The following is a 110243-nucleotide window of genomic DNA, read 5'->3' on the forward strand; positions in this document are numbered from 1 at the left end:
CGTCTGCAGTCCGGTGCTGGGCAAGGGTTTCGTGCGCCATGGCGCGCGGCGGATGATGATGGCCGGCACGCTGGTGGCGGCGCCGGGCTTCGCCCTCCTCGCCATCGCCACCGGCCCGCTGCCCTATTTCGCCGGCTGGACGCTGCTCGGCATCAGCGGCAGCGCCATGCTCTCCACCGCCGCCGCCATCCTCATCCATGAGACGGCGGGGGCGCGGGCGCAGCGGGCCATGGGCGCGCTGATGCTGGCGACGGGCCTCTCCAGCAGTCTGTTCTGGCCCACCACCGCCGTGCTGGCGGACCTCTGGGGCTGGCGCGCCACCTGCTGGATCTATGCCGGCCTGCACCTCGCCGTCTGCCTGCCGCTGCTTGCCTTCGCCTTGCCGGCCCGCACGCCTGCGGCAGCGGCCGCCGCCCCCACGGAGGCGGTGCCCGCGAAGCCCGCGCCGCGCCTGGGGCGCAGGCGCACCTTCAGCCTGATGATGACGGCCATCGCCCTCAATGGCTTCGTCGCCTTCGGCTTCAACGCCATCTTCATCGAACTCCTGAAGGTGGAAGGCGTGCCGCCGGAGCGAGCGGTGGCAGTGGGCTCGCTGCTGGGCGTGCTTCAGGTCAGCGCCCGGGTCATCGATTTCCTCGGCGGCGGGCGCTGGGACGGGCTCACCACGGGCCTCTGGGCCGGCAGCTTCATCCTCGCCGCGCCGCTCATCGCGCTCATGGCGGATGGCTCGCTACTGGTGATCGGCCTGTTCGTGCTGGTCTATGGCCTCGGCACCGGCGCCTTTGCGGTCGCCCGCTCCACCATTCCGCTCGTCTTCTACGATCAGGCGGCCTATGCGCGGGCGCTCTCCACCATCGCTCTGCCGCTCAACATCGGCTGCGCGATCTCTCCGCCTCTGTTCATGGGCATGCTGCTGGAACACGGGGCCCCGTCCGTCCTCAGCCTCGCCACCGCCTGCGCCCTGGTGACACTCGCCGCGCTCGTGGCCCTGCGGCGTTTCAGGCCGCAGCGGATCGTCGCAAGTTGAACCACCACCGGACTTATTCGATATATTGAACGCTACACATCTCCAACGATACATGTGGAACATTTCTTGCTATGTAAAAATGTGCGCACTTTCGGCTTATAATTCACGATCCAACGAACCGAGAGTTCAAAATGGCTAAATTTATAAGCATATTCAACAATAAAGGCGGCGTCGGAAAAACAAATTTGACATGGAATATTGCAGACTCTTTAGCTGAAAAAGGTAAAAACGTCCTTCTGATAGACTACGACCCGCAATGCAATCTGTCTATCGCGATGCTGGGCACCGAGAAGTTTAAATCTTTAGTTTCAAATCCGGCAGCAAAAACCATAAGAGCATTTTTGCAGGGATATCTGCAAAGCACAGGCCCTGGAAAGATACACACACATACCGGACCCCACACAAATACAAAAGTAAAAATCGTAGCCGGAGATTTCTGGTTAAATGTATACTCCGATGCATTGAACGTCGGCAATGATCTCCTTACAGGAAATGGCATATCCAAGTTCACCGCAATCAGGACGTTAGAGCATACATTAAATCAAGATGGCGAAAATTTCGACTACGTAATAATAGATTTACCACCATCCTTTGGCGGACTCGTTCGATCAGCCCTATATTCATCAGATTATTTAATAATTCCATGCACATCTGACACTTTTAGTGAGTATTGCATCAGCTTAATTGCCCAGATGTTACCCCAATTTATTAATGATTGGAACACAGGGATTCAACGATTTAAGCAAAACAATTATGGATCGGCCGACTTTGATCATATTGGAAAGCCAAAATTTTCAGGATGGATTTTCAACGGATACGATACAAGATCCGGCAAAAAATTGCGAGCAGACCAAGCCCATGAAAACAATATCGAACAAGCCATCCAACGGCTTGTCAAAACGCTTTCCGCCGAAATTAAGAACTACAACGCTGTAATCGATGACCACGAAAAGGACTACAGCCTTGGTGGAGTGGAAGACATGAACGTCATAATTCAGAATAGTCTATGGCAAAACATACCTGCTTCAAAACTCGCCAATCATCAACAGGTAAAATCTCTGACTGGAGACAAGCAGAAATGGTCTTTAGAACAATTAAATTTGATACAAAAAATTAAAACGCAAATTGAAACGATATCTGACAATATAATATCGAAACTTGTATAAATTTAGCTCTTCACGCCCGCCAGCACGCCTCCAGATGGTCGTCCACGAGGCCGCAGGCCTGCATGGCGGCATAGACGATGGTGGGGCCGCAGAATTTGAAGCCCGCCGCCTTCAATTTCTTGGAGAGGGCGCGGGAGGCGGGCGTCTCGGCGGGAATGTCCTTCAGGGTGCGGGGACGGTTCACCTGCACGGTGCCGTCCACCGCCTCCCACATGAAATCGGAGAAGGCGATGCCCTTCTCCCGCAGGTCCAGATAGGCGCGGGCGGACAGCACCGCGCCTTCGATCTTGGCCCGATTGCGCACGATGCCGGCGTCCGCCATCAGCGCCTCCACCTTCTCCGGCCCGTAGGCGGCGATCACCTCCGGCTCGAAGCCGTCGAAGGCGCGGCGGAAATTGTCGCGCTTGCGCAGGATGGTGATCCAGGCAAGCCCGGCCTGGAAGCCGTCCAGCAGCAACTTCTCGAACAGCGCCCGCGAGTCGCGCTCGGGCACGCCCCATTCGGTGTCGTGATAGGTCACATAGAGCGGGTCGGTGCCGCACCAGGGGCAGCGGCACTTGCCGTCGCTATGCGGCGTCAGAATACGATCGGCGCTCACGCCCCCTCCATGTCGAAGCTCGCCCAGTCGGGCGCCTTCAGGGTCACTTCCACATCGCCGGCGAGAAGCGGCAGGCCGCTGGCCTTCGCCTCCGCCGCACGGTCGAGGCGCACGAGGGCGATGCCTTGAGCGCCGGCGATGGAGCCGATGCGGCCGACGGTCTTCTCGCCAGCCTTGATCTCGGTGCCGCTCTCCGGCGCCCCGGCGAGCAGGGCCGCCACGGTGCGGGTGCGGGCGATGCCCCGATGCTGGGTGCGCGAGACCACTTCCTGCCCGATGTAGCAGCCCTTCTTGAAGTCCACGCCGCCGAGCTGGTCCATGTCCGCCTCATGGGGGAAGGCGTCGCCATAGAGGAAATCGGCGCCGCCCTCGGGAATGCCAAGCGCAATGCGATGGGCGGCATAAGCGAAGGCATCGCCGCCCAGCCCTTCGGCAGTGGCGCGGGGCGCGACGGCGCGGGTGCCGAGTTCATCGAGGCGCGGATCGGCGAAGGCCTCGACGCCCTCTGGTGCGGCCTCATCGCCCCAGAAGGCGACAATGGCGCAGTCGGCCTGTGGCTCGAACCCGACATTGGCGCGCAGGCGATACATGGTGAAGCGCTTCACCAGATCCTCCAGCCGCGCCGCCGGCAGGTCCAGCAGCAGTGTCTCGGGCGTCGCCACCGGGGCATAGATGAGGAAGTCAGAGATGATCTTGCCCTGCGGCATCAGCAGCGCGCCATAGCGGGCGCCGCCGGGCTTCAGGCTGTTGATGTTGCAGGTGACGACATTGTGCAGAAAGGCGCGGGCGTCGGGGCCGGAGACGGCGAGGACGGCGCGCTCGGGCAGAAAGGCGTGGGCCATGGCCATGTCCCTGATCGGCAGGCCCGATGCGAAAGTCCGCATGGGCGCCGGGTGACGAAAAGGCACCCGCGCCGGAGCACGGGCCGTTCAGGCCATCATATATGCAAGGTCCGCGCCCGGCGCAGCCCGATATGCGCCACCGGGAACGACTGACAGGCTTACTGTCGCTGGCCGATAAGGGTGTATTCGCCGCCGCGCACGCGCTGGGCAAGGCTTTCCACATAATCGGCGGTCGGCTCCTCGCCATAGATGGCGACGAGGGTGCGCAGGGCCGAGAACAGGGCCGCCTGCACCAGGCAGTCCTCATCGAGACCGTCGCGCAGCGCTTCCGTCCAGGCATCTTCCAGATAGGACAGCGCCACGTGCCGTTCGTCCGAGGCCGGCTCGGCGACATGCAGCGGATGGCTGGCGAAATTGGACGTGCTCGACAAGACCGACCTCCGCGCCGCTCCCCGAATCAGGCGGCGAGCCAAGGAGTAGCACGCCCCACGGTCCCGTCACGGAAGTTCTGAACGAAAGGTTAACCGACCCACAGGGGGATGGGGGCGGCGCGATGAACGAAAGGCTGGAAACCGGGGCGTGGCCGTTACCTTTAAGGCCAAAACGCCGGAGTGCCCTCAGTTGCCGCCGTAGCGGACCACGATCTCATGGGCGAGCTTGGCGCCCTGGTCCATCTGGCGCTGCACGGCCTCGACGGCGGCGGGCGTGCAGGTGCGGTAGACGGTGGCGTAGCTGTTATAGCCGGCATTGAAGGCGGCGATCAGCTTGCCCTTGCGCGGGTCGGACGGCTGCTCCGCATCGATCAGCGTCTGCATCTCGGTGCGCCAGCTCTGGCCCTCGTTGGGGGCGCCGCAGAGCGGGCGCAGATAATGCAGCGATCCCAGCAGTTCCGCGATCTTCAGGAGATCCTGCTCATAAGGCGGGGTCGAGCCTTCAGACGACGCGGCCTGCGCCGGCCCGCACGCGAGCCCGGCGATCCAGACGGCCGAGGCAAGGAGAAGGGCGGCGGAGCGGAAGGTGCGCATGGCTTTTCGTGGCCCTGCGCGCACGCGCCGTCAAGGGGCCGCCATCAGCCGGGCGGCGGCGGCGACCACCTCCGCGAGCCCGTCCGTGCCCGGCAGGGCCGCCACCTCGTCGGGGGCGAACCAGCCGACCTCGATGGCCTCCTCGCCGATGGTCGGCTCCCCGGCGCGCCAGCGGGCGGCATGGGCGACCACGACGAAATGGGCGAGAAGCCGCTCGCCATCGCGCACGATGATGTCGCGGGCGGCGGCGACAGCGAGGATCTCCGCCTCCACCGCCACTTCCTCCATCACCTCGCGGGCGGCGGCCTCCGCCAGCCGCTCGCCCGGCTCCACCCGGCCGCCCGGCAGGCTCCAGAGGCCCGCGCCCGGCGCCTTGCCCCGGCGGGCGAGGAGGACGCGGCCGTCGCGGAAGACGGCCGCGCTGGCGGCAAGGGTGGGGCGGACGGGATCGGACATGGGCGGCCTTTCGCGTAGAGCGCCGCGAAACTAGCAGGCTTCTCTCCGCCGCACAGCGCCCCGGCTTCCGCCGCCCCACGGACCGCGCTAAGCCTCAGGGAATGACGGATTCGCCCGCACAACCGAGCCTGCCCCCCACCCCGCCTTCTCCGCCCGCCGGCAAGAAGCCGCGCGCCTGGCAGCGGATGCTCTCGGGCCGCCGCCTCGATCTGCTGGACCCCTCGCCGCTCGACATCGAGATCGAGGACATCGCCCATGGCCTGGCCCGCGTCGCCCGCTGGAACGGCCAGACCAGCGGCGACGACATCTTCTCGGTGGCCCAGCATTCCCTGCTGGTGGAACGGGTCGCCCGCGCGCAGACCCACGACCTTGACCGGAGCTGGCGCCTCGCCGTGCTGCTGCACGACGCCCCGGAATATGTGATCGGCGACATGATCTCGCCCTTCAAGGCGATGATCGGCGGCGACTACAAGACGGTGGAGGCCCGGCTTCTCGCCGCCATCAGCCAGCGCTTCGGCCTGCCGGTCCGCTGGCCGCAGGCGCTGGTGAAACTCACCAAGGCGGCCGACCGCGCCGCCGCCTTTCTGGAAGCCACCCGGCTCGCCGGTTTCTCCGAAGGCGAGGCGGTGAAGGTGTTCGGCCGTCCGCCCCGGCTCGACGCCGGCCTCGAAGCCGCCTATCTCTCTCCATGGCGCGCACAGGAGGCCAAGGAACGCTTCCTGGCGCGGTTCGAGGAAATCGCCCGATGATCTATGTCTGCTCCCTCTCGCGCCTCCACGAGACGGTGGAGCGCACCGGCGCCCGGCACGTCATCACCCTCATCAATGGCGGCACCGCCGTGACGCGGCCGAGCAATGTGGACCCGACCCACCACCTCTTCCTCGGCATCAACGACATTGTCGAGGAAGCCGAGGGTCTGGTGGCGCCGGGCGACACCCATCTGCACGACCTTCTGGACTTCGTGCACGCCTGGCCGCGCGAGGCGCCGCTTGTCATCCATTGCTATGCGGGCATCTCCCGCTCCACGGCGGCCGCCTACACCACGCTCTGCGCCCTCCTGCCGGAGGCGGACGAGATGGAGCTGGCGCTGCGCCTGCGCCAGGCCTCGCCCACGGCAACCCCCAACGCCCGCATCGTCGCGCTGGCGGACCGGGCGCTGAAGCGCGAGGGCCGCATGGTGAAGGCCATCGCCGCCATCGGCCGGGGGGCGGATGCCTTCGAGGGCGAGCCCTTCGCCCTACAGATCGACTGAGCGGACGAGAACGGCTACCAGCCCGGGCACGGGCGCGCCCTTCTCGGTGCGGGTGGAGCGGTCTTCCAGAAGGGCGACGGCGAGGCCCGCCCCCGCCGCCTGAGTCTGCACCAGCGCCCGGCCATGGGCATAGCGCAGCGTGTCGCGCAGCAGCAGGCCCTCCCCCTCGTGGGTTTCCAGCGTGAAGGCGAACAGGCCGTGCGGCGCCAGCGCTCTGGACGCTGCCGCGAAGATCGGGGCCAGATCGCCCACATAGCAGAGCGCATCGGCGGCGAGAATGAGATCGAGGCTTTCCTGCGCCTCGGCGGCCAGCGCCGCGCCCATCTCGCCCACCTCCAGCCGCGCATAGAGGCCGAGCGCGCGCGCCCGCTCCACCATGGCGGGGGAGAGATCGACGCCCGCCAGCGCCGCCACCTTGCCGGCGAACAGCCCCGCCGCAAGGCCGGTGCCGCAGCCAAGATCCAGCCCGCGCGCGAAGCGTTCCGCCCGCCTACGCCCGGCGCAGACAGCGCTCACCGCCTCCGCCAGCACCTCCGGCCCGCGATAGGCAAGCTTGCCGCGCAACGCTTCGTCGAAGCGCGGGGCATATTGATCGAACAGCGTGCGCACATAATCCGCCGACATGGCGCCCTCCGCCTCCGCGCCGCCAAGGCGCGCGAGCCTCAGGCCTGCGCCCAGCGCATCGGCGGGATCACGCGCGAGCACGGCGCGGAAGGCCTCCGCCGCCCCTCCCTCATCGCCGGCGGCCACCCGCGCCTCGCCCAGCAGGAACCAGGCGGCGACGAAATGGGGCGCTTCCGCCACCGTATCGGCGAGAAGCTCGGCCGCGGCGGCGGCATCACCCGCCTCCAGATCCGCCCGCGCCCAGTCGAGCCGGCGGTCGAGGGCGGGATTGCCGGAAGAGGCGGACAAGGGCTGAGTGCTGGACTGGAACGCCACGAAGGCCTCGCGGATTGCAACTGCGCACCCATATAGCCTTTAGCCATGCGCCCGGAAGACCTTCTCTGCCCCTCGCCCAAGGGCCTCTACTCTCCCGCCGGGGATTTCTACGTGGACCCGGTGCGCGCCGTGGACCGCGCGGTGATCACCCACGGCCATTCGGACCATGCCCGGCGCGGACACGGCAAGGTGCTGGCGACGCGCGAGACGCTCGACATCATGGCCCTGCGCTACGGGCCGGATTTCGCCGGCGAGACGCAGGCCATCGCCTATGGCGAGAGCGTCGAGATCAACGGCGTGCGCATCACCGCCCATCCCGCCGGCCATGTGCTCGGCTCGGCGCAGATGGCGCTCGACTGGCGCGGCCTCACCATCGTGGCCTCCGGCGACTACAAGGATGCGCGCGACCCCACCTGCGCGCCCTTCGTGCCGGTGAAGTGCCACGTCTTCATCTCGGAGGCGACCTTCGGCCTGCCGGTCTTCCGCCATCCGGATGCGGCGGACGAGACGGCCAAGCTCCTGCGCTCCGTCGCGCTCTTTCCCGAGCGCGCGCATATTCTGGGGGCCTATTCGCTCGGCAAGGCGCAGCGCATGATGGCGCTCATCCGGCAGGCGGGCCACACCGCGCCGCTCTACATGCACGGCGCGCTCACCGAGATCACCGCTTATTACGAGGCGCAGGGCATCGCCCTCGGCCCGGTGGCGCATGTGACGAAGATGGCCAAGGCGAAGCTCGCCGGCGCCATCGTCATCGCCCCGCCCATGGCGATCACCGACCTGTGGACGCGCAACTTCCCCGATCCCGTCACCGCCTTCGCCTCCGGCTGGATGCGCGTGCGGGCCCGCGCCCGCCAGCGCGGCATCGAACTGCCGCTGGTGGTCTCCGACCATTCGGACTGGGATGGGCTCACCGCCTCCGTCACCGCCACCGGCTGCGAGGAATTGTGGGTGACGCACGGAGCGGAGGACGCGCTGGTGCATTGGGCGCAGACGCAAGGCCTGAAGGCGAAGCCCCTGCACATGGTGGGCTATGCGGAAGAGGATGAGGCGGCCGAGGGCGAGGCCGTGGCGACGGCCGGCCCCGAGGCGCCGCCGCAGGATGGTGCGGCGGAGGAAAGCGCCCCATGAACCGCTTCGCCGAGCTTCTGGACCGCCTCTCCTACGAGCCGCGCCGCAACGCCAAGATCCGGCTCATGAGCGAGTATTTCCGCTCGACGCCGGACCCCGAGCGGGGGGTGGCGCTCGCCGCCCTGACCGGCAAGCTCTCCTTCACCAATGCCAAGCCCGGCCTTATCCGCGCCCTCATCGCCGAGCGCACGGACCCGGTGCTGTTCGAGCTCTCCTACGACTATGTGGGCGACCTCTCCGAGACCGTCGCCCTCATGTGGCCGGCACCAAAAGAAGAGCCGGAGACGGGCTCGAACCACGCGCCCTTCCTCTCGGAAATCGTCGAGGGGCTGGAAACGCTGCCCAAGCGCGACCTGCCCCGCCAGCTCGCCCTCTGGCTCGACGGGCTGGACGAAACCGGCCGCTGGGCGCTCTTGAAGCTCATCACCGGCGCACTGCGTGTCGGCGCCGCCGCACGCCTTGCCAAGACCGCCGTGGCGGCGCTGGGCGATCTGCCGCCGGATGAGGTGGAACTGGTCTGGCCCGGCCTCACCATGCCCTATCGCGAGCTTTTCGCCTGGGCGGAAGGCAATGGGGAGCGGCCGCAGACCACGGACCCGGTGCCCTTCCGCCCGGTGATGCTCGCCCATGCCATCGAGGAGACGGATTTTTCCGCCCTCGTTCCCGCGAGCTTCGCCGCCGAATGGAAATGGGACGGCATCCGCGTGCAGGCGGTCTGCGCTCGCAGCAGCGACGGCACGCGGGCGGCACGCCTCTACAGCCGCACGGGCGAAGACATTTCCGGCGCCTTCCCGGACCTCGTGGAGGCACTCGATTTCGACGGCGCGCTCGACGGCGAACTGCTCATCGTGCGCGAGAAAAGGGTCGAGACCTTCAACGTTCTTCAGCAACGGCTCAACCGCAAGGCCGTCACCACGAAGATGCTGGCGGAATTCCCCGCCCATATCCGTGCCTATGACCTGCTCGCCGTCGATGGCGAAGACCTGCGGCCACTGCCCTTCCGCGACCGGCGGGCGCGGCTGGAGGCGCTGATCGCGCGGCTCGAGACCCAAGGCCACACGCGGCTTGACCTCTCGCCGCTCGTGCCGTTCGCGGATTGGGAGGGCCTCGCCGCCGCCCGCCGCGATCCGGCCTCGGCCGGAGCCGGCCTTGATGCGGAGGCGGTGGAAGGGGTGATGCTGAAGGGCTGGGACACCGCCTATCTCCCCGGCCGCCCCAAGGGGCCGTGGTGGAAATGGAAGCGCGATCCCCACACCGTGGATGCCGTGCTCATGTATGCCCAGCGCGGCCACGGCAAGCGCTCCTCCTTCTATTCCGATTACACCTTCGGCGTCTGGACGCAGGGCGAGGAGGGCGATGTGCTGGTGCCGGTCGGCAAGGCCTACTTCGGCTTTACCGATCAGGAGCTCATCGAGATCGACAAGTTCGTGCGCCGCGCCACCATCAACCGCTTCGGCCCGGTGCGCGAGGTGCTGCACGAGCCGGACGAGGGGCTGGTGCTGGAAGTCGCCTTCGAGGGCCTCGCCCGCTCCACCCGCCACCGCTCCGGCGTAGCCATGCGCTTCCCTCGCATCGCCCGCCTGCGCTGGGACAAGCCGCCCCGCGAGGCCGACCGGCTGGAGACGCTGGAAGCGCTGCTGCGGAAGGAGGAGTAACCTCTCCCCCGGCGCCTACTCGACCGGCACGCTGCGGCGCGTGGCAAAGGACAGGCGGGTCTTGATGCGCGTCGCCTGCTGCGACACGGCAATCGCCCGGTCGGGCATGTCGCGCCGCACCACCGCATTGACGCCGATCCGGCAATCGTCGCCGATGGTCACGCCTGCATGAATGCGCGCGCCCATGCCGATCATGCAGCGTTTTCCGATCCGCACGTCGCTGGCAAGCGTCGCATGGGGCAGAATGACCGTGAAGTCACCAACCCTCACACGGGCGCCCAGAACATTATGCGCAAAGAGATGCACGTGACGCCCGAGGACGACATCCGTGAGAATGGCGAAGGGGCCGACATAGCATCCCTCGCTGATGTCGGCATGGGATGAAACCACCGATGACGGATGCACGAAGCGGGGCCACCGGCAGCCCCTAAGGGCCGGCCGCTCCCGCACCTGCGCGGCGTGATCGGGATCGGCGATGGTCAGGAAGGCCGCAACGTCCGAGCCGTTCAGATCGTCGATGAAGCCGACCGTGTGCCCCAGCACCTTGCCCGCAGGCCGGTCATCCGCAATGCCCCGCACCGCAACGCCGGCCGTCTCGAAGATGCAGATCAGATTGCGGGCATTGCGGCCGCCGCCGATCAGCAGCAGGCCATCCGGAGTTTCGGGAGACAGGGGCGCGATCAGGGACATGGGCATCTGAGCGTTCGGAACTCGACAGGGCGGGTGCATCGGACAGGGAGTGGCCGGGAGGGCGCGGTTCCTCTGAGAGGCAAGGCGCGGCGGCCCATCCACCGGCCGGACACCTCGCCATGTGATAGGCAGTCTCGCCGCGGCGGGCAATTCCCATTTCATGGATGCATCAAATAATACCACCCACAGCAATCCAACTTGAAGTCTACCGCCCCGGTCCTCTAAAATTATGTTCGAACGCTTCTTGCGCTTCGCTGTGGCGCGGAGCGCATGGGCGCACGGGTAAATCTGAAGCGTTCCGACCGAAGAACAATGGTTCTCTTATAAACCGAGCGACCGAAAACCGCTCCAACGAAAAGAACAATCGTGATCCTGATCCTCACCTACGCCAAGGTCTGCACCACCTCGCTGCATCACCTGTTGACCGAACGCTTTCCCGGCGACGTGTTCCGCAGTCATGGCCTGGAGCCCTGGATTCTCGATCCGCTTGAGCGCTTTGCCGCCGCAGTCACGGCCGATACGTCGGGCCTGCGTGGATCGTTCGACAACGGGCCGATCCGGGAGCGCCTCGCCCATGCCCGCGCGACCGGCGAAACGATCACGATCATCAGCGGCGTGCGCGATCCCGTCAGCCGTTCGCTGTCGGTCGCGATGCAGAATCTGGAGGCCGCCTTCGCGGATTGCGTGAGCCCATCCGTCCAGGCCAGCGCGGAAGCCATCGCAACGCGCGTTGCCGACCTGTGGCTGCGTGAGACGACGGACGGCGATCCGGTCCGCACCTTTCTGGAAAAGATGATCCGGGCCCCCTTCGAGTGGTTCGAGCAGGAACTCGCGGGGCCGTTCGGCTTTGATCTCCGCGAACAGGCCTTCGACACGGCGCAGGGCTATTCCATCCAGAGCCGCGACAATGTGCGCCTGCTGCTCTTCCGCCACGAGCGCGCACCGGCGGCCATCGAGAAGGGCCTCACGGAGCTGTTTCCGGGAATGGACTTCGTCCTTCCCCATGACAATACGGGCGAGGACAAGCCGAGCGGCGGCATCTACCGCGCCCTGCGGCAGTGCTTCCGGCTGCCGCGGGCGACGCTTGAGGCGATCTACGCCCATCCCGACGTCCGCCCCTATTTTGGCGAGGACGAGATCACCGCCGCCATGGAGCGCTGGGCGGAGCCCGCGCCGCAGTCCGCCTGGGTCATGCCGCCGCCGCCGGCGGCCCCTCGGCAAACCTTCGCCGCAACGGTCTTCATCCCGCTGCGCAACCACGCCCAGTGGATCGGAGCGCAGATCGACAGCCTGCTGGCCCAGTGGCGGCCGGACGTGGAACTGGTGCTGGTGGACGACGGCTCACAGGACGGCAGCCTCGCTGCCGCGCTGGACCGGCTCGGCGGCCGGCCCGAGGTCATGGCGACCGTCATGCGCAACAGCACGGCGCTCGGCCATGGCATGCTGCCCGCCGTTCTCGGCCTGTCCCGCGCGCCGGTCATCATCCAGGCGGACAGCGACGACATCGCCCTGCCGGGGCGCCTCGACACCATCATCGGCCATTTCGCGGCCGATCCCGATTGCCGGCTGGTGACCTCCAATGCCGTGCTGCTGAGCGAGACCGGCATTTCCATCGGCGTGCTCGATCCGCATGCGGCGGACGCCCGGCTCGACGACCCGGTGGCGCTGCCGGACCTCCAGCACAATTCCTATTGGCTGGGGGCCTCCTCCGCCTTCCATCGCTCGGTCATCGAGGCGTTTCCGCCGCTCGATCCGGAGCTGTGCGCCTATGGCCTCGATCTCCTGACCGGCTTTCGCGCGATCCTCCTTGGCAGCCAGCACTATCTGGCGCAGCCGCTCGTCGGCTGGCGCCAGCACGCCCGCAACAGCCACCGCGTCATCGGAGCACTCGATGCCACACCCGCCGGCAAGGAACATCTGGCGGCGATCCTCTTCATGACCCGCGCCCAACGGCTGCGGGACCTCGCGTGGCTTCAGGCGCAGGGCCAAGTCACTCCCGAGCAGGCCGCCCGGATCGACGCCCGGTGGCGTGCCGACCACTCGGCGCAGGCGGATGAATGGATCCGGCTCCGCAACCGGCTCACCGGGACCCATGCGGCACCCAACCCGCTGGACTCCCGCGCGTCCGAAGGCGCGGCGCATGTCCCGGCCGTGCCGCCCATTCTCACCCTCACGCGCGGGTTTGAATGGAGCGCGGCGCAGATGGACCCGGCGCTGTCCCGCTGGTCGGGCACCTATGGCGGCGACAGCCGGATGCTCTGGATCAGCCGGCAAACGGCCATCACGCTACGGATTCCGGAGCCCGACGCCGAGGCGCTGGTGCTGACGCTGGCCGGCATTCCCTATGTCGATCGGCAGTCCGTTTTCCTCTCCCTCGATTTCGCGCCGCCCCTGGAGATCACCCTCGTTGCCGGAGAAAGCCGGCGCGTCACGGTGCCCATCGTCCAGCGCCGCGATCCGGCCGGCGGCCTCATGACGCTGATGATCCGGGCGCCGGAAGCGGTCCGGCCATGCAATCTCGATCCGGCCAACCCTGATCAGCGAATGCTCGGCGTTGCGCTGTTCGCGATGCAGGTGATCTGACCGGCGGTGGGGCACGGGCGGCCGGAAAAAATCCGCCGCTTATGTCACACCCGGTCATTCTCCCTCGTCTTGTCCTCGAACGCGCATGGAGCGCGCCATGGAGACAGGACGATGAGCGAACGGATCAAGGAGCCCTTCCGGCTGGCGCCCGAGGGCATCAAGGCAATGATGGCACTGGAAGCCAGCATCCGGCATTCGACGCTGGAGACCAGCGTGCGCGAGTTCGTGAAGCTGCGGGCCTCGCAGATCAATGGCTGCGCCTTCTGCCTGCACATGCACGCCCGCGATGCCCGCGCCCAGGGCGAGAGCGAGATGCGGCTGCACCTGCTCGCCGGCTGGCGGGAGGCCACCTGCTACACCCCGCGCGAACGGGCGGCGCTTGCCTGGACAGAGGCCCTCACTCTCCTGCCGCAGACGCGCGCCCCCGATGCGGACTATGCTGAGATCGCCGCGGTCTTCACCGAGGAGGAACGGGTGCAGCTCACCTTGCTCATCGGCGCCATCAACACCTGGAACCGCCTTCAGGTGGGCTTCCGCGTGGCGCCTGCGCTCGAGACCGCGCATGCCGCAGCCTGACGGGGCGACGGCGATTTTCGAGGCGCAGCGGCCCCGGCTGCTGCGCCTCGCCTATCGCATGCTCGGCTCGTTCAGCGAGGCGGAGGACGTGGTGCAGGACGCCTGGCTGCGCTGGCAGCGGGCGGACCATTCCGCCATTGCGGCGCCGCCCGCCTTCCTGTCCCGCGTGGTCACGCGGCTGTGCCTCGACCTCATGAAATCGGCCCGCCGCACACGGGAAACCTATGTGGGCCCGTGGCTGCCTGAGCCCCTGGTGGATGGCCTCTCCCTGCCCGAACCTGTGCCGGATGCGGATGATCTCACCCTGACGCTCATGCTGGCACTGGAGCGGCTCTCGCCGCTGGAACGCGCCGCCTTCTTGCTGCACGACGTGTTCGGCGTGCCGCTGAACGAGGTGGCCGCCACCCTTGAACGCGAGCCCACCGCGGTGCGCCAGCTGGCCGCCCGCGCGCGGGGCCATGTGCGGGAGGCGCGGCCGCGCTACAAGGTGGAGGAAGAGGAAGGCGCGCGCATCGCGCAGGCCTTCTTCACCGCCAGCCGCAGCGGCGATGTCACGGCCCTGGGGAGCCTGCTGGCCGAGACGGCCACCCTGCGCTCGGACGGTGGCGGCAAGGTGCTGGCATTCCGCAATCCCATCATCGGGTCTGCGCGCATCCTGCGTCTTTATGCCCGCCTTGCGGTGAAGGACACCGATCACGGCGCCCTGCTGCGCCCGCTCGTCATCGACGGGCTGCCGGGCTTCCTCAGCCGCGAGCGGGGCGGGCTCATCCAGACGACGGCCTTCGCCATTGCCGACGGGCGCATCACCGACATCTTCATCACCCGCAATCCGGACAAGCTCGCCCGCCTTCTGGCGGCGCTGGGCGAGACATCCGCGACGGAAGGAGCCGCGTAGACCTACTGGCTCGCCCAGATGATGCGGGCGATCCAGACCACGTCGGTAGCGGCCAGCGTGCGGCCCTCATATTCCGGATTGAGGGAGCGCAGTTCCACGGTGCGGGCGGTGCGGCGGACCAGTTCCTTGGCCAGCACCTCGCCGTCGCGGGTCTTCACCACCACCCGGTCGCCCTTGCGCACGGAGGCGGCGGGGGAGACCACCACGAGGTCGCCGGGCCGGTAGAGCGGCAGCATGCTGTCGCCGGAAATCTCCAGCGCATAGGCATGCTCGTCCTCCACCTCCGGGAAGAGGATCTCGTCCCAGCCGCTGCCCACCGGAAAGCCGGCATCGTCGAAGAAGCCGCCGTCACCCGCCTGCGCGAGGCCGATGTGGGGAATGGCACGCTGCGGCCGGAAGGGCGGCGCCGGCTCCTCGCTGAAGCCGGAGGGGCCGATGTCCTCCCCCTCCAGAAGGGCGAGGAAGGCCCGCATGCTGGTGTTTGTCGCGGAGAGAATCTTGGACACGCTTTCGGTCGACGGCCAGCGCGGGCGGCCATCGGAGGTGATGCGCTTGGAACGGTTGAAGGCGGTGGAATCAAGCCCCGCGCGCTTCGCAAGACCGGAGGCGGAGAGGCCGTTGGCCTCGGCGAGCCGGTCGATCGCCGTCCAGATCTGGCCGTGGGTCAGCATGGGGCGCCTGCGCGTGGAAAATATATAGGAAAGGATGTATCGCCGATCCGGGGTGCAGGAATCAAGTCCTCCGCCGCATAAAGATACTCCCTCTGGCGTGCCCGGATGCAAATGGCTACATGGGCGGCATGAGCCATCCCTGCATCATCTACAAGATCTGCCCCCGCACGTTGTGGGAAGCCGCCGAGGCGACGGGACGCTTCGAGGGCGCGCCCGTGGACCTCGCCGACGGCTACATCCATTTCTCCGCCGCCGAGCAGGTGCGCGAGACGGCGGCCAAGCACTTCGCCGGCAAGGACGACCTGCTGCTGGTGGCGGTGGATTCCGCGCGCCTAGCCCCGCACCTCAAGTGGGAGCCCTCCCGCGGCGGGGCGCTGTTCCCCCATCTTTATGCACCGCTGCCGGTGGCTTCCGCCCTGTGGGTGAAGCCCCTGCCCATGGGGGCCGACGGCTCGCACATCTTCCCGCAGCTCTGAAGGCGGTCAGCCTTCGGCAAAGGTCCGCCGCACCAGCGCCGGCAGGCGCCATGCCTGAAGCACGCCCCGCGCCGCGAGGAAAAGGAGCAGCGCGCTCCAGAGCCCGGCATTGCCGAAGGGCCTGAGCGCCCACCACGTGGCGAGATAGAAAGCCAGCGCCGCCAGCATCAGGTTGCGCATGTCGCGCGACCAGAGCGCGCCCACATAGACGCCGTCATAGGCATAGGCCGCGACCCCGAAGAGCGGCAGCAGAGCGGCAAAGGGCAGATAGCGCACCGCCTCGGCCACCACCTCCCCATTGGTGCTCATGAGCCCGAGGATGGTGGGGCCCGCCAGCAGGAAGAAGGCGACCGCCGGCACGGCAAAGCCATAACCCCAGCCGAGCACCAGCCGCAGCGCGGTCGAGAAGGCGGTGCGGTCCCGCGCCCCCGAGGCAGCGCCGCAGAGCTGCTCCGCGGCGGTGGCAAATCCGTCGAGGAAATAGACCGACAGCAGCACCATGGTGTTGAGGAGCGCATTGGCTGCGAGCGTCACGTCGCCCGCCCGCGCGCCCTGCGCGGCGAAGAAGGCGAAGGCGGCGAGGAGCGCGGCCGTGCGGATCATGATGTCGCGATTGAGCGCGAACATCTCCATCAGCCGGGCGCGGTCCGTCACCACGGCGCGGGGCACCTCCAGCCGGAAGCCGAGCAGGCGGGCGCAGAGCAGCAGGCCGGCGAGCGTGCCCGCCGCCTCGGCCCAGAGCGCCGCTTCAGCCGCCCCTTCGACACCGCGATCGAGTCCGAGGACGAACAACACGCAGAGCGCGATATTGATGCCGTTGATGCCGGCCTGGAGCGCCAGCGCGTGTCCCGTGCGCCCGAGCCCGGTGAACCAGCCGAGCAAGGCGTAATTGGCAAGGCTGACGGGCGCCGCCCAGATGCGCACGCCGTAATAGGTGGCAAGCGCCGCATCCGCTGCCGGGCTGGCACCGGCGAGATGGCGGGCGAGGCGCCCGATGGGCCATTGCAAGAGCACCATGGCCCCGCCGCAGGCAAAGGCGAGCAGCAGGGCGCGGGCGAGCACTGCCCGCTGCTCGAGCGCATCTCCCCGTCCCAGCGCCTGCGCGGCGAGGCCCACCGTGCCCATGCGCAGGAAGCCGAAGCCCCAGAACAGGAAATCGAACACCACCGCACCGAGCGCGACGCCGCCCAGCGCCGCCGCATCCCCGAGCCGCCCCACCACAGTGGTGGCGACGAGCCCAAGCAGAGGCGTCGTGAGATGGGCGAGCGTCATGGGCGCGGCGATGGCAAGCACGCTGCGATGGGTGACCGGCCCGGCCGGAAGGGAGGCAGACCCGCTCATGGCCGGGACAGGCGACCGCTCACCGCCCGCTCCGGAAAAGTCGGGAGATCAGCCACAGCGGGATGACCACCACCGCCCCGAGCAGGAAATAGCGCCAGATGCGCTCCACCGTATCGAAGCCGAGGGAGAACACGGTCTCGATGAGGCGGCGGAAGCTCTCCAGCAGATGCGCGGGGTCGAGGCCCAACGCGGCGAGGATCACCCCGACCACGATGCACAGGATGACGAGGCGCAGCAGAACCGAGACCGGAGAGCCACCGAGAAACCGGGAAAGCTGGTTATTGCCCTCTGCCATGACTGCCTCGCATCCACCTTCGCTCACCGCACGTGCCGTTCGGCGCGGCGGCGGAACCCCGTCTATCATGCCGCGACTGAAGGCCAAAAGGCGGCGGTCAGTAAGGCGAGACGATGCCGATGCTGCGGGTGAGGAAGGCCCGGCGCAGATAGCGCCGCGTGCTCTCGATGCGATGGCCGAGGGCGCCGCGCGGCTTCAGCACCGGCGGTGGGGCTTCCGGCACGGCGGCATCGAAATCGAAGCGGGCATAAAGGTCGGCATAGCGCTCCAGGAACAGCGCCTGCGTCGGCGCATCCATCTCCCGGTAGCGCTGCGGCTTGCCGACATTGAACTGGCCGATGATGGAGCCGTCGCGGAAGGGCGCCAGCACCGCCGCCGCATCCACCCTCAGTCCGAGATGCGCGGCTACCCGGCGGATCGCCGCCTCGGTGGAGAAGCAGATCTCGTTATAGGTGAAGAGCTCGACATCCGGCACGGACGACCAGGCCGCGAAATAGTCCATCTGCACGTCAAGGGAATGGATAGCATCGGCGGGCGTGTGGATCTCGGCAAACGGCAGGAGGCCCAGCTTGCGCGCCCGTGCGCCGTTGTCCGCCATGGACATGGCCATTTCGCGCGGGTCGCGGATGCTGGCCGAGGCCTTCACCGCGCCCGAGGCAATGCGCTCGCCCACACCCGGATCGAGCGGTCCGTGGGTCTTCAGCACCACGTCGCGCCCCCGCGCAGCCGCCGCGATGCGGTCGAGAAAGGCGGGAGAGATGCGGTCGAAATAGTTCTCGAGCTTGGCGCTGCCGGGCTGGCGGATGCGCCCGCAGCTGCGGCCCGACACCACCAGGATTTCCTCGGTGAGCTGATAGAGGAAGGTGCTCGCCGACTTGGTGACGCCGTAGCAGATATAGATCATCGCACCCCGCGCCGCCGGCGCCATCACTCTCCTGTCCTTCTATCGCGAGGGCAGGAGGGGTCAAGTCGGCGGGCGCGGGCCTGCGCAAAGGCCGCCGCCCCGAGGAGCAGGCGGCAGCGCTAATGCAAAGGGATGTACGTCAGGCGGAGGCGGTGCCAGGCTGGCGCACGACGCGCAGATAGGGCTTCACCGTCTTCCAGCCTTCGGGGAATTTCTCCTTGGCGGCCTCGTCGGAGACGGAGGGGACGATGATGACGTCATCCCCCTGCTTCCAGTCCACCGGCGTGGCGACGGAGTGCTGGGCGGTGAGCTGGAGCGAATCCACCACGCGCAGGATTTCCTGGAAGTTGCGGCCCGTGCTCGCCGGATAGGTCAGCGTCAGCTTCAGCTTCTTGTCCGGCCCGATGACGAAGACGGACCGCACGGTGGCGGTGTCGCTCGCATTCGGATGGATCAGGTCATAGAGGTCGGAGACCTTCTTGTCGCTGTCGGCGATGAGCGGGAAATTCAGGTTCGCGCCGGTGGCGTCCTTGATGTCCGCGACCCAGGCCGGATGGTTTTCGATCGTGTCCACGGACAGGCCGATGACCTTCACGTTGCGCTTGTCGAACTCGCCCTTCAGATGCGCCACCTGCCCCAGCTCGGTGGTGCAGACGGGGGTGAAGTTCTTCGGATGCGAGAACAGGATACCCCACGAATTGCCGAGCCACTCGTGGAAGCTGATGGGCCCCTCGGTGGTCTGGGCGGTGAAGTCGGGAACCGTATCGCCAAGGCGGAGCGTCATGGATGCCTCCAAACTACAAATAGAAAATGTGACTATTAAATATCATACACATGATCGATGAAGTTTGAAAGACGCACGGCCTGTCCACTGTCCACATGGCGCATCGGTCGCAGTTTAGGACGCAGTGGCCAGCCGGGCGGCCATTGGCCGAACGGACCAACCGGCGTGCAGGCGAGGCTCTGAACGTCCGTGAAGCGTCTTCCTCACCCGCCCAATTTGGGATGAGGCAGGCAACGCATCGCGGAAGCGACCCCAGAAGGCCACACCTTGCAAACGGACAGGCGGCTCGGCATAAGCAACGCGGCGCCTACCAAAGCACCGTACCGTTAACAGGCCTGAGGGGTGGGCTCCTCGTGAATATTCCTGCGTTGACCGGCGCCCGGTTTTTCGCAGCCGCCGCGATTGTGCTCTGGCACTCGCAACTGCCGCCTTTCTTTCCCGCCGATGCCTTCTGGCCGCTGGACCTGAATGGAGGGGTGCCGTTCTTCTTCGTGCTGTCAGGCTTTGTCCTCACGCTGCACGCGGAGAAGTACCGGTCCCATCTCCAGTTCATGATCGCCAGAGTGGCCCGCGTCTGGCCGGCCTATCTAGCGGCGGTGGCCTTCTGGTTTGCGCTGTTCTGGCCCTACAGCCTCATGCTGATCCAGCAAAGCCTGACCGAAGCCGCCATCCTCGCGGCGAACATCAGCATGATCCAGGCCTGGTTTCCCTCCAAGGCGGTCTACTGGTCGATCAATGCGCCGTCCTGGTCGGTTTCCGTTGAGATGTTCTTCTATGCGACCTTTCCGGCAGTGCTCTGGCTGATGCGGCGCAACGCCCTGCGGCGCCTCGCGGTCATCACGCTGGCGGTGATCGCCGCGCTGATCCTGGCGGCGGCGCTGTTCCCAAGCCTGGATGCCACGTGGCTGGGCAAGTATAATCCCTTGGTCAATCTGCCGGTCTTCGCAACCGGCGTGGTGGCCGCGCAGTGGTTCAAGACGGCGGGCCGCGCCACCGGTAACGGCACGCGCATCCAGTTGGCGAGCCTCGGGTTGCTGCTGGTGGCGAACATGATGTTCAAGGTCGAATGGCTTGGTGCGCTGCCCGCGCCGCTGGCAGCCTTCATCTCCACCAGTGCCGCCACGCCGGCCTATGCCGCCATGATCCTGGCGCTGGCCCGTTACGACGGCGGCCCGAGCCGCTGGCTCTCGCAGCCGTCCCTCATCTTCCTCGGAGAGATCAGCTATTCGCTGTATCTGTTTCATCAACTGATCATCCGCTGGCATTCGGACAATCTGGCGGCCTTCGCCGGCATCCCGGTCTGGCTGCAATATGCCGGGATCTGGGTGGCCTCGCTCGGGGTCTCGTCGCTGTGCTACCTCCTGATCGAACGGCCCGGTCGGCGCGGCATCGTGGCCTTGGGACGCTATGCGAGAGCCGGCATCCGCTGATCCGACGTGTTGCGGGCCACCCGCCGGCGGCGGATGGCCCGTGATGAAGCGGACCGTGTCGGCGGCCCCGTTGCGCAGGAGGGAATAGGCCCCGGAACGCGCCAAAGCTCAGCGGGTGAGCTTCTTCTCCACCAGCCAGTTCTGGATCACGCCCGCCACCTCATCGCTGTTGCGGTCCATCATGATGAGGTGGCTGTTGCCCTTGATGCCCTTCTCCGGAAGGTTGATGACATCGACGCTGCCGCCGGCATCGCGGACCAGCTTCACGAAGTCCATGGCCCGCTCGCGAATGGTCGGCCAGCGGCTGTCGGTGGCGATGTAATCGCCATAGAGCACCAGGATCGGCACGCCGGCGAGCTTCGCCGCCAGCTTCGGATCGCCCGTCACCGCCGGCTCCACGGCGATGAGCGCCTTCACCTTGTCCGGATGCTTCTGGGCCATCTCGAAGCCGAACTTGCCGGACTGGCTGTGCACGAGGATGACACAGGGGCAAACCTTCTCGATCTCCTGGCTATAGGCATCGAGGATGAAGTCGTCCGTGGTGGTCCAGCGCGGCACGTTCTGCTTCACGAACTGGATGTAGGAATCGACCGGGAACTGGTTGCCCGGCAGCACCTTGCGCTTGGCCGGATCCTCCGACCAGGAGCCGGCGCCATCGCCGATGCGGAAGCGCTCGAAGGGACCGTTCACGGTCAGGAACACCGGCTCGCCGGGGAAGATGTCGGGCGATTGCGCCCAGCCGGAGCGGCCCCGCTCCACCGCATCGGAGTTGTAGACCGCCCAGCCCTTGCGCAGGAAGTAATTGAGCCAACCCTCACGCCCGTCCGGCGTGGTCTCATAGGTCACGCCGGTGAGGCCGCCGCCGTGCCACAGCAGCAGGGGCACGGTGCCTTTCTGATCCTGCGGAATGAAATACTGCACATACATCTGGCCGGCGATGTAAGTGCCGTTGGGGTCGATCTTGGCCGGTACACCGCCGGGCGAGAACACCACTTCCTTCACCGGCTTGCCGGAAATATCGACGGTCTTGCCGCCGATATGGAAGGAGCCCATGGCCTTGAGCGTGATCGGCGGCTGCGCCGGGGGCGTGGCCTGCTGGGCGAAGGCGCCCGTGCAGGCGAGGGCAAGGGACAGCGCCGCCGTGGCGACGGCGGTTTTCAGAATGGGCGTCATGCGAGCCTCCCCGGATGCCGAAGGCACCCTTATGCGTCCGTGCAGCCGAGCGACAGCCGGACCTTGGGAACATCCGAATCGGACGTTCGCCGGGGATTAGAGCAACGGGCCAGCCGGAGGCCAAGCCACTCCAGAGCAAGCGATCGATAAGAGACGCCGCCCGCGCAAAGCGCGGACGGTCAAGCCTCAGGCCGCCAGCGTGCCGTCGAGGGCCTTGGCGATGAGCGCCCGCGTCTCGGGAATGCCATAGATGGCCACGAAGGAGCCGAAGCGCGGTCCGCGCTCCTGCCCGATCAGCACCTGATAGATGGTGTTGAACCATTCCACCGAGACACCCGGCTTCTCCGGCGTCGCGCCCTTAGCCTTGAGGTCCTGATAGCGCGGGATGGGGCGGGCCACGTCATAGAGCACCGTCTGGATATCTTCCGCGCTCGCGCCTTCCGGCAACGCCGCCAGCGCCGTATCGAGCTTCGCGAGGGCGTCCCGCTCCACGTCGTCCGGGGCGCGGAAGCGCTTGTTCGGCTTCACGAAGTCATTGAAATACTTCACCGCATAGCCCACCAGCTCGTTGAGCTTGGGATGGGTCTGAGGCGAGATACCTTCCACGTGACGGTTGAGGAAGCCCCACAGCACGCCCTCGTCCTCGGTGTTGGACGCCGAGGCGAGGTTGAGCAGCATGGAGAAGGACACCGGCATGTCCACCACCGGCGGATTGCCGGAATGGATGTGCCACACCGGATTGCCGAGACGCAGCTTCCAGTCCTGCGCCGGATAGCGGGCGAGGAAGTTGAAATATTCGTCCACCGCCTTCGGGATGACGTCGAAATGCAGCTTCTTGGCCGAGCGCGGCGACTGGAACATGTAGAGCGCGAGGCTCTCCGGGCTCGCGTAAGTCAGCCACTCGTCGATGGTCAGGCCATTGCCCTTGGACTTGGAGATCTTCTGGCCATTCTCGTCGAGGAACAGCTCATAGACATAATGCTCGGGCGCCACGCCACCGAGGATCTCGCAGATCCTGTCATAGACCGGCGCGTTGGTCTGGTGGTCCTTGCCGAACATCTCGAAATCGACGCCGAGCGCCGCCCAGCGGGCGCCGAAGTCCGGCTTCCACTGAAGCTTCACCTTGCCCCCGGTCACGGGGAGGGTCTTGTCCACCCCGTCCTCGTCCGTGAAGGTGATGGTGCCGGCCTTGGCGTCCACCGCCTTCAGCGGCACGTAGAGCACGCGGCCGCTGGTGGGCGAGATGGGCAGGAACGGGCTGTAGGTGGCCTGCCGCTCCTCGCCGAGCGTCGGCAGCATCACGGCCATGATGTCATCGTACTTCTCGGCCGCGCGCAGCAGCACGGCGTCCAGCTTGCCGGTCTTGTAATAATCGGTGGCGCTGGCGAATTCGTAATCGAAGCCGAAGGTGTCGAGGAAGCGCCGCAGCATGGCGTTGTTGTGGTCGCCGAAGCTCGGATAGTCGCCGCCGAACGGATTGGGCACGGAGGTCAGCGGCATCTGGAGATAGGGCTCCAGCGCGGCGCGGTCCGGCACGTTGTCCGGGATCTTGCGCATGCCGTCCATGTCGTCCGAGAAGCACAGCAGCCGGGTCTTGATCTTGTCTTCGGTGAGCACGCGGAAGGCGTGGCGCACCATGGTGGTGCGCGCCACTTCGCCGAACGTGCCGATGTGCGGCAGGCCGGAGGGGCCATAGCCGGTCTCGAACAGCACCTCGTCCTTGGGCTTGCGCTTCAGCCGCTCGACGATCTTGCGCGCTTCCTCGAACGGCCAGGCGCCTGCGGTCTCCGCAAACGTGCGCAGTTCAGTGGCAAGGTCTTCGGTCGTCGCGGCCGTGGTCATGTCAAATCTCCGGTCAGGGCGCCAACGGGCGAGGCAGGCGGCCTGGTGGCTGCGCGGCCGCGCCAGCCGTCCTCGAAAGGAAGGCTACGGCCGGGCTCGCGTGGACACGCATCCGCCAGCCTTCGCCAGCGCATACGCGCCCCTGCTCTAGAACATGTCGATAGAAAGTGCGATCCGCTTTTGTGCAGGGCGGCTGCGCGCCACCCGCTCCCGCGACAGCATCCCTGCCCCGTCACATGGCGGGAACCACGTCGCCCCGGCCGACGATGACGCGCTGGCTGGCGATCGCCCCATCGCTGCCCTTGGTGCCGCGGATCACCACATGGGCGCCGGGCTTCACCTCGGCCATGGTGCCCGGCACGAAGCGCACCAGCGACGTCTGGGGCGTCACCACCACCTGTTTCTCCCCGCCGGCATAGGCGATGGTGAGGCGGTCGCCCGTCTTCTCCACCAGCTTCTGCGCCATGGCCCCATTGGTCATGGTGGCGTTGGGAGCAAGGTCATAGCCGCGCGAGCCTTCGCCCGCGCCCCGCATCTCCTCCGGAAACACATGAATGGACACCGCCACCTCCGGTGCCCCGGCGGGCGCCCCCGCCTGCGGCATGGAGGCGACGCCCACATAAGCGTTGGCCGGAATCTCGGCGAGGGTGATGCGCTCCAGCCCGGTGACGCGGATCGGCTCGCTCAGCACCACCGGCACATCCTGCCCCTCGCGGCTGTGCACCTTCAGGTTCCCGCCCTCGGCGGCAACGACGGTGCCCCGCACGCTCGCCGCCTGCTGGGCGAGGACGGGTGAGGCGAACAGCACGGAGAGAAGGGCGGCGGACAGGAGGGAAGAGGCGCGCATGGACGAACTCCGACGATAGGCCGCGATCTTGATCCGCCGCCGAGACGCGCGCGAGCCACCCCGCGCACACCATCGCGTGAGAACGTCAGTAGAAGCCGATGGGGAACCAGCGCAGATAGAGGTCCGTATAGACGCCCTTTTCCCACACGCGCTGGAGCGCATAGTCGATGGCCCGGCGGAGCTGATCGTTGCCGGACTTCACGGCCACGGAGAGGCCATCGCCGAAATAGCGGCTCTCGGTGAAGGGGCCGCCCACGAAGCGGCAGCAGCCATTGGCCTGCGTGCCATTGAGCCAGAGCGACAGGCCGATGCCATCGCCGAACAGGAGGTCCGCCTCGCCGGCGAGGAGCGCGGCGCGCGCCGACGCCACATCGGGATAGGGCTGGATCTTCGCTTCGGGGAAGAAGGCCTTCAGATAGGCCTCGTGGGACGTGCCGGCCGCCACCGCCACACGCCGTGCCCCTACATCCGCCGGGGTCGCGCCCGGCAGGGAGAGGCCGGTGCGCGCGACGAAGCGGGCCGGCGTGCCGAGATAGCGCTCGGAGAAATCCACCTTGGCGCGGTTGGCCGGCGTCGCTGCGAGGCCGGCGATGACCGCGTCACCCTTGTTCTGGTCGAGGGCGTCCAGCAGCGTATCGAAGTCGACCGCCTGGAGCGTGCAGGTCAGGGCGAGTTCAGCGCAGACGGCCCGTGCGAGGTCCACGTTGAAGCCCATCAGCGCCCCCTCGGGGCCGCTGAAATTGAAGGGCGGATAGTCATCGCTGGTGAGGAAGCGCAGGGTCGATGGCAGGCGCGTGGTGTCGGGCCGTTCGAGGCGCCGCGAGGCACTCCAGAAGCTCGGCACCACCGGCCCGGCCGGCGCCGGCTGGGCGAGAAGAGGGACAGGCGCAAAAGCTACAATCATTGCGAGCAATGATTGAAAAATAAGACTTTTACGCGATTTTTTCCCTAGCGGCATCGTGAGCGCCTGATTATCGTTTGACCGACACGTCTCCGGGGGGAGAAGACGATGGTGGGCGAGGCGGCATCTGACCGCAAGCGGACCTTCTATGCCAAAGCGGACGCCCTGTCCCCTCCCAGCCGGTGGCCGGTCGAACTTCAGGCCCTGCATGGGACCCTGCCCGACAGTCTGATCGACTGGGCCGCCGCACGGGCGCGCGACCTGCGGGTCGGCGGCGACGAGGTGCTGATCTGCTCCGGCCTTCTCACCGGGCCGCAGGCGAGCGCCCGGCTCGCCGCCCATCTCGACCTCGCCCTCCAGCCCCCGGATGTCCCCCTGCCGGTGCCGCCCGACCTTGCACCCACCGTGCTCCGGCTCCAGACCTTCCAGACGCCGCCGGAAGACGATCTGCCCGGCTATGTCATCGCTGCGCGGGGGCTCTATGCCCGGCGCCTCGCCTCCGCGCTCAGAGAGGACCCGACCCTGAAGCGGCGCGCGCGGGTGATCGCGACCGAGCATCTCCACGGCACTCTCGCCCGCCAGTGCGCGGACGGCATCGGCCGCGCCGCCGCCTTCGACCTGCGCACCCATCGTCCGGACGTCTCGGCAGGCACCATCCGCTTCACCCGGCGTATGCTCCTGCCCGCGACCATGGCCGGCGCGGCGGTGGCGACGGCCGGCCTCAGCGCACCGCTCGAAACGCTTCTGATCGTCCAGTCCCTGCTCTCGGCCATCTTCCTCGCCAGCGCGACGCTGCGCATCGCGACCTGCCTCGCGCGGCCGGAGGAGCCGCCGCCGCTCGGCCTGCCGGACGCCGCCCTGCCGCTCTACAGCATTATCGTGCCGCTCTACCGGGAGGAGCGGGTGCTGCCCCGTCTCGTGCGGGCCTTGCAGGCCATCGACTATCCGCCGGAGAAGCTCGACATCAAGATCGTGGTGGAGCCGGACGATGCGCCCGTTCATGCCGCTCTCGCCCGCATGGCACTGCCGCCATGGTTCGAGATCATCGTGGCGCCGGATGTGGGGCCGCGCACGAAGCCCAAGGCGCTCAACTGCGCGCTGCCCTTCACCCGCGGCAGCTTTGTGGTGGTGTTCGACGCCGAGGACGTGCCCGACCCCGACCAGCTGAAGCGGGCGCTCGCCGCCTTCCGGCAAGGCGGTCGTAACGTGGCCTGCGTGCAAGCCCGCCTCTCGGTTGAGAATGCCGATGAAACCTGGATCAGCCGCCTGTTCGCCGCCGAATATGCCGGACAGTTCGACGTTCTGCTGCCCGGCCTCGCGCAATTGCGCATGCCCATCCTGCTCGGCGGCACGTCGAACCATTTCCGCCGCAGCATGCTGGAGCTGATCGGCGCCTGGGACCCCTACAACGTCACGGAGGATGCCGACCTCGGCGTGCGGCTCGCGCGCGCCGGCTGGACGACGGCGGTCATCGGCTCGTCGACTGCGGAGGAGGCGCCCATCACCCGCGCAGCCTGGATGCGCCAACGCACGCGCTGGCTGAAGGGCTGGGCCCAGACGCTGCTGGTGCATGGCCGCCAGCCGCTGCGGCTGGTGCGGGAGCTCGGCTGGGGCAACCTCGTCCCCCTGCTCCTGCTCACCGCCGGTCCCTTCGCCTCAGCCCTGCTCCATCCCTTGTGCGTTACGTGGCTGATTGCGGATGTCGTGCGCGGCGTTTTCCTGACAACACCGGGCACCACGCTCGGCGTCGTCGCCACCGCGCTCTCGCTGACCAATCTCGCCATCGGCTACGGCGCGGCGGCGTGGAGCTGCGGCCTCGGCCTCAAGCGGCGCGGCCAGTTCGCTCTGGCCCCCATCCTGATCCTGCTGCCGTTCTACTGGCTGCTGCTCTCGGTGGCGGCCTGGCGGGCGGTGGTGCAGCTCATCGTGCGACCGTACTGGTGGGACAAGACCGAGCACGGGCTGGGCCGGCTGCGGCCACAGGCGCCGCTACCGGCCGGCGCCCCGACCCGCGCGCCCGCCGGCATCCTCACAGATAGCGCTTGAGATCCGCCGCCGCCTCGGCAGGGGGACGCTTGGTGTTGAAGGGCGCGATGAAATTGCCCGCCTTGTCCATGAGATAGACCACCGCCGTGTGGTCCATGGTGTAGTCGCCATCCTTCAGCGGCACCTTGCGCGAGAAGACGCGATATTCCTTCTTCACCACCTCGATCTGCTCCGGCGTGCCGGTGAGGCCGTGGATCTGCGGCACGAAGCTCGACACGTAGGACTTCATGATCTCGGGCGTGTCGCGCTCCGGGTCCACGGTGATGAAGAAGGCCTGCGCCTTGTCCGCATCGGGGCCAAGGGCGCGGAAGATCTCGGACATCTCGAACAGCGCCGTCGGGCACACGTCAGGGCAGTGGGTGAAGCCGAAGAAGACGAGCGAGGGCTTCCCCTTGAGGACGGCCTCCGTCACCGGCTGGGCGCCATCGTCCACGAGCTTGAACGGGCCGCCCACCGCCGACGACAAAGCGGGACCAGCGCGCCCCGGCATCAGGAGCGTCACGCCGGCCACGAGCACGAGCGCACCTGCCGCGAAGGCGCAGAACAGGGCGATGATCTTGGTACGGGAGGACAAGGCGGCCATGGGCGGGAGAAATCCATGCGGCAGGAAGGCGGAGGCGTCGGACCGTCAAAAGCACGTCGCGAGGCCGGCGACCACCGTATCGAAGAAGATTGCGACGCCGTGGCGCATCCAGAGAAAGCTGGCGGCACCGGTGAGCAGGACCGCCACCAGACCCATACCGACCAGCGCGCCGCGATTGAGGCGCGCCTCCCCGTCGGTGGCCGCGGGGCCGCCGTTGGTTTCGGCACCGCCCCGGGGGGCGGCAGGCTGGGGGAGGACCTGCATCTCGATCCGTCTGGGCTGTCCATGATGGCGCGACATGCGCATGAGCCGACAATCTAGCGGAAGCCGCCTTGCGCCAAAAGCAACTTGCCGCGACCGGCCATGAGCGACGCGCAAAGCTACGCCCGTTGACGCGGCGCGCCCATCCCCCTAACGTCCAAAAGATGAGCATTTCTGGGCACGAGATGCGCGCGCTCGTAGGCGCGCCGCGAATTCTCCGCCCGGTCGACCAGGTCGGCCGGGCACGCTGAATCGCATCTGACGTCTCGTTTTTCCGGATTCCTTCCCATGTCTGACCATGCCAAGGTGCCTGCCGGCGCCCACTATCGCCTTGTCGTCGAAGCCGCGGCCGATTCCAATGTGCTGCTGCGCCTGCTGGAGCCCTTCGTGATCCACGACGTTCTGCCGCACCGCATCGACGTGGCCCATGCCAACGATGCCTTGCAGGTGGAACTGGAGATCACCGCTGCGCCGGAGATCGCGGACCGCCTCGAAAGCCGCCTGCGCGCCATGGTGCCGGTGTTCGACGTGGCTATGGCCTGCTTGCGGCCGGCACCCGTGCTCACCGCCGCCTGATCTCATTCCATGCTGGGCATTCTCGCAGACCTTGCGCTCATCGTTCTTCCGGTCTTCGGGATTGTCGGCGTGGGATATGGGGCGGCAAAGACCCGCCTCATCAGCGACAGCGCGTCGGACGGCCTCGCGGAATATGTGTTCAGCCTCGCGGTGCCGATCCTGATCTTCAAGACGCTGAGCGAGAGCAAGCTGCCCGACGCCCAGCCCTGGGGCTACTGGATCGCCTATTTCACCGGTGCCTTCGCGGTCTTCGCGCTCGCCGCCGTGGTGGCCGCGAAGGTGTTCAAGCGCTCGCACACGGAAGCCGTCATCCACGGCTTCTCGGCGGGACAGGCCAATACGGTCTTCGTCGGCGTGCCGCTGATCCTCAAGGCCTATGGCGAGGCCGGCGCGGTGCCGCTGTTCCTGCTCATCGCCGTGCACCTGCCGGTGATGCTGGTGGCCGCCACCATCGCGGTGGAGGGCGGCTCCGGCTTCTCGCGGGCGACGGTGAAGCGGCTGTTCCGCTCGCTCGCCTTCAATCCCATCCTGCTCGGCATCTATGCGGGCGGGATCGGGCGGCTCATGGGCTTCGAGGCCCATGGGGTACTCAAGCAGGTGCTGGACATGATGGCGGCCTCCGCCACGCCCTGCGCCCTCGTTTCCCTCGGCCTCGCCCTCAAGCGCTACGGCATTTCCGGCGATCTGCGTCCGACTGTCTTCATCTCCACGCTGAAGCTCATCGTGCATCCGCTTCTGGTGCTGGGGCTCACTCGCATCCTGCCCATGCCCCCGGTGTGGGCGGGCGTGGCCGTGCTGTTCGCGGCCATGCCCTGCGGCATCAATGCCTATCTGCTGGCCCAGCGTTATGGCGTCGGCGTCGGCACCAGTTCCAGCTCCGTCTCGCTGTCCACGGCCCTCGGCCTCTTCACCATCACCTTCTGGCTCTACGTGCTCGGGGTGGGCTGAGACGCCGGCTCCAGCCCGTGGGCGATGAGCGCGCGCACCTCGTCCGGTGTGGTGCCGAGCGCACGCAGCGACGACAGGCTCGCCGCCCCCGTGCTTTTCGACAGCTTGCGCCCGTCGCGGTCCAGCACCAGCGCGTGGTGATGATAGATGGGCGCCGGCAGGCCGAGCAGCGCCTGGAGCAGGCGATGGATGGCGGTGGCGGCATGGAGGTCGCGGCCGCGGATCACATGCGTGATGCCCTGCAGGTCGTCATCCACCACCACCGCCAGATGATAGCTCGCCGGCACGTCCTTGCGGGCGAGCACCACATCGCCCCAGGCTGCCGGATCGGCCTGAACCGGCAGGGGCTCCGCCAGCGGATCGCCAGGCGCCTCGTGCCAGGAGAGGCCGGCACCCGCCGGCGCATAGGCCTGCCCCATGTCGAGGCGCAGCACATAAGGCTCGCCCTCGGCCTTGCGGCGGGCGCGGGCCGCCTCCGTCATGCTCTCGCGGGAAAAGGGATAGAGCGGCACACCGTCGGGATCACGCGGCCAGGACCGGCCCGCCGCCTCGCGGGCGAGGACGGCGCGGGCGATCTCCGCGCGGGTCTCGAAAGAAGCATAGAGCAGCCCCATCTCCTCAAGGCGCGCGAGGGCTGCGGCGTAATCGTCGAAGTGCCGGCTCTGGTGCCGGGGCGGCTCGGGCGGGAGGATGCCGAGCCAGTCCAGATCGTCGATGATGCCCTGCTCGTATTCCGGGCGACATCGGGTGGTGTCGATGTCTTCCATGCGCAACAGGAAGCGGCCGGCGGCGCGCGTGGCGGCGGCATGGTTCACCAGAGCCGAATGCGCGTGGCCGAGATGCAGGAAGCCGTTGGGGCTTGGGGCGAAGCGGCAGACGATGGTCATGGCGGGTCATGTCATCGCATGACCGCCGCTCCGGCGCGAGAGGGCAAAAGGGCAAGGAGGCGCGGCATGATAAGCGAGGTTCACCTGAGCGACCAAGCGACCTTCGAGGCGGCGCTGGACCGGCTGCTGGCGCTGGACGACCGCCTGCATGCGCTGGTGGCGGAGGCCGGCCGGCCGCCGTTGCGGCGGCGGGCGCCGGACTTCGCGGGGCTGGTCAACATCATCATCGCCCAGCAGCTCTCCGTCGCCTCCGCCCGCGCCATCTCCGCCCGAACGGAACAGGTGCTCGGCGGCCCGCCGACGGTCGAGGCGCTGTTGAACGCCTCGCCGGAGACGCTGAAGGCCGGCGGCCTCTCGGCGCCGAAGATCCGCACCCTCACCGGTATTGCTCGCGCGCTCGCCGACGGGGTGGTGGACCTCGCCCATGTGGAGGCGATGGAAGCGGACGCGGCGGCCGACTATCTGACCCGCCTGCCCGGCATCGGCCGCTGGACGGCGGACATCTATCTCCTCTTCTGCCTCGGCCGCAGCGATGCCTTTCCCGAGGGCGACCTTGCCTTGCAGGTGGCCGCAGGCGATGCCTTCGGCCTGCCCGGCCGGGCCTCGGCGCTGGGCCTCAAGGCGATCGCGGAGGACTGGCGGCCCTATCGCGGCGTGGCGGCCCATCTGCTCTGGGCCTATTATGGCGCACGCTGCGCCCGTCTCGGCGCCCCCGCCTGATCCCGGATTTTCCGAATGTCCCTCACCGAAGGTCCCCGCCTCGCCCCGTCTGCGGGCGGTCCCGCCGATTCGCTCGTGGTGCTGGTGCACGGTTATGGCGCGGACGGCCGCGACCTCATCGATCTCGGCGCCGCCTGGGCGGAAATCCTGCCCCACACCGCGTTCGTCGCGCCCCATGCCCCGCATCCCTGCGACCAGATGCCGGTGGGGCGGCAGTGGTTTCCCCTCTCGCTCGCCGATCCTCACGCCATTGCGCGCGACACGCTCTCCGCCCTGCCCGCCTTCGCCCGGCTTCTGGATGAGGAACGCACGCGCCTCGATCTGCCCTGGAGCCGGGTGGCGCTGTTCGGCTTCAGCCAGGGAGCCATGATGGCGCTCTCCTTCGCGGTGACGGCGCCCGAGCCCATCGCCGCCGTGGTGGGCGCGTCCGGCTTCCTGCCGCCGCTGCTACCGCCCGGCCTCGCGCCGTCGCGGCCGCCCGTGCTGCTGATGCATGGCGGGCGCGATGAGGTGGTGCCGGTCTATGCACTCACCGCCACCGCCGCCGCCCTCTCGGCCGCCGGCGTCCGCGCCGAGACGCACCTTACCCAATCGCTCGGCCACGGCATTGACGAGGAGGGCGTGGAGCGGGCCGGCCTCTTTCTCGCCGCCCACCTCGCCCCGCCGACCGGTTGACGCGTTAACCATTTGGGCATGAAGACACTTTCCGCCGACCACCGGCAGATTCCGGCAATGTCAGGCATAGTTTCCAGCGGTAACGAGATGGGCGTCCACGCGTCTATCCGCCGCTTCGGCGGGATTTTGTGCGGGCCTTCACAAGGCTGACATGGAGCCTATACAGTATCCGCGCGTGCCGAACGGGACTGCTCGATTCGGCTGGGATGGAGGGCGAGGAGAAGATCCTTGACCGCTGCTTTATCACCGGGCGCGTGGCCAGCTCTTGTGCTGAATGCGGACTACCGCCCGCTCAGCTATTACCCGCTGTCTGTCTGGTCGTGGCAGGATACCATCAAGGCGGTCTTCCTCGACCGCGTGAATATCGTCGAATATTACGACAAGGCGGTCCGAAGTCCGGGCTTTGAACTGAAGCTACCGAGCGTCGTTTCGCTTCGCACCTTCGTCAAGCCGACCCGTCAGCCGGCTTTCACCCGCTTCAACGTCTTCCTGCGCGACCGCTTCACCTGCCAGTATTGCGGCACGCGCGAGGATCTCACCTTCGACCACGTCATTCCGCGATCGCGGGGCGGCCAGACCACCTGGGAAAACGTGGTGGCGGCCTGCTCCCCCTGCAATCTGCGCAAGGGCGGCCTGATGCCAGACGATGCCAAGATGTGGCCCGCGCAGACGCCCTTCCAGCCCAGCGTCCACGACCTGCACCAGAACGGCCGGCACTTCCCGCCGAACTATCTGCACGAGAGCTGGCTCGACTATCTCTACTGGGACACCGAACTCGACCCCTGAGGATGCGAGCCTCAGCGCCGGGCGAGCGCGCCCTTGAGGCTGATGCCGGTGAGGCCGAGGGCAATGAGGGCGTTCCAGCCGGCCATGGAAATGCCGAACAGGCGCCAGGCTGCCTCGTCGCAGCGGGGCACCCGCGTCGTCTTCAGCGCCGACATGATGTCCGTGACCATGGGAGGCGTGGAGCCCGTGCAGGTGGTCGGCCCCGGCCAGAACTGCCATTCGACGCCCGCATGATAGATGGCGATGCCAGCATCCACCGCCATCAGGGCGGCGAGGAGCCAGAGGCCATGGCGTGCAAGGTCCGGCCGGCTGCGCCCAACGAACGCGAGCAGCAGCCCCACGGGCACCGCCGCATAATAGGGCAGGCGCTGGTCGAGGCAGAGCGGACAGGGCGCAAGCCCCACCACGAGCTGGAAGAACCAGGCCGCAGCAAGGGTCGCCGCCGCCGCCAGCGCGACGAAGAGGGCCACCAGGACCGGAGAGCGAAAAAGATGCGTCACGCCTCGGCTCCGCCTATGGATCATGAACCGTCCCGGCCTCACGCGAGCCCCGCGCCAGCTTTCCCCTGGAGGATGGCGGCAGCGGAACCTGAGGCTGTTGCAGCGCGATAGCCCGCGGAAGACGGCCTGTCCATGCGCCCCATGATCACGAGGAAGGCATTGCAGCGGCTTGATTTACTTTAGTCCAGCTACAATCTGTAATGGTGGCAATGAGGCGCGGGATCAGGTATAGCTGAAAAATGATCGCCGCCTCACAGTGGCTCCCCCAGCAGCAATGCGATTGCATAGATTGAGATTGCTAGCGCGACCATGAACGAGATGACTCGAATCCGTACGAGCCTGGGTTCCGGCGCCGCCCGTGTCCAGGTGGACCCTGAAGAGGCCGTGCTGCCCGTGGCGCAGCTGCGCGACGTGAACAATGCGCGCCGCACCGGCTGCCCGTTCCACGACGTGCGCGAGATGCTCCGTGAGGTCGGCCTGCGTCCCACCCGTCAGCGTCTGGCGCTGGGCTGGCTTCTATTCGCCAAGGGTGACCGCCACGTGACGGCCGAAATGCTGCACGAAGAGGCCATCCGCGCCCGCTTCCCGGTGTCGCTCGCCACCGTCTACAATACGCTGCACCAGTTCACGGAAGTGAGCCTGCTGCGCGAGGTCGCCGTGGACGGGTCGAAGACCTATTTCGACACCAACTCCTCCGACCACCACCATTTCTATGTCGAGGGCCACAACGAGCTCGTCGACATTCCGGAGGCATCCGTCACCGTGGACCGCCTGCCGGAAGCCCCCGAGGGCTTCGAGGTGGCGCGTGTGGACGTGGTGGTGCGCCTGCGCAAGAAGAGCGCCAAGGCCTGAGGCGCAGCCGGCGTCCCGCCGGCGCAAAAGACAGATCAGACCCCGTGCCGGCTCCGGCGCGGGGTTTTTCTTTGCCTGCACGCCGCCCCTGACACACCAGGCCCGGGCATCGCCACGCCGGGCTGCGGGAAGCAGAACCGCCGCGCCGTCAGGCGGCCGCGACGCGCTCGAGAAAGTCTTCCAGCGCCGCATTGAGCTGGGCGTTGTCGTCCGCCAGCCGGCGCGTGGCGTCGGTCACCCGGCCGGCGCAGGTGTCGGTCTCGTTCACCGCCTGCATCACATGGGTGATGTTGGACGCCACCGTGGCACTGCCCTGCGAGGCGGCGACGATGTTCCGCGTGATCTCGCCGGTGGCGGCATTCTGCTGGGTGACGGCCGAGGCGATGGCGCTGGTGTAGCGGTCCACATCGCCGATGGTGACGACGATCTGCTCGATGGCCTGCACCACATCGGCGGTCGCGCCCTGGATGCTCTGGATCTGGTGGCCGATCTCTTCGGTCGCCTTGCCGGTCTGGGCGGCGAGTTCCTTCACCTCCTGCGCCACCACGGCGAAACCCTTGCCCATCTCGCCGGCCCGTGCCGCCTCGATGGTGGCGTTGAGGGCCAGGAGGTTGGTCTGGGCAGCAATGGCCTGGATGAGTTCCACCACCTTGCCGATCCGCTCGGCGCCTTCCGACAGTTCCCGCACCTTGCCACCCGTGCTCTGGGCGCCGCGGGTGGCGTCGGCGACGACGGTCGAGGCGCGTGACACCTGGGAGGTGATCTCGCCGATGGACGCCGAGAGCTCTTCCGTGGCGCCGGCCACGCCCTGCACGGAGTTGCTGGCCTCCTGGGAGGCGCGGTCGGCCTCCACCGTCCGTGCCGTGGTGCGGGCCGCCACCTGCGAGAGACTGCCCGCGACGTCCAGAAGCTCGCCGGTATTGAGACGCACCGCGTCCACCATGCGGCTCATGCGGGTGCGGAAGGCGGCGATGATGGCGTCCACCTCCTCCTGCCGGGCAAGGCGTTGGGCGGTCTGGCGCTCCTGCTCTGCCTGAAGCACGCGGCGCTCGTCCGCATGGTCGCGGAACACCTGAATGGTGTGGGCCATCACGCCGAACTCGTTCTTCTTGTCCTGGTGGGGGATTTCCACGGACAGGTCGTCCTGCGCGAGGCGTTCCATCACGCCCGCCAACTGGCCGATGGGACGCAGCAGGCGGCTCGCCAGCAGCACCGCGACGCCGGCCAACAGCAGGGTGAGCACGATGGAAAGGCCGATGATGGTCCGGAGCAGGGAGTTGAGGCGCGCATCCACCTCATCCTGCTTCACGCCGCCATAGACCACGCCGATGACCGAGCCGGACGGATCGAAGACCGGCAGATAGACCGTATAATAGGGCACATCGAGAATGGTGGCCTCGCCACGATAGATGGCGCCAGCCTTCATGGCCGGATAGGCCGCGGACTGGCGGCCGAGGACCGTGCCCACGGCCCGCGTGCCATCGGCCTTCTTCACGGAGGTGGAGAGGCGCACGAAATCGTCCTTGCCGGCGTCATACGCGAACACCGTGGCCGTGCCGCCGGAGATGCGGGAGACATCATCGATGAGGCCGTGGTCACCGGGCTCCGGCAGGCGCGGCAGCACGATGCGGCTCACGGTATTGCCGGACCAGTCGATCCGGCTGCCGGGCACGGCCTTGGCCAGCGCGATTGCTGTAGCGCGGATCGCAACATTCTGCCGATTAACGGCATTTTGCGCTGCATCATCATCCAGCATCCAGGCGACGACGGCGATCAGCAGGGCGGCGGTGACGGCGACGCAGGAGAACACCATCAGCGCGACGGCGTGCGAGACCTTGAGATTCAAGCGGGGCATGGGCGGCACATCCTCGGGCGGAGAGGGCGTACGCCAAGGGCATACGTATTATTACGTATAGGCTGGAAAGCTTGCGTGGGGCGGTCGAATTCTTGCTTGAGGCAACATGTTGAAGGCGATTGAGAGTCGACGCTCGTCAAGGGATCGCCATACCGTATGTAAACAAATGTATATCGGAGCAAAGCATTCAGAAGAGAATATTTTTAGACTCAAACTGCCGCATTGCAGCAATATCCACCCACCGCCGCGCCCCACATCCGCCCCCTCGGACGCAGGCCAATCTCGACATCCCCTGCGCGCCATTTTATCTATAATTCATGACCAGCCGCACTGAAGACACCATCGCCATCCGCATCAGCCGCACCCTCGCCGACCGGATCATCTCCGGCGAGATCGAACCGGGGAGCCGGCTGCGGCAGGATCATGTGGCCGCCGAGTTCGAGACCAGCCATGTCCCGGTCCGCGAGGCCTTCCGCCGGCTTGAGGCACAGGGACTGGCGGTGAGCGAACCCCGGCGCGGCGTGCGGGTGGCCGCCTTCAACCTCAGGGACGTCCGCGAGGTGGCCGAGATGCGGGCAGCGCTGGAAGTGCTGGCCCTGCGCAATGCCGCGCCCAACATCACCGCCACCATCCTGCAACAGGCGGAGGAAGCGACGCGCGCCGGCGACATCTCACGCGACGTGCGCTCCTGGGAAGAGGCGAACCGCCGGTTCCACCGCCTCATCATCACGCCCTGCGCCATGCCGCGCCTGCTTGCCACCATCGACGACCTGCACGCCGCCAGCGCCCGCTTCCTCTTCGCCGCCTGGCGGCAGGACTGGGAGGCCCGCACGGACCATGACCACCGCGCCATCCTCGACGCCCTGCGGCGCGGGCAGGTAGAGGCCGCCTGCACCATCCTCGCCAACCATGTGCAGTGGATCGGACGCCGGCCGGTGAAGTCACGATCGGGCCCGGAGCGGGAGATGTTCGCCATCGAGGGGTGAACCCCTTGCATTCCGGTCACGCCCGTGGACTCCTATAGATACTGGAATCAAATTATCTATAATTGGAGTTCACCCATGTTAACCGCTCTGCTCGACGGCACGCGCCGCAGCCTCCTGCTGCGGCAGGCGGCGCTCATCCTGGCCGGCGTAGCGCTGCTCGCCCTCAGCGCCAAGGTGCAGATCCCCTTCTGGCCGGTGCCCATGACCCTCCAGACCGCCGCCGTCATGGCCATCGCGCTGGCGGTGCCGCCGCGCATGGCGCTCGCGGTCTTCGGCGCTTACCTCGCGGCCGGAGCGCTCGGCCTGCCTGTCTTCGCCGGCACCCCGGAGCGCGGCGTCGGCCTTGCCTATATGGCGGGGCCCACGGGCGGCTATCTGGCCGGCTACTGGCTGGCTGGCGGCCTCGTCAGCGCCCTCGCCCGCAGCGCCCCCCTTGCCCCCCTCGGCGTATGGGGACGCACCATCGCCATGCTGGCAGGCCTCGCTGCGGTCTATGCGCTGGGCCTGCTCTGGCTCACCGCCTTCGTGCCGGCCCGCGCCCTTCTGACACAGGGCTTCCTGCCCTTCATCCTGGGCGACCTCCTGAAGATCGCGCTGGTGGCGGCCGCCTCCGGCGCCCTGCCGGGCCGCCGCGCGGGCGACGCGCAATGAGCGCCGCAATCGCCGCAACCGCTCGACCCGCCGCCGAGACGCGCGCGCGCGGCCTCTATGACCTCCCGCTCCCGGAGCTCATGTTCCGGGCGCAGGCGGCACACCGGGCCCATTTCGATGCCTGCTCGGTGGAGACGGCGCAGCTTCTCAGCATCAAGACCGGCGGCTGCCCGGAGGATTGCGGCTACTGCTCGCAGAGCGCGCATCACGACACCGGCGTTGCCGCCACCCGGCTCATGGACGTGGAGGCAGTGCTCGCGGAGGCCCGCAAGGCAAAGGCCGGGGGCGCCGCCCGCTTCTGCATGGGCGCGGCCTGGCGCGCGCCCAAGGACCGGGACTTGGATGCGGTCTGCGCCATGATCTCGGGCGTGCGGGCGCTCGGCCTTGAAACCTGCGTGACGCTGGGCATGCTCACGCCCGCGCAGGTGGATCGGCTCAGCGCCGCCGGGCTCGATTACTACAACCACAATGTGGATACCTCGCCGGCCTATTATCCGCGCATCACCTCCACCCGCACCCTCGATGACCGGCTGGAGACGCTCGGCCATGTGCGGGCGGGCGGCATCAAGGTCTGCTGCGGCGGCATCGTCGGCATGGGCGAGACCATCGAGGACCGCCTCGCCATGCTGGAACTGCTCGCAGGCCTCGATCCGCATCCCGAAAGCGTGCCGCTCAACATGTGGACGCCCATCGAGGGCACGCCGGTGAAGGCCTTCGAGGAGAAGGTGGACCCCATCGCCTTCGTAAGGCTGGTGGCGGTGGCCCGCCTGCTCATGCCGCGCAGCGTGGTGCGGCTCTCGGCCGGCCGCCACACCCTCAGCGACGAGGCGCAGGCCCTGTGCTTCCTCGCCGGCGCAAACTCCATCTTCGTGGGCGACACGCTGCTGACGACGCCCAACATGGAGGAGAGCCGGGATGCGGTCCTTCTCGCCCGTCTCGGCCTGCGGCCCGCCCCGGCGCAACCGTCCGCCTGAGGCAGACCTGCCATGCCCGTCAGCCGGCCATGCCGCGTTTGCGGGCGGGGAAGGCGGTACGGATGCGGGCGCAATCCTCGGCCTCCTCCACCAGCACGCTGCCGCCGAGCTGGCCGGCAAAGCCGTGGGCGAGATCCGCCTTACCGACGTCGAGCCGGCCCTCCGCAGGCTCGGACGCCTCGGCCACAAGCTCGAAGGTCCCGCCCTGAAGGGCGGCCTTGAGGGTGATGCGCACCGGCCGCGCCGCGTCGGGCCGGGTGAGCGCCATCACGATCTCGGTCACCAGCAGCGCCAGCGGCACGGCGAAATCGGTGGGCAGGGTGATCTCGTCCCCCGCCTCCACCAGCACGGCGGCGCTGCGGTCCGAGGCGCCTTCCAGCAGCACGGCGAGTTCGCGCAGCAGTTCGCGGACGCGCACCTCCGAGCCTTCGGCAGCCTCGTAGAAGACCCGGTGGACCACCGCCAGCGAGTTCATCCGCACCCGCAGGCGCTCGAAGCGCGGCCGGTCGGCCGGCGCGACGCCGGCGCCATAGAGACTTAGGAGCGACACCACCACCTGAAGGCTGTTCTTGATGCGGTGATGGATCTCCCGCACCAGCGCGGTCTTCTCCGCGAGGCCTTCGCGCAAGCGGTTGTCGCGCTCGCGCACCGCAAGCGCCATGTCCTCGATGGCATGGCCGAGCACCCGGAATTCGCTGGGCGCGCGATGCATGCGGGTCGGCCGGAAGCCGTAATGGCCCTGCGCATACACCACCGTGACCCGGCGGATGTAGAGCAGCCACTGCAGCACGATGCGGTCGGTCGCCAGCCACATGGCCACCAGCGTGAACACCACCATCACCACCGGCAGAACGAAGCCGAGCAGCACGTGGAAGGTGGTCCAGCGGAAAAGGTCCGCCGTCGGCCGGGCGATGGCGACGAACAGGCCGTGCCGCTCCAGAGGGGCGGCAGCAAAGCTCCAGGCGCGGCCCTGCGCGTCCTTCGCCTCTCCGAGCCGCTCCATGTAGTTGTCGATGGTGCGGCCGTCGAACAGCTGGCTGGCGGCATCGGCCGCATTGGAGGCGACCTGCACGCCCTTGTCGTTGATCAGCGCCACGACGCCGACCGACGGCGGCACCGCCTCGCGCAGCAGATTGTCCAGCGAGGCAGCATTGATGGCCATGGCCAGCGCGCCGTCGAACACGCCGTCCGCGCCGAAGAGGGGCAGGATGCCCACCAGAATGTCCGAACGCGTGACCGGGCTGATCTGGCGCGGCCCGATGGTGAAGCCCCGCTCGTTGCGTGCCGCGAGCCACCACTTGCGATCCCCCACGGAGGACTGGGTCTGCGGCAGGGCGGAGCAGAGCACCTGCCCGTTCTTGTCGATATAGGCGATGTTGGAGCTGAACAGCACGCTGAGATTGGCGCCCGCCAGCGTCGCCTGGCAGTCGGTATTGGCGTCGCGGACGTCGTTCGTGTTCTTCAGCGCCTGCAGGACGTTCTCGGCGGAAGAGAAGATGTTGCGTGCGCTCGCGGCGGCGGCGGCCGCGGACTGGACGAGGCTCTGCTGCGCGTCCTCGCCGGCGCGGCGCAGTTGCAGCAGGCCCTGAAGCATGCAGGCGGAGGCAAGCGGCAGAACCGCAATGAGGATCACCAGCATCAGCCGGCGCCGCACGCTGTCCAGCAGGGAGCGGGGCTGTCCGACGGCGGATGCGAAGATGGCGGCGCGCTCCCGGCCCCACGCCTCGACCAGTGCCCGCCGCCTTGATGACATACACAGCTCCGTCCACACCCGGCCGCATCCGGGCATCCGTCTACGCAGAGCATCCGCAATGGGATGCCCCCTCCCCATGCGCTCGCTATAATGCCACGAGCCGCAACCTTGTTCCTCGGAACAGGGAACTTTCTCCCCAACGCTGCGTTGTTAGCGACTTGTTCGAAGGCGATGCCCAGAATGCCACAGCAACAGCTCATCAAGCAGCTTCCGCTCCTCCGCCGTTATGCCCGTGCCCTTCTGGGCTCCCAGGAGGCGGGTGACCGCCTCGTGCGCGACACGCTGCAGGCGGTGGTGGACGGACAGGTGTCCATCGACCCCAACGTCTCCCCCCGCGTGGCCCTCTACCGCGCGCTGCATCAGATCTGGGAACCCCGCAGCACCCCGGACGTCGCCGTGGGCAGCCATGCCGACCAGCGCCTCCAGTCGCTGAACGCGAGTTCGCGCGTGGCGCTCCTGCTCACCGCCATGGAAGGCTTCTCCTATGCCGAGGCGAGCGCCATTCTGCGTGTCGGCCTCGAGGATGTGGAGCAGCAGGTGGTGGCGGCGCAGGCCGAGATCGACCGGCAGCTCGCCACCCGCGTCCTCATCATCGAGGACGAATGGGTCATCGCGCTCGACCTGAAAACCCTCGTCACCGATCTCGGCCACGAAGTGGTGGGCGTGGCGCCGACCCACACCAAGGCGCTGGAACTCGCCAAGGACGGCGATTTCGGTCTGGTGCTCGCGGACATCCAGCTGGCGGACGGGTCCTCCGGCATTGATGCGGTCACCGACATCCTCGGCTCGTTTGACGTGCCGGTGATCTTCATAACCGCCTTCCCGGATCGCCTTCTGACGGGCGAGCGGCCCGAGCCGACCTATCTGATCACCAAGCCGTTCCTCAGCGAGACGGTGAAGGCGACGATCGCTCAGGCGCTCTTCTTCCACCAGACGAAGTCCGACGCAGCGCAGGAACGCGCCCAGCGCATCGCCTGACCGCGCGGCACCACGGCCGCGCGCAAGCTGGAACTTCGCCGCCGCGGGGACGTTCTGACCGGTGTGCCTCCAGAGCGGGGCACACCCTCAGACCCAACGGAGATCCCCATGTCGGAAAAGCCGGACCTCTCGGCCACGCAAGACAATCTGGCCGACCTCAGGGCGGACCTCGAACAGCTACGCGGCGACGTGGCCAAGCTGGTGGAAACGCTGGGCAAGACCGCCAAGCAGGGCGTGAAGAGTGCCGCTGCCGACGCGGAGAACGCCGCCGGCGAGATGACCGACTGGGCGGAAGACCAGGCGGAAACGCTGCGCAGCTCGATCCAGGCGCAGCCCTTCACGGCGGTCGCCATTGCCGCCGGCGTCGGTGCCCTGCTCGGCCAGCTTCTGATGCGCCGCTAGGCCCGACGATGGCCAAACGCGCGCTGCTGCTCTTCCTCGCCGCGGGCTTCGCCTGGATCACGCAAGTGTTCCTGGCGATCAGCCTTTATGCCGCCATCGAACCGCATCTGAAGGCGCCCCTCGCGGCGCTCATCACGGCGGCGGCGACCCTCGCCCTCACCGGACTTCTGGCCGCCATCGCGCTCTGGCGTCGCCGGCAGCCGACACCTGTGCTGGGCGCGTCGGCACTTGGCTTCAGCACACTTTCTGCGGTGTCCCGATTTGCCGAGCGCCATCCCATGGCGACGGTGGCCGTCGCGGCCGGGGCCGGCCTTCTCCAGGCGCTTCTCGCGACGCGGCGGCGCTGAGCCGCGGCGTCACCGGGCGGGGCCGAGGCCCCGCCGCCCTCCTCAGGCCTCCACTGAAAATCCGAGTGTCCGCAGCGCACTGCGCAGCGCGGCCGTATCGTAGGGCTTGGGCAGCAGCGCCGTGCGCCCGCCGGACGGAAAGCGCTGCAGCAGTTCGTCCGCGCCATAGCCGCTGGCGATCATCACGGGCAAATCCGGACGGAACGCGGCGATCTGCTGGACCAGCGCGTCACCCGACATGTCCGGCAGGCCGATATCGACCACGGCCAGCACCAGTTCCTGGGGTCCCGCCTCCAGCACGGACAGCGCGCCGGCGCCCGTATTGGCGTGGGAGACATGGAAGCCCTCATCCTCGAGGATCTGCCGCGCGACCATCGCCACGAACGGCTCGTCCTCGACCAGCAAGGCCATTCCCCGCGCCTCGAGTTGCTCCGACACATTTCACCTTTCGCTGCGGGTTCCACCGGTCGGCCGATCCCATGAGGAAATAGGCCAAGCCGGCGCCGTGTCCACTGCCAAGAGCGACACGGAGAACGCATGCCGATCCAGCGTGACCGGCACAGTGCATAAACAATAACAGGCTTGGAGCTTGACGGTTCCAAAGTTGTCACGGGCGCGTGACAGGTTGTCGAGCCGCGGGTGCAAGCTCGCCTCTGGCATCAAGCGTGCTGGCCGGAGCACGAGAGCCCCGCAACCGGTCAAATTGCGTCAAGCATTTTTCCCCAACTCGCCGATCATCCATGCCCACCTTCCACCGGAACACGCCATTCCTGCGCAAAGCGGCGCGGGATTCTGAAAATTAGGATTTTGGCAAGGTTTCCGGGCCAGCCTGCGCGGGCCGTCAGTTGCTCGCGCCCAGCAGCAGGGCCTGACGAAAAAGAACGCCCATCCGCGGAACGAACGCACCGCAGCGGCGTTTTCGACCACGATTTCGCCATCAACGCGCCAGGAACGAACCATCATGTCCATGCTCAGGGAAGGCTCCTTCGTGCTGATGGCCACGGTGCTGGCGATCACGGCCGGCATCAGCATCAGCCGGCTGGTGGACAGCCCGCAGCGCTGGGCAGAAGGCCAGGTGGTCATCCACGACGCCGACACCCCGCCGGCCGTGCCGGCCACCGGACGGCTGGTGGTGAAGCCGGCCACCCGGCCCTGAGCCATTGCCTTTTGCCCGCCCGGCCTCCATCTACTGAGGCAGAAGGATCAAGACCGATCAGCCGCACCGGCGGCATCGGCCAGCGGCGGGAGGCCGTCTTGACGCACACCGACCATCATCGCCCGTCTCATCGCCTGGGAGCCTCCGCGCTTGCCGTGGCGATCGCCTGCACGCTCATGGGTGCGTCCGTCGCGCAGGCCCAGCAGACGAAGCCGGTGATCGTATCTCCGACCTACATCGCCCCCATCCCGGGCCAGAACCTTTCCCCGCCCGCGCCGCGACAGAACATGGTGCCCACGCCCCCGCCGCCCACGCGGCCCGGTGAAGGCGATTCCGCACGGCGCATCCAGGGCGGCAGCAGCCAGCGCCAGCCGCTGCCGAACAACAACAACTGACCGAAAGACGGCGGATCGTGTATTCGCCGCCACAGTCGCGCAGAATTCATCGCAAACTGATTTAAAGCAATGCGTTGTGGAAACGGCTGAGCTTGCCGCCCGCGCGGATTTCATGGCACCACGGAACAGGCATCCGACCTGCGAGGCTCCATGTTCCGCGCGCTTTCCGACTTCATCTCCGACATCGCCGGCGAGCGACGGGAAGCCAGCGCCTTCCAGGACAATGACTATCGCCTCGCGGCTGCGGTCCTGCTGGTGCATGTGATGGCCATCGACGGCGCGGTGACGGATGAGGAGCGCGGCGTGCTGCGGGACATCCTCTCCAGCCGCTTTGACCTGAGCGCAGCCGACACCGACAGCCTCGTGGAACTCGCCATCGCGCGCGATGCGGAAGCCGTTGATCTTTATGCCTTCACCAGCGTGCTGAACCGCGCCCTCGACGAGGAGGGTCGGCTGCGCGTCGTGGAGATGATGTTCGAGGTCGCCTATGCCGATGGGAGCCTCACGGAATTTGAAGACAATCTGGTGTGGCGGGCGGCCGAATTGCTGAACATCGGCTCGCGCGATCGCGTGCGGATCCGCCGCGAGGTTCGCAGAGAGGTGGAAGGGGACGGTGGACATTCGGACTGACGCGCGCGCCCCCTGGGAGGCACGCCACAAGGGTCGCATCCTGACCATCCTGCATCAGGCGACCTCCACGCCCGGCCGGATCGGTCGCTTCCTCGAGCTGCGCGGCTACGAGCTCGACATCCGCCGCCCTGCGCTGGGCGAAGCCCTTCCGGACACCCTTGAGGACCATGTGGGCACCGTCGTCTTCGGCGGCCCCATGAGCGCCAACGATCCCTTTCCCTGGATCGCCGAGGAAATGACGCTCATCGGCAAGGCGCTCGACGCCGACGCGCCGTTGCTCGGGGTCTGCCTCGGCGCCCAGCTCATGGCCCGCACGCTCGGCGCGACCGTCTCCCGGCACGAGGCCGGCCTCAGCGAGATCGGCTATTATCCGCTGCGCCCGACGGCGCTCGGCTCCGAGCTGCTGCCCTGGCCCGATCATGTCTATCACTGGCATTCGGAAGGCTTCGAGCTGCCGGCAGGCGCCGACCTTCTGGCCCAGGGCGACGTCTTTCCCAATCAGGCCTTCCGCTACGGCCAGCACGCCTTCGCCGTGCAGTTCCATCCGGAAGTGACGCACGAGATGATGTGCCGCTGGACCACCAAGGGCGCGGCCAAGCTCTCGACCCCCGGCGCGCAGCCGAGCGACGCCCACTTCGATGGCTGGTATCGGCATGATCCGGCGGTCTGCCACTGGCTCGAGCATTTCCTCGATGCCTGGCTGGACCTCACCGTCGTCGAGGTCGAGGAAGAGGCCTGAGCCGTCTTTCTCTCGGCGGCGGCATCCTGTTACGGTTCGCCATGCCCTGCCGATCGCGCGCCTTCCTGCCCTCCGCCGCCGCCCTCCCGCGGAGCGGCCTGCCATGCTGATGCAGCGCCGCCCCAAGGACCGCCGCCGCTTCCGGCGCGGCATCCGCAACGTCTCCATAATCGCGGTGCTCGGCGCCTGCGTCTCCATCGCCATCGTGATGGCCGTGGGCTTCGCCAGCTTCCGGGAATTTGCAGCGAGCCAGCATGCGCGCGAGGATCTGATCTATTCCTCAAGCATCCGCGCCGAATTGCAGTCGATCTATGAGCAGTTGCTGACAGTGGAGAGCGCCACGCGCGGCTTCATCATCACCGGCGAAGCCGAATTCCGCCCGCCGCTCGACGAGGACCGCACGCGCATCCTCGCCCGCATCGCGGCCGTGACGAAATTCGCCGTCGAACGCCCGGAGCACACTGACGACCTTGCCCGCCTCAAGAGGCTCGCAGAGGCGGAGCTGCGGCTGCTGGGAGAGATGATCGACGCCCGCATGCATTCGGATGCGACGCCCGCCGGCAGCATCCTTCAGGTGCGGCAGAGCAAGGGCCTGATGGACCAGATCGCCGAGACGGTGGAGAGCATCGCCGAGGCGGAGATCGGCGCCATCAACGCCCGCACCCAGGAGGTGCGCGTCGTCGGCCAGCGCACCAAGACAACCCTGCTCGCCCTTCTCGGCGCGGCCATCGCCGTGGTCTTCGGCTCCACCGCCGTGATGCTCACCCATCTCGTGGGCCGCCGCCGGGCGGAGCGGGCGCTGGGCGATGCCCTCTCGCGCCAGCGGGCCATTCTCGCCAGCGCCATCGATTCCATCGTCACGGTGAATGTCGAGGGTCGCATCGAGAGCGCCAATCCCGCCACCACGCGCCTGCTCGGCTGGCAGCCGGAGGAGATTGCAGGCAAGCCGCTCGGCACGCTGTTCAGCCTGCCGGAAGGCACGACGCCGGCCGATTTCATGACCGAACTGTCCTCGACCGCCAAGGACGGCGGCGGCGTGCGCGAGTTGATCGGGCTGCGCAAGGACGGCGGCACGGTGCCGGTGGACGTCGCCATCGGCCGGATGCGGGACAGCGGCGGCCAGAATCTCGTTGCCGTGCTGCACGACATCACCGAGCGCAAGCGGGCCGAGGTGATGAAGAACGAATTCGTCTCCACCGTCAGCCACGAGCTGCGCACCCCGCTCACCTCCATCGCCGGCTCGCTCGGCCTGCTGGCCGGCGGCGCCACCGGCTCCCTGCCGGAAGGGGCGCAGCGGCTCGTCACCATCGCCTCCCAGAACTGCCGGCGGCTGGTGCGGCTCATCAACGACATTCTCGACATCGAGAAAATGCAGTCCTCGGGCATCACCTTCGCGCGCGATACCGTCTCGCTGGCCGAGGTCGCCGAGCGGTCGGTGGAGCAGAACAGCGGCTTTGCGCTCGAACACCAGGTCGCCCTCACCCTTGAGGTGGAGCCGGGCGACCTGCGGGTGACGGGCGATGCGGACCGGCTGATCCAGGTGCTGACCAACCTTCTGTCCAATGCGGTGAAATTCTCCCCCGCCGGCAGCACGGTGGAGGTGAGTGTCGCCCGCCGCGGCGACCATGTGCGGGCCACCGTGCGCGATCACGGCATGGGCATTCCGGAGAGCTTCCGCTCCGCCATCTTCACCCGCTTCGCGCAGGCGGACAATTCCGATACACGCCAGCGGGGCGGCACCGGGCTAGGCCTCGCCATCGCCCGCGAGATCGCCGACCATCACGACGGGACGCTGAGCTTCGAGACCGAGGAAGGCGTGGGCACCGCCTTTCATCTGGACTTGCCGGCGCTCGAGGCGCCATAGCGGAACGTCCGGACAGCCGCGAGATCCGCCATGGCGCTCACCATCCTCTATGTGGACGACGAAGCCGACATCCGCGAGATCGCGAGCCTGTCGCTCGGGCTCGACCCCGGCCTCACGGCGCTCACCGCGGCTTCGGGCCCCGAGGCGGTGGCGCGGGCGAAGGCGGGCGGCATCGACCTCATCCTCATGGACGTGATGATGCCGGGCGTGGACGGGCCGACCACCCTCGCCACGCTGCGGGCGGATGCGGCCACGCAGGCCATTCCGGTCGCCTTCGTCACCGCGCGGACCCAGGCGCACGAGGTGGAACATTTCCGCTCGCTGGGGGCGGTCGGCGTCATCGCCAAGCCCTTCGATCCCATGACGCTCGCCGCCACGGTGCGGCGCCTTCATGCCACTGCCATGGAATGACCGTCTGATAGGCAGGGCAAGATTCGGGCAGGCCCTCCGCGAACGGCTGTGCTAAAGCAACCGGGCCGCAAGGCTCTAGTGTGCGCTCAGCGTTCCGGCCTCTCCGAGAGAACGTGCCGATCGAACCGGTTTTCGCGCCGATCGGACGCACGGTCTCGTCAAAATCTCAGGGACCGCCTCACCGATCAGGTCCGCCCGGCCGGATCGGCGCAGCCTCCCGCGTGAAGGAACCGATTATGGACGCGCTCTCTCCCGCCCCCGCCCTTCTCGGCATCGGCTATTCGATCCGCGCCACCTCGCCGGACTTCGACGACCTGCCCGCCAAGCTCGACGAGGCCGAGCGACTCGGCGTCGTTTTCGTGGAGCTGCCCACCTTCGCCTGGACGCTGGTCGTAAACGGCCGCGTCCTCGACGACCGGCTGAAGCGCCTCGTCGCCGCCACCCGTGACCGGCCCTTCGGCTACACGGTGCACGGCCCGCTCGCCATCAACCTCATGGACGTGCCGGCCCGCCTGCCGCGCCACGAGGCGCTGCTGGCCGCTTCCATCGAGATCGCCGGAGCGCTGGGCGCCGAGAATTACGTGATGCACACCGGCTGCGTGCGCGAGCAGGACGACGACATCGAAGTCGCCTACAAACGCCAGCGCGACGCCCTCGCCCGGGCCGGCGACCTGGCCGCCCGCCATGACCTCACGGTGTGCGTCGAGAACGTCTTCCGCTTCGAGAAGATGCGCGAGACGGCCCTGCCCTCGCGCCTTGCCGCAGAGCTGGACGCGCTCGATCACGCCCATGTGCGGGCGACCCTCGATGTCAGCCACGCCTATCAGCGCTGCACCGAGGCCAAGGTGCCGCTGCTGCCGGAACTCGCCGCCCTCGCTCCGTTCGCCAAGCATGTGCATGTCCATGACAGCTTCGGCCGCGCCATGGAGAGCTGGAGCGTGGATGAAGCCGAACGCCTCGGCCTTGGCGAAGGCGACCTCCACCTGCCGGTGGGCTGGGGCGACCTGCCGTGGGAGACCATCGCCGCCCAGTGCCGGCTTGCTCCCCGCGCCATCCTGAACCTCGAACTGCACCGCCGCTACTGGAGCGAGCTGCCCAGCCAGATCCCGGTGATGCGCCAGCTTGCCGACGCCTTCGCGACGGCAGCCGCCACCGCCGCCTGAGCCGCGCTCGCGGCGCTCGGGCCGGTCTTCCATGCGATCGCCCCGAGATTTGACGGGCAAGCGGTAATTGAATGCTTCCGGTCCGCCGGATGGCACTCTACCTTCGCCGTGCGGCGCCAGACCGCGCCGGACGGTCCCTCCCGGAGATGACCGGCCGGCGTGCTGCCCCTGTGGCGCGCGAGGAGGAAAACCATGTCCGGCGGACTTCAACCCGGCACCGTTCTTTGGCTGCGGCGCTACAGCTTCTTCTTTGCCGTCGTCGCGCTCGCCACCCTCGCCCTCATCCTGTCCTTCGCCAGCCATGCGGCGTGGACCTGGGTGTTCGCGGTGATGATGCCCTTCGTGGCCATCGGCCTGTTCGATGCATTCCAGACGCGCCACTCGCTGCTGCGCAACTATCCGCTCATCGGCTCCATGCGCTGGCTGTTCGAGGCCCTGCGGCCCTATCTGCGCCAGTACATTGTGGAAGGCGACGAGGAGGGGCGGCCCTATCCGCGCATGGACCGCAGCCTCGTCTATGCCCGCGCGAAGCAGGAAGAGGACCGCCAGCCCTTCGGCACGGAGCTGAACGCCTATTCCAGCGAATATGAGTGGATGACCCACTCCCTCGCCCCCATGCCGGTGGCCGAGGAGCCCTTCCGCGTCACCGTCGGCGGGCCGCAGTGCGCGAAGCCCTATTCGGCGTCCGTCCTCAACATCTCCGCCATGAGCTTCGGCTCGCTCGGCCGCAACGCCATCGAGGCCCTGAACCTCGGCGCCAAGACCGGCGGCTTCTATCACGACACCGGCGAAGGCGGCCTCTCGCCCTATCACCGCACCTATGGCGGCGACATCGTCTGGGAACTGGGCTCGGGCTATTTCGGCTGCCGCAACCGCGACGGCTCCTTCTCTCCCGAGCGCTTTGCCGAGAAGGCTGCGGACGACCAGGTGAAGATGGTCGAGATCAAGCTCAGCCAGGGCGCCAAACCCGGCCATGGCGGCGTGCTCCCGGCGGCCAAGGTGACGCCGGAAATCGCGGAGATCCGCGGCATCGCGCTCGGCGAGGACTGCATCTCGCCCTCCCGGCACCCGGCCTTCAACAGCCCGGTGCAGCTCATGGAGTTCGTGGCGAAGCTGCGCGAGCTGTCCGGCGGCAAGCCGGTGGGCTTCAAGCTGTGCGTCGGCCATCCCAGCGAGACCTTCGCCATCGTGAAGGCCATGCTGAAAACCGGCATCCGCCCGGACTTCATCGTGGTCGACGGCTCGGAAGGCGGCACCGGCGCCGCTCCGCGCGAGCTCGCCGACCATGTGGGCATGCCGCTGCGCGAGGGGCTGGTGCTGATGCGCAACGCGCTCGTCGGCGCCGGCCTGCGCGGGGAAGTGAAGCTTGCCGCCAGCGGCAAGGTCACGTCCGGCTTCTCCATGGCGGCCAACATGGCCATCGGCGCCGACTGGTGCAACGCCGCCCGCGCCTTCATGTTCTCGCTCGGCTGCGTGCAGTCCCTGCGCTGCCACACGGGCCTGTGCCCCACCGGCGTCGCCACCAACGACCCGCACCTCCAGCGCGGCCTCGTGGTGGAGGACAAGGCGGAGCGCGTGGCCAACTTTCAGCGCCACACGGTCCACGCGCTCGCCGAGCTCGTGGCGGCGGCGGGCCTCTCCCATCCCTCGGAGCTGCTGCCGCACCATCTCTGGCACCGCGTGAGCCCCATCGAGGTGCGCCCGCTCGACAAGCTCTATCCCTTCCTCGCCCCCTTCGCCCTCGTGGAGGCGCCCGAGGAGACGCCCTATGGCGCCGAATGGCGGGCAGCGGACGCCGAGAGCTTCACGCCCCGCATGGACGTCGGCCCGCTGCGGGCGGCGTGACCGACCTCAAGCGTGGCGCTGTAATGGAGAACCATCCCCAGGCAACCCTCCGGGCGGACACTTGCGCCATGGGGGGTTGAGTCCCATATGCGCAATCGTCGGGGTGCCTTGCAGGGCCCCGTCGGGAACGGACCGGACAGGTTCGTGCCCAAGACCCGCAAAGTCGCTTGATGAGGACTTTGATACATGTCGCGACTCTCTTCGCTGTCGAGCCCGTTTCTGTTGGGTTTCGACGAGGTCGAGCGCACGCTCGACCGGGTTGCCAAGAGCGCCGATGGATATCCTCCCTACAATGTGGAGAGGATTGAAAGCGGTTCCGGTTCGCCCCTTCGCCTGCGCATCACGCTGGCGGTGGCCGGCTTCAGCCAGGATGAACTCGAGGTGTCCATCGAAGAGAAGGAACTGACCATCCGCGGCCGTCAGGTCGAGGATGGAGAGGAGCGGATCTTCCTTCACAGGGGGATCGCCGCCCGGCAGTTCCAGCGCACATTCGTTCTGGCCGAGGGGATGAATGTCCTCGGAGCCGAACTGCGCAATGGCCTCCTGTCCATCGACCTTGTGCGGCCCGAGCCCGTCCGGCAGGCGAAACGGATCGACATCGTTTCGCGTTCCTGATCCGGCAAGGCCCAAGCGCGCTGCGGGAAGAGAGGGTTGCATCATGAATACCGAGAAGATCAACGAGACGAATATCCCCATGACCCCCGAGGCACTGGCCGTGCTGGGCGGGGGCGAGATCGCCTATCTGCGGACCATCAAGTCGGAAGACGCCCAGCGGCTGTTCCCGCAGGCGCCCGAAATGCAGCCGGGCCTGACGCTGTTCACCCTGCACGCCGCCGACGGCACGCCGATCATGCTGACCGACAGCCGTGAGGCCGCCCTGGCGAATGCATTCCAGAACGAGCTGACCACGGTGAGCGTCCACTGACGCTCACCCCGGCCGGGCGGGAAAGGCCTTGCCCTGATGGCCGACATCGCCTGTTCTGATGACAGCGCGGCCCCCGCCGCGCCGAACAGGACGGCAGGCATGGCGTTTTCCATCGACCCGGGCACGGGCAAGGAACACCGGGAATTCTTCGAGATCGACGAAGTCGACGGCTGGGTGGAAGTGGCCCCCGGCATCGAGGCCAAGGTGCTCGCTGGCAGCATCGATGAGGCCGCCCGCAAGGGGCATCTGAACCGTCTCGTGCGCTGGGCGCCCCATCCCCGCATCGACGAGGTGAAGGTTCACGATTTCTACGAGGAAGTCTTCGTCGCCCGCGGCAGCCTGATCGTTGCCGCCCAGACCCCGCCCCACACGCCCGAAACCTTCAACGCGCCAAGCTTCGCCTGTCGGCCGCCGGGCGCGCTGCACGGCCCCTTCCAGGCGGGGCCGGACGGCTGCCTGCTGTTCGAGACGCAATTCTATCTCTGACCGGTGGATGCGCTGCCATCGGGTGCGTCGCGAGGCGGCGGCGGATGGCAGCCGACACCGGCGCGAGAGCTCCATGTCGCAGCCCGCCCTCAACCGGAACGGCGTGCGCTATCATCTGCCGGATTTCGGCCCACCGGGGCGCTGGCTGAAGCTGGTCTTCCCCGACCCGGCTGGCGGCAGCGATCTGCCGGCGCTCGGCTATCACGAGTGCGAGGCCGACGACCTGTGCCGCCGCGCCATCGACATCCGGGTAGATGGCCGTGTCCGGTTGGCATTTCCCGGCGGGCCCGACGGCGACCGGCTGCCCAAGAGGCCCCTCCATGTGCCGCCCGAACGCGAGGGGGGAGACACGCTCTACGGCGCGATCAGCCGACAGGAGTTCGAGGCCCTCTGGCGGGCCTTCAGCCGAACCTGAGGTCGTTCGCCAATCCTGACCTAACACAGAGACGCCGCGCCCAGCGGAGGCAGCAGCGCGGGCCGTTCAGGCCGCGTCGGAGGCGGGTGTGGTGGTGAGGAGCGCGTAGATGTCCGCCGCCTCGCGGGTGCCGCGCAGCTTGTCGGCGGTGGCGGGGTCGCGCAGCATCCGGGCGATGCGGGCGAGCGACTTCAGATGGTCGGCACCGGCCGCTTCGGGGGCGAGGAGCAGAAACACGAGATCCACCGGCTCGCCGTCCAGAGCCTCGAAATCGATGGGCTTCTCCAGCCGCGCGAAGGCACCGAAGAGCTTGTCCAGCTTCGGCAGCTTGCCGTGCGGAATGGCGATGCCGTTGCCGACACCGGTGGAGCCGAGGCGCTCGCGCTGGAGGAGGGTTTCGAAGATTTCGCGCGCATCGCGGCCCAGAAGGGTCGCGGCGTGCTGCGCCAGTTCCTGAAGCGCCTGCTTCTTGCTGCTCGCCCTCAGGGAGGGGAACACCGCTTCGCGGGCCACGAGATCGGCGAGGGGCATCCAGTAAAATCCCTGACGACGGATGGCCGGGTGGAGGCAAGGGCACGTCCCGGCCCGGCCGGATGCCGGCCGGATCGGGAAGCATCCCCGACAACGCGATGTGGAGACTGGCGCACCGGTCAGGTCGCACGCAACCTGACCGGCTCAGGCCCCACAGACGGCGGCGGACGCTAGTCCCAAGCCCCCACGTCGGTCAATGGCTTTCCTCGGGCGAAATCGCGGAGGGGTCGATCCAGCCCACATGCCCGTCGGCGCGCCGGTAAACGACGCTCACGCGGCCATGTCCGGCATGGCGGAAGACCACCACCGGCGCGCCCGTCACCTCCAGTTCCACCACCGCATCGCGCACGGAGAGCGTCTTGAGGCGGGTGGGATGCTCGGCCACCACCGTCGGGCTCCAGCCCTCGATATCCTCCTCCTCGGCTTCCTCGAGGGGCGAGATGTCGAGCACGTAGCTCTGGGCAAGGTAGCTGTCGACGCCGTTGACGGGCTGGGGATGGCGGCCCTTGAGGCGCTGCTTGTAGCGGCGCAGGCGCTTCTCGATCTTCTCCATGGCCGCATCGGCGCAGGCATTGGGTTCCTGCGCATTGCCGTGGGCCTGGAGATTGGTGCCCGAATCGAGATGGAGCAGCAGTTCGGACCTGTAGCCCGACCCCTCGCGGCAGACAGTGGCGTGGCCGGACCACCCACCATCGAAATACTTGCCGACCACCTCGGAGACGCGGTCCGAAAAACGCTGCCTGAGCGCTTCACCGACGTCCATGTTCTTTCCCGAGACACGAAGAGCCATGCGATTTGATCCCTGTTGGGCGCAAGTGACGGAGTGCCCTCCGCCGCCTGCGCCTTTGTTCTTGCAAACCGGCCGGCCTATCAGTGGTAGGAGCGCTTTGGAGAACTGTCAACGGAGCGTCATTCCGTTCTGGAAGCTGTTGACGGCGCAGGGCCCGCTTCCCCGCCGGCGCCCGGCGGGGCCAGGATTCGCCGGGCCTTGCGGCGCTTCGGCCCGGCCGCGCCACCTTGCCAGATACCGCTGCGCACGCGAGAAGGTGATCAGGTCCGCGACGGATCGCCACGAAGGAGCTTTCCCATGACGGACGCCACACCGAACCTGTCCATCGACGAGCAGATCCTGATCGAGACCCGGCTCGCCAATGAAGGACCGAGCCTTGTCGTCGCCTATCTCCTGTGGATCTTCCTCGGCATCGTCTCGGCCCACCGCTTCTATCTCGGGCGCGCGGGCACGGCGGTGATCCAGATCCTCACCTTCTTCATCGGCATCGGCTTCATCTGGCTGCTGGTGGACGGCTTCCTCATCCCCGGCCTTGCCCGCCAGAAGCGCGAGCGGATGCGCCAGCAGATGATCGTGGAGCGCGTCGCCCAGCTCGCCACCGCCCCGCGCGCCGTGCTGCCGCAGGGCTGAGGGCGCTCAGGCACCCTCGCGCACGCCCTCCAGCGCCGGACGGTCCAGCCGGGCGGAGAGCAGGCTGAGGCCCAGCGCCGTCGTGCTCAGGGCCACGCCCACCAGCGGCAGATGCTGGTAGGCGATGCCATGGGTGATGGCGACCGCCCCGATCCAGGCGCCGATGGCGTTGCCGAGGTTGAAGGCGCCCTGATTGAGGGTGGAGGCAAGGTTCGGCGCCGCATGCGCCGTATCCACCACGCGCAATTGCAGCAGCGGCACGAGGGCGAAGGCGAGCACGCCCCACACCAGCAGCGTCGCCAGCGCCGGGACCGTCGAGGCGCTGGTGCCGGTGAAGGCGGCGAGCACGACGATCAGCACCACCAGCGTGCCGATGAGCGAGGGCATGAGCCGCCAGTCCGCGAGCCGCCCGCCCAGCATGTTGCCGGCGGTGAGGCCGACGCCGAACAGCAGCAGCGCGCCGGTGACCGCTTCCGCAGAGAAATGCGTCACGTCCCGCAGCAGCGGCGAGATGTAGGTGAAGACGCTGAACAGGCTCGCCGAGCACACCACGCTGATGACCATGGCGAGGAAGACCTGCCGGTCCTTCAGCACCCGGAATTCGGTGAGGATGCGGCTCTGCTTCATGGGGATGCGGCCGGGCAGCAGCAGCACGAGCGAGACGAGCGCGGCAAGGCCGATGCCCACCACCGCCCAGAAGGTGGCGCGCCAGCCGAGCCACTGGCCGAAGGCGGTGCCCGCCGGCACGCCGAGCACATTGGCGAGCGTCAGCCCGGCGAACATGAGCGCGATGGCCTGCGCCCGCTTGTTGCGCGGCACGAGATCGGCCGCCACCACCGAGCCGATGCCGAAGAAGGCGGCATGGCAGAAGGCGGTGACGATGCGCGCGCCCATCAGCAGCCCGTAGGTGGGCGAGAGGGCGCAGAGCACGTTGCCGACGATGAACAGGCCCATGAGGCCCACCAGAGTCGCCTTGCGCGGCAGGCGGGCCGTGAGGATGGCGAGCAGCGGTGCGCCGATGACGACGCCGAGCGCATAGCCGGACACCAGCAGCCCGGCATCGGGAATGCTCACCCCGAGATCGCGGGCCACATCGGGCAGCAGGCCCATAATGACGAATTCGGTGGTGCCGATGCCGAAGGCGGCGACGGCAAGCGAAAGCAGTGACAAGGGCATCGGGGGCGGGCCGAGCTGACGTTTCGGGATTTGCCCTCAGGATGCGCGGGTTGCTGCGATGCAGCAAGTGACGCCTGCGGGAGGCAGCCATGCGGGGCGGCGGCGGAACCGTTTCGGTGGCCCCACTTGGGGAAACGACCGGAGCCGCCACGTCGAGGATCGGATCAAGTCCGGTCCTGCGGCAAGGGAAATGGCATGCCTGACCCCGACCGCGCCGGCCCCCTCCCCATCCCTCCCCCGCAAGCGGGAGAGGGCTTTTCCGCGTTGATTTCAAATGACATCCCGGCGGAAAGCGCGACGGGAGCCTCCGCCGGCCACCGGGAAAGGCATTCCCACCGGGATTTCAGGCGGGCCGGAACGGTCGGCGCGACAGGCTCCCTCTCCCGCTTGCGGGGGAGGGTTGAGGAGGGGGAAACCGGGGCAGCCGGAAACGCCGAAAGACGCCGCCCTTCAAACTTCAGAGCGGGCTCCGGAGCCCCCTGCCCCACCTCAGCCTCAGGCCGGGAGGACGATGACCTTCGTCTTCACCGGGGTCTTGTCATAGAGGTCGATCATGTCCTGCGTGAGCAGGCCGACGCAGCCGCTGGTGATGCCGGAGCCGATGGTCTCCGGGTCGGAGGTCGCATAGATGGTGTAGAGCGTGTAGCTGCCGTTCTGGTAGAGATGCAGCGTGCGCGCACCGAGCGGATTGTCGAGGCCGCCGGGCATTCCGCCGGCCCATTTGGCCGCCTCGGGCTGGCGCTTGATCATCTCCCTGGGCGGGGTCCAGGTGGCCCACTCGCTCTTGCGGCCCACATAGGCCTCGCCATTCCAGCGGAAGCCGTCGCGGCCCACATTGGCGCCGTAGCGGGTCGCCTTGCCGTCTTCCTCGATGCGGTAGACGTAGTAATTGGCCGGATCGACGATGATGGTGCCCACCGCTTCCTTGGTCTCGTAGGGCACGGTGCGGCGGAAGTATTTCGGGTCCACCTTGCTGACGTCGGCGGCGGGGATGGCGAACTTCTTGTCCGGCACCGGCCCGTAGAGCTTCTGCGCCTCGGCCAGCGTCATGCCGTCCTGCGAGGCGCAGCCAGCGAGCCCCAGCGCGCCGAGGCTGACGGCCGAGCCGGCCAGAAACGCGCGGCGGGAGAGGCCGGCGCGCGGCGCCGTGCCCGTGTGACGGCCGGCGGACGAGAAAGATCCAGCGCTCCTGATCATGATCTGGCGGTATCCCGTATTCCGATGCGTGAGCCGGCCTTGTGGGGCCGGCCCTTTTCAGCGCGGGACATTGCCGTCTTGCGGGGCGGGTTGCAAGGGTTGGAGAGAATGGTATGCGTTAACTTCGGCTCAGCCCACGTTATGTGCGATAGCTGATCTGGTTCAGCGATGGCCGAACAGGTTCCAGGCGAAACCGTAGATTTTACACGGATTGAGAATCCAGTTATTTTCAAGATCGATGAATAGAGACTCTGAATACATCCCATTTTCACAGCGAACTGGCCTTGAGCCAGCCCCTCCCCAGCTAAAGCTGGGCGAGATTTCTGGCGAGCTTAGACGCCTTCTTTATTATTATACAAGATTGGAAATCACGAGAGGCGCAAGCTCTGGCGTTGATAGATCTTATTTTAACAAAACATGGAATCGTGTGGCGATGGATTTTCATGTTTTATTTCTTAAAAAAGGCATAGAAACATACTTAAACTCACCTTCTTCATTTGGAGAAATGATCAGAAAAATTTTTCATGACCAGGGCATTGGAACCATATTCAACTGCGTCGAATTTTTCGTCCGACATAAAAATTGTAGCGATGAATTGAAATATGATCTTTCTGGTGCTTTTGTTCAGGCTCGTGCAGCATACCGCATCCTTGACCAACAAGTTGTAGCCATAGGCACAGATGAGCAGGCCGCCGCTTTCGAGCGCGCATTGGCTGACGGAGCCGCAAAGGGGGCCGTCGCGGCCCGAGCACACCTCATCGCGGCAGGCAGGGCTCTTCGTGATTCCGATTGGCCTGGAGCCGTCCGGGAAAGTATTCATTCCGTTGAATCAATAGCCCTTCGGCTGGCGCCGGACACCGCGACGCTTGGTGCAGCATTGAGCGAAATAGAAAAGAAAGGCCACATTCATCCTGGCCTGAAGAGCGCCTTCAGTAAATTATACGGATATTCGAGCGACGAGAAAGGAGTTCGCCACGCGTTAGTCTTTGACGACCAAGCTCAAGTCGATGAAGCGGATGCTCTATTTATGATGGGCGCATGCGCGTCTTTTGTCTCGTACTTGCTGGTACGCGGAGGCTAAACCTCACCCCCTCACCGCCCGTCTCGGCGGCTCCTCCTCGTCGAAGGAACCCTCGAACACCCCGATCAGCGCGCGGCGGATGGTGGATTGGCGGGCGGCGCCGGTGATCTTCGCGCCCATGAGGTCGGTCACGTAGAACACGTCCACCGCCCGCTCACCGAAGGTGGCCACATGCGCCGAGGCGATGTTGAGGTTGAGGCGCGAGAGCGTGTTGGTGAGCTCGAACAGGAGGCCCGGCCGGTCGATGCCGGAGACCTCCACCACCGTGTGGCGGTTGGACCAGGTGTTGTTCACCGTCACTTCCGGCTCCACCGAGAAGGTGCGGCGGGCCTTCGGCAGCTTCTTGGCCATCACCTCGGGCAGGCGCACCTCGCCGGTCAGCGCCTTCTCGATGGCGTCGCGGATGCGCCCTGCCCGGCGCTCCTCGTCCTCGTCCCGGTCGAAGGCGCGGCGCACGGCGATGGTGTCGAGCGCGAGGCCGTCCGTGGTGGTGGAGATCTGCGCATCCACGATGTTCGCCCCCGCCGCCGCGCAGGCGCCCGCGATCACGGAGAGAAGCTTGGGATGGTCAGGCGCCAGAACGGTGAGCACGGTGATGCCCCGCTCCGCCACGATCTCCGCGCAGGTGGCGAGCGCCTTTCCCGCCTGTTCGGTTGAGAGGATGAAGCGGGCGTGCCGCACCTTGGTCTCAAGGTCCACCCGCAGCCAGTAGGGCGGGTAATGGCGGGCGGCATAGGTTGAGAACTGCTCGTCGGTCCAGTCCGCCAGCGCGTGGCGGAGCTGGGCCTGTGCCACCTGCACGCGCTTGCCCCGGTCCACTTCCGAGAAGCCGCCGGTCAGCACCGGCTCGGTCTCGTAATAGAGCGTGCGCAGGAGCTGCGCTTTCCAGCCGTTCCACACGCCGGGGCCGACCGCCCGGATGTCCGCCGTGGTGAGCACGGTCAGCATCTTCATGCGGTCGAGGTTCTGCACCACGGCGGCGAAGTTCTCGATGGTCTTGCGGTCGGAGAGATCGCGCGACTGGGCGACGGTGGACATGACGAGATGCTGCTCCACCAGCCAGGCCACCGTCTCCGTCTCGGCCGCCGAGAGACCGAAGCGCGGGCACAGCTTGCGGCAGATGCGGGCGCCGGCGATCGAGTGGTCCTCGGGCCGGCCCTTGGCGATGTCGTGCAGCAGCAGCGCCACATAGAGCAGGTGGCGCGGCTTGATGGTGGCCATCAGATCGTTGGCGAGGCCGTTCTCGGGATTGGTCTTGCGCTCGATCTCCGAGAGGATGCCGATGCAGCGCAGCAGGTGCTCGTCCACCGTATAGTGGTGGTACATGTTGAACTGCATCATGGCGACGACCTTGCCGAACTCGGGCACGAAGCGCCCCAGAACGCCGGTCTCGTTCATCCGCCGCAGCACTTCCTCGGGCGCGTTCTTCGAGCACAGCACATCGAGGAACAGCCGGTTCGCCTCCGGATTCTCGCGCAGCTTGCCGTCGATGAGGTTCAGCGAGCGGGCGGCGAGGCGCAGGGCATCCGGGTGGAAGTTCACGTCCCGCTTGTCGGCGATGGCGAACAGGCGGATGAGGTTCACCGGATCGCGCCGGAACACCTCGTCGTCGATGACATTGAGGCGCTCGTTGTCGATCCAGAAGTCGGCGCTCTCCTTCAGCTTCACGCGCTTGGGCGCCCCGCGCAGGCGGGCCACCATGCCCTTGAGGCCGGGCACGCTCTTGTCGTGGCGCGCCTCCAGCGCGGCGGAGAGGATGGCGGTGAGGTCGCCCACCTCCTTCGCCACCAGGAAGTAGTGCTTCATGAAGCGCTCCACATCCTGCTGGCCGGGATGGGAGGTGTAGCCGAGCCGCTCGGCCATCTCGCGCTGCACGTCGAAGGACAGGCGCTCCTCGGCCCGGTTGGTCAGGAAGTGCAGATGGCAGCGCACCGACCAGAGGAAGTCCTCGCAGCGGGTGAAGAGGCGGGCCTCCTCCTTTGTGAAGACGCCCTTCGCCACCAGCTCGTCCGTGGAATGGACGCGATAGACGTATTTCGCCATCCAGAAGAGCGTGTGCAGGTCCCTGAGGCCGCCCTTGCTCTCCTTGACGTTGGGCTCCACCAGATAGCGCGACGTGCCGGCGCGGCGCAGGCGCTCCTCCCGCTCGGCCATCTTGGCGGCGACGAACTCGGCGGCGGTGCCCTCCACCACCTCCTTGTCGAAGCGCGCCTCCAGATCCTCGAACAGCGCCTTGTCGCCCACGAGGAAGCGGGATTCGAGGATGGCGGTGCGGATGGTGACGTCGGCACGTGCCTGCCGCAGGCACTCGTCCACCGAGCGGGTGGCGTGGCCCACCTTCAGGCCGAGGTCCCACAGGATGTAGAGCATGGCCTCGGCGACGCTCTCGCCCCAGGCCGTCTGCTTGTAGGGCAGCACGAAAAGGATGTCGGTGTCCGAGCCCGGCGCCATCATGCCGCGCCCGTAGCCGCCCACCGCCACCACGGCCATGCGCTCGGCCCGGCTCGGGTTGTCGATGGGATACATGACGGTGGTCGCCACCTCGTGCGCTGCGGCGATCACGGCATCCTGAAGGGCCGAGAGGCGGATGGCGCACATGCGGCCGGAGCCGTCCGCATTCAGGAGGCGCTCGGCCTCGGCGCGGCCTTCGGCCATCGCCTGCTTCAGCCGGGCCACGAGCGCCGGGCGCAGGTCCGCCTTGGGGCCGGCGTGGGCCTTGGCGAGCGCCAGCACCTCCGCCTTGAGACGCGTGCCCTCGAAGGGCTCGCCGATGGTGCGGGAAGGGCGGGAGGGGCGCGGTGCGGTCATGGATGTCTTCAGGCTGCCCGACGGGGCTTCTCTCTCTGGCTTAGCCCAATCCTGCGGCGCCGTCACGGCGCGAGGCTTGCACGCCACGCCCGCGCGGGAATTGCACCGGCATCGGGGATGATCGGGTAACCGAACCTTAAATGGCCGCAATCGAAGGTCTTTGAGGGTCTCCTCTCACGCAACGGATGACGGGACTCTTCATGGCTGGGCGCGGAACGGGCGGGCAGGAACGGCGCGAACCCTCGATGCGCGCAGCATCGGGATCGCCCGAGCCGTCGTTCGACATCCGGCTCGATCCAGAAGACCGGCCGGGGGGCGGTCGCAAGCCCGCCCGCAAGGCGGACGCCGCCGGCGGGGGCCGGCCGGCACGGGACCAGCGCGCGCGCGTCGAGCCGAGCCTCGATGGCGACGCCGCGGAAAGCGAGGACATGGCCGCAGCCCCCCGCCGCAGCAAAACCGAGGGTTCCTCCCGCGCCTCCAAGGGCGCCGCCTCTGGCGGCCGGGGCAAGGCGAAGCCCGAGCGGCGCCGCAAGCGCGGCTTCTTCTCGCTGTTCGGCCTCATCAAGTGGCTGTTCATCCTGGGGCTGTGGGCGGCGGTGGGCGTGGGCGCGCTGGTGGCCTATGAGGCTTCCAAGCTGCCGCCCATGCAGACGCTGATGGTGCCCAAGCGCCCGCCCACCGTCATGATCCAGTCCTTCGACGGCAAGCCGCTGGCCACGCGCGGCGACATGGGCGGGGCGGCGGTGCCCATCAAGGAACTGCCCGCTTATCTGCCCAAGGCCTTCGTCGCCATCGAGGACCGGCGCTTCTACGACCATTTCGGCCTCGACATCTGGGGCCTCGCCCGCGCCATGGCCGCCAATGCGGTCTCCCGCCGCGTGCGGCAGGGCGGCTCCACGCTCACCCAGCAGCTCGCCAAGAACCTCTTCCTCACACAGGAGCGCACCTTCTCCCGCAAGATCCAGGAGTTGGTTCTGGCCCTTTGGCTGGAGAAGAAGTTCACCAAGACCGAGATCCTCGATCTCTATCTGAACCGCGTCTATTTCGGGAACGGCGCCTATGGCGTCGAGGCGGCGGCGCAGCGCTATTTCAACAAGTCGGCGCGCAACGTCACCCTGTCGGAGGCGGCCATGCTGGCGGGCCTCGTCAACGCCCCCTCGCGCCTTGCGCCCACGCGCAACCTCAAGGCCGCGCAGGACCGCGCCAATCTCGTGCTCGCCGCCATGCGCGAGCAGGGCTTCATCACCGAGGACATGGCGAAGGTGGCCCTCGCCCGCCCGGCGACGCTCGCCAAGCCCTCGACGCCCGATTCCATCGGCTATGTGGCCGACTGGGTGATGGACCAGCTCGATTCCTACGTGGGCACGCTGCCCGGCGACGTGATCGTGCGCACCACCATCGACCCCGTGCTCCAGCAGACGGCGCAGGCCTCCCTCACCGATGCGCTGAACAAGCAGGGCCAGAAATACGGCGTCGGCCAGGGCGCCGTGGTCTCGCTCGACACGGACGGGGCCGTAAAGGCGCTGGTCGGCGGGCGCTCCTATGAGGACAGCCAGTACAACCGCGCCGTCACCGCGCGCCGTCAGCCGGGCTCCTCCTTCAAGCCATTCATCTATCTCACCGCGCTGGAAAAGGGCCTGACTCCCGAGACGGTGCGCGAGGACGGGCCGATCCAGCTCAAGGGCTGGAAGCCGGAGAATGCCAGCCACCAGTATCTCGGGCCGGTTCAGCTCCAGCAGGCGCTCGCCATGTCGCTGAACACGGTGTCCGTGCGCCTCGCACTGGAAGTGGGGCCGAAGGCGGTGGTGGCGACCGCCCACCGGCTTGGCATCACCTCGACGCTCGATCCGAACCCGTCCATCGCGCTCGGCACGTCGGAAGTCTCCGTGCTGGAGCTGGCCTCCGCTTACGTGCCCTTCGCCAATGGCGGCATCGGCGTCATCCCCTACGTGATCGAGAGCGTGAAGGGGCCGGACGGCAAGATGCTCTATTCCCGCTCCACCTCGGGGCCGGGGCGGGTCATCGATCCGGCCTATGTGGGCATGATGAACCACATGCTGGAGCAGACCATCGCGGTGGGCACCGGCCGCCGCGCCGAGCTGCCCGGTTGGGATGCCGCCGGCAAGACCGGCACCTCGCAGGATTATCGGGACGCCTGGTTCGTGGGCTACACGGCCCGCATCGTGACGGCGGTGTGGATCGGCAATGACGATTCCTCCCCCACCAAGAAGGCCTCAGGCGCCAATTTGCCGGCGGAGATCTGGAGCCGCTACATGAAGGTGGCCCACAAGGACCTGCCGCCCACCGAACTGCCCGGCGCCGGCCGCAGCTATGTGGCCTCCGGCACCTTCGGCTTCGGCCAGCAGGGCGGCATGCTGCCCCCCGGCCAGGTGCCGGACGAGGCGCCACCGGCCATCGTCGGCAATCTCCCGCCCCAGCAGCCGCGCCCGCAGCAGGATGAGCCCATGACGCTCGACCGCTGGTTCGTGGACACCTTCCTCGGCGGCCGCAGGTGACCCGACCACCTCGCACCACCGACGCCCTGCGAGGCGTCGGCAGCGGGGACATCACCGGCTGCCGCCCGCGAGGACAAAGCCCTTTTCCGTGAGCTGCATCGCGCCGACGTCGAGCCCCATTCCGCCGGCCATCTTGCGCGCGGCGGCGCTGACCTGACGCATCTGCGCCGGATTTCCCTTGGCCTGATCGACGGCACCGTCGATCAGGACCGCCTGGACCAGCAGCGCTTCGGCGAGTTCCTGCTTCTGCGCATCGGTGGCCGTCCGGATGCCGTCGGCGCCACTCAACGCCTCGGCGGCCTGCCGCCGCACCGCGTTCACGGTGCGCGGAGGCGGCGTATCGTTGCTCCCCCGCGCGGCGGCCCAGACGGTCGTCCACCAGACGGCAAAGGCATCGCCGAGGTCATCCACCCTCAAGCCCTGCGGCCGGAGGCGCGCGTCGATGCTGGCGATGATGTCGCCTTCCGCGAACAGCTTCTGGAGGTCAGCCGCGCCGGCTGGATCGCTCGCCCGTGTCTTTTCGACCATGCCGGCGAGGTTCGCGGCCCGGCGGGCCTTTGATGGCGTGTAGCGCAGGACAGCGGTGTCGACCGCCGGCTGGCTGCGCGGCGCAGCCGCTTGGCCCTGCGCCGCGCGGCGGGCCCGCTCCTCATCCTGCCGCCTCAGGTCGCGCAGGTGGAGGCCGAGCACATCGGTGCCGGTGATGGACGGGATGATGATGCTCCACCCCCAGCCGTCCACGACCTGTGCGCCGGCCGGCCCGCCCCAGATCAGCGGAGCGGCCAGAGCCGCAACCCTCACAAACCGCCTCATGCCGGGCTCCCGTCCTCGAACCGTTGAAGGGAGACGGACGACCCATCGGCCTCCCGGCGGACACGCTCTCTATGGAGGGTGCGCCGTCAGCCGAGAGCGCAGAACGCCGGGCGGATGGCCGGGTTCCCGTCCCCGGAGCCGCAGCCGGCTCCACGGGATGGGTAAAGGCGGCTGCATGGACCGGAGATGAACGCCGCCCGTGGCCGACCGGGCAACGGGATGGCGCGCCCTCTAACCTCAAGAAAGAGAATGCGTGATCCGATCAGATAGCGATGCAATCTGATCGGCGCGTGCTCTAGCGGGCCGGGTTCCCGGACGGTTGGCGCGTGGCGAAGAAGCTGCCGTCGATGGTGGATCGGAACCCGCAAAAGGGCGGGCTGCCGAACTCCGCCTCGCGGGGGCGCTGGAGCTCGGCGGACAGCGTGGCCCCCTCGCGGGTCAGCTTCACCGTCCAGCCGTCATTGTCCTTGCGCTCCTCCTCGCTGCCGCCGACGAGCAGCGTATTGCCCGAGGCGACGCCGGAGGCTGAGAGCGTGCAGGTAGGATAGCTCGGATAGGGCTGCACGGTGGAAATCTCCACCTTGAAGCCGCTTCCGGCCGTGCTGACGCTGACGTCGCCATAGACGTTGGTCCAGGTGCCGGTGAAGCCGGCGCGCGGGGCGGTCTCGATGGATTCGAGGAAGGCCGCGCGGCCGGCGAGATCGGCCTTCAGGTCATAATCGCTGCGGCGGGCCTGGATGTCGCGCGCTTCAAGGAACGTCCGCTGGTCCATGCGCAGCGCCGTGCGGCCCGGCGCATCGAGGGCGGCAAGCAGCTTCTGGTAGGCGGCCGCGATGCGGCGGTCCAGCGCCGCGAGGGCCGGATCGGCGCAGATGGCCTTCTCGATCTTGGAGCGGGCGGCACGGCAGTCGAAAGACGGCCCATCGGAAGCGGCTCGGGCCGGCGTCGCACCGGCGGCCGCAGCACACAGGAGGAGAAGCGCCATGCCAGCGCCCCTCTGGCACAAGCGGCGGCGGGCGACATGGGCGGGCAGCATGGGGCTCTCCGGACAGACGCATCACGCGCAGCCCCGCGCCTCCACCGCGCGGGGCCGACACCGTTCAGATGGCATTCCGGACGCCTTGGACGCAAGCAAGCGATCGACCGCCGGCTGCGGCAGAGACGCTCCCCCACAGCAAAAAGCCCGGCGCGACGGCCGGGCTTTGGAAAGGACAAGGTTTCTGTCTGTGCGCTCAGCCGCCGGCGGTGGGCATGGCGAGCGATGCCGCGCCGGCCGCCACGAGGCGGCGCTCGCTGCCGGTGTCGCGCACGCGCGGCAGGTCGAGGCGATTCCACACGTCGTTCAGCGCATCGGCAAGGTGCGCGATGAGCTTGTCGTTATGGAAGGGCGTCGGCGTGATGCGCAGGCGCTCCGTGCCGCGCGGCACCGTGGGGTAGTTGATGGGCTGGATGTAGATGTTGTGCTCGTTGAGGAGCACGTCGCTGGCGGCCTTGCAGGCCTTCGCGTCGCCCACCATCACGGGAACGATGTGGGTGGGGGTTTCCATCTGCGGCAGGCCGGCAGCGGCGAGCGCCGCCTTGACCTTGGCGACCTGACGGCGCTGGCCGTCGCGCTCGGCGTTCGAGGCCTTCAGATGCCGGATGGAGGCCGTGGCGGCGGCGGCCACCGCCGGCGGCAGGGCCGTGGTGAAGATGAAGCCCGGGGCATAGGAGCGCACGGCGTCCATCACCACGCGCTTGCCGGTGAGATAGCCGCCCACCACGCCGAAGGCCTTGCCCAGCGTGCCCTCGATCACGTCGATGCGGTCCATGACGCCGTCGCGCTCGGCAACGCCGCCGCCGCGCGGGCCATACATGCCCACCGCGTGGACCTCATCGAGATAGGTCATGGCGCCGTAGCGCTCGGCCAGATCGCAGATGGCGGCCATGGGCGCGATGTCGCCATCCATGGAATAGACGCTCTCGAAGACGATCAGCTTCGGCCGGTCCGCGACCGCCTGGAGGATCTCTTCCAGATGGGCGAGGTCGTTATGGCGGAAGATGAACTTCTGCCGGCCGCCCTGTCGGACGCCCTCGATCATGGAATTGTGGTTCAGCTCGTCCGAGATCACCACGCAGTCGGGGATCAGCTTGGCGATGGTCGAGATGCCCGTGGCGTTCGACACATAGCCCGACGTGAAGACGAGGCCCTGCTCCTTGCCGTGCAGGTCGGCCAGTTCGCGCTCCAGCAGGACGATCTCATGGCTGTTGCCCGAGATGTTGCGCGTGCCGCCCGCGCCTGCCCCCCGGCGCAGCGCGGTCTCGCGCATGGCTTCCACCACGGCGGGGTGGCTGCCCATGCCCAGATAGTCGTTGGAGCACCACACGACGATTTCCCGCGGGCCGCCGGGCGAGTGCCACGTGGCACGGGGGAAGCGCGTGGCGTCCCGCTCGACATCGGCGAAGGTGCGGTAACGACGCTCGCGGCGAAGCGCATCGACAGCGTCGGCGAAGAAGTGATCGTAGCTCATTCGATATCCGGGGGCGGAACGTGGACGCGAACTTTTCTAATCTTATGCTGGCACCTTGCGCCCTCCCTTGCGCTCGATCAAGTGCGGGAAAGCCGCAGGGTGCCCAAGGGCGCGCCATCGTGATCGTCGCCATGACAGCACGGGCATCCGCTGGCGACACGCCTGCCTAAGCGATTGATAAAAATAATACTTCTCTCTGCGTGCCCCGAACCACTCAGGCGGGCCGCATCCTGCGCAGGGGAGGCATGCGGCGCTGCGTGGCACCGGCCTTTCCCAAAGGCCGTCGTGCGTTCGCGCCATTTTGGAGCCGATCGGACGACCCTGAGCCGGCGATGCTCCCAGATAGGCGCAAAATGAGGCGCCCTGCCGCGAAATTGCCGCTTGCGAAGGCGAGCGAATTTCCCTAAATCGCGTCCTGCCCAATTTCGCACGTGCCTGTGGTTGCGTGCCGATCGGCGGAAGTCCGGACAAGAGGCCGGAAAGCCGCCAGCCAGATCGGTAGCCGGAGGGAACCGGCCCACCCTGCTCTCAGCAGGGGACGTGACTTGAAGCAACGACGTAGCGGGCTTTTTTGGTCTCTGCCGGCCCTCCAAAGGTCGGGGTTACTGAAGAGGCACTACATCTTGCCGGCCGTGCGGAGAGGGAACTCCCTTTCCAATCGTGCGCATCATCTTCCCAACGCCTGGCGTTTTTGCCGCGCGAAGGGAGCGGTGCCGCTCGGCGCGATTTGCGGCCGGTGAGAACCCGGCGAAGCGGGTACGGCCCGTCGGACGAAGGCGCTTCCATCACGCCTCCGGACGCAGGTGCGCGTGCCCCGGATTGGCGGCGATGAACGTCGCGATCCGCCTGACTGTCGTCGCGCGGCGAAGGCCGCGCTTCACGAGGCTTCTAGGTCACGGGAGGTTGCCATGACCGATCGCATCCGCGAATTCCTTCGGAACCGACGTGAGGATGGTCCCTGCGTCGTCGTCGATCTCGATGTGGTGCGCGCGAACTACACTGCGTTCGCCCGTGCGCTGCCTGACACCCGTGTCTTCTACGCGGTGAAGGCCAATCCCGACGCGGCCATCCTGAAGGCCCTCGCCGAGCTGGGCTCGTGCTTCGACTGCGCCTCGGTGCAGGAGATCGAGATGGCGCTGTTCGCCGGCGCCACTCCCGACCGCATCTCCTTCGGCAACACGATCAAGAAGGAGCGCGACATCGAGCGCGCCTACAAGATCGGCGTGCGCCTGTTTGCGGTCGATTGCTACGAGGAAGTCGAGAAGATCGCCCGCGTTGCCCCCGGCGCGCGCGTGTTCTGCCGCATCCTCTGCGACGGCGCGGGCGCCGAATGGCCGCTCTCGCGCAAGTTCGGCTGCGTCCCCGAGATGGCGCCGGACGTGCTGGAGCATGCCTTCCGCCTCGGCCTCTCGCCTTATGGCGTGTCCTTCCATGTGGGCTCGCAGCAGAAGAACGTGCATGCCTGGGATCAGGCGCTCGGCTCTGCGGCCTATATCTTCCGCGAGTGCGCCGTGCGCGGCATCTCGCTCTCCATGGTGAACCTCGGCGGCGGCTTCCCGACGAAGTATCTCCAGGATGTGCCGAAGGCGCAGGCCTATGGCGAGGCGATCTTCGATTCGCTGCGCCGCCACTTCGGCAACGCCATCCCCGAGACCATCATGGAGCCCGGCCGCGGCATGGTCGGCAATGCCGGCATCATCGAGACCGAGGTGGTGCTGATCTCCAAGAAGGCCGAGAGCGACACCATGCGCTGGGTCTATCTGGACATCGGCAAGTTCGGCGGCCTCGCCGAGACCATGGACGAGGCGATCCGCTACCCGCTGCGCACCCCGCGCGACGGGGACGACACCGCCCCGTGCGTGCTCGCCGGCCCGACCTGCGATTCGGCCGACGTGCTCTATGAGAAGACCCCGGTGGAACTGCCGCTGTCGCTGTCCATCGGCGACAAGGTGCTCATCGAGGCCTGCGGCGCCTACACCACCACCTATTCGGCGGTGGCGTTCAATGGCTTCCCGCCGCTGAAGTCCTACGTGATCTGATCGCAGCCGGCGGCAGCGACGCCGCCGGCTCCGGGCGAGGCGCCAACGGCGCGCGGCTTCCGCCGCGCCGCGCGGGTGGCCTCGCCCGTGCTTTCCCGAGGGGCGGGTCCCCTTTTTCCTCCGCACCCCTTCCATAAGCCTTCGGGCTGGCGCGGCTTGCTGCGCCGGATGGGCATCCTTCGGCCGCCGAAGGCGGCACGGGAGATGTCGATGATCGAGATCGTCGCTGAGAAACGGGAAGAAGCCGCCGCGCGCGAGGCCCTGCTGGACCTCTGCCTGCCGGAGCGGTTCGAGAAAGCGTCCGAGCGCATCCGCGAAGACCGGCTGCCGGCCGAAGGGCTGGCGCTCGCCGCCCATGGTCCGGACGGCCGCATGGCCGCGACGGTGCGCCTGTGGCACGTCTCCGCTGGTCCCGCCCGGCCGGCGCTGCTGCTCGGTCCGCTGGCGGTGCATCCCTGGTTCCGCGATCGCGGCCTCGGCGGCCAGATGATGCGTGCGGCCCTCGAACGCGCCGAAGCGCTCGGCCACGACGCCGTGCTGCTGGTGGGCGATGCGCCTTATTATGCGCGCTTCGGCTTTTCGGCACAGAAGACCGGCGGGCTCTGGATGCCCGGCCCGTTCGATCCGGCACGCCTGCTCGGCCTCGAACTGAAGCCCGGCGCGCTCGACGGCGCCCGCGGCCTCATCAGCCCCACCGGCCTGCCGGCGGAGAAGCCCTCCCTCGACGCGCTCATCGCGGCCACCGCCAAGCGCTCGGCCTGAACGAGCGCCCTGCCCGCCAAGGCGGATGAAGCAGACAAAAGAAAAGCCCCGGTGCGCGCACCGGGGCTTTTCTCGTTTCAGACGGGCTTGGACGTCAGGCGACGTCCACCTTGCCCTTCATGCGCTTGCGCTCGTTCGGATCGAGATAGCGCTTGCGCAGGCGGATGGACTTGGGCGTCACTTCCACCAGCTCGTCGTCCTGGATCCAGGCCAGCGAACGCTCCAGCGTCATGCGGATCGGCGGGGTCAGGCGCACCGCCTCGTCCTTGGAGGTGGTGCGGATGTTGGTGAGCTTCTTGCCCTTCAGCACGTTCACTTCCAGGTCGTTGTCCCGGTTGTGGATGCCGATGATCATGCCCTGATAGACCTTCCAGCCGGGCTCGATCACCATCGGGCCGCGATCTTCCAGGTTCCACAGCGCATAGGCCACCGCCTCGCCCTGTTCGTTGGAGATGAGCACGCCGTTGATGCGGCCGGGGATGTCGCCCTTGAACGGCTGATAGGAGTGGAACAGGCGGTTCATGATCGCCGTGCCACGGGTGTCGGTCAGCAGTTCGGACTGGTAGCCGATGAGGCCACGGGTCGGAGCGTGGAACAGGAGGCGCTGGCGATTGCCGCCGGAGGGGCGCATCTCCACCATCTCGGCGCGGCGCTCGGACATCTTCTGCACGACCGTGCCGGAATATTCCTCGTCCACGTCGATGACGACTTCCTCGATCGGCTCCAGCGTGTTGCCGTCCTCATCCTGGGAGAAGACGACGCGCGGACGCGACACGGCGAGCTCGAAGCCCTCGCGGCGCATGGTCTCGATGAGGATGGCGAGCTGGAGTTCGCCGCGGCCGGAGACGAAGAACGAATCCTTGTCGGCGGATTCCTCGATCTTCAGCGTGACGTTGCCCTCGGCCTCCTTGAACAGGCGGTCGCGGATCATGCGGCTCGTCACCTTGTCGCCCTCGGTGCCCGCGAGCGGGCTGTCGTTGACGATGAAGCTCATGGTGACGGTGGGCGGATCAATCGGCTGCGCCTGGATGGGCGTATCCACCGAGGGATCGCAGAAGGTGTCGGCCACCGAGCCCTTCACGAGGCCGGCGATGGAGACGATGTCACCCGCCTCACCCACTTCGATCGGCGAACGCTCGATGCCGCGGAAAGCGAGGATCTTGGAGACGCGGCCCGTCTCGACCAGCTTGCCCTCGCGGTCGATGACCTTGATGGACTGGTTGGGCTTCACGGTGCCGGAGGCGATGCGGCCGGTGATGATGCGGCCGAGGAAGGGGTTGGCTTCCAGAAGCGTGCCGAGCATGCGGAACGCGCCGTCCTCGGTCTTCGCCGGGGGCACGTGCTTGACCACGAGCTCGAACAGCGGGCCGAGGCCCTCGTCCTTCGGACCTTCCGGGGTCAGCGCCATCCAGCCGTCGCGGCCGGAACCGTAGAGGATCGGGAAGTCGAGCTGCTCGTCATTGGCGTCCAGCGCCGCGAACAGGTCGAACACCTCGTTGATGACTTCCTGCGGACGCCCGTCGGGACGGTCCACCTTGTTGATGGCGACGATGGGCTTGAGGCCGATCTTCAGCGCCTTGCCGACCACGAACTTGGTCTGCGGCATGGGGCCTTCGGCCGCGTCCACGAGAACGATGGCGCCGTCCACCATGGAGAGAATGCGCTCGACCTCGCCACCGAAGTCGGCGTGGCCGGGGGTGTCCACGATGTTGATGCGGATGTCGTTCCACACCACCGACGTCGCCTTGGCGAGAATGGTGATGCCGCGCTCTTTTTCGAGGTCGTTCGAATCCATCACGCGTTCGGCCACGCGCTGGTTCTCGCGGAAGGAGCCGGACTGCTGGAGGAGCTTGTCCACCAGCGTGGTCTTTCCGTGGTCGACGTGGGCGATGATGGCGATGTTGCGCAGCTGCATGGGGTTCCTGAACAGCAAAACGCGGGCCCGATTGGCTCGAACCCGCTTCCTTGATTTTGCGGCGCAAAATACACGATGCCCGGCGAAGATCAACGCCCGTGCGCATTTCCGGCGGCACGGACGGGACCGGGATTGATCCGCCGGCTAAACGCAACCCTGCGCTGTGGTTCGCACAGGCCTCAGATCGCCCGCAGCGCCCAGCGGCGGTAGATCTGGTCAGGCTTCATCACCTCGCCCTTGTCTGTGCGCAGCCAAGCCAGTTCGCGATTGGCCGGCGACTGGGTCATGGCGAACACCACCGCATCCTCCACCGTGTCGAAGCCATAGGGCTCCGGCCAGCTGTCGGGGGCGTCCACCGTATGGGAGCTCGGCCAGTATTGCAGCTTGACCGGCTTGTCCTGTGCTGTGTTCGGCGTCATGAGCGTGCCTCCTTGTCTGGAGAGGTCGCGCGCCGTTCCTTTTCGTCCGCGCCGGCGGGAACATGACCTTTCCGGGAATGGCCGCCCGGTTCACCGGCTCGCGGGCGGCGGGGCTTCCGCACGGCGTCGCGATGGGTCGCATCATAACACATCCCGTCCTCGCCGGGTTCCGGCGCCCGGGGGGCGCGGCACGTCCGCCGGGACGCGCGAGAGGCCTTGTTATTTCCCCACTCGACGGCCATGGACGGAAACGGCGCAGGTGGAGTTGGATGAATGCCCGCAGAGCTGGTCTACGGAATCCTCATCAGCCTCATCACGGTGGTCATCCATTCGGTGGCCAGCGTTTTCCTCGTGCGGGCGTTGCTCGTGTTCACGAAGCGGGTACGCCTGCGCCACGCCATGCGCGGCCTGCTGCTCGGCATGATGCTGACCGGCGCCATCCTCACCTTCGCCCATCTCGTGGAGGTGGCGGTGTGGGCCGTGGCCTATGTCGCAGTGGACGGCGTGGTGCAGGACAAGGATTCCTATTACCTCGCCTTTGTGAACTTCACGACGCTCGGCTATGGCGACCTTCTGCCCGCCAAGCCCTGGCGCCTGCTCGGACCGGTGACGGCGGCGAACGGCATGCTGCTGTTCGGCTGGTCCACCGCCCTCATCTTCGCCGTGCTGACGCGCCTGTCCGAGCAGCTGGGCGTGCACCACCTATCGGACAAGGGCGAGTAGGGCCTGCGCCGCCGCCGGCGCCCGCACCTTGGCGCCGTTGATCATGTAGACGAACACGTCGCGCCTGGCGGCCTTCTTCGGCTTGGGAGCGGGATCACCATAGGACGGGAGATCCTCGGGCACGCCTCCGGCTTCCCAAATGCGCGCCCGTTCGAGCCATCCCTTGAGAACGTCGGGGCTGTAGCCGGTGGGCTCTTCCTCCCGCGCCCGCTGGAGGCGGGCGTAGACGAAATCCGCCGTCACGTCGGCGATGGCGGGATAGTCGTCATCATCAGCGAAAATGACCGCCACCTTGTGCTTTCGGGCCAGCGCCACGAATTCCGCCGTGCAAAAGGAGGCATGGCGCACTTCCACGGCGTGGCGCAGCTTCGCCCCGCCCACCGTCTCCGGCAGATGGTTGAGGAAAGCGCCGAAATCGTCGGGGTCGAAGGCCTTGGTGGGCGGGAACTGCCAGTTGATGGGGCCGAGCTTGTCGCCCAGTTCCGCAAGGCCGCTCTCCACGAAGCGGGTGATGCTCTCTCCGCCCTCCGCCAGCACCCGGCGGTTCGTGGCGTAGCGCGGCGCCTTCAGGGAGAAGACGAAGCCGTCCGGCACCTGCGCGGCCCAACTGGCGAAGGTCTTCGGGGTCTGGGTCCGGTAGAAGGTGCCGTTGACCTCGATGGTCGTCACCTGGCCGGCAGCATATTCCAGCTCGCGGGCATGGGGCAGGCCGGGCGGGAAGAAGGTGCCGCGCCAGGGTTCGAAGGTCCAGCCGCCGATGCCGACGCGAATGGTCATCGCTTTCTCTCCCTTGGGTCCGTCCTGATGCGCGATCCGCTCAGCTTGAACCCATCCGAGCCGGGAATCGCCTCAAAATCTGCGAGGAAGCGGGATGTGGCCGGCGGCGTCTCTCGGAGCAACCCGTTTCCGCCGCGGACAAGGCGTGCCGCAAGAACTGGAATGTCATACCGCGAGATGACACCCCGTCGGCAAAATCTACCAAACCGATCGCCATCCGGAGGATAGATCGGCAAGAACCACCCGCTGGACAGCGCTATCCTCCCGGAACCGCCTCTCGCGCGGCACCAAGAAGCAGACCATCCGGAGGACGACATCGTGACCACGGCGCAAGAGCTGGAGATCCTCGCCGAACTGGAGCGCAAGGCGCTCTGGCTGGCCAGTTGGACCATCCACAATGCCAACCACCTGCGCCCCTCCACGGACGGCCTCAAGGTGGGCGGCCATCAGGCCTCCTCCGCCTCGCTCGCTACCATCATGACCGCGCTCTACTTCCACACCCTGCGGCCGCAGGACCGGGTGGCGGTGAAGCCGCACGCGAGCCCCATCTTCCATGCCATCCAGTATCTGCTCGGCGCCCAAACGCGCGAGAAGCTGGAGGCGTTCCGCGCCTATAAGGGCGCCCAGTCCTATCCCTCCCGCACCAAGGATACGGACGACGTGGACTTCTCCACCGGTTCCGTGGGCCTCGGCGTGGCGCAGACGCTGTTCGCCTCGCTGGCGCAGGATTATGTGCGCGCCCACGGCCTCACCGACCGGCCGGAGGGCCGCATGATCGCCCTCGTGGGCGATGCGGAACTGGACGAAGGCAATGTGTTCGAGGCCCTCCTGGAGGGCTGGAAGCACGACGTGCGCAACACCTGGTGGATCGTCGATTACAACCGCCAGAGCCTCGATGCCGTGGTGCGCGAGGGGCTGTACGAGCGCTTCATCGGCATCTTCGAGGCCATGGGCTGGCAGGTGGTCGTGCTGAAATACGGCTCGCTCCAGCAGGCCGCCTTCCGCGAGCCCGGCGGCGAGAAGCTGCGCCACTGGATCGATACCTGCCCGAACGGCGAATATTCCGCCCTCACCTTCCAGGGCGGCGCGGCGTGGCGCAAGCGCCTGATGGACGATCTGGGCGATCAGGGCGACGTGACCCGGCTCGTCGAGGCGCGCTCGGATGCGGATCTCTCCGCCCTGATGACCAATCTGGGCGGCCACGACCTGCCGACCATCCTCGACGCCTTCGACGGCATCGACCACGACCGGCCCGTCTGCTTCCTCTGCTACACGGTGAAGGGCTTCGGCCTGCCGCTCGCCGGCCACAAGGACAATCACGCCGGCCTCATGACGCCGACGCAGATGGACACGCTGCGCGCCGCCATGAACATCCGCGCGGGCCATGAATGGGACCGCTTCGAGGGGCTCACCCTGCCGCCCGCGACGCTGGAGCGTTTCCTGAAGGACGTGCCCTTCCGCCGCGAAGGCACCCGGCGCTATTCCGACGCTGCGCTGGCCGTCCCGTCCATCGCCCCGCCGCCCAATGCCTCGCTCTCCACGCAGGCCGGCTTCGGCCTCATCCTTCAGGATCTGGCGCGGGGCGACAGCGCGCTCGCGAGCCGCATCGTCACAACCTCGCCGGACGTGACCGTCTCCACCAATCTCGGCCCGTGGGTGAACCGGCGCGGCCTGTTCGCCCAGCGGGAGCTGGCGGACGTATTCAAGCGCGAGCGCATCCCCTCCACCTTCAACTGGGAGTTCTCGCCGGACGGGCAGCACATGGAACTGGGCATCGCCGAGATGAACCTGTTCCTCATGCTCTCGGCCCTTGGCCTCTCCCACTCGCTGTTCGGTGCCCCGCTCATTCCCGTGGGCACGCTCTACGACCCCTTCATCTGCCGGGGTCTCGATGCGCTGAACTATGCCTGCTATCAGGACGCCCGCTTCATCCTCGTGGCCACCCCGTCTGGCATTACGCTGGCGCCGGAGGGCGGAGCGCACCAGTCCATCGCCACCCCGCTCATCGGTATGTCGCAGGATGGGCTTGCGGCCTTCGAGCCGGCCTTCGTGGACGAACTGGCGGTGCTGATGGAATTCGCCTTCGATTACGTGCAGCGTGACGGCGGCGGCCCGGACGAGGCCCGCAACTGGCTGCGCGACGAGACCGGCGGCTCGGTCTATTTCCGCCTCTCCACCCGCGCGCTGGAGCAGCCCCGCCGCGCCTTCACGCAAACCCAGAAGCGGCACATGGTGGACGGCGCCTATTGGCTGCGTGAGCCCGGCCCCAATGCGGAGGTGGTAATCGCCGTGCAGGGCGCGCTGGCGCCGGAAGCCATCGAGGCGGTGGGCCTGATCGCCGAGGACCGGCGGGATGTCGGCCTGCTCATGGTCACCTCTGCCGACCGGCTGAACGCCGGCTGGACCGCCGCGTCACGGGCACGCGAGCAAGGCCATTACAGCGCCGAGAGCCATGTGGAGCGCCTTCTGGCGCCCCTGCCCCGCCATTGCGGGCTGGTGAGCGTGATCGACGGCCACCCCGCGACGCTCGGCTGGCTCGGCTCGGTGATGGGCCACCGGCAGCGGGCGCTGGGTGTCGAGCATTTCGGCCAGACCGGCAGCCTGCAGGATCTCTATCGCCACCATGGCGTCGATGCGGCTGCCATCGTGGCGGCGGCGCAGGCCATCGCGCCCGGCCGCCCCATGCGCCACCTCAGGGCGCTGGGCTGAAGAGCGGCCCCGCCATCGCGGCGAGGGCCGGGCCGAACAGGAGAGCCGAGAACACCCCCAGCGCCACGGCGGCGCTGCGGGAAATCCCGAGCGGGGTGGCAAAACGCCCCGCGGCTTTGGCCAGCACATGGCCCATGACCACCCACAGGGTGCCGATGAGCGCCAGTTCCGCCGCGAACAGGCCGAAGGCGCCGGGAAGGGCCACCGGATCGCCTTGCGGGAAGATCACGAGGGCGAAGATCAGCCCCTTGGGGTTCGGCAGCCTGACGGCCCGGCATCGCGACAGCTATGGCCGGCTGGCCCCGTCCGCGCAATTCGGGAATTGTCGGATACGTCCTTTCCGAGCCGTATGCGGGAAACTGCGGATTTTACCTCCACGCCGCGCGCGATAGTGTTCCGACGCACTTCCAGTGCCGGACCTGATCCATGACCTATGCGCTGCTGTTCGTGGCCATCGTCGCCGAAGTCATCGCCACCTCGGCGCTCAAGGCAACCGAGGGCTTCACCCGGCTGGTGCCGAGCCTGATCGTCATCGTCGGATATGGCGTGGCGTTCGTCTGCCTGTCGCTGACGCTGAAGACCATTCCGGTGGGCATCGCCTATGCCACATGGTCGGGCGTCGGCATCGTGCTGGTGGCCGGCGTGGGCTGGGCGCTCTACGGGCAGAGCCTCGATCTTGCCGGCGCGGTGGGCCTCGGGCTCATCATCGCCGGCGTCCTGATCGTCAATCTGGTGTCGAAGACGGCCGTGCACTGACCGCCGTGCGACTCAGGCCCCGGTGGGGCTCAGCACAAGGCTCAGCATGCGCTGACCGGCGGTCCACTGGGCCTGGAACAGCGCGCCGGCCATGCCCTGCGCATCGGCCGTGGCCTCGCGGGTGAGGGAGGCGAGCGTCGGGAAGGGCGCCTTCAGCTGCGCCACCACTTCATCGGTCTCGAAGGTGAAGTCGGCGTCGAACTTGCGGGCGATCTGCTGCATGCGTCGGTTGCGGGCGAGGCAGCTCATGTGCAGCGTGCGGATGCCGCGGTTGCGGGCGCACAGCACGGTGCGGCTCATGAGCAAAGTGCCGAGACCCAGATTCTGGAACGCGGCCTCGACGCTGAAGGCAGCCTCGCCTTCCGTGGGCAGGATTTCGGAGAAGGGATAAAGCTCGGCAGCGGCGCGGAGCACGCCGTCCACGAAGCAGCCATGAACCACGGAGCCGGAGCGGAACACCCGTTCGGAATAATGGGTGATGAACTCGTCGCTGACGGCGGAGCCGAAACGGCTGCGGCGGGTCTCGGTGTCCAGGCGCAGGAGATGCTCACGGAAGATCTGAACTTCGCCGGGCCACAGCTTGCGGATGATGCCCGGTGCGCGCTCGTCGCTCATGGTGAAACTCCTGATGTCCTCGCCAGCCTCCCCCATCGGCTTGTGCTGCGAAACTATGTGCATCGCAGCAAAGGTCAAGGGAACTGACCTACCACATTGGAGCAATTCCCCGCGCCTGCCGGGGACAGAGCGGAGCAAGCAGCTGATATATCAGAGCTTCATGAAGGCCATGCGAACGGCGCAGCCCTGCTGCGCCGCAGCAACATGCAACATTGTCGGCTATGGAGCAGAGCCGGCTCAGCGAATGAGGATGGCGCGGAAGTCGTTGACGTTGGTCAGCGTCGGCCCCGTCACCACCAGCCGGTCCAGCGCCGCGAAGAAGCTGTAGCCGTCATTGTTGGCGAGGAAGGCATCGGCCGAGAGGCCCTTGGCGCGGGCCTCCTCCAGAACGGCCGCGTCGAACCAGGCGCCGGCATTGTCCTCCGTGCCGTCCACCCCGTCCGTGTCGCAGGCGATGGCGCTGAGACCGGCCTCGCCCTTCAGCGCGATGGCGAGCGCCAGCAGGAACTCCACATTGCGCCCGCCGCGCCCCTTGCCGCGCACCGTGACGGTGGTCTCGCCGCCCGAGAGCAGCACGCAGGGCGCCTTCACCGGCAAGCCATGGGTGGCGGCCGAGCGGGAGATACCGGCGAAGACGTTCGCCGCTTCGCGCGCCTCACCCTCGATGGCGTCCCCGAGAATGAGAGGGATGAGACCGAAGTCGCGGGCTTTGGCTTCCGCCGCCTGAAGCGCCATGAGCGGGGTCGCGATCATGTGCACCTCCTGCCCGGGCAGGGCCTCTCCGGAGACGACATTGGCGCGGATGACGGCCTCAAGCTCCGGGCTCGCCTCGATGCCCCAGGCCCGCATGAGGCGCAGCACCTCTTCCGGGTCCGAGGCCTCGGGAATGGTGGGGCCGGAGCCGATGGCCGCGGGATCGTCCCCCGGCACGTCGGAGATGAGATAGGTCACCGCCCGCGCGGGCGCGATGGCGGCGGCCAGCCGCCCGCCCTTGATGGCGGAGACGGACTTGCGCACCCGGTTCATGATGCCGATGGGCGCGCCGGACTTCAGAAGCTGCTTGTTCAGCGCCTGCTTGTCAGCCAGCGTCAGCCCCTCGGCCGGCAGCGTCAGAAGCGCGGAGGCGCCGCCGGACATGAGGCATACGACGAGATCATCCGGTCCCGCGGAGCGGGCGAGTTCCAGAATGCGGCGGGCGGCATCGAGCCCGGCCTGATCCGGCACCGGATGGGCGGCTTCCACGATCTCGATATGCTGGGTCTCGCAGCCATGGCCGTAGCGGGTCACGATCAGGCCCTCGCAAGGCCGTCCCCACGCCGCCTCGAAGGCCCGCGCCATGCGCGCGGACGCCTTGCCGGCGCCGATCACGATGGTGCGCCCTTTCGGCGGTTCCGGCAGGCGGCCCTCGAACTTGCCCTCGGGCACGGCGGCATTCAGCGCGGCATCGAACAGGGCGAGCAGGATGTCCCGATCGGACGGCATGGCGTTCCCCTTTGTATACTTTATGCCAATAGTCCTAGCGCGGGTGCAAGCCGAGGGCAACGCCGCCGCGGCTCCGCCAGCGCTCACCATGGGAAATTCGTCGAAGGCCCGCAAAAGCCTCTGGCCTTTGGCCGGAGAGGCGATAGCCTCACTCCCAAAGCAAAACAAAACTGATTTGGGAGAACGCCCTTGAGAAAACTTGCGCTTGCTGCGCTTGCAGCCGTTTTCGCCCTCTCGCCGCTTGCGGCGCGGGCAGACTTCATCAACATCCTGACAGGCGGCACATCCGGCGTTTACTATCCGCTCGGCGTCGCCATCTCGAAGATCGTCTCGGACAAGGTGCCGGGGGCGCGCCCCTCCGTGCAGGCCACCAAGGCCTCGGTGGAGAATCTCATCCTCATCCAGCAGGGCAAGGGCGAGATCGGCTTCACGCTCGCCGACAGCCTCGCGGACGGCTGGGCGGGCAAGGAGGACGCCGGCTTCAAGACGCCGCTCAAGAAGGTGCGCGCGCTGGCGGCCATCTATCCCAACTACATCCAGATCGTCGCGTCCAAGGACAGCGGCATCAAGAGCATCGCCGATCTGAAGGGCAAGCGCCTCTCGGTGGGCGCGCCGAAGTCCGGCACGGAGCTCAATGCCCGCGCCATCCTGAATGCCGCCGGCCTCAAATATGAGGATCTCGGCAAGGTGGAATATCTGCCCTTCGCCGAATCCGTGGAACTGATGAAAAACCGCCAGCTCGACGCCACGCTCCAGTCCGCCGGCCTCGGCGTTGCTTCCATCAAGGATCTCGCCACCTCCGTGGAAATCAACGTGGTGGAGATTCCGGCGAGCGTCGTGGAGAAAGTGGGCACGCCCTATCTGAAGGCCTCCATTCCCGCCGGCACCTATACCGGGCAGGACAAGGAGGTGCCGACCGCCGCCGTGCCGAACTTCCTCGTGGTGCGCGAGGACATGAAGGAGGGTGATGTCTATGCCATCACCAAGGCGATCTTCGAGAGCCTGCCGGAGCTTCAGGCGGCCCATGTGGCGGCGAAATCCATCTCGCTGAAGGACGCCATGAAGGGCTCCCCCGTGCCCTTCCATCCGGGCGCCGAGAAATATTTCAAGGAGCAGGGCGTCACGCCCTGAGGGTTCCTGCGCCGCGTCAGGCGGCCCGTGATGCGACGTTTGAGTGGGCGCCGTGGGGTGCCCACCCGCCCGCGTTTTCCTCCTGCCTCATCGCGTAGCCGCCTCCGGCGGCGCCGACCCGTGGAGCGATGCCTTCATGAGCACGCCGAGCATCCCCGCCGACAGCGACATCACCCCGCCCCAGACCTTCGCCCCCATCGACGACATGGAGCATGGCCTGCCGCCCGGCTTCGGCACGGGCTTCAAGGGCACGCTGCTGTTCTGGATCGCCATCGCCTTCTCGGCCTACCAGCTCTTCGTCTCCACCTATGCCATCCTGCCCAGCCAGGTGATCCGCGCGCTGCACGTGGGCTTCCTGTGCCTCATCTCGGCGGCGCTCATCGCCAACCACCGCTCGACGAACAAGGCGACGCTGGCGCTCGGCTGGGGGCTGGGGCTCATCGGCTTCGGCACCGGGCTCTATCAGTGGATCTTCTATAACGACCTGATCCTGCGGGCCGGCGAGATCTCGCAGGCCGATTTCGTGATGGGCATCGCCCTCATCGTGGTGGTGTTCGTCATCTCCTGGCAGATGATGGGGGCGGCCCTGCCGCTCATCTGCGGCGCCTTCCTGCTCTATGGCCTGTTCGGCCAGTATCTGCCCGCCCCGCTCGACCATCGCGGCTATTCGCTGGAGCAGATCGTGGAGCAGATGTCCTTCGGCACGGAGGGCATCTACGGCACGCCCATCGCGGTCTCCGCCACCTACATCTTCCTCTTCGTCCTGTTCGGCACGTTCCTGGAGCGGGCCGGCATGATCCAGCTCTTCAACGACATCGCTCTGGGCCTCTTCGGCCGCGCGCGGGGCGGGCCGGCGAAGGTGGCGGTGTTCTCCTCCGCCCTCATGGGCACCATTTCCGGCTCGGGCGTCGCCAATGTGGTGACGGTCGGCCAGTTCACCATCCCACTGATGAAGCGCTTCGGCTATTCCGCCTCCTTCGCGGGCGGGGTGGAGGCCACCGCCTCCATGGGCGGGCAGATCATGCCGCCGGTGATGGGCGCGGTGGCCTTCATCATGGCAGAGACCATCGGCGTGCCTTACGCCACCATCGTGAAGGCCGCCATCATCCCGGCCATCCTCTATTTCGCCTCCGCTTTCTGGATGGTGCATCTGGAAGCAGGCAAGCACGGCCTCGTCGGCATCCCGAAGGACAGGGTGCCGCGCGTGATCCCGGCGCTCCGGCGCGGCTGGTATCTGCTGCTGCCGCTCGCCGTGCTCGTCTATCTGCTGTTCGCGGGCTACACGCCTTTGTTCGCCGGCGCCGTGGGCCTCGCGCTCACCGTGGTGCTCATCCTCGGCCAGAGCCTTGCCGGCGAAGCGGGAAAGCCCGCTCTGCGCCTCGCCTTCTGGATCCTCATCGGGCTCGTGTGCGCCAGCTTCTTCCAGTTCGGCGTCATGGTCATCGTCGGCCTCGTGCTGGCGCTCATCGTCGTGAACGCGATCACGCGCGGCGGGCGGACGACGCTGGCGCTCTGTCGGGACGGGCTGGCGGAAGGTGCCCGGCAGGCGCTGCCCGTGGGCATGGCCTGCGCCATCGTCGGCACGGTCATCGGCGTGCTCACGCTCACCGGCACGGCGACGATCTTCGGCGGCTGGGTGGTGTCCATCGGCAAGGAGACGCTGTGGCTCTCGCTGCTGCTGACCATCGTCACCAGCATCATCCTCGGCACCGGCATCCCGACGATCCCCACCTACATCATCACTGCCTCGCTGGCGGCGCCCGCCTTGCTTGCGCTCGGCGTGCCGCTGATCGTCAGCCACATGTTCGTCTTCTATTACGGCATCATCGCCGACCTGACGCCGCCGGTGGCGCTGGCCGCCCTCGCCGCGGCGCCCATCGCCAAGGCCTCGCCCGATGCCATCGGCTGGCAGGCCTGCCGCATCGCGCTCGCCGGCTTTCTCATTCCGGTGATGGCTGTCTACGAGCCGACCCTCATGCTCCAACAGGGCGGCGAGATCGCGGCCCATTACGGCTACTGGGTCGAGGTGGCCTACGTGTTCGCCAAGGCCTGCATCGTCATCGGGCTGCTGGGGGCCATCGCCATCGGATGGCTGTTCGGCCCGCTCGGCCTCATCGAGCGCATCGTGGCGGGGCTGGCGGCGCTGCTGTTCGTCGCCGCCGTGCCCATGTCGGACATTTCCGGCTTTGCCTTGCTCGCCGTCTTCCTCGGCTGGCACCTGCTCCAGGTGCGCCGCGTCCCGGCGCGCCCGGTGTGACCGATCCCCGCGCGGTGCGGGCCGCGCGGGGATGAGTTCGCGCTCAGAAGGGCGCGTCTATGTCCACCACGTCGATGAGCTTGTGGTTGACGAACTCCTTGAGCCCGAGACCGAGGAGTTCGCGCCCATAGCCCGAGCGGCGGATACCGCCGAAGGGCAGGTCCGCCTTCACCATGGTGGGATGGTTCACGAACACCATGCCGGTGGAGATGCGCTTCGCCACCTCCGCCCCATGCTTCGTGTCCGAGGTGAAGACCGAGCCGCCGAGACCGAAGGGCGAGTCGTTGGCGATACGCACCGCATCGTCCTCGTCCTTGGCGCGGAAGAGCATGGAGACGGGACCGAAGAACTCCCAGTAGCGGGCCGGATTGTCCTCGGTGATGTTGGTGAGGATGGTCGGCTGCACGAAGGCGCCCTGGTTCGGCACCGGCGCGCCCACCTCGATGGCGGTAGCGCCATGGGCGACCGCCTCCTGGATCTTCTGCTTCACCTCGTCCGCAGCCCCCTGCGAAGACAGGGGCGCGAGCGTCGTCTGCGCATCGAAGGGATCGCCCGCCTTCAGGCCCGCGACACCCGCCTTGTACTGCTCGAAGAAGGCGTCATAGACCTCGTCCACGATGATCATGCGCTTGGACGAGACGCACACCTGCCCGCCGTTCCAGTGGCGGCCGAAGACCGCCCATTTCACCGTCTTGGCAAGGTCCGCATCCTTAAGCACGACGAAGGCGTCGGCGCCGCCAAGCTCCATGGTGGATTTCTTGAGCGCCTTGCCAGCAACGGACGCCACCTCCGCACCCGCCCCTTCCGAGCCGGTGAGGGCAACGCCATGGACACGCGGATCGTTGAGGATGAGTTCAATCTGCGCGCGGGTGGCGTAAAGGTTGCGGAAGGCGCCCTTGGGCAGTCCGGCCTCCAGCATCAGACGCTCGAAGGCGGCGGCGCTCTGGGGCACGTTGGAGGCGTGCTTCAGCAGGACGGTATTCCCCGCCGAGAGCTGCGGCGCGATGATGCGGGCGATCTGGTAATAGGGGAAGTTCCACGGCTCGATGGCCAGCAGCACCCCAAGCGGCTCGCAGACCAGAACAGCCTTCCCTTCCGCCGGATCGGCCACGGGCAGCGGCTCGGGCTCCAGCAGGCGCTCGGCATTCTGGACATAATATTCGAAGATGCGGGCGGAGAGTTCCACCTCTCCCTTCGCCTCGGAGAAGAGCTTGCCCATCTCCAGCGTCAGCAGGCGGGCATAGCCGTCCACGTCGCGACGCAGCAGGTCGGCGGCATTCTGGAGGATGCGGGCGCGATAGGCGAAGGACGTCTCGCGCCAGCCCAGGAATGCGGCATGGGCGGCATCGATGGCCGCCACCACCTCGGCATCGGTGGCGTTGGGAAAGGTCTGGAGGACCTCGGCGGTGAAGGGATTGGTGCTTGCGTAAGCCATGGCCGTTTCCATTCGGTGAGAGGACCGGGCCCGCCGGTCGGCAGGCATCCTGCTGGAGCCCCAAGGGACGCCGCCCGCACGCGGCACCGCCCGGGCGCCGTGCGCCCCGCTCCCCGTCGATCAGCGATGCGTCCGGGGATGCGGCACTGTCCTGCCGCGCCGCATCGGCTGCGTTGATCCGCATCAAGCAATGCAACGGTGCCGTTGCGACACCTGTTGAGCAAAAATTCCAATAACGCCATACCGCCCACCGAAGTGAACGCTCCGTGACTGGCAGGAGCTTGATGCGGATCAAGGTGCGCCCCGGCGGCCTGCGGTCTTCTCCGCGGCAGAAGGAGACCGGCCATGACCAACATGATGAAAGCCGCCGTCGTCCACCAGCTGGGCCAACCCCTCGTGATCGAGCAGGTGCCCGTGCCCGAGCCCGGCCCCGAGCAGATCCTGGTCCGCATCGCCGCCACCGGCGTGTGCCACACCGACCTGCACGCGGTGAAGGGCGACTGGCCGGTGAAGCCGAAGCCGCCGTTCATTCCCGGCCATGAGGGCGTCGGCACCGTGGTCGGCGTCGGCAGCCGGGTGAAGCGCGTGAAGGAAGGCGACCGCGTGGGCATTCCGTGGCTGCACACCGCCTGCGGCTATTGTCCCCACTGCCGCACGGGGTGGGAAACGCTCTGCGCCGACCAGCAGAACACCGGCTATTCCGTCAACGGCAGCTTTGCCGAATATGCGGTGGCCGATCCCAATTACGTGGGCCGCCTGCCCGACAAGCTGGACTGGGGTCCGGCCGCGCCCGTGCTGTGCGCCGGCGTGACGGTCTACAAGGGCCTGAAGGAAACCGAGGTGAAGCCGGGCGAATGGGTCGCCATTTCGGGCATCGGCGGGCTCGGCCACATGGCCGTGCAGTATGCCAAGGCCATGGGCATGCATGTGGTGGCCATCGACGTGCATCCCGACAAGCTGGAACTGGCGAAGAAGCTGGGCGCCGAACTGGTCGTGAACGCCCGCGAGGAAGATCCGGGGGCCGTGGTGCAGAAGGCCATCGGCGGCGTCCACGGTGTGCTCGTCACGGCCGTCTCGCCCAAGGCGTTCGAACAGGCATTCAACGTGCTGCGCGCCCACGGCACCATGGCCTTGTGCGGTCTGCCTCCGGGCATGTTCGCCATGCCCATCTTCGACACGGTGCTGAAGCGCATCACCGTGCGCGGCTCCATCGTGGGCACCCGCCAGGATCTGGAAGAGGCCCTCGAGTTCGCCGGCAACGGTCAGGTGGCTGCCCACTTCTCGTGGGACAAGCTCGAGAACATCAACGAGATATTCCACCGCATGGAAGAAGGCGGCATCGACGGGCGCATCGTCCTCAACATGAACTGAGGGACGCCGGGCGGCAGTGCCCGGCCCCTCGATAGCGCCGAGGCCGCATCTCCTGCGGCTTCCGGCCCTCCGGCCCCGCGCCCGTCGGCGCGGGGTTCGCTTTTTGGAGGCGGGCCCATAAACTCGCGTCCATGGCTGCTCCCCTGCTCATCTGCCTGTCGGGCGCCGGTGCCACGGTGCGCCTCGGCGCCGCGATCACGCTCCTGTGGACCCATTCGGTGCAGAAGACGGAATGGGCGGAGGACTGGCGCGCGAGCGCAGAGGGCCTCACCCTCACCGAGATGCGCATCGAGGGATCGGGGGCGGGCATGGAGCCGCCGCCGGACGCCGTGCTCCAGGGCGACCGCTATGTGGCCCACCCCAGGGCCGCGCCCCTCCCCTCGCTGGCGTTGCGCCGCTCGGGCGCCACCGCCGACTACCGCATCTGCGTTGAAGGCCGCTGCACGCAGATGAGCGATCTCCTGCCGGCCGGAGCCGATCCGGTCACGCTTTCCGTCTGTCCCTGAGACGGATGCATCGCGGCCGTGAAGCGCCTATATGCACCCGCATGAGCCATCCCCTCGTCTTCGATCGCGCCCTGCTGCGCGCCCGTCAGGCCCGCGCCCTCGCCCTCGGCCCCGAGCCCTTCCTTCTGGAGCGGGCGGCGGAAGACCTGTCCGAGCGCCTGCTCACGGTGAAGCGGCGCTTCGAGACGGCGGTGGATCTCGGCACCCCCACCGATCTTCTCTCCCGCGCCCTCGCCGGCCATCCCGGCATCGGCACGCTGGTGCGGGCCGCGCCGCTCGCGGCGGGGCTTGCCGCATCGGAACGCACGATCGTGGCGGACGAGGAGGCCCTGCCCTTCGCCAATGGTTCGCTCGATCTTGTGGTGTCGGCGCTCGCACTCCAGATGGTCAACGACCTGCCGGGCGCCTTCGCGCAGGTGCGCCGGGCGTTGAAGCCGGACGGGCTGTTCCTCGCCGCCCTCATCGGCGGCGGCAGCCTTGCTGAGCTGCGCGAAGCCTTCGCCATAGCCGAGAGTGAGACCACGGGCGGCGTCTCGCCCCGCGTCGCCCCCTTCGCGGACGTGCGCGACATGGGCGGGCTGCTTCAGCGCGCGGGTTTTGCTCTGCCGGTGACCGACGTAGATCGCGTGGTGGTGCGCTACGGCTCCCCCTTCACGCTGATGAACGAGCTGCGGCGCATGGGCGCGGGCAACGTGCTGGCCGAGCGCCGCCGCGTGCCGCTGCGCCGGGCGACCCTGCTGCGGGCGGCGGAAATCTACGCGGAGCGCTTCTCCGATGCGGACGGACGGGTGCGGGCGACGTTCGAGATCGTCTGGCTGTCCGGCTGGGTACCGCACGAGAGCCAGCAGAAGCCGCTGCGGCCCGGCTCGGCCAAGATGCGCCTTGCGGACGCGCTCGGCACCACGGAAAAGCCGGCGGGCGAGACGCCCTGATGGCCGAGCGGGCTTGACCTTCTGGCCGGCGTGGTGACCATCGCCCCGTCCGAGACGAGGGTGATCCGTGATGACCAAGGCCGAAGCTGCTCCCCGTGACGCCGCGCCCAAGGGGGAACGGGAGGCACCCGCGTTGCGCTCGTCCTTCCCGCACTTCCTGCCCATCACCACCCGCTGGTCGGACATGGACGTCTATGGCCACGTGAACAACGTCGTCTATTACGCCTATTTCGATACGGTGGTGGCCGAGTATCTGATGCGGACGGACGGGGTGAACCCGCACGAGAGCGCGGCCATCGGCCTCGTCGTCGAAACCCGCTGCTCCTATTTCCAGAGCCTCACCTTCCCGGAAACGGTGGAAGCCGGCCTCCGGGTGGTGAAGCTCGGCAACACCTCCGTGCGCTACGAAATCGGCATCTTCCGACAGGGCGAGGACACGGCCTCGGCGCAGGGCTATTTCGTCCATGTCTATGTGGATCGCGACACACGCCGCCCGGTGCCGCTGCCGGAGCATCTGAAGCGCGCCCTGGCGCCGCTGGTGGTGTGAGGCCGCAGATCGGGACCTCGGGTCTCACGCCCTCCGGCTCTAGGGCCGGGCATAGACCCAGGAGCCACCTTCCACATAGAAACGGCCCGGCCGCTTCTGCTGCATGCCGTCGAGGCTCATCTCGAAATAGCAGATGTAGCCGGGCTTCGAATCGGGGCGCACGCAGTCGATTTTCTTCAGCTGGGCGATCACCGGATAGGATTTTTCGGCGAACTTGGCCCGGCCGAGGCGCTTGTTCTCTTCCTTCACCTTGGCGTTATAGGTGTCCACCTCCTGTCGGAACAGGCGGTCCATCGCCTCCTTCATGTCGGCCTCCCCAGGCCCACTGGAGCAGGCCGCGACCAGAAGCGCGAGCATGACCACCCAACCGACCCGAGCCGTCCCCATCCAACGCCCCAAATCCCGCCCCACAACTTATGATTGTCCAAATCCGGAAAAACACCGGACGCAGAGAGCATGATATTGGATGAAAGAGGTAGCGCGGCGCAACGGTCATGGCCACGCTTAATTGGTGCTTTTCTGCGACGAAAACTTCCGGATGCAGTCTGAAGGACAGATGAAGGTTTTTTGTTACCGCCACTTTTCAGGTAACAACGGGAGCGGAACCGTCGGGCCGCTCACAACATCAAAGCCCACGCGCGAGCGTCCGCACCGCACGCTGCGGGCGGACCGAGCAGGCGGGACACTCATCTATAAATACTTGAAGAAAAACCTTGAACCAGCCGCACACCCATGCGGCCGCCGCCTCAGGGACCGAGAAGGTCGATCAGCGGCGGAATGAGCGGTTCGTCCGCCGGCGGCATGGGGATCTCGCGCAGCTTGCCTGCACGCAGCCACTTCAGCGCCTTGTGCTCACGAGCGATGACCTGCCCTTCCCAACGGCGGCAGATCCACAGCGGCATCAGCAGATGGAAGGTCTCATAGCCGTGGCTGGCAAAGGTGAGCGGCGCAAGGCACGCCTCCTTCACCGTGATGCCGAGTTCCTCATGCAATTCCCGGATAAGGCAGGCTTCGGGCCGCTCGCCGGGCTCCACCTTGCCGCCGGGGAACTCCCAGAGGCCGGCCAGCGCCTTGCCTTCCGGGCGCTGGGCCACCAGCACCCGGTTGTCGGCATCCACCAGCGCGCAGGCGGCGACGAGCGTGATCTTCACGAGCGGTAATCGCCGTTGATGGCCACGTATTCCTTGGTCAGATCGCAGGTCAGGACGCGATCCGCCCCCTTGCCGAGGCCGAGGTCCACGCGGATGTCGATGACATCGCCCTTCATGTAGTCGGAGACCACCTGCTCGTCATAGGACGGGTCGCGCGCGCCTTCCGCCGCCACGCGGATATCGCCGAAGGAGATGGCGAGGCGGTCGCGGTCGGCAGGCTCACCGGCCTTGCCCACGGCCATCACGACGCGCCCCCAATTGGCGTCCTCGCCGGCGACCGCCGTCTTCACCAGCGGCGAATTGGCGATGGAGAAGGCGATGCGGCGGGCGGAGCCCTTGGAGACGGCGCCCGACACATGCACGCGGATCAGCTTGCGCGCGCCTTCGCCGTCGCGGGCGACCTGCTCGGCCAGATCATTGAGAACCGCTTTCAGCGCCTTGCGGAAGGGACGCAGCACCGGATCGGCACTGTCCTTCACGGCCGGCGCGCCGACTTCCTTCGCCGCGCCCGTCGCGAAAAGGAGAAGCGTATCGGAAGTAGAGGTGTCGCCATCCACGGTCACGGCATTGAAGCTGTTCACTACCAGCTTGGAGAGCAGCTTCTGGAGCACCGGCGCCGCGATGGGCGCATCGGTGAAGACGAAGGAGAGCATGGTCGCCATGTCGGGGGCGATCATGCCCGCGCCCTTGGCGATGCCAGCGATCGTGACCGTGGTGTTGCCGAAGGGCACCTGCGCGGTGGCGAGCTTCGGAAAGGTGTCCGTGGTCATGATGGCACGCGCGGGGCCTTCCCACGGGCCGGCGGCGAGGCGGCCGGCCATATCGCCCATCACGCCCTGGAACTTGGTGGCATCCAGCGGCTCGCCGATGACGCCGGTGGAGGCGAGGAAGATCTCCGTGGGCTTGCAGCCCAGTGCATCGGCGGCGATGCGCGCCGTCAGCGCGGTGGACTCGCGCCCCTTGAGGCCGGTGAAGGCATTGGCATTGCCAGAATTGACGACGAGGCCGCGCGCCTTGCCCTTCTTCAGGGCCTCGCGGCACCACTCGACAGGCGCGGAGGGGCAGAGCGAGCGGGTCGTGACGCCCGCGACGGCCGTTCCCTTGTCGAACGCCACGAGCAGCGCATCGGTGCGGCCCTGGTAGCGAATGCCCGCCTCGGCGGTGGCGAAACGCACGCCCGGCACAGGCGGCACCTCGGGCAAGGCGGACGGAGCGAGCGGGGAGATGGACGCGGACATGACAGCCCTCAAAGAGTTGGCAGGCTGGGTGTGCCGCACCTCGATGACATAGGCAAGGCCCCGCTGCGTCAGTTCCGCGACGCCCGCCGCACCCACCTCCCGCCGATGCGCTGAACGCCCGGAATGACGCCGAACACCATGCAAGGCACCATCACCGGCACGATGGCGAGCGTCTTCTGCCACACCTCCCACGTCTCGGTGAGAGGACCGAGCCCGTAGAGGATGCCGGTGATGAGGGGATAGGCGCCGAGCGAGGCACCCACGGAGAGCCGGTAGCGGCAGAGCGGCGCAGGGGGAGAAGGCTGAGCGGGGGGCACGGACTCGGTCATGGGAAGCTCATATTTGAACGAAACGGACCGTTTCAATAAAGCTAGAATGAGGGCCTCCGCCGGTCAAGGGGCACCGGCCACATTGCCATTGCGCCGCCCGGTGCTCTAACCAATTCCCATGACTGATGCTGCCGAGACCGCCCAGACGCGCCGCCGCACCTCCATCGGGGGCCGGCGCAACCCGGAGAGTGCCGCAGCCATTCTCGATGCGGCAGCGGCGATCCTCGCGGAGGATGGGCTGGGCGGTTTCAGCATCGAGGCGGTCGCGCGCCGGGCGGGCGCCGGCAAGCCGACCATCTATCGCTGGTGGCCCAACAAGGCCGCGCTGCTCATCGATGTCTATGCGCGGCAGAAGGAGACCGTGCTCCAGGCGGACACCGGCTCCCTGCAAGGGGATCTGGAAGACGTCCTGAGCCGGCTCTTTGATTTCTGGCGCCACACGCCCGCCGGCGCCGCCTTCCGCTCCATCATCGCCGAAGCCCAGTCGGACCCTGAAGCGCTGGAGCGCCTGCGCGCTTTTCTGATCGAGCGGCGGGCCTATGTGCGCGAGATCGTCGAGCGTGGCATCGCCCGCGGCGACCTTCCGGCCGATGCGGACGGTGCAGCCATTGTCGAAATGCTGTTCGGCTTTGCCTGGATGCGCCTGCTGACCGGCGACCTCGGCGCTGCCGGGGACATCCCGCGCCGCGTGCACCTCATCCTCAAGGGCGCCGCCTGAGGCCCAAAGAAAAGGCCCGGCGCGCGCGAGCGGCCGGGCCTTCTCCATGCGGACGGAGAACCGCCCGGATCAAGAAACGTCAGTTCTTCGGGGCCGCAGGCGCAGCGCCGGCCGGAGCCGCAGGGGTCGCGGGCGCAGCCGGGGCGGCCGAGGGCGCAGCCGAGGTCTTCTCGACCTTCGCATCGGAGCGCAGCTTGGTCACGAGATCGGACTGCGCCTTGCGGATGAGATACTGGTCGATCTGGTCGGAGACCTGCTCATAGGTCGGGATCGGCTTCTGGCGCTTGTCCTCGACCTTGATGACGTGCCAGCCGAACTGGGTCTTCACCGGATCGGAGACCTGGCCCTTGTCCAGCTTGAAGGCGGCGTCGGCGAATTCCGGCACCATCTGGTCCTTGGTGAAGTAGCCGAGATCGCCGCCGTCCTCGGCGCTGTCCTTGGAGTTTTCCTTGGCAAGCTTGGCAAAATCGGCGCCAGCCTTGGCCTTGGCGGCGATTTCCTTGGCCTTGGCCTCGCTGTCCACGAGGATATGGCGAGCGTGGACCTCGGTCTCCGGCTTCGTCTGCTTGACGAACTCGTCATAGGTCTTGCGCTTGGCATCCTCGGTCACGGCCTTCTTGGCCTCGGCAGCCATGAGGGTCTCCATCAGCGCCTTGGTGCGCAGATAGTTCATCTTGGCCGCGAATTCCGGGCTCTGGTCGAGCTTCTGCGCCTGCGCGGCCTGGGCCAGCAGGGTCATGTCAGTCAGGAAGGACAGGATGTATTCCTGACGCGCGGCGCCCTGCACCTGCGGCAGGCCGGGGCCGATGTCGTCTTCCGCGATGGCCAGTTCGCTGGCGCGGATGGGCGCGCCGTTCACCGTCTCAACCACCGGGTCGCTGTCGGCCGGCTTGGCCGGGGCTGCCGCCGCCGGCGGGGTGGCGCCCGGCGCCGCCGTCTGGGCGAACGCCTGGCCGCCGAAGGCGAAGGCGGTGAGAGCAACCGCGAGCGCGGCGGTGGGAGCGGGACGCATCATGTGATCCACTGTCCTTGAAGCTGTAACGGGTCGTCCGTTGCGGCGGCACCCTTGCCCAGGTCACATTCGCTGACAAGGGGGCATTCTTGAGGCACCACACCCGCGGAGGAGAAAATCCGCGCCGCCCTTGCGGCAGTTTCCGCAATGGAATCAAAGACCGCACGTGCGGCATTAAATCTTGGCAAGGCGGCCGGGCCGGTGGGAATGGCCCCGCCTTGCAACATCGGCGGGCTTTTCGGCGCGCAGGGCCTTCCGCTTCCGGTCCTGACGCTGTATAAGGCGCCCCTCTCAATCGAGATGATGGTTTCGCATGGCCTGCGCGAACCGACGCAGCAGGCCCTGGCATTCGGACGTTCCTGGAGTTTGGACAATGGCTGTCCCTAAGAGAAAGACCTCGCCGTCCCGTCGCGGCATGCGCCGTTCGGCCGATGCGCTGAAGCAGCCCACCTATGTGGAAGACAAGGATTCCGGCGAGCTGCGCCGCCCGCATCACCTGGACCTGAAGACCGGCATGTATCGCGGTCGCCAGATCCTGAAGCCCAAGACCGCCGAGGTCTGAGCTTCATCAGCCGTCGCACGCGCGGCGGCGTCGGGACGGGCATTGCCGCACAGCGTGCGGTTGCCCGCCTGAGGAGGCGGATATCCAGGACCCGTGTGTTGGAACGCCGGAATCGGTTCGCCGAGGCCGGCGTTTGCATATGCCGGAAGGTCCTTCGACAACTTCTTAACCCGTCCGTGCGACCCATGGCGCCTGTTGCCGCACGGCCGGGCGTCAGGCGCCTGCCTCGCGGCTTCGATGCCTCGGACCGGAACGCGGATCGCCCGTTCCGGAGCCCTCCGGTGCGATAACGTTGTCATGGATCACCGGCACCGCACGCCGTGCGGCGCAGGACGGTCCCAGGAGCCCGACATGCTGACACCCATCCCCCTGCTGATCATCCCGCTGGCGATCTACAACATCATCGCCTTCATCACGCCGGGATCCGATTGGCGGGCGACGGTGGCGAGCTTCAACCTGCCCTCGGGCGCCAGCTGGCAGATCTCGCTCGGCGACGGCTTCGTGGCGATCAGCCTGCTGATCCTGTTCGTGGAGCTGATCAAGGCGACGCGGGTTTCGTCCCGCTCGATCGTCGACCACATGCTGTCCATGCTGCTGCTCATCGCCAGCGTGGTGGAGTTCCTCATGGTCCCGCAGGCGGGCACCAGCACCTTCGCCCTGCTCATCTGCGTGATGCTGCTGGACGTGCTGACGGGCTTCTCGGTTTCGATCCGCGTCGCCCAGCGCGATGTGTCTGTCGCGCCACCGACCACCTGACGGGTGCGGGGCGTTCCGAAGGGGCGCCGACATTTTTTGATAGCCGCGCAATTGTACCTTTCGCACCTCTCGGGTTTCAGGGACAATTCACGCGCGAAAGCTGCGCGCATGGCTGGAAAGGTCAAATGGAGTTCCGGTGGCCGGTCGCAATCCTAGCTCGCCCGTGACGCCGGCCCCCCCTGCCGGCGAGCCCAAAACTGTGCTCGATACGCCCGAACAGACCCTTCAGGCCCTGCAGACCTTGCAGTGTCTCGTCTATCGCTGGGATCTCACCGCCAACACCGTCCACTGGAGCGCCAACAGCGGCGAAGCCCTCGGGCCGGCGCTGCTGGAGCAGCTCGGCCGCGGCACGACGTTTCGCGCCTTCCTCGGCTGCACGGACGAGAGCACCGACTACCACCGCTTCGCGCGCGCCCTGCCACTGGCCAGCATGCCCTACGAGGCGCTGGTCCGGCCGGCGATCGACGGCACGCCCGCAGCCTTCCGCGTCCATGACCAGGGCCGCTGGCGGGCGGGCAGCGACGGCCAGCCGGAGCAGGCGGTCGGCACGCTGGAGATCCTCCCTCTCCTCGCCCCGGTCATCCCGGGCGGGACCGCAGACCCGCTCACGGGCGCCCTCACCCGCCGGCATCTCACGGAGGCCCTCGGCACCCTCCCCTTCGGACCGCAGGCGCGCTGGGCGCTGCTGCTCGTGGGACTCGATGACCTCGGCCGGATCAACGACCGCTTCGGCTTCGAGACCGCCGACCGGCTTCTGGTGGCGCTGGCGGGCCGGTTGCGCCAGCAGCTCTCCAGCGCCGATCTGCTGCTGCGCTTCTCCGGCAACAAGTTCGCCATCCTCCTGACCGAAACATCGGTGGAGGCCCTCGGCGCGTTCGGTGAGCGGCTCATCTCCGAAATTCGCGAGGCGCGGCTCTCCGCCGGCGAGGGCCAACTGCCGGTAAGCGTCACCATCGGCGCCATCCTGCCCCCGCACCAGGGCGAGGCGCCCGATGCGATCATCGCCCGCCTGCAGGAAGCGCATGAGATGGCCAAGCGCCGGGGGCGCGGGCGCTTCTTCCTCGACCTGCAGGGCACACGGAACGAGGGCCGCCGCCGGGCCAATCTGCAGATGGCCGACGAGATCGTGCAGGCCATCGACCGCAATGACGTCACGGTTGCCTACCAGCCCGTGGTGCGCGCCACCACCCGCACCCTGGTGTTCTGCGAGGCGCTCGCCCGCATCGCCCATGACCGCTACTCGCGGCAGTATTCCGGCCACCGTCTCGTGGCTGCGGCGGACTCCCTCGGCCTCATGGGCCATCTGGACCGCAGCATGCTGAAGCAGGTCGCCGCCGACATGCGCCGCGACCCAACGCTGCACGTCTCGATCAACGTCTCCGCCTCCTCCATCATGGACGAGGCGTGGATCGCACTCTACCGGCGGGAAGTGGACACGGACATCGGGCGCCGGCTCATCGTCGAGCTGACGGAGTCGGTGGCGGTGGATCATCTCTCGGCCGCGCGCAACTTCATCGCGCAGGTGCGCCCCTCCGGCGCACGCATCGCCATCGACGACTTCGGCGCCGGCGCCACGTCCTTCCGCAACCTGCGCAAGCTCGGCGTCGATCTGGTGAAGATCGACGGCGGCTACATCATCAACATGGCAAAATCGCCGGACGATCAGGCTTTCGTGCGGGCGCTGCTCACCCTCTCCCGCCAACTGGGGATCGAGACCGTCGCGGAATGGGTGCAGAACGAGATCGTCGCCGCCCAGTTGCTCGAATGGGGGTGCGACTATTTCCAGGGCTCGCTGAGCGGGCTTGCGCGCCCGCTGGCGACAGAGCACGGCACCTGAGGCCACGGCGCCCGGTGCTGGCGCCGCTCTGGAAAGGTCTCTCTCGCTCGAAGGGGAACTGGCGCGCGATGGGCCGAACCCATCGCGCGGTTGTCGCAATTACTGGCTTCCGCCTTCCGGCTTGGAAACGAGCTTCTCCAGCTTCTGCTGCATGTCCGCCATCTGGCGCTTCAGCGCCTCCAGCTCGTCGCCGGAACTGGCCGCAGCGGCAGGCTGCGCGGCGGGCGTGGTGGTCTCTGCCGGCGTCTCATCGCCCTTGAAGGGGATGAACATGTTGAAGGCGCGCTCGAACACCTCCATGTTGCGGCGAACCTGATCCTCAAAGCCACCGAAGGGCGTGCCGACGATGGTCTTGGAGACCTGGTCGCGCATGCGTCCCTGCTCTTTGGTGAAGCTCTCGATGGACATCTCGAGGAAGCGCGGCACCATCATCTGCATGCTGTCGCCGTAGAAACGGATGATCTGCCGCAGGAAAGCAATGGGAAGAAGATTCTGCCCCTTGTTCTCCTGCTCGAAGATGATCTGCGTCAGGACAGAATGCGTTATGTCGTCACCGTTCTTCGCGTCATAGACGACGAAGTCCTCCCCCTCCTTCACCATGTTGGCGAGGTCTTCGAGGGTCACATAGGTACTGGTACCCGTGTTGTAGAGGCGGCGATTCGCATATTTCTTGATGGTGACTGGCTCTTGCGTCTTAGCCATTGTCCGGTCATCCGTTTTTCCCTTGGGCGGGATCACGTTAGAACCTTTCCGGCAGTCCGGCTACCACTTTGTGTGCGCCGCGCGCGTTTCCATGATGCGGCGCGCAGGAAGCTCTGAACCACTGATCTGGATCATTGACAGCGGGTTCGCGGGGCAACCACGATGCGACCGCATCGAGTGCGGCGCACGCAAGGCCGCCCCAGGAGAGAAGCCCATGACCGACGACGTCGTCATCGTCAGCGCCGCCCGCACCCCCGTGGGGTCCTTCAACGGCGCCCTGTCCACGCTTCCGGCGCACCAGCTGGGCGCCATCGCCATCAAGGCCGCTCTGGAGCGGGCCGGCGTTGCTGCATCCGAAGTCAGCGAAGTGATTCTCGGCCAGGTGCTGACCGCCGCCCAGGGCCAGAATCCCGCCCGCCAGGCCTCCATCGCCGCCGGCGTTCCAATCGAGAGCCCGGCCTGGCAGGTCAACCAGGTGTGCGGCTCGGGGCTGCGTTCCGTGGCGCTTGGATATCAGGCCATCAAGAATGGCGACAGCTCGCTGGTGGTGGCCGGCGGCCAGGAATCCATGAGCCAGTCCACCCATGCCGCGCACCTGCGCAACGGCACCCGCATGGGCTCGCTCGACCTTGTTGATACCATGATCAAGGACGGCCTGTGGGACGCCTTCAACGGCTACCACATGGGCAACACCGCCGAGAACGTGGCGACCCAGTTCCAGATCACCCGCGCCGAGCAGGACGAATTCGCCGTCGCTTCCCAGCACAAGGCCGAGGCGGCCCAGAAGGCCGGGCGCTTCAAGGAGGAAATCGTCCCCGTCACCATCTCCAGCCGCAAGGGCGACGTGGTGGTGGATACGGACGAATATCCCCGCCACGGCGCCACCATCGAGGCCATGCAGAAGCTGAAGCCGGCCTTCGTCAAGGACGGCACGGTGACCGCCGCGAACGCCTCCGGCATCAACGACGGCGGCGCCGCCGTCGTGCTCATGAGTGCCGAGCGGGCCGCCAAGGAAGGCAAGACCCCGCTCGCCCGCATCGTCTCCTGGGCGCAGGCCGGCGTCGATCCGGCCGTGATGGGCACCGGCCCGATCCCCGCCTCCAAGCTGGCGCTGGAGAAGGCCGGCTGGACCGTCGATGATCTCGACCTCATCGAGGCCAACGAGGCGTTCGCCGCCCAGGCCATCGCCGTCAACAAGGGCCTCGGCTGGGATACCGCGAAGGTCAATGTGAACGGCGGCGCCATCGCCATCGGCCATCCCATCGGCGCCTCCGGCACCCGCATCCTCGTGACCCTGCTGCACGAGATGCAGAAGCGCGACGCCAAGAAGGGCCTCGCCACGCTCTGCATCGGCGGCGGCATGGGCATCGCGCTCTGCGTCGAGCGCCCCTGAGCCGGGGCCCGGACCCGCGCGGCCGCCGGGGGGCGGCCGCGGTTTTCCAGATGACGTTACCCGTTTGCGAGAAGCCCGAAGATTGCCCGGCCTGTGCCGGACATGCGGTCTTGCGGCCGCCGGAAGGGCTCATTGAGGGAGAGGGAGGCAGACATGTCACGCGTTGCTTTGGTGACCGGGGGTACGCGCGGAATTGGCGAAGCCATTTCCATCGCGCTGAAGGACAAGGGCTACAAGGTGGCCGCCAATTACGCGGGCAATGACGCTGCCGCGCAGGCCTTCCACGAGAAGACCGGCATCCCGGTGTTCAAGTGGGACGTCTCGGATTTCGAGGCCTGCAAGGCGGGCATCGCCAAGGTGGAGGCCGATGTCGGCCCCGTTGAAGTGCTCGTCAACAATGCCGGCATCACCCGCGACGCCACGCTCCACCGCATGACGCTGGAGCAGTGGAACGCGGTGATCAACACCAACCTGAACTCCGCCTTCAACATGTGCCGGAACGTGATCGAGGGGATGCGCGCCCGCAAGTTCGGCCGCATCGTCTGCATCTCGTCCATCAACGGCCAGAAGGGCCAGTTCGGCCAGACCAACTACTCTGCCGCCAAGGCGGGCGAGATCGGCTTCGTGAAGGCGCTGGCGCAGGAAAGCGCGGCGCTCGGCATCACGGTGAACGCCATCGCGCCGGGCTACATCGCCACCGAAATGGTGCGCGCGGTGCCGGAGGACGTGCTCAAGAAGATCATCTCCACCATTCCCGTCGGCCGTCTCGGCGAGCCGGAGGACATCGCCCGGGCCGTGGCCTTCCTGGTGGCGGACGATGCCGGCTTCATCACCGGCTCGACGCTGACCGCCAACGGCGCCCAGTACATCACCTGACCGCACGCCCCGCGCGTGCGTAGCCGCCCGGCCGGGACACCGTGCCGGGCGGTTTCGCATCCGGCCGCGATCGGCGCCGTGCCATTGCCTTGCGATCGCCCGTCTCGATCGCTCCATGCGCCTTTCGGCTTGTCACACAGGGCGCGAGCCTTTAGCACTCCGCGCCAAACAAACTGAAGCACCCCAAGGATCCTTCCCCATGGCGACCCACAAGCTCCTGCTCCTCGCCGGCGACGGCATCGGCCCCGAAGTGATGGCCGAGGTGAAGCACGTCATCGGCTTCCTCGACAAGCAGGGCATCGCTTCCTTCGCCATCGAGGAAGATCTGGTCGGCGGCAGCGCCTACGACGCCCATCAGGTCGCCATCTCGGATGCCGCCATGGCGCGCGCCGCGGCGGCGGACGCCATCCTGCTCGGCGCCGTTGGCGGCCCGAAGTGGGCGAGCGTGCCCTATGAGGCACGCCCCGAGGCGGGCCTGCTGCGCCTGCGCAAGGATCTCGGCCTGTTCGCCAACCTGCGCCCCGCGCTGTGCTATCCGGCGCTGGCGGATGCCTCATCGCTGAAGCGCGAAGTGGTCGAGGGCCTCGACATCCTCATCGTGCGCGAGCTGACGGGCGGCGTCTATTTCGGCGAGCCGAAGACCATCCTCGATCTCGGCAACGGCCAGCGCCGCGCCATCGACACGCAGGTCTATGACACCTACGAGATCGACCGCATCGGCCGCGTCGCCTTCGAGCTCGCCCGCACCCGCCGCAACAAGGTGACGTCTTCCGAGAAGCACAATGTGATGCGCTCCGGCGTGCTCTGGAAGGAGACCATCACGACGCTGCACGCGAAGGACTACAAGGACGTGGAGCTGGAGCACCAGCTGGCGGATTCGCTCGCCATGCAGCTCGTGCGCTGGCCCAAGCAGTTCGACGTGATCGTCACCGACAACCTCTTCGGTGACATCCTCTCCGACATCGCCTCCATGCTCACCGGCTCGCTGGGGATGCTGCCCTCCGCCTCCCTCGGCGCGCTGGACGAGGCCACCGGCAAGCGCCCGGCCATGTATGAGCCGGTGCACGGCTCGGCCCCCGACATCGCCGGCCGCGGCATCGCCAACCCCATCGCCATGATCGGCTCGCTGGGCATGGCCCTGCGCTATTCGTTCGGCCTCGGCGAAGTGGCGGACAAGATCGAGGAAGCCATCGCCGCCGTGCTCGCCTCGGGCAAGCGCACCGGCGACATCCGCACCCCCGGCGGCCCGGTCATCGGCACCGCCGACATGGGCGCGGCCATCGTGGAAGAACTGGGCAAGCTCATCGCCTGATCGCGAGCCGCCCTCACGGAAAGGCCGGGCCTTGCGCCCGGCTTTTTTGTTGGCTTGGAAGGTTCAGATGCGCGGCACGATCACGAGCCGTTCCACCAGCGCGCCGCCCACCAGATGGGTGGTCACGATCTCGTCCACATCCTCCGGCGTGCGCGGCTGATACCAGACGCCCTCCGGATAAACGACCATGATCGGCCCTGCTTGGCAGAAGCCCATGCAGCCGGTGGCGGTCATCACGATATCCCGCTGGCCCGTGGCCTCGATCTGCTTGCCGAGCCGCTCCCACAAAGGCTGGGCGCCGGCCGCGCCGCAACTGCCCCGCGGATGGGTCGGCGGACGCTGCTGGAAGCAGGCAAAGACGTGCCGCTTGTAGACCTGCGGGACGTCGGTGAGGGAGAGGGTGGCGGTCTCGGTCATGGAGGGTTCCGGCTCTGCGCAAAGAGGCAGCCGGAACCGATTCAAGGAGCGTGCCGCAGGCCCCACAAAGCCACATACAACTGACATATAACGTCTTTTTTACTCTACCCGCGGCGGCAGCCGCGTGAACGCACGAAAGCCGACACAACCACTGTCGCATGCGGACTACGGCAGACGGACGGGGCTGAAGGTCCACGGAAGGGCCGCGCTCTGTCAGCCAAGCCGCCGCTCTGAAAAAGCGGTGCCTTCTCCATTCGTCATGGCCGGACGTGATCGGGCCATCCAAGGCGTTGGGCCCCGGAGCCCCATCAGACGTTCTCGCCAGCCGCGCGTGGATGCCCGGGACGAGCCCGGGCATGACGGTCCTCTTGCGAAAGGCGAGGGACGGCTGACGGAAATCTTAAGGGACCGCCGCTCAGCGGGCGCCGAAGACCTGGTCGAGTTTCCCGCCGGAGACGAAGTGATCGGCATTGGCCTTGTCCCAGCCGCCGAACACGTCCTCCACCTTCACCAAGCGCACGGGCGGGAACTGATCCTTGAACTTCTCCTCCACGGTCTTGTCCACCACACGGTGATAAGCCTTGGCCGCCACCGTCTGGCCAGCGGGGGAATATAGGAACTCCAGATACTGCTGGGCGGCGATGCGCGAACCGCGCTTGTCCACCACCTTGTCCACCACGGCCACCGGAAACTCGGCCAGCACGCTCACGGACGGCACCACGGTGGAGAGCTTCTTGTCCTTGTAGACGTCCGCAATGGCGCGGGTCTCGGCCTCGAAGCTCACCAGCACGTCGCCCGTCTCGCGTTCCACGAAGGTGGTGGTGGCGCCGCGTCCGCCGGTGTCGAACACCGGCACATTGGCGAGCAGCTTCTTCACGAAGGCGTCGGCCTTGGCGGTGTCACCCTTGTTCTGCTCCAGGGCATAGGCGTAGGCGGCGAGATAGGTGTAACGCGCATTGCCCGAAGTCTTCGGGTTCGGAAAGATGACCTTCACGTCGTCGCGGACGAGGTCATTCCAGTCCTTGATGTTCTTCGGGTTTCCGGCGCGCACGAGGAAGGCCGGAAAGGAATAATAAGGCGAGGCATTGTTCGGGAATTTCGCCTGCCAGTCCTTGGCCACGAAGCCCGCCTTCACCAGCGCCTGCACGTCCAGCACCTGATTGAAGGTCACGACGTCGGCCTCAAGCCCCTCGATGATGGCGCGGGCCTGGCGGGAGGAGCCGGCATGGCTCTGGTTGACCGTGATGTCCTGCCCCGTCTGCTGCTTCCAGAAGGGCACGAACTCCGTGTTCTCCGCCGTGAACAACTCGCGGGCGATGTCATAGGAGACGTTCAGCAGGGTGTTCGGGCCGCTGTACTTGATCTGCTGCGCCAGCGCGGCGGAGAGGCTGCCCATGCCGGCGCTGGCGACAAGGCCGCCGAACGTGAGGGACAGGACGGAACGGCGGCTCAGCATCGGAGGCTCCTGGCATTTCTCATTAAATTTGCGTGGATTTTTAATTCACGCTTGCGAAATGCGTAGCACAGACATTTCCCATTGGGAATATGGATGAAAGGGCGCGGCCGCACGCTCAACGAGAGGTGATGCGCCGGAACGCAAAACGCCCCGCAGAAGCGGGGCGTTCCAGAGACCGTTACGCGGGTCGGAAGAGACGGGATCAGGCCGCCGCGTCGCGCTTGTTCTGGCGATTGCTGACCAGATCCTCCACCACGCCGGGATCGGCAAGCGTCGAGGTGTCGCCCAGATTCTCGAACTGGTCCTCGGCGATCTTGCGCAGGATGCGGCGCATGATCTTGCCCGAGCGCGTCTTGGGCAGGCCGGGGGCAAACTGGATGAGGTCCGGCGAGGCGATGGGCCCGATCTCCTTGCGGACCCAGGCCACCAGCTCCTTGCGCAGCTCCTCGGACGGGTTCTCGCCAGCCATCAGGGTCACATAGGCATAGATACCCTGGCCCTTGATGTCGTGCGGGAAGCCCACCACCGCCGCTTCCGAGACCTTGGGGTGGGCGACGAGCGCACTCTCCACCTCGGCCGTGCCCATGCGGTGGCCGGAGACGTTGATGACGTCGTCCACGCGGCCGGTGATCCAGTAATAGCCGTCCTCGTCGCGGCGGCAGCCATCGCCGGTGAAATACTTTCCGGGATAGGTGGAGAAATAGGTCTGCTCGAAGCGCTCATGGTCGCCATAGACCGTGCGCATCTGGCCCGGCCAGCTATCAGCGATCACAAGATTGCCTTCCGCAGCACCCTCCAGCACCCGGCCTTCCGCATCCACGAGCTGCGGCACGATGCCGAAGAAGGGCCGCGTGGCGGAGCCCGGCTTCAGCGCGGTCGCGCCCGGCAGCGGGGTGATGAGGATGCCGCCGGTCTCCGTCTGCCACCAGGTGTCCACGATGGGGCAGCGGCCCTCGCCCACCACGCGGTGATACCAGTGCCAGGCTTCCGGATTGATGGGCTCGCCCACCGAGCCGAGCAGGCGCAGCGAGGCGCGGCTGGTCTTCTTCACCGGCTCCTCGCCTGCCTGCATCAGTGCGCGGATGGCCGTGGGGGCGGTGTAGAAGATGTTGACCTGATGCTTGTCGATCACCTCCCAGAAACGGGCGTTCGACGGATAATTGGGCACGCCTTCGAACATCAGCGTGGTGGCGCCGTTCGCGAGCGGGCCGTAGACGATGTAGGAGTGGCCGGTCACCCAGCCCACGTCGGCCGTGCACCAGTAGATGTCGCCCTCGTGATAATCGAAGACATACTGGTGCGTCATGGCGGCATAGACGAGATAGCCGCCGGTGGTGTGCAGGACGCCCTTTGGCTTTCCGGTGGAGCCGGAGGTGTAGAGGATGAACAGCGGATCTTCCGCATTCATCGGCTCGGCCGGGCACTCGTCGGTCACCATCTCGGCGGCCTCGTGGTACCAGACGTCGCGGCCCGGCTCCATGGCGACGGTCGCGCCCGTGCGGCGCACGACGATCACATGGTCCACCGGCTCGGGCAGGCGCTCGATGGCGGCGTCCACATTGGCCTTCAGCGGCACCTTGCGGCCGCCACGCAGGCCCTCGTCGGCGGTGATCACCACCTTGGACCCGCAGTCGGAGATGCGGCCCGCGAGGCTGTCCGGCGAGAAGCCTGCGAACACGATGGAATGCACGGCACCGAGGCGCGCGCAGGCGAGCATGGCGAAGGCCGCCTCGGGAATCATGGGCAGATAGATGGTGACGCGGTCGCCCTTCTGCACATCGCGGTTGCGCAGCACGTTGGCGAACTTGTTCACCTCGGAGGCAAGCTCGCGATAGGTGATCTTGCGGCTCTCGGTCGGGCTATCGCCCTCCCAGATGATCGCCACCTGATCGCCGCGCTTCTCCAGATGCCGGTCCACGCAATTATGGGCGATGTTGGTGACGCCATCCTCGAACCATTTGATGGAGACGGCGCCGGGGATGAACGAGGTGTTCTTCACCTTCGTGTAGGGCTCGAACCAGTCGATGCGCTTGCCCTGCTCGGCCCAGAAGGCCTCCGGATTTTCGACGGAGGCCTTGTACATGGCCTCATAACCCGCCTTGTCCACAAAGGCCCGCGAGGCCCATTCGGCCGGCACGTGGAAATAATTCTGCTCGGACACCGTCTTGCCTCCCGGTTCGCGGACGCTGAAGCCCGCTTGTTTCCTCATGGGGCGGGCGTTCGCTCGGGATTTCCCGCCCCGCTTTTGTCAGGATTATGGTGGTCGCTTGGAACCACGACAAGCCAAGCGCTGCTGAGACTTTGGACGAAGGCACGGGGCGGACAGGGCCGCTGTGACGCAGTGGGAATCGCATGCGCGCGACCCCACGCCGGGCTATGGAAGACCCGGTTTGCCTCTGCGTTCGCTCCAAGGACAGGTTTCATGACCCTCTGGCCGCGCCTGCTCATCGTGATCGCCGGCCTCTACGGCGCCGGCGGAGTCGCGCTGGCGGCGGTGTCCGCCCATCTCACGGGCGGCGCCTCGCTCGCCATCGCGGCCAACTTCCTGCTCTTCCACGCCGCTGCGCTGGTGGCGCTGGCGGCGGTGGCAAGACAGGTCGCGCACATGCGGGCGGTGCTGCTCGTCGGAGCCAGCGCGCTCGCTCTGGGCGCACTTCTTTTCTCCGGCGACCTCACGTTGCGGGCGTTGATGGAGATCAAACTTCTCGGCGGCAGCGCGCCCTTCGGCGGCATGCTCATGATCGCGGGCTGGCTGGTGGTCGGTGCCTCGGCGCTCTTTGGCCGGAGGGCGTAAGCGATCCGGGCCTGAGCCCGGACCACCGTTTCGCGTCACATCTCGATCTTGGCGTTCTCGCCGAGATCCGCGCGGCGATCGGAGAGGATGGCGCTCGCCATCTTGAAGCCGGTGGTCAGGACGCCATCGCCCTGCCAGATTTCCGCCTGCTCCGGCACCACACGCAGGAGCACCGCATTCGGGTCCTCCGGTCCGCCCGGAAAATAGGCCTCCATAGGCGCGCTCCAGATGTCCTTCAGCTTCGCGACGTCACGCACCACCTCGGCCCGACCCGAGACGGAGAGATAGAAGCGGTCGCCCTCGTCCGAAAAGCTCAGGCACACCTCGGGATGAGCCGAGACTTCCTCGTCCTTGGCGCTGTGGGCATCGGTGACGAACCAGACCACGCCGTCGTCGCGGCGGGCCACCGGCGCCATGGGCCGCGCCCGCAGGCGTGATCCGTCGCGGTCCACGAGCATGCAGGCGTGCCGCTCTTCCATGGCGGTCCAGACGTCCTCAACGTTCATGACGGTCTCCTTGGTGCCCCGATCCCCGGTCTCTCAGGGGAACCGCGGGCACCGGCAGAGGTTCCGTCACACCCCGGCGGGCAGACGCGGCCGCCAGACGCCGGTGCGCTTGATCTCCAGGTCCTCCAGCTCCCGCGTCACCGGCACGTTGTATTCAATGAGCTGCTCCAGTTCGGCGCGAGGCAGATAGGTGCGCCCCGGATCGCCGAGGAGCACGGTGGCGCCGCGGGTGGCCAATCCCTTCAGCCAGGCGAAGACCGCCTCGGCGAGATCACGCTCATAGCAGATGTCGCCGGCGAGCACCGTCTCCCACCCCTCGTCGCGGCCGATGAGGTTTTCACGCGTGACCCGGAAGGTGGTGTCCGCCGGCATCTCGCGGCCTGCATTGGCGGCGAAGTTCACGCCGATGGCCGCATGGGCGAAGACATCGATGTCGGCGCAGGTCACATCGGCAGCCCCGGCCTGACGGGCGGCAAGGCCCACGAGGCCCGAGCCCGACGCGAAATCGAGCACGCGCCGTCCCGCCACCACCTGCGGATGATCGAGCACGTAGCGCGCCAGCGCCTGTCCGCCTGCCCAGGCAAAGGCCCAGAAGGGCGGCGGCAGGCCCATGGCGCCCAGTTCCTCCTCCGTGCGGTGCCAGATGGGCACCGCCTCGTCGGCCACATGAAGGCTGATCTCCGGCACGAGGGGCACCGGACGCAGGCGCGTTTCCGCGCGCACGAAGGCGGCCGGATCGGAAATGGGGGAAGGGCTCGACGACATGGCGTGGACAGTGGCCCAGCCGGCGGCAGGAAGGAAGGGCTCGGGCCAAACAAAAGCCCCTTCCGGCGGGCCGGAAGGGGCTTCGGGAGACGGGAGGACGAAGGGGCGTCAGCCCGCCTCTTCCTCGAACAGCCAGAGCGTGCCGGCGGGCTGGTGCGCGCCGCCCGTATCCTGCAAGCCCAGGAACGGCGGGATGCGGCGCTTCTGCGCTTCGGTGAGGGACGCCACGAAGGGCCGGGCGGCTTCCACGAAGCGCTTCAGCTCGCGGCCGCGGATTTCCTCCGCCGTGCCGATCTGGTCCAGCACGCCGAGGAAATCCTTGGGCGGCTGGGCGGTCTCCATCTGCTTGCGACGGGCGACCGCATTCTTGCTGATGTCGCGGATGGCGGCCTCGAGAGGCGGCCACAGCTTCTCCTGCTCGGGCGTGAGTTCGATCACCGCCTTCAGCGCCGCGAGGCGGGCATTGAGGATCGCGCGGGCGTCGGCCTCCGAATAGGCCTCGGTGACGATGATCGCCGGAGCGGGAGCGGGCGCAGCGGCCGGTGCCGCGGCCGGGGTCTGCGGAGCCGCCGGCTGGGCGAAGGCGGCGGGGCCGGAGGCGAGGGTCGCGCCAAGCACGGTCGCGCTGATCAGATGCGTAACAAGACGGGCCATGATGTTTCCTCGATGGGGCTGCCCGGCGCGCGCGGAGCGCGATCGGCCGGGCCGGAGGCGGCGGCGGGCGCTCGACCCGCCACCCGGCTGCTCAGTTTCGGCTCACTGCCAGCCGCCATCGGGCAGGCGGCCATGGTAGGGCGTGTCGCGGCAGTGGCCCCATGGGCCGCGCCAGTAGCCGGGAGGGCAGCCGTTGCCGACGGGGCCGACAACAACACCGGGGGCCGGGGCATAACCGCCGCCGGGCAGCGGCCCGACATAAGGCGTCGAGCGGCAGCCGCCCCAGGGCCCGCGCCAGCGGCCCCAGCCGCAGCCCTCGGCCACGGGAATAACCGGAGCCGTCACGGCGACCTCGGACTGGACGGGGAAAGAAAAGGCGGGGGACGCGGCAGCCGTCGCCAGAACAACGGCAGCAACAGTGGCGGGGATGATCTTGAGCATGACGATGAACTCGCCTTCTAAGATGCGCGGCAGCGGCCGTGCATGGACCGGGAGAATACGCCGCACCCGCCCCGCGTCAACGCATCTTGGAAAACATGACCGCGAATTAATCGGAACGGATATGATGTATTGTAACAATACAACGCTTTCCTCAGGCGTAAACGCTGCGAATGCGCCAGTCAGCCAAGAGATATCTGTTTCAATTCAATCATTACCTTGGCCTTGGCCATAGGCACGGCTCACGATGCAGGGCCCCACGCGCCGGCCAAGGCACAAACGACAAACGCCGCGCCGGAGGTCCGGCGCGGCGTCCATTTCGCGATCAGCAATCAGATGCTCAGCGAACGATGACGTTCTTGAACTGCCAGGGATCTTCCTCGTCGAAATCGCCGGCGAAGAGCGTGTTGCGGCTCTGGAGCGGCGTCCAGTCGGTATAGGTGCCGATCACCGGGCCGAGATACGGCATCTGCACTTCGAGGCAGCGGCGGAAGTCCATCTCGTCCGCTTCCACGATGCCCGCCTGCGGGTTCTCCAGCGCCCACACCATGCCCGCGAGCACGGCGGAGGTCACCTGGAGGCCGGTGGCGTTCTGATAGGGCGCAAGCTGGCGGGTCTCCTCGATGGAGAGCTGGGAGCCGAACCAGTAGGCGTTCTTGGCGTGGCCGTAGATCAGCACGCCCAGTTCGTCGACGCCGTCGACGATCTCGTGCTCGTCGAGGATCTTCCAGTCGCTCTGCATCTTGCCGCCGGAGCCGAACATCTCGTGCAGCGAGAGCACCGCGTCACCGGCCGGATGATAGGCATAGTGACAGGTGGGGCGGTAGACGACCTTCTCGCCGTCGCGGACCGTGTAATAGTCCGAGATGGAGATCGCCTCGTTGTGGGTCACGAGGAAGCCGAACTGCGGGCCGGGCGTGGGCGTCCAGGAACGCACGCGGGTGTCCGCGCCGGGGCGCGTCAGATAGATCGCCGCGCCGCAGCCGGTGGCGTGGGTGCGGCCGTCCGGGGGCAGTTCCTTCTCGTGCGTGCCCCAGCCGAGCTCGGCCGGTTGCAGGCCCTCGGAGACGAAGCCTTCCACCGACCAGGTGTTGACGAACACGTCGCGGGGCTTGGGATTGCGGGCGCGCTGCGTGTCGCGCTCGGCCACATGGATGCCCTTGACGCCGAGGGCCTGCGCAAAGCGCGCCCACTCCTCGCGGGTCTTGGGCTCGGGCAGGCTGAGGCCGGTGTCGGCGGCGATGTTGAGCAGCGCCTGCTTCACGAACCAGGACACCATGCCCGGATTGGCGCCGCAGGTGGAGACGGCGGTGGTGCCGCCGGGATTGCGGCGGCGGGCGGCGAGCAGGCTCTCGCGCAGCGCGTAATTGGTGCGCGCCTCGGTGCCGAGGGAGGGATCGAAATAGAAGCCCTTCCAAGGCTCGATCACCGTGTCCACGTAGAGCGCGCCGATCTCGCGGCACAGTTCCATCACCGCCACGGAGGAGACATCCACCGAGAGGTTGACGCAGAAGCCGCGACCGGCACCGTTGGTCAGCAGCGGCGTCAGCAGTTCGCGATAGTTTTCCGCCGTCACCTCGGACTGGATGTAGCGGATGCCACGGGCGTCGAGCAGCTTGCGGTCATCATCCACCGGATCGATGACCACCATCCGGTCGAGATCGAACGAGAAGTGCCGCTCGATCAGAGGCAAAGTGCCACGACCGATCGACCCGAAGCCGATCATGACGATGGGTCCATCAATGGTGGCGTGAACCGGCCAGGCGCTCATTTCGCGGGCTCCTCGGAGGTTGGGGGAAGGCGACGGGCACACCGACGCGCGCCCATCAACCAAGGCTTGGACCGTGCGTCAACCGTGGAATGGCTCGCGCGCCCGGTCTGCTGACATCCCAGCCATGCACGACGTTGGTGTGACGGGAGCGGCAGAAAGTGAGCGTGACGCGCGGATCAGTCGCTGGCGAGGATGTGGTTGCGGACGATGGGATAGACCTGACCGGCCCATTTGCGGCCGCTGAAGACGCCATAATGTCCGACACCCGCCTGCATGTGGTGGCGCTTGCGGTGGGGCTTCAGGCCGGTGCAGATGTCGTGGGCTGCAACCGTCTGGCCGAGCGAGCAGATGTCGTCCCGCTCGCCCTCCACCGTCAGCAGCGAGGTGCGGCGGATGGCCTTGAAGTCGATCGGATTGCCCTTGTAGGTCAGCTCGCCCTTGGGCAGGCGATACTCCTGGAAGACGTACTGAACGGTCTCCAGATAGAATTCCGCCGCCAGATCCAGCACGGCGAAATATTCGTCATAGAAGACCTTGGTGGTGGTGGCCTTCTCCTCGTCGCCTTCCACCAGTGCGTCGTAGAGATCGAAATGCGCCTTCATGTGGCGCCCGAAATTCATGCTGACGAAGGCCGAGAGCTGCACGAAGCCGGGATAGACCCGCCGGCCGGAGCCGGGGAAGCCCATGGGCACCGTGGAGATGAGATTGTTCTCGAACCAGCGGATGGGCTTGGAGGTGGCGAGCTCGTTCACCTTGGTGGGGTTGATGCGGCAGTCGATGGGGCCGGCCATCAGCGTCATGGAGCGCGGATAGGCGGGGTTTCCCTCCTGCGCCATCACCGCCGCTGCCACCAGCGCCTGCACGCACGGCTGGCACACCGCCACGAGATGGGCGCCCGGCCCCATGAATTCGAGGAACTTGATGACGTGCTCCACATAGCCGTCGAAGCCGAACCCGCCTTCCTCCAGCGGCACGTCGCGGGCGTTGTGCCAGTCGGTGATGAAGACGTCATGGTCCGGCAGGAGCGTGCGCACGGTGTTCACCAGCAGCGTCGCGAAATGGCCGGAGAGCGGGGCCACCACGAGGACGCGCGGCTGGGCCACATCCACGTCCTTCTTCTTGAAGTGCAGCAGGGTGCCGAAGGGCATGCGGAACACGCCCTCCTCCACCACCGGCACCTCGCGATTGCCGACTTCCGTGGTGCGGATGCCGAAATCCGGCCGGCCGTGGGTAAGGCCCACGCGCTCCACCATCTCGCAGGCGGCGGCGAGCTGCCGGGTGGCCTGCGTCTGGAAGGGCGCCATGAACGGGCCGGACAGGAAGCGGCGCGCAAAATGGGCGCCGAACTTCACCGGCTCCATCAGGTCGGACTGGGCCTGGTAGGCAAGGTACATCAGCATGCCTTTCGCCCGGCGTTCGAGCAGGCGGCCGTGCCGCAGGACCGTCGCTTCTGCATGCGATCTTGCCTCCGTCCCGCCCCTGAGGAGCCACGCACGCCGAGGCGTGGGCCGTAACATATTGGCTCAGGGCGGATTTGCACCTTTCCCACAGCCATGTTCGGTTGTAGCTCTTTAATAAGAATTTGACGAGGGGTGTGGTGCATTGCAACACACTCCAGCTATGCTGCTGCGAACGGCATCGGGAAGGCGCGCATGTCGAAGGCCACGCTGACCATCTCCAGCAAGAATTATTCCTCCTGGTCGCTGCGCGGCTGGCTCATCTGCAAGCTGGCCGGCCTCGATTTCGAGGAGGAGCGCGTGCCGGTGGATGATCCGGGCGCGCGGGCCGAACTGCTGCTGCTCTCCCCCTCCTTCCTCGTGCCGCGCCTCGTCCATGAGGGCGTGACCGTGTGGGACACGCTGGCCATCGCCTCCTATCTCAACGAGGTGTTTCCCGAGGCTGGGCTTCTCCCGCCGGACCGGGCGGCGCGGGCGCATTGTCTCTCCGTCTCGGGCGAGATGCATTCGGGCTTTGCCAACATGCGCTCGGCGCTGCCCATGAACATCAAGGGCCGCTATCCGGGCTTCAAGGTGTGGGCGGGCGCGCAGGCGGACATCGACCGCATCGTCGCGATCTGGCGCGGCTGCTTCGCCGCCCATGGCGGGCCTTATCTGATGGGGCCGCGGCCGACCCTGGCTGATGCCATGTATGCGCCGGTCTGCTCGCGCTTCACCACCTATGACGTCAAGCTGGATGTCGCCTGCGATGCCTATCGCGAGCGCATCATGGCCCATCCGGTGGTGAAGGAATGGATCGCCGGCGCCATGGCCGAGCCCGAGGAACTGGAAGAGCTCGACGCGGAGTTCTGAGGCCAACCGGCAGGCCCCGCCTGCCGGTTCATGCGGCCGCTCTCAGCCGTAGCGCTTGGCGCCGGCGACGCACAGCACCACGAGACCGGTGACGGCGACCATGGTCCAGGCCACCGGCTCGCCCAGCAGCAGGCCGGCGAGCGCCAGCCCGAAGAAGGGCTGGAGAAGCTGGAGCTGGCCCACGCGGGCGATGCCGCCGAGCGCCAGCCCGCGATACCAGAAGATAAAACCCACCATCATGCTGAAGACCGACACATAGGCGAGCCCCGCCCAGGCGGACACGCCGATGCCGGTCCAGTGGACGGGCAGGGTCGCGAGCGCGATCACCGCCATCACCGGCAGCGCGCAGACGAGCGCCCAGGAAATCACCTGCCAGCCGCCGATCCGCCGCGACAGGCGGGCGCCCTCCGCATAGCCGAGCCCGCACACGATGATGGCCGCGACCATGAAGAGGTCCCCCGTCGCATCGCCCGCCTGGCTGCCGGCCAATGCGAAGCCCGCCACCAGCGCCGCG

General features: G+C 67.3%; 113 protein-coding genes (2 of these 113 cut by a window edge). 59 read left to right on the forward strand and 54 right to left on the reverse strand.

The window, feature by feature from the left end; translation table 11 throughout:
• Together DFO45_RS08790 and DFO45_RS08795 are read left to right on the forward strand one after the other, a co-directional pair.
• Positions 1-1027: the 3' portion of an MFS transporter gene (locus DFO45_RS08790; RefSeq protein WP_133864557.1), read on the forward strand. It extends 167 nt beyond the left edge of the window; the window shows 1027 of its 1194 coding nt (coding positions 168-1194); its start codon lies beyond the left edge, outside the window; its stop codon occupies positions 1025-1027.
• A gap of 131 nt (positions 1028-1158) precedes the next feature.
• Positions 1159-2193: an AAA family ATPase gene (locus tag DFO45_RS08795; RefSeq protein ID WP_133864558.1), complete on the forward strand. Its 1035-nt coding sequence runs from the start codon at positions 1159-1161 to the stop codon at positions 2191-2193.
• Positions 2194-2203: 10 nt separating this feature from the next.
• On the opposite strand, the gene DFO45_RS08800 is transcribed toward DFO45_RS08795, so the two are convergent.
• The 5 genes from DFO45_RS08800 to DFO45_RS08820 form a co-directional block, all read right to left on the reverse strand.
• Positions 2204-2791: a DNA-3-methyladenine glycosylase I gene (locus tag DFO45_RS08800; protein WP_245518004.1), complete on the reverse strand. Its 588-nt coding sequence runs from the start codon at positions 2789-2791 to the stop codon at positions 2204-2206.
• Positions 2788-3633, reverse strand: a complete 846-nt coding sequence (locus DFO45_RS08805; protein WP_133864559.1) for a folate-binding protein YgfZ — start codon at positions 3631-3633, stop codon at positions 2788-2790. The genes DFO45_RS08800 and DFO45_RS08805 overlap by 4 nt, the downstream gene beginning before the upstream one ends.
• A 158-nt stretch (positions 3634-3791) precedes the next feature.
• Positions 3792-4064 (reverse strand): hypothetical protein, encoded by a 273-nt coding sequence (locus tag DFO45_RS08810; protein WP_043878786.1) that lies wholly within the window; start codon positions 4062-4064, stop codon positions 3792-3794.
• Positions 4065-4250: 186 nt separating this feature from the next.
• Positions 4251-4658, reverse strand: coding sequence for a TIGR02301 family protein (locus DFO45_RS08815; protein ID WP_012168930.1), 408 nt, complete (start codon positions 4656-4658; stop codon positions 4251-4253).
• A 30-nt stretch (positions 4659-4688) separates the two neighbouring features.
• Entirely contained in the window at positions 4689-5114 is a 426-nt protein-coding gene (locus DFO45_RS08820; RefSeq protein ID WP_012168929.1) for an NUDIX hydrolase, read from the reverse strand.
• Between the two features lie 185 nt (positions 5115-5299).
• Here DFO45_RS08820 and DFO45_RS08825 point away from each other — a divergent pair, with 185 nt between their 5' ends.
• Together DFO45_RS08825 and DFO45_RS08830 are read left to right on the forward strand one after the other, a co-directional pair.
• Positions 5300-5863, forward strand: coding sequence for an HD family hydrolase (locus DFO45_RS08825; protein WP_166657099.1), 564 nt, complete (start codon positions 5300-5302; stop codon positions 5861-5863).
• Complete coding sequence (locus tag DFO45_RS08830) at positions 5860-6366, forward strand: tyrosine phosphatase family protein (protein ID WP_133864561.1); 507 nt, start codon at positions 5860-5862, stop codon at positions 6364-6366. Before DFO45_RS08825 ends, DFO45_RS08830 begins: the two co-directional genes overlap by 4 nt.
• On the opposite strand, the gene DFO45_RS08835 is transcribed toward DFO45_RS08830, so the two are convergent.
• Complete coding sequence (locus DFO45_RS08835) at positions 6352-7305, reverse strand: methyltransferase domain-containing protein (protein WP_133864562.1); 954 nt, start codon at positions 7303-7305, stop codon at positions 6352-6354. The genes DFO45_RS08830 and DFO45_RS08835 overlap by 15 nt on opposite strands.
• A 45-nt stretch (positions 7306-7350) precedes the next feature.
• Here DFO45_RS08835 and DFO45_RS08840 point away from each other — a divergent pair, with 45 nt between their 5' ends.
• Positions 7351-8433, forward strand: coding sequence for a ligase-associated DNA damage response exonuclease (locus DFO45_RS08840; protein WP_133864563.1), 1083 nt, complete (start codon positions 7351-7353; stop codon positions 8431-8433).
• A complete protein-coding gene (locus DFO45_RS08845) occupies positions 8430-10088 on the forward strand; it encodes a cisplatin damage response ATP-dependent DNA ligase (RefSeq protein ID WP_133864564.1) in 1659 nt (552 codons plus the stop codon). Before DFO45_RS08840 ends, DFO45_RS08845 begins: the two co-directional genes overlap by 4 nt.
• A gap of 15 nt (positions 10089-10103) precedes the next feature.
• Here the strand turns inward: DFO45_RS08845 and DFO45_RS08850 are convergent, their stop codons facing one another.
• Positions 10104-10784 (reverse strand): acetyltransferase, encoded by a 681-nt coding sequence (locus DFO45_RS08850; protein WP_158304091.1) that lies wholly within the window; start codon positions 10782-10784, stop codon positions 10104-10106.
• Between the two features lie 360 nt (positions 10785-11144).
• Here DFO45_RS08850 and DFO45_RS08855 point away from each other — a divergent pair, with 360 nt between their 5' ends.
• The 3 genes from DFO45_RS08855 (at position 11145) to DFO45_RS08865 (ending at position 14832) form a co-directional block, all read left to right on the forward strand.
• Positions 11145-13361, forward strand: a complete 2217-nt coding sequence (locus tag DFO45_RS08855; protein WP_133864566.1) for a glycosyltransferase — start codon at positions 11145-11147, stop codon at positions 13359-13361.
• 111 nt (positions 13362-13472) lie between these two features.
• Positions 13473-13937, forward strand: coding sequence for a carboxymuconolactone decarboxylase family protein (locus tag DFO45_RS08860; RefSeq protein WP_133864567.1), 465 nt, complete (start codon positions 13473-13475; stop codon positions 13935-13937).
• The gene (locus DFO45_RS08865; RefSeq protein WP_133864568.1) at positions 13924-14832 is read left to right on the forward strand and encodes a sigma-70 family RNA polymerase sigma factor; all 909 of its coding nucleotides are present in this window, start codon (positions 13924-13926) and stop codon (positions 14830-14832) included. The genes DFO45_RS08860 and DFO45_RS08865 overlap by 14 nt, the downstream gene beginning before the upstream one ends.
• 2 nt (positions 14833-14834) lie before the next feature.
• Here DFO45_RS08865 and DFO45_RS08870 read toward each other — a convergent pair whose 3' ends face one another.
• Entirely contained in the window at positions 14835-15503 is a 669-nt protein-coding gene (locus DFO45_RS08870; RefSeq protein WP_133864569.1) for a helix-turn-helix transcriptional regulator, read from the reverse strand.
• A 128-nt stretch (positions 15504-15631) separates the two neighbouring features.
• Between DFO45_RS08870 and DFO45_RS08875 the strand changes: the two genes are divergently transcribed.
• A complete protein-coding gene (locus tag DFO45_RS08875) occupies positions 15632-15979 on the forward strand; it encodes a DUF952 domain-containing protein (RefSeq protein ID WP_133864570.1) in 348 nt (115 codons plus the stop codon).
• A gap of 6 nt (positions 15980-15985) precedes the next feature.
• Here DFO45_RS08875 and DFO45_RS08880 read toward each other — a convergent pair whose 3' ends face one another.
• From DFO45_RS08880 to DFO45_RS08895, 4 genes are all read right to left on the reverse strand, one after another.
• Complete coding sequence (locus tag DFO45_RS08880) at positions 15986-17320, reverse strand: MATE family efflux transporter (protein WP_133864571.1); 1335 nt, start codon at positions 17318-17320, stop codon at positions 15986-15988.
• A gap of 19 nt (positions 17321-17339) precedes the next feature.
• A complete protein-coding gene (locus DFO45_RS08885) occupies positions 17340-17615 on the reverse strand; it encodes a DUF6460 domain-containing protein (protein WP_133864572.1) in 276 nt (91 codons plus the stop codon).
• 97 nt (positions 17616-17712) lie between these two features.
• Positions 17713-18543 (reverse strand): hypothetical protein, encoded by an 831-nt coding sequence (locus tag DFO45_RS08890; RefSeq protein ID WP_166657080.1) that lies wholly within the window; start codon positions 18541-18543, stop codon positions 17713-17715.
• A 115-nt stretch (positions 18544-18658) separates the two neighbouring features.
• Positions 18659-19303 carry a peroxiredoxin gene (locus tag DFO45_RS08895; RefSeq protein WP_043878784.1) on the reverse strand — a complete coding sequence of 215 codons (645 nt, stop codon included), beginning with the start codon at positions 19301-19303 and terminating at the stop codon, positions 18659-18661.
• A gap of 143 nt (positions 19304-19446) precedes the next feature.
• Between DFO45_RS08895 and DFO45_RS08900 the strand changes: the two genes are divergently transcribed.
• Positions 19447-20733 carry an acyltransferase gene (locus DFO45_RS08900; protein WP_166657081.1) on the forward strand — a complete coding sequence of 429 codons (1287 nt, stop codon included), beginning with the start codon at positions 19447-19449 and terminating at the stop codon, positions 20731-20733.
• A gap of 108 nt (positions 20734-20841) precedes the next feature.
• Here the strand turns inward: DFO45_RS08900 and DFO45_RS08905 are convergent, their stop codons facing one another.
• From DFO45_RS08905 to DFO45_RS08920, 4 genes are all read right to left on the reverse strand, one after another.
• The gene (locus DFO45_RS08905; RefSeq protein WP_245518005.1) at positions 20842-21906 is read right to left on the reverse strand and encodes an esterase; all 1065 of its coding nucleotides are present in this window, start codon (positions 21904-21906) and stop codon (positions 20842-20844) included.
• A 186-nt stretch (positions 21907-22092) separates the two neighbouring features.
• Entirely contained in the window at positions 22093-23748 is a 1656-nt protein-coding gene (locus DFO45_RS08910) for a lysine--tRNA ligase (protein ID WP_133864575.1), read from the reverse strand.
• Between the two features lie 232 nt (positions 23749-23980).
• Positions 23981-24595, reverse strand: coding sequence for a hypothetical protein (locus tag DFO45_RS08915; RefSeq protein ID WP_133864576.1), 615 nt, complete (start codon positions 24593-24595; stop codon positions 23981-23983).
• Positions 24596-24680: 85 nt separating this feature from the next.
• Positions 24681-25499, reverse strand: a complete 819-nt coding sequence (locus tag DFO45_RS08920) for a transporter substrate-binding domain-containing protein (RefSeq protein ID WP_245518006.1) — start codon at positions 25497-25499, stop codon at positions 24681-24683.
• Positions 25500-25604: 105 nt separating this feature from the next.
• On the opposite strand from DFO45_RS08920, the gene DFO45_RS08925 reads away from it, so the two are divergent.
• Positions 25605-27542 (forward strand): glycosyltransferase, encoded by a 1938-nt coding sequence (locus DFO45_RS08925; RefSeq protein ID WP_133864577.1) that lies wholly within the window; start codon positions 25605-25607, stop codon positions 27540-27542.
• On the opposite strand, the gene DFO45_RS08930 is transcribed toward DFO45_RS08925, so the two are convergent.
• Together DFO45_RS08930 and DFO45_RS08935 are read right to left on the reverse strand one after the other, a co-directional pair.
• Positions 27526-28125: an SCO family protein gene (locus DFO45_RS08930; protein WP_012168907.1), complete on the reverse strand. Its 600-nt coding sequence runs from the start codon at positions 28123-28125 to the stop codon at positions 27526-27528. The two genes, DFO45_RS08925 and DFO45_RS08930, sit on opposite strands and share 17 nt — an antisense overlap.
• 45 nt (positions 28126-28170) lie before the next feature.
• A complete protein-coding gene (locus tag DFO45_RS08935; protein WP_133864578.1) occupies positions 28171-28431 on the reverse strand; it encodes a hypothetical protein in 261 nt (86 codons plus the stop codon).
• A gap of 243 nt (positions 28432-28674) precedes the next feature.
• On the opposite strand from DFO45_RS08935, the gene DFO45_RS08940 reads away from it, so the two are divergent.
• Together DFO45_RS08940 and DFO45_RS08945 are read left to right on the forward strand one after the other, a co-directional pair.
• Positions 28675-28962 (forward strand): hypothetical protein, encoded by a 288-nt coding sequence (locus tag DFO45_RS08940; protein ID WP_133864579.1) that lies wholly within the window; start codon positions 28675-28677, stop codon positions 28960-28962.
• A gap of 9 nt (positions 28963-28971) precedes the next feature.
• The gene (locus tag DFO45_RS08945; protein ID WP_012168904.1) at positions 28972-29910 is read left to right on the forward strand and encodes an AEC family transporter; all 939 of its coding nucleotides are present in this window, start codon (positions 28972-28974) and stop codon (positions 29908-29910) included.
• Here the strand turns inward: DFO45_RS08945 and gluQRS are convergent.
• Entirely contained in the window at positions 29889-30797 is a 909-nt protein-coding gene (gene gluQRS, locus DFO45_RS08950; RefSeq protein WP_133864580.1) for a tRNA glutamyl-Q(34) synthetase GluQRS, read from the reverse strand. The two genes, DFO45_RS08945 and gluQRS, sit on opposite strands and share 22 nt — an antisense overlap.
• 66 nt (positions 30798-30863) lie before the next feature.
• On the opposite strand from gluQRS, the gene DFO45_RS08955 reads away from it, so the two are divergent.
• The 3 genes from DFO45_RS08955 (at position 30864) to DFO45_RS08965 (ending at position 32978) form a co-directional block, all read left to right on the forward strand.
• A complete protein-coding gene (locus DFO45_RS08955; protein ID WP_133864581.1) occupies positions 30864-31517 on the forward strand; it encodes a DNA-3-methyladenine glycosylase in 654 nt (217 codons plus the stop codon).
• 15 nt (positions 31518-31532) lie between these two features.
• Entirely contained in the window at positions 31533-32192 is a 660-nt protein-coding gene (locus DFO45_RS08960; RefSeq protein ID WP_012168901.1) for an alpha/beta fold hydrolase, read from the forward strand.
• 228 nt (positions 32193-32420) lie between these two features.
• Positions 32421-32978 carry an HNH endonuclease gene (locus DFO45_RS08965; RefSeq protein WP_012168900.1) on the forward strand — a complete coding sequence of 186 codons (558 nt, stop codon included), beginning with the start codon at positions 32421-32423 and terminating at the stop codon, positions 32976-32978.
• A gap of 11 nt (positions 32979-32989) precedes the next feature.
• Here the strand turns inward: DFO45_RS08965 and DFO45_RS08970 are convergent, their stop codons facing one another.
• On the reverse strand, positions 32990-33478 hold the full coding sequence (locus DFO45_RS08970) for a disulfide bond formation protein B (RefSeq protein ID WP_245518007.1): 489 nt from the start codon (positions 33476-33478) through the stop codon (positions 32990-32992).
• Positions 33479-33787: 309 nt separating this feature from the next.
• On the opposite strand from DFO45_RS08970, the gene irrA reads away from it, so the two are divergent.
• Positions 33788-34330, forward strand: a complete 543-nt coding sequence (gene irrA, locus DFO45_RS08975; RefSeq protein ID WP_012168898.1) for an iron response transcriptional regulator IrrA — start codon at positions 33788-33790, stop codon at positions 34328-34330.
• Between the two features lie 148 nt (positions 34331-34478).
• Here irrA and DFO45_RS08980 read toward each other — a convergent pair whose 3' ends face one another.
• Complete coding sequence (locus DFO45_RS08980; RefSeq protein ID WP_133864583.1) at positions 34479-36185, reverse strand: Cache 3/Cache 2 fusion domain-containing protein; 1707 nt, start codon at positions 36183-36185, stop codon at positions 34479-34481.
• A gap of 317 nt (positions 36186-36502) precedes the next feature.
• Here DFO45_RS08980 and DFO45_RS08985 point away from each other — a divergent pair, with 317 nt between their 5' ends.
• The 3 genes from DFO45_RS08985 (at position 36503) to bioB (ending at position 38796) form a co-directional block, all read left to right on the forward strand.
• Positions 36503-37171: a GntR family transcriptional regulator gene (locus DFO45_RS08985; protein WP_133864584.1), complete on the forward strand. Its 669-nt coding sequence runs from the start codon at positions 36503-36505 to the stop codon at positions 37169-37171.
• Positions 37172-37246: 75 nt separating this feature from the next.
• Positions 37247-37822, forward strand: coding sequence for a biotin transporter BioY (locus DFO45_RS08990; protein WP_133864585.1), 576 nt, complete (start codon positions 37247-37249; stop codon positions 37820-37822).
• Complete coding sequence (bioB, locus tag DFO45_RS08995; protein ID WP_133864586.1) at positions 37819-38796, forward strand: biotin synthase BioB; 978 nt, start codon at positions 37819-37821, stop codon at positions 38794-38796. The genes DFO45_RS08990 and bioB overlap by 4 nt, the downstream gene beginning before the upstream one ends.
• Before the next feature lie 19 nt (positions 38797-38815).
• On the opposite strand, the gene DFO45_RS09000 is transcribed toward bioB, so the two are convergent.
• Complete coding sequence (locus tag DFO45_RS09000; RefSeq protein WP_166657082.1) at positions 38816-40549, reverse strand: sensor histidine kinase; 1734 nt, start codon at positions 40547-40549, stop codon at positions 38816-38818.
• A 180-nt stretch (positions 40550-40729) separates the two neighbouring features.
• Between DFO45_RS09000 and DFO45_RS09005 the strand changes: the two genes are divergently transcribed.
• The 3 genes from DFO45_RS09005 to DFO45_RS09015 all read left to right on the forward strand — a co-directional run bounded on the left by DFO45_RS09005 (position 40730) and on the right by DFO45_RS09015 (position 42276).
• Entirely contained in the window at positions 40730-41527 is a 798-nt protein-coding gene (locus DFO45_RS09005; protein WP_012168890.1) for a response regulator, read from the forward strand.
• A 108-nt stretch (positions 41528-41635) separates the two neighbouring features.
• Positions 41636-41929, forward strand: coding sequence for a DUF883 family protein (locus DFO45_RS09010; RefSeq protein ID WP_133864588.1), 294 nt, complete (start codon positions 41636-41638; stop codon positions 41927-41929).
• A gap of 8 nt (positions 41930-41937) precedes the next feature.
• Positions 41938-42276: a hypothetical protein gene (locus DFO45_RS09015; protein ID WP_133864589.1), complete on the forward strand. Its 339-nt coding sequence runs from the start codon at positions 41938-41940 to the stop codon at positions 42274-42276.
• Between the two features lie 42 nt (positions 42277-42318).
• Here DFO45_RS09015 and DFO45_RS09020 read toward each other — a convergent pair whose 3' ends face one another.
• Positions 42319-42687 carry a response regulator gene (locus tag DFO45_RS09020; RefSeq protein ID WP_133864590.1) on the reverse strand — a complete coding sequence of 123 codons (369 nt, stop codon included), beginning with the start codon at positions 42685-42687 and terminating at the stop codon, positions 42319-42321.
• Between the two features lie 550 nt (positions 42688-43237).
• On the opposite strand from DFO45_RS09020, the gene DFO45_RS09025 reads away from it, so the two are divergent.
• The 12 genes from DFO45_RS09025 (at position 43238) to DFO45_RS09080 (ending at position 52305) form a co-directional block, all read left to right on the forward strand.
• Positions 43238-43432 carry a hypothetical protein gene (locus DFO45_RS09025; protein ID WP_043878770.1) on the forward strand — a complete coding sequence of 65 codons (195 nt, stop codon included), beginning with the start codon at positions 43238-43240 and terminating at the stop codon, positions 43430-43432.
• A 98-nt stretch (positions 43433-43530) separates the two neighbouring features.
• Positions 43531-43827, forward strand: coding sequence for a hypothetical protein (locus DFO45_RS09030; protein ID WP_133864591.1), 297 nt, complete (start codon positions 43531-43533; stop codon positions 43825-43827).
• Positions 43828-43977: 150 nt separating this feature from the next.
• Positions 43978-44457 (forward strand): TerB family tellurite resistance protein, encoded by a 480-nt coding sequence (locus DFO45_RS09035; RefSeq protein ID WP_012168885.1) that lies wholly within the window; start codon positions 43978-43980, stop codon positions 44455-44457.
• Positions 44441-45196 carry a glutamine amidotransferase gene (locus DFO45_RS09040; protein ID WP_012168884.1) on the forward strand — a complete coding sequence of 252 codons (756 nt, stop codon included), beginning with the start codon at positions 44441-44443 and terminating at the stop codon, positions 45194-45196. The genes DFO45_RS09035 and DFO45_RS09040 overlap by 17 nt, the downstream gene beginning before the upstream one ends.
• 103 nt (positions 45197-45299) lie before the next feature.
• Positions 45300-47060, forward strand: coding sequence for an ATP-binding protein (locus DFO45_RS09045; protein ID WP_133864592.1), 1761 nt, complete (start codon positions 45300-45302; stop codon positions 47058-47060).
• 30 nt (positions 47061-47090) lie between these two features.
• A complete protein-coding gene (locus tag DFO45_RS09050; RefSeq protein ID WP_012168882.1) occupies positions 47091-47471 on the forward strand; it encodes a response regulator in 381 nt (126 codons plus the stop codon).
• A gap of 236 nt (positions 47472-47707) precedes the next feature.
• The gene (locus tag DFO45_RS09055; protein ID WP_133864593.1) at positions 47708-48634 is read left to right on the forward strand and encodes a sugar phosphate isomerase/epimerase; all 927 of its coding nucleotides are present in this window, start codon (positions 47708-47710) and stop codon (positions 48632-48634) included.
• Positions 48635-48826: 192 nt separating this feature from the next.
• The gene (locus DFO45_RS09060; RefSeq protein ID WP_133864594.1) at positions 48827-50479 is read left to right on the forward strand and encodes an FMN-binding glutamate synthase family protein; all 1653 of its coding nucleotides are present in this window, start codon (positions 48827-48829) and stop codon (positions 50477-50479) included.
• Between the two features lie 186 nt (positions 50480-50665).
• The gene (locus tag DFO45_RS09065; RefSeq protein WP_012168879.1) at positions 50666-51094 is read left to right on the forward strand and encodes an Hsp20 family protein; all 429 of its coding nucleotides are present in this window, start codon (positions 50666-50668) and stop codon (positions 51092-51094) included.
• 43 nt (positions 51095-51137) lie between these two features.
• Positions 51138-51404, forward strand: a complete 267-nt coding sequence (locus tag DFO45_RS09070) for a DUF1150 domain-containing protein (protein WP_012168878.1) — start codon at positions 51138-51140, stop codon at positions 51402-51404.
• Positions 51405-51503: 99 nt separating this feature from the next.
• On the forward strand, positions 51504-51890 hold the full coding sequence (locus DFO45_RS09075; protein WP_133864595.1) for a cupin: 387 nt from the start codon (positions 51504-51506) through the stop codon (positions 51888-51890).
• 73 nt (positions 51891-51963) lie between these two features.
• Complete coding sequence (locus tag DFO45_RS09080; protein WP_133864596.1) at positions 51964-52305, forward strand: hypothetical protein; 342 nt, start codon at positions 51964-51966, stop codon at positions 52303-52305.
• A 66-nt stretch (positions 52306-52371) separates the two neighbouring features.
• Here DFO45_RS09080 and ptsN read toward each other — a convergent pair whose 3' ends face one another.
• Together ptsN and raiA are read right to left on the reverse strand one after the other, a co-directional pair.
• On the reverse strand, positions 52372-52836 hold the full coding sequence (gene ptsN, locus DFO45_RS09085; protein WP_012168875.1) for a PTS IIA-like nitrogen regulatory protein PtsN: 465 nt from the start codon (positions 52834-52836) through the stop codon (positions 52372-52374).
• Positions 52837-53029: 193 nt separating this feature from the next.
• Positions 53030-53626, reverse strand: coding sequence for a ribosome-associated translation inhibitor RaiA (gene raiA / locus DFO45_RS09090; RefSeq protein WP_012168874.1), 597 nt, complete (start codon positions 53624-53626; stop codon positions 53030-53032).
• A 297-nt stretch (positions 53627-53923) separates the two neighbouring features.
• Here raiA and DFO45_RS09095 point away from each other — a divergent pair, with 297 nt between their 5' ends.
• Positions 53924-54256 (forward strand): TM2 domain-containing protein, encoded by a 333-nt coding sequence (locus DFO45_RS09095; protein WP_043878764.1) that lies wholly within the window; start codon positions 53924-53926, stop codon positions 54254-54256.
• 6 nt (positions 54257-54262) lie between these two features.
• Here DFO45_RS09095 and DFO45_RS09100 read toward each other — a convergent pair whose 3' ends face one another.
• Positions 54263-55432: an MFS transporter gene (locus tag DFO45_RS09100; RefSeq protein WP_133864597.1), complete on the reverse strand. Its 1170-nt coding sequence runs from the start codon at positions 55430-55432 to the stop codon at positions 54263-54265.
• Between the two features lie 495 nt (positions 55433-55927).
• The gene (locus DFO45_RS09105) at positions 55928-56629 is read right to left on the reverse strand and encodes a L,D-transpeptidase (protein ID WP_133864598.1); all 702 of its coding nucleotides are present in this window, start codon (positions 56627-56629) and stop codon (positions 55928-55930) included.
• A gap of 238 nt (positions 56630-56867) precedes the next feature.
• On the opposite strand from DFO45_RS09105, the gene DFO45_RS09110 reads away from it, so the two are divergent.
• Complete coding sequence (locus DFO45_RS09110; RefSeq protein ID WP_166657083.1) at positions 56868-57710, forward strand: hypothetical protein; 843 nt, start codon at positions 56868-56870, stop codon at positions 57708-57710.
• A 3-nt stretch (positions 57711-57713) separates the two neighbouring features.
• Here DFO45_RS09110 and DFO45_RS09115 read toward each other — a convergent pair whose 3' ends face one another.
• Entirely contained in the window at positions 57714-60518 is a 2805-nt protein-coding gene (locus tag DFO45_RS09115; RefSeq protein WP_133864600.1) for a [protein-PII] uridylyltransferase, read from the reverse strand.
• Between the two features lie 245 nt (positions 60519-60763).
• Here DFO45_RS09115 and DFO45_RS09120 point away from each other — a divergent pair, with 245 nt between their 5' ends.
• Positions 60764-63034, forward strand: coding sequence for a penicillin-binding protein 1A (locus DFO45_RS09120; RefSeq protein WP_245518009.1), 2271 nt, complete (start codon positions 60764-60766; stop codon positions 63032-63034).
• Positions 63035-63085: 51 nt separating this feature from the next.
• Here DFO45_RS09120 and DFO45_RS09125 read toward each other — a convergent pair whose 3' ends face one another.
• The 3 genes from DFO45_RS09125 to hemA form a co-directional block, all read right to left on the reverse strand.
• Positions 63086-63847: a DUF6683 family protein gene (locus DFO45_RS09125; RefSeq protein ID WP_133864602.1), complete on the reverse strand. Its 762-nt coding sequence runs from the start codon at positions 63845-63847 to the stop codon at positions 63086-63088.
• A 295-nt stretch (positions 63848-64142) separates the two neighbouring features.
• Positions 64143-64832 (reverse strand): lysozyme inhibitor LprI family protein, encoded by a 690-nt coding sequence (locus tag DFO45_RS09130; RefSeq protein WP_208299764.1) that lies wholly within the window; start codon positions 64830-64832, stop codon positions 64143-64145.
• Between the two features lie 247 nt (positions 64833-65079).
• On the reverse strand, positions 65080-66357 hold the full coding sequence (gene hemA / locus DFO45_RS09135) for a 5-aminolevulinate synthase (RefSeq protein ID WP_012168865.1): 1278 nt from the start codon (positions 66355-66357) through the stop codon (positions 65080-65082).
• Positions 66358-67265: 908 nt separating this feature from the next.
• Here hemA and DFO45_RS09140 point away from each other — a divergent pair.
• Positions 67266-68396 (forward strand): type III PLP-dependent enzyme, encoded by a 1131-nt coding sequence (locus tag DFO45_RS09140; protein ID WP_012168864.1) that lies wholly within the window; start codon positions 67266-67268, stop codon positions 68394-68396.
• A 210-nt stretch (positions 68397-68606) separates the two neighbouring features.
• Complete coding sequence (locus tag DFO45_RS09145) at positions 68607-69158, forward strand: N-acetyltransferase (protein WP_133864604.1); 552 nt, start codon at positions 68607-68609, stop codon at positions 69156-69158.
• A 94-nt stretch (positions 69159-69252) separates the two neighbouring features.
• On the opposite strand, the gene typA is transcribed toward DFO45_RS09145, so the two are convergent.
• Both typA and DFO45_RS09155 read right to left on the reverse strand, forming a co-directional pair.
• A complete protein-coding gene (gene typA, locus DFO45_RS09150) occupies positions 69253-71073 on the reverse strand; it encodes a translational GTPase TypA (protein WP_012168862.1) in 1821 nt (606 codons plus the stop codon).
• 179 nt (positions 71074-71252) lie between these two features.
• Entirely contained in the window at positions 71253-71492 is a 240-nt protein-coding gene (locus tag DFO45_RS09155; RefSeq protein ID WP_043878760.1) for a hypothetical protein, read from the reverse strand.
• A gap of 273 nt (positions 71493-71765) precedes the next feature.
• Between DFO45_RS09155 and DFO45_RS09160 the strand changes: the two genes are divergently transcribed.
• Positions 71766-72215, forward strand: a complete 450-nt coding sequence (locus tag DFO45_RS09160; protein WP_012168860.1) for a potassium channel family protein — start codon at positions 71766-71768, stop codon at positions 72213-72215.
• Here DFO45_RS09160 and DFO45_RS09165 read toward each other — a convergent pair.
• On the reverse strand, positions 72195-72992 hold the full coding sequence (locus DFO45_RS09165; RefSeq protein ID WP_133864605.1) for a DUF72 domain-containing protein: 798 nt from the start codon (positions 72990-72992) through the stop codon (positions 72195-72197). The two genes, DFO45_RS09160 and DFO45_RS09165, sit on opposite strands and share 21 nt — an antisense overlap.
• Positions 72993-73310: 318 nt before the next feature.
• Between DFO45_RS09165 and DFO45_RS09170 the strand changes: the two genes are divergently transcribed.
• Positions 73311-75701 (forward strand): transketolase, encoded by a 2391-nt coding sequence (locus DFO45_RS09170; protein ID WP_245518010.1) that lies wholly within the window; start codon positions 73311-73313, stop codon positions 75699-75701.
• On the opposite strand, the gene DFO45_RS09175 is transcribed toward DFO45_RS09170, so the two are convergent.
• Entirely contained in the window at positions 75685-75930 is a 246-nt protein-coding gene (locus DFO45_RS09175) for a hypothetical protein (RefSeq protein ID WP_133864607.1), read from the reverse strand. The genes DFO45_RS09170 and DFO45_RS09175 overlap by 17 nt on opposite strands.
• Before the next feature lie 197 nt (positions 75931-76127).
• On the opposite strand from DFO45_RS09175, the gene DFO45_RS09180 reads away from it, so the two are divergent.
• Positions 76128-76457, forward strand: coding sequence for a multidrug efflux SMR transporter (locus tag DFO45_RS09180; protein WP_133864608.1), 330 nt, complete (start codon positions 76128-76130; stop codon positions 76455-76457).
• Positions 76458-76469: 12 nt separating this feature from the next.
• Here the strand turns inward: DFO45_RS09180 and DFO45_RS09185 are convergent, their stop codons facing one another.
• Together DFO45_RS09185 and DFO45_RS09190 are read right to left on the reverse strand one after the other, a co-directional pair.
• The gene (locus DFO45_RS09185; RefSeq protein ID WP_043878758.1) at positions 76470-77072 is read right to left on the reverse strand and encodes a GNAT family N-acetyltransferase; all 603 of its coding nucleotides are present in this window, start codon (positions 77070-77072) and stop codon (positions 76470-76472) included.
• 237 nt (positions 77073-77309) lie between these two features.
• Positions 77310-78554, reverse strand: coding sequence for a glycerate kinase (locus DFO45_RS09190; protein ID WP_133864609.1), 1245 nt, complete (start codon positions 78552-78554; stop codon positions 77310-77312).
• A 189-nt stretch (positions 78555-78743) separates the two neighbouring features.
• Here DFO45_RS09190 and DFO45_RS09195 point away from each other — a divergent pair, with 189 nt between their 5' ends.
• The gene (locus DFO45_RS09195; RefSeq protein WP_133864610.1) at positions 78744-79685 is read left to right on the forward strand and encodes a TAXI family TRAP transporter solute-binding subunit; all 942 of its coding nucleotides are present in this window, start codon (positions 78744-78746) and stop codon (positions 79683-79685) included.
• 205 nt (positions 79686-79890) lie between these two features.
• On the forward strand, positions 79891-81942 hold the full coding sequence (locus DFO45_RS09200; protein ID WP_245518021.1) for a TRAP transporter permease: 2052 nt from the start codon (positions 79891-79893) through the stop codon (positions 81940-81942).
• 43 nt (positions 81943-81985) lie between these two features.
• On the opposite strand, the gene DFO45_RS09205 is transcribed toward DFO45_RS09200, so the two are convergent.
• Complete coding sequence (locus DFO45_RS09205) at positions 81986-83377, reverse strand: NAD-dependent succinate-semialdehyde dehydrogenase (RefSeq protein ID WP_043879913.1); 1392 nt, start codon at positions 83375-83377, stop codon at positions 81986-81988.
• Positions 83378-83722: 345 nt separating this feature from the next.
• On the opposite strand from DFO45_RS09205, the gene adhP reads away from it, so the two are divergent.
• The 4 genes from adhP to DFO45_RS09225 all read left to right on the forward strand — a co-directional run bounded on the left by adhP (position 83723) and on the right by DFO45_RS09225 (position 86733).
• Complete coding sequence (gene adhP, locus DFO45_RS09210) at positions 83723-84748, forward strand: alcohol dehydrogenase AdhP (protein ID WP_012168851.1); 1026 nt, start codon at positions 83723-83725, stop codon at positions 84746-84748.
• A gap of 131 nt (positions 84749-84879) precedes the next feature.
• Positions 84880-85254 (forward strand): DUF1850 domain-containing protein, encoded by a 375-nt coding sequence (locus DFO45_RS09215; protein WP_133864612.1) that lies wholly within the window; start codon positions 84880-84882, stop codon positions 85252-85254.
• Positions 85255-85295: 41 nt separating this feature from the next.
• Complete coding sequence (locus tag DFO45_RS09220; protein ID WP_133864613.1) at positions 85296-86186, forward strand: methyltransferase domain-containing protein; 891 nt, start codon at positions 85296-85298, stop codon at positions 86184-86186.
• A 70-nt stretch (positions 86187-86256) separates the two neighbouring features.
• Positions 86257-86733, forward strand: coding sequence for a thioesterase family protein (locus tag DFO45_RS09225; RefSeq protein ID WP_081433866.1), 477 nt, complete (start codon positions 86257-86259; stop codon positions 86731-86733).
• 39 nt (positions 86734-86772) lie between these two features.
• On the opposite strand, the gene DFO45_RS09230 is transcribed toward DFO45_RS09225, so the two are convergent.
• From DFO45_RS09230 to DFO45_RS09245, 4 genes are all read right to left on the reverse strand, one after another.
• Positions 86773-87039, reverse strand: coding sequence for a hypothetical protein (locus DFO45_RS09230; RefSeq protein ID WP_043878755.1), 267 nt, complete (start codon positions 87037-87039; stop codon positions 86773-86775).
• 440 nt (positions 87040-87479) lie between these two features.
• Complete coding sequence (locus DFO45_RS09235) at positions 87480-87884, reverse strand: (deoxy)nucleoside triphosphate pyrophosphohydrolase (RefSeq protein ID WP_208299765.1); 405 nt, start codon at positions 87882-87884, stop codon at positions 87480-87482.
• The gene (gene argJ, locus DFO45_RS09240) at positions 87881-89122 is read right to left on the reverse strand and encodes a bifunctional glutamate N-acetyltransferase/amino-acid acetyltransferase ArgJ (protein ID WP_133864615.1); all 1242 of its coding nucleotides are present in this window, start codon (positions 89120-89122) and stop codon (positions 87881-87883) included. Before argJ ends, DFO45_RS09235 begins: the two co-directional genes overlap by 4 nt.
• Positions 89123-89190: 68 nt before the next feature.
• Positions 89191-89451, reverse strand: coding sequence for a hypothetical protein (locus DFO45_RS09245; protein WP_043878754.1), 261 nt, complete (start codon positions 89449-89451; stop codon positions 89191-89193).
• Between the two features lie 118 nt (positions 89452-89569).
• On the opposite strand from DFO45_RS09245, the gene DFO45_RS09250 reads away from it, so the two are divergent.
• Positions 89570-90169 (forward strand): TetR/AcrR family transcriptional regulator, encoded by a 600-nt coding sequence (locus DFO45_RS09250; RefSeq protein WP_133864616.1) that lies wholly within the window; start codon positions 89570-89572, stop codon positions 90167-90169.
• 79 nt (positions 90170-90248) lie between these two features.
• Here DFO45_RS09250 and DFO45_RS09255 read toward each other — a convergent pair whose 3' ends face one another.
• Positions 90249-91184, reverse strand: a complete 936-nt coding sequence (locus DFO45_RS09255) for a peptidylprolyl isomerase (RefSeq protein WP_133864617.1) — start codon at positions 91182-91184, stop codon at positions 90249-90251.
• Positions 91185-91554: 370 nt separating this feature from the next.
• On the opposite strand from DFO45_RS09255, the gene rpmF reads away from it, so the two are divergent.
• The 3 genes from rpmF to DFO45_RS09270 all read left to right on the forward strand — a co-directional run bounded on the left by rpmF (position 91555) and on the right by DFO45_RS09270 (position 94336).
• The gene (gene rpmF, locus DFO45_RS09260) at positions 91555-91743 is read left to right on the forward strand and encodes a 50S ribosomal protein L32 (RefSeq protein ID WP_012168841.1); all 189 of its coding nucleotides are present in this window, start codon (positions 91555-91557) and stop codon (positions 91741-91743) included.
• Between the two features lie 351 nt (positions 91744-92094).
• A complete protein-coding gene (locus DFO45_RS09265; protein ID WP_043878751.1) occupies positions 92095-92499 on the forward strand; it encodes a hypothetical protein in 405 nt (134 codons plus the stop codon).
• 199 nt (positions 92500-92698) lie between these two features.
• Entirely contained in the window at positions 92699-94336 is a 1638-nt protein-coding gene (locus tag DFO45_RS09270; protein WP_052285826.1) for a bifunctional diguanylate cyclase/phosphodiesterase, read from the forward strand.
• Between the two features lie 99 nt (positions 94337-94435).
• Here the strand turns inward: DFO45_RS09270 and phaR are convergent, their stop codons facing one another.
• Positions 94436-95038, reverse strand: a complete 603-nt coding sequence (phaR, locus tag DFO45_RS09275; RefSeq protein WP_012168838.1) for a polyhydroxyalkanoate synthesis repressor PhaR — start codon at positions 95036-95038, stop codon at positions 94436-94438.
• 214 nt (positions 95039-95252) lie between these two features.
• On the opposite strand from phaR, the gene DFO45_RS09280 reads away from it, so the two are divergent.
• From DFO45_RS09280 to leuB, 3 genes are all read left to right on the forward strand, one after another.
• Positions 95253-96431: an acetyl-CoA C-acetyltransferase gene (locus tag DFO45_RS09280; protein WP_012168837.1), complete on the forward strand. Its 1179-nt coding sequence runs from the start codon at positions 95253-95255 to the stop codon at positions 96429-96431.
• Between the two features lie 153 nt (positions 96432-96584).
• On the forward strand, positions 96585-97307 hold the full coding sequence (phbB, locus tag DFO45_RS09285; RefSeq protein WP_012168836.1) for an acetoacetyl-CoA reductase: 723 nt from the start codon (positions 96585-96587) through the stop codon (positions 97305-97307).
• A 199-nt stretch (positions 97308-97506) separates the two neighbouring features.
• A complete protein-coding gene (leuB, locus tag DFO45_RS09290; protein ID WP_133864618.1) occupies positions 97507-98619 on the forward strand; it encodes a 3-isopropylmalate dehydrogenase in 1113 nt (370 codons plus the stop codon).
• A gap of 63 nt (positions 98620-98682) precedes the next feature.
• Here the strand turns inward: leuB and DFO45_RS09295 are convergent, their stop codons facing one another.
• The 3 genes from DFO45_RS09295 to acs all read right to left on the reverse strand — a co-directional run bounded on the left by DFO45_RS09295 (position 98683) and on the right by acs (position 102653).
• On the reverse strand, positions 98683-99036 hold the full coding sequence (locus tag DFO45_RS09295) for a (2Fe-2S) ferredoxin domain-containing protein (RefSeq protein ID WP_133864619.1): 354 nt from the start codon (positions 99034-99036) through the stop codon (positions 98683-98685).
• Positions 99037-99451: 415 nt separating this feature from the next.
• Positions 99452-100432, reverse strand: coding sequence for a sulfate ABC transporter substrate-binding protein (locus DFO45_RS09300; protein WP_245518022.1), 981 nt, complete (start codon positions 100430-100432; stop codon positions 99452-99454).
• A 262-nt stretch (positions 100433-100694) separates the two neighbouring features.
• Positions 100695-102653, reverse strand: coding sequence for an acetate--CoA ligase (gene acs / locus DFO45_RS09305; protein WP_208299766.1), 1959 nt, complete (start codon positions 102651-102653; stop codon positions 100695-100697).
• 261 nt (positions 102654-102914) lie between these two features.
• On the opposite strand from acs, the gene DFO45_RS09310 reads away from it, so the two are divergent.
• Positions 102915-103286 carry a DUF423 domain-containing protein gene (locus tag DFO45_RS09310; RefSeq protein ID WP_133864622.1) on the forward strand — a complete coding sequence of 124 codons (372 nt, stop codon included), beginning with the start codon at positions 102915-102917 and terminating at the stop codon, positions 103284-103286.
• A 35-nt stretch (positions 103287-103321) separates the two neighbouring features.
• On the opposite strand, the gene DFO45_RS09315 is transcribed toward DFO45_RS09310, so the two are convergent.
• From DFO45_RS09315 to phaZ, 6 genes are all read right to left on the reverse strand, one after another.
• On the reverse strand, positions 103322-103792 hold the full coding sequence (locus tag DFO45_RS09315) for a pyridoxamine 5'-phosphate oxidase family protein (RefSeq protein ID WP_133864623.1): 471 nt from the start codon (positions 103790-103792) through the stop codon (positions 103322-103324).
• Positions 103793-103858: 66 nt separating this feature from the next.
• Positions 103859-104557: a methyltransferase gene (locus DFO45_RS09320; RefSeq protein WP_133864624.1), complete on the reverse strand. Its 699-nt coding sequence runs from the start codon at positions 104555-104557 to the stop codon at positions 103859-103861.
• 108 nt (positions 104558-104665) lie between these two features.
• Complete coding sequence (locus tag DFO45_RS09325) at positions 104666-105211, reverse strand: Spy/CpxP family protein refolding chaperone (protein ID WP_133864625.1); 546 nt, start codon at positions 105209-105211, stop codon at positions 104666-104668.
• A gap of 102 nt (positions 105212-105313) precedes the next feature.
• The gene (locus DFO45_RS09330) at positions 105314-105652 is read right to left on the reverse strand and encodes a hypothetical protein (RefSeq protein ID WP_245518011.1); all 339 of its coding nucleotides are present in this window, start codon (positions 105650-105652) and stop codon (positions 105314-105316) included.
• Positions 105653-105989: 337 nt separating this feature from the next.
• A complete protein-coding gene (locus DFO45_RS09335; protein ID WP_012168827.1) occupies positions 105990-107420 on the reverse strand; it encodes a homospermidine synthase in 1431 nt (476 codons plus the stop codon).
• Between the two features lie 176 nt (positions 107421-107596).
• On the reverse strand, positions 107597-108817 hold the full coding sequence (phaZ, locus tag DFO45_RS09340) for a polyhydroxyalkanoate depolymerase (protein ID WP_245518023.1): 1221 nt from the start codon (positions 108815-108817) through the stop codon (positions 107597-107599).
• 255 nt (positions 108818-109072) lie between these two features.
• Between phaZ and DFO45_RS09345 the strand changes: the two genes are divergently transcribed.
• Positions 109073-109729: a glutathione S-transferase family protein gene (locus DFO45_RS09345; protein WP_012168825.1), complete on the forward strand. Its 657-nt coding sequence runs from the start codon at positions 109073-109075 to the stop codon at positions 109727-109729.
• Positions 109730-109771: 42 nt separating this feature from the next.
• On the opposite strand, the gene DFO45_RS09350 is transcribed toward DFO45_RS09345, so the two are convergent.
• Positions 109772-110243: the 3' portion of a DMT family transporter gene (locus DFO45_RS09350; RefSeq protein WP_133864626.1), read on the reverse strand. Its footprint extends 389 nt past the window's final position; 472 of the gene's 861 nt are visible here — the last part of the coding sequence; its start codon lies beyond the right edge, outside the window — the gene reads right to left on this strand; its stop codon occupies positions 109772-109774.

Source organism: Azorhizobium sp. AG788 (genome assembly GCF_004364705.1).
Classification (GTDB): domain Bacteria; phylum Pseudomonadota; class Alphaproteobacteria; order Rhizobiales; family Xanthobacteraceae; genus Azorhizobium; species Azorhizobium caulinodans.

Excerpts from the sequence above, each read along its gene's own strand:
- DFO45_RS09125 (WP_133864602.1), bottom strand. The coding sequence starts at position 63,847 with ATGAGGCGGTTTGTGAGGGTTGCGGCTCTGGCCGCTCCGCTGATCTGG.
- DFO45_RS09075 (WP_133864595.1), top strand. The coding sequence starts at position 51,504 with ATGGCGTTTTCCATCGACCCGGGCACGGGCAAGGAACACCGGGAATTC.
- raiA (WP_012168874.1), bottom strand. The coding sequence starts at position 53,626 with ATGGCTCTTCGTGTCTCGGGAAAGAACATGGACGTCGGTGAAGCGCTC.
- DFO45_RS09250 (WP_133864616.1), top strand. The coding sequence starts at position 89,570 with ATGACTGATGCTGCCGAGACCGCCCAGACGCGCCGCCGCACCTCCATC.
- DFO45_RS09020 (WP_133864590.1), bottom strand. The coding sequence starts at position 42,687 with ATGGCCTTGCTGGTCGAGGACGAGCCGTTCGTGGCGATGGTCGCGCGG.
- DFO45_RS09315 (WP_133864623.1), bottom strand. The coding sequence starts at position 103,792 with ATGAACGTTGAGGACGTCTGGACCGCCATGGAAGAGCGGCACGCCTGC.
- hemA (WP_012168865.1), bottom strand. The coding sequence starts at position 66,357 with ATGAGCTACGATCACTTCTTCGCCGACGCTGTCGATGCGCTTCGCCGC.
- DFO45_RS09320 (WP_133864624.1), bottom strand. The coding sequence starts at position 104,557 with ATGTCGTCGAGCCCTTCCCCCATTTCCGATCCGGCCGCCTTCGTGCGC.
- adhP (WP_012168851.1), top strand. The coding sequence starts at position 83,723 with ATGACCAACATGATGAAAGCCGCCGTCGTCCACCAGCTGGGCCAACCC.
- DFO45_RS09055 (WP_133864593.1), top strand. The coding sequence starts at position 47,708 with ATGGACGCGCTCTCTCCCGCCCCCGCCCTTCTCGGCATCGGCTATTCG.
- DFO45_RS09140 (WP_012168864.1), top strand. The coding sequence starts at position 67,266 with ATGACCGATCGCATCCGCGAATTCCTTCGGAACCGACGTGAGGATGGT.
- DFO45_RS09120 (WP_245518009.1), top strand. The coding sequence starts at position 60,764 with ATGCGCGCAGCATCGGGATCGCCCGAGCCGTCGTTCGACATCCGGCTC.
- DFO45_RS08815 (WP_012168930.1), bottom strand. The coding sequence starts at position 4,658 with ATGCGCACCTTCCGCTCCGCCGCCCTTCTCCTTGCCTCGGCCGTCTGG.
- DFO45_RS09245 (WP_043878754.1), bottom strand. The coding sequence starts at position 89,451 with ATGACCGAGTCCGTGCCCCCCGCTCAGCCTTCTCCCCCTGCGCCGCTC.
- phbB (WP_012168836.1), top strand. The coding sequence starts at position 96,585 with ATGTCACGCGTTGCTTTGGTGACCGGGGGTACGCGCGGAATTGGCGAA.
- DFO45_RS09005 (WP_012168890.1), top strand. The coding sequence starts at position 40,730 with ATGCCACAGCAACAGCTCATCAAGCAGCTTCCGCTCCTCCGCCGTTAT.
- DFO45_RS08830 (WP_133864561.1), top strand. The coding sequence starts at position 5,860 with ATGATCTATGTCTGCTCCCTCTCGCGCCTCCACGAGACGGTGGAGCGC.
- DFO45_RS08795 (WP_133864558.1), top strand. The coding sequence starts at position 1,159 with ATGGCTAAATTTATAAGCATATTCAACAATAAAGGCGGCGTCGGAAAA.
- DFO45_RS09205 (WP_043879913.1), bottom strand. The coding sequence starts at position 83,377 with ATGGCTTACGCAAGCACCAATCCCTTCACCGCCGAGGTCCTCCAGACC.
- DFO45_RS09220 (WP_133864613.1), top strand. The coding sequence starts at position 85,296 with ATGAGCCATCCCCTCGTCTTCGATCGCGCCCTGCTGCGCGCCCGTCAG.
- phaR (WP_012168838.1), bottom strand. The coding sequence starts at position 95,038 with ATGGCTAAGACGCAAGAGCCAGTCACCATCAAGAAATATGCGAATCGC.
- DFO45_RS09190 (WP_133864609.1), bottom strand. The coding sequence starts at position 78,554 with ATGCCGTCCGATCGGGACATCCTGCTCGCCCTGTTCGATGCCGCGCTG.
- DFO45_RS08890 (WP_166657080.1), bottom strand. The coding sequence starts at position 18,543 with ATGGCGCCGGCGGCGCGGGGTGCGATGATCTATATCTGCTACGGCGTC.
- rpmF (WP_012168841.1), top strand. The coding sequence starts at position 91,555 with ATGGCTGTCCCTAAGAGAAAGACCTCGCCGTCCCGTCGCGGCATGCGC.
- DFO45_RS09105 (WP_133864598.1), bottom strand. The coding sequence starts at position 56,629 with ATGATCAGGAGCGCTGGATCTTTCTCGTCCGCCGGCCGTCACACGGGC.
- DFO45_RS09335 (WP_012168827.1), bottom strand. The coding sequence starts at position 107,420 with ATGAGCGCCTGGCCGGTTCACGCCACCATTGATGGACCCATCGTCATG.
- DFO45_RS09045 (WP_133864592.1), top strand. The coding sequence starts at position 45,300 with ATGCTGATGCAGCGCCGCCCCAAGGACCGCCGCCGCTTCCGGCGCGGC.
- ptsN (WP_012168875.1), bottom strand. The coding sequence starts at position 52,836 with ATGCCCCTCGCCGATCTCGTGGCCCGCGAAGCGGTGTTCCCCTCCCTG.
- DFO45_RS09100 (WP_133864597.1), bottom strand. The coding sequence starts at position 55,432 with ATGCCCTTGTCACTGCTTTCGCTTGCCGTCGCCGCCTTCGGCATCGGC.
- DFO45_RS09265 (WP_043878751.1), top strand. The coding sequence starts at position 92,095 with ATGCTGACACCCATCCCCCTGCTGATCATCCCGCTGGCGATCTACAAC.
- DFO45_RS09185 (WP_043878758.1), bottom strand. The coding sequence starts at position 77,072 with ATGAGCGACGAGCGCGCACCGGGCATCATCCGCAAGCTGTGGCCCGGC.
- DFO45_RS09065 (WP_012168879.1), top strand. The coding sequence starts at position 50,666 with ATGTCGCGACTCTCTTCGCTGTCGAGCCCGTTTCTGTTGGGTTTCGAC.
- DFO45_RS08935 (WP_133864578.1), bottom strand. The coding sequence starts at position 28,431 with ATGCGCATGTCGCGCCATCATGGACAGCCCAGACGGATCGAGATGCAG.
- DFO45_RS09035 (WP_012168885.1), top strand. The coding sequence starts at position 43,978 with ATGTTCCGCGCGCTTTCCGACTTCATCTCCGACATCGCCGGCGAGCGA.
- DFO45_RS09015 (WP_133864589.1), top strand. The coding sequence starts at position 41,938 with ATGGCCAAACGCGCGCTGCTGCTCTTCCTCGCCGCGGGCTTCGCCTGG.
- DFO45_RS08820 (WP_012168929.1), bottom strand. The coding sequence starts at position 5,114 with ATGTCCGATCCCGTCCGCCCCACCCTTGCCGCCAGCGCGGCCGTCTTC.
- DFO45_RS09115 (WP_133864600.1), bottom strand. The coding sequence starts at position 60,518 with ATGACCGCACCGCGCCCCTCCCGCCCTTCCCGCACCATCGGCGAGCCC.
- DFO45_RS08910 (WP_133864575.1), bottom strand. The coding sequence starts at position 23,748 with ATGACCACGGCCGCGACGACCGAAGACCTTGCCACTGAACTGCGCACG.
- DFO45_RS08925 (WP_133864577.1), top strand. The coding sequence starts at position 25,605 with ATGGTGGGCGAGGCGGCATCTGACCGCAAGCGGACCTTCTATGCCAAA.
- DFO45_RS09325 (WP_133864625.1), bottom strand. The coding sequence starts at position 105,211 with ATGGCCCGTCTTGTTACGCATCTGATCAGCGCGACCGTGCTTGGCGCG.
- DFO45_RS08905 (WP_245518005.1), bottom strand. The coding sequence starts at position 21,906 with ATGACGCCCATTCTGAAAACCGCCGTCGCCACGGCGGCGCTGTCCCTT.
- DFO45_RS09145 (WP_133864604.1), top strand. The coding sequence starts at position 68,607 with ATGATCGAGATCGTCGCTGAGAAACGGGAAGAAGCCGCCGCGCGCGAG.
- DFO45_RS08895 (WP_043878784.1), bottom strand. The coding sequence starts at position 19,303 with ATGACGCTCCGCCTTGGCGATACGGTTCCCGACTTCACCGCCCAGACC.
- argJ (WP_133864615.1), bottom strand. The coding sequence starts at position 89,122 with ATGTCCGCGTCCATCTCCCCGCTCGCTCCGTCCGCCTTGCCCGAGGTG.
- DFO45_RS08915 (WP_133864576.1), bottom strand. The coding sequence starts at position 24,595 with ATGCGCGCCTCTTCCCTCCTGTCCGCCGCCCTTCTCTCCGTGCTGTTC.
- DFO45_RS08850 (WP_158304091.1), bottom strand. The coding sequence starts at position 10,784 with ATGCCCATGTCCCTGATCGCGCCCCTGTCTCCCGAAACTCCGGATGGC.
- DFO45_RS09280 (WP_012168837.1), top strand. The coding sequence starts at position 95,253 with ATGACCGACGACGTCGTCATCGTCAGCGCCGCCCGCACCCCCGTGGGG.
- irrA (WP_012168898.1), top strand. The coding sequence starts at position 33,788 with ATGAACGAGATGACTCGAATCCGTACGAGCCTGGGTTCCGGCGCCGCC.
- DFO45_RS09310 (WP_133864622.1), top strand. The coding sequence starts at position 102,915 with ATGACCCTCTGGCCGCGCCTGCTCATCGTGATCGCCGGCCTCTACGGC.
- DFO45_RS09330 (WP_245518011.1), bottom strand. The coding sequence starts at position 105,652 with ATGCTCAAGATCATCCCCGCCACTGTTGCTGCCGTTGTTCTGGCGACG.
- DFO45_RS09300 (WP_245518022.1), bottom strand. The coding sequence starts at position 100,432 with ATGGGCAGCCTCTCCGCCGCGCTGGCGCAGCAGATCAAGTACAGCGGC.
- DFO45_RS08960 (WP_012168901.1), top strand. The coding sequence starts at position 31,533 with ATGTCCCTCACCGAAGGTCCCCGCCTCGCCCCGTCTGCGGGCGGTCCC.
- DFO45_RS09025 (WP_043878770.1), top strand. The coding sequence starts at position 43,238 with ATGTCCATGCTCAGGGAAGGCTCCTTCGTGCTGATGGCCACGGTGCTG.
- gluQRS (WP_133864580.1), bottom strand. The coding sequence starts at position 30,797 with ATGACCATCGTCTGCCGCTTCGCCCCAAGCCCCAACGGCTTCCTGCAT.
- DFO45_RS09130 (WP_208299764.1), bottom strand. The coding sequence starts at position 64,832 with ATGGCGCTTCTCCTCCTGTGTGCTGCGGCCGCCGGTGCGACGCCGGCC.
- DFO45_RS09010 (WP_133864588.1), top strand. The coding sequence starts at position 41,636 with ATGTCGGAAAAGCCGGACCTCTCGGCCACGCAAGACAATCTGGCCGAC.
- DFO45_RS09080 (WP_133864596.1), top strand. The coding sequence starts at position 51,964 with ATGTCGCAGCCCGCCCTCAACCGGAACGGCGTGCGCTATCATCTGCCG.
- DFO45_RS08805 (WP_133864559.1), bottom strand. The coding sequence starts at position 3,633 with ATGGCCCACGCCTTTCTGCCCGAGCGCGCCGTCCTCGCCGTCTCCGGC.
- DFO45_RS08825 (WP_166657099.1), top strand. The coding sequence starts at position 5,300 with ATGCTCTCGGGCCGCCGCCTCGATCTGCTGGACCCCTCGCCGCTCGAC.
- DFO45_RS08860 (WP_133864567.1), top strand. The coding sequence starts at position 13,473 with ATGAGCGAACGGATCAAGGAGCCCTTCCGGCTGGCGCCCGAGGGCATC.
- typA (WP_012168862.1), bottom strand. The coding sequence starts at position 71,073 with ATGCAGCTGCGCAACATCGCCATCATCGCCCACGTCGACCACGGAAAG.
- DFO45_RS09200 (WP_245518021.1), top strand. The coding sequence starts at position 79,891 with ATGGAGCATGGCCTGCCGCCCGGCTTCGGCACGGGCTTCAAGGGCACG.
- DFO45_RS09230 (WP_043878755.1), bottom strand. The coding sequence starts at position 87,039 with ATGAAGGAGGCGATGGACCGCCTGTTCCGACAGGAGGTGGACACCTAT.
- DFO45_RS08940 (WP_133864579.1), top strand. The coding sequence starts at position 28,675 with ATGTCTGACCATGCCAAGGTGCCTGCCGGCGCCCACTATCGCCTTGTC.
- DFO45_RS08990 (WP_133864585.1), top strand. The coding sequence starts at position 37,247 with ATGTTAACCGCTCTGCTCGACGGCACGCGCCGCAGCCTCCTGCTGCGG.
- DFO45_RS09215 (WP_133864612.1), top strand. The coding sequence starts at position 84,880 with ATGGCTGCTCCCCTGCTCATCTGCCTGTCGGGCGCCGGTGCCACGGTG.
- DFO45_RS09225 (WP_081433866.1), top strand. The coding sequence starts at position 86,257 with ATGACCAAGGCCGAAGCTGCTCCCCGTGACGCCGCGCCCAAGGGGGAA.
- DFO45_RS08945 (WP_012168904.1), top strand. The coding sequence starts at position 28,972 with ATGCTGGGCATTCTCGCAGACCTTGCGCTCATCGTTCTTCCGGTCTTC.
- DFO45_RS09255 (WP_133864617.1), bottom strand. The coding sequence starts at position 91,184 with ATGATGCGTCCCGCTCCCACCGCCGCGCTCGCGGTTGCTCTCACCGCC.
- DFO45_RS09095 (WP_043878764.1), top strand. The coding sequence starts at position 53,924 with ATGACGGACGCCACACCGAACCTGTCCATCGACGAGCAGATCCTGATC.
- DFO45_RS09345 (WP_012168825.1), top strand. The coding sequence starts at position 109,073 with ATGTCGAAGGCCACGCTGACCATCTCCAGCAAGAATTATTCCTCCTGG.
- DFO45_RS09295 (WP_133864619.1), bottom strand. The coding sequence starts at position 99,036 with ATGACCGAGACCGCCACCCTCTCCCTCACCGACGTCCCGCAGGTCTAC.
- DFO45_RS09180 (WP_133864608.1), top strand. The coding sequence starts at position 76,128 with ATGACCTATGCGCTGCTGTTCGTGGCCATCGTCGCCGAAGTCATCGCC.
- DFO45_RS09160 (WP_012168860.1), top strand. The coding sequence starts at position 71,766 with ATGCCCGCAGAGCTGGTCTACGGAATCCTCATCAGCCTCATCACGGTG.
- DFO45_RS08930 (WP_012168907.1), bottom strand. The coding sequence starts at position 28,125 with ATGGCCGCCTTGTCCTCCCGTACCAAGATCATCGCCCTGTTCTGCGCC.
- DFO45_RS08870 (WP_133864569.1), bottom strand. The coding sequence starts at position 15,503 with ATGCTGACCCACGGCCAGATCTGGACGGCGATCGACCGGCTCGCCGAG.
- DFO45_RS09110 (WP_166657083.1), top strand. The coding sequence starts at position 56,868 with ATGAATAGAGACTCTGAATACATCCCATTTTCACAGCGAACTGGCCTT.
- DFO45_RS09165 (WP_133864605.1), bottom strand. The coding sequence starts at position 72,992 with ATGACCATTCGCGTCGGCATCGGCGGCTGGACCTTCGAACCCTGGCGC.
- DFO45_RS09050 (WP_012168882.1), top strand. The coding sequence starts at position 47,091 with ATGGCGCTCACCATCCTCTATGTGGACGACGAAGCCGACATCCGCGAG.
- DFO45_RS08840 (WP_133864563.1), top strand. The coding sequence starts at position 7,351 with ATGCGCCCGGAAGACCTTCTCTGCCCCTCGCCCAAGGGCCTCTACTCT.
- DFO45_RS08920 (WP_245518006.1), bottom strand. The coding sequence starts at position 25,499 with ATGATTGTAGCTTTTGCGCCTGTCCCTCTTCTCGCCCAGCCGGCGCCG.
- DFO45_RS08885 (WP_133864572.1), bottom strand. The coding sequence starts at position 17,615 with ATGGCAGAGGGCAATAACCAGCTTTCCCGGTTTCTCGGTGGCTCTCCG.
- DFO45_RS09000 (WP_166657082.1), bottom strand. The coding sequence starts at position 40,549 with ATGTCATCAAGGCGGCGGGCACTGGTCGAGGCGTGGGGCCGGGAGCGC.
- DFO45_RS09155 (WP_043878760.1), bottom strand. The coding sequence starts at position 71,492 with ATGACGCCGAACACAGCACAGGACAAGCCGGTCAAGCTGCAATACTGG.
- DFO45_RS08875 (WP_133864570.1), top strand. The coding sequence starts at position 15,632 with ATGAGCCATCCCTGCATCATCTACAAGATCTGCCCCCGCACGTTGTGG.
- DFO45_RS08845 (WP_133864564.1), top strand. The coding sequence starts at position 8,430 with ATGAACCGCTTCGCCGAGCTTCTGGACCGCCTCTCCTACGAGCCGCGC.
- DFO45_RS08865 (WP_133864568.1), top strand. The coding sequence starts at position 13,924 with ATGCCGCAGCCTGACGGGGCGACGGCGATTTTCGAGGCGCAGCGGCCC.
- DFO45_RS08955 (WP_133864581.1), top strand. The coding sequence starts at position 30,864 with ATGATAAGCGAGGTTCACCTGAGCGACCAAGCGACCTTCGAGGCGGCG.
- DFO45_RS08985 (WP_133864584.1), top strand. The coding sequence starts at position 36,503 with ATGACCAGCCGCACTGAAGACACCATCGCCATCCGCATCAGCCGCACC.
- DFO45_RS09070 (WP_012168878.1), top strand. The coding sequence starts at position 51,138 with ATGAATACCGAGAAGATCAACGAGACGAATATCCCCATGACCCCCGAG.
- leuB (WP_133864618.1), top strand. The coding sequence starts at position 97,507 with ATGGCGACCCACAAGCTCCTGCTCCTCGCCGGCGACGGCATCGGCCCC.
- DFO45_RS09060 (WP_133864594.1), top strand. The coding sequence starts at position 48,827 with ATGTCCGGCGGACTTCAACCCGGCACCGTTCTTTGGCTGCGGCGCTAC.
- DFO45_RS08980 (WP_133864583.1), bottom strand. The coding sequence starts at position 36,185 with ATGCCCCGCTTGAATCTCAAGGTCTCGCACGCCGTCGCGCTGATGGTG.
- DFO45_RS08880 (WP_133864571.1), bottom strand. The coding sequence starts at position 17,320 with ATGAGCGGGTCTGCCTCCCTTCCGGCCGGGCCGGTCACCCATCGCAGC.
- bioB (WP_133864586.1), top strand. The coding sequence starts at position 37,819 with ATGAGCGCCGCAATCGCCGCAACCGCTCGACCCGCCGCCGAGACGCGC.